Raw genomic sequence first — 91,923 nt, forward strand, 5'->3', positions numbered from 1 at the left:
ACAGCCCGATGAAGCCCTTGATCGGCACAGGCGACTCGGCCATGGCCCGCGCGAGGTTCGGCACGAAGCCGAACACCTCTTCGAGTGCGCGCAGTGGCGCCTTCGACGCCTCGGGGACGGATTGCGGGGAATGGACAGTGAAGTTCGACATGGAGGCTGCCTTTCATGTTGGCGAACGGATGTGTTCGCATGAGAAGGCAGGTTAGGCAGGGCCTCTGCACGCGGCAATTACCCGCGAGGTAGTTGAGGCAGACACCTGCCGCGATACCCTCTCCGCCATGAGCCCGTCCAGTCCCTCTGCTCGAAGCGAGCGCGCCGACCTCGGCCCCCTGCTGCGCCACTGGCGTGCCGTGCGCGGTCGCAGCCAGCTCGACCTGGCGCTGGAGTCGGGCATCTCGCAGCGGCACATCAGCTTCATCGAGAGCGGCCGCAGCGCCCCCGGCCGCCAGACCTTGATGCAAATCGCGCAGGCGCTGGAGGTGCCGTTGCGCGAGCGCAATGCCTTGTTGCTCGCGGCCGGGTTTGCGCCGCTGTATTCGGAATCGCCCTGGGATGCTGCCGAGATGCAGGGCATCGAGAAGGCGCTGCGTCGCATGCTGCAGCAGCAGGAGCCGTTTCCTGCGGTGGTGATGGACCGCCACTGGAACGTGCTGATGACCAACGAGGCGGCGCCCCGGTTCTTCAACCGCTTCGTCGACCTGTCGCGCCGCAGCCCGCCGCGCAACCTGCTTCACCTGATGTTCGACCCGGCCGGTATGCGCCCTTTCATCGCGAACTGGGACGACGTGGGGCGCAGCCTGATCCAGCGCGTGCACCGCGAATCGACGGAGCGGGTCGTCGACCTGCAGACGCAGGCGCTGTTGTCCGAGTTGCTGGCGTATCCCGGCATCGATCCGGCGTGGAAGCACACGAAGGCATTGCTGGTGGGCACCGCCGCAGCGGCGCTCCCGCTGGTGCCGATGAACTTCTCGAACGACGGCTTCACGCTGAGCCTCTTCTCGCTGGTGACCACGGTCGGCACGCCGCAAGCGGCCGCGTCGCAGGAGCTGCGGCTCGAATCGATGTTTCCGGTGGACGATGCGGCGGAGCAGGCCTATGCGCAGTTCATGGCGCGATGAGGCGGGGTGATCAGGCGTCCGCTGCGCGCACCTCGCAGCGGAACGACAGCCAGCTTGCGGCCACCCGTCGCAGCGACTCGACATCGCCGGTCGTCTCCAACGTCACCACGTCTGCGGCCGCGGGCGCGGCCTCTGTGGCCTGCCACAACTGCGCTGCACGCCGGGCCACCGCATCGGCGGTGTCGATGATCAGCACCTGCGGCCCCATCGCGGCGGCGATCAGGTGCTGCACGAACGGGTAGTGCGTGCAGCCGAGCACGACGGTGTCGACATCCGCTTCGCGCAGTGGCGCGCAACAGCGCTCGACCATGGCCCGCAGCTCCGGTGTGTCGAGCGCGCCGCGCTCGATCAGGTCGGCGAGGCCCGGGCAGGGCTGGGCGGTGATCCGCACCGCATCGCCCTGGCGCGCCAGCAGTTGCCGGAACTTCTCGCTGCGCAAGGTGCCGGTGGTGGCCAGCACACCGATGCGGCCGCTGTGGGTCGCGGTCGCCGCCGGCTTCAGCCCCGGCTCGACGCCGACGATCGGCAGCGCCGGCCAGCGCTCGCGCAGGCTCGCGACCGCCGCGGCCGTGGCGGTGTTGCATGCGACCACCAGCAGCTTTGCGCCGTGCGCCACCAGGTGCTGCGCGATGCGCTGCGAGCGCTCGACGATGAAGGCCTCGCTGCGATCGCCATACGGCGCGTTCGCCGAATCGGCCAGGTAGCGCAGCGGCGCCTGCGGCAACTGCCGGCGCAGCGCCCGCAGCACCGAGAGCCCGCCGAGCCCCGAATCGAACACGCCGATGGGGTCGGCTGCAGGGGTCTCAGGCGTCATCGGCTCGGGCATGGCGGCGCAGTCTAGCAACGCATTCGAAGCGAACGTCGCCTGCGTGACGCGGAAACCGCCCCGACCTGTGCGAGAATCAAAAAAGCACGATCGTTCTATTTCGATGCCGCAGCAGGGTCTCCCCTGGTGCCACGTGCGGGGCGCCCGAGGCCCCGCCACTAGAATCGATCAACCCTTTCAGAGTCATCAGGAGCGTGCGAATGAAGGTATTGGTCGCGGTCAAGCGCGTTGTGGACTACAACGTCAAGGTGCGGGTCAAGAGCGATGGCAGCGGCGTGGACATCGCCAACGTCAAGATGAGCATGAACCCGTTCGACGAGATTGCCGTCGAAGAAGCGGTCCGCTTGAAGGAGAAGGGCGCGGTGACCGAGGTCATCGCCGTCTCGCTCGGCGTCACGCAGTGCCAGGAGACGCTGCGCACCGCGATGGCGATCGGCGCCGATCGCGCGATCCTCGTCGAGACCACCGAAGAGCTGCAGCCGCTGGCCGTTGCCAAGCTGCTGAAGGCGCTGGTCGACAAGGAGCAGCCGGGCCTCGTGATCCTCGGCAAGCAGGCGATCGACGACGATTGCAATCAGACCGGGCAGATGCTGGCCGCGCTGGCCGACCTGCCGCAGGCCACGTTCGCGAGCAAGGTCGAGATCGCCGATGGCGCCGCCCTCGTCACGCGCGAGGTCGATGGCGGCCTCGAGACGCTGAAGGTCACGCTGCCGGCGGTCGTCACGACCGACCTGCGCCTGAACGAGCCGCGCTACGTGACGCTGCCCAACATCATGAAGGCGAAGAAGAAGACGCTCGAGGTGCTGAAGCCGTCCGACCTGGGCGTCGACGTGACGCCGCGCCTGAAGACCCTGAAGGTGAGCGAGCCGCCGAAGCGCAGCGCCGGCATCAAGGTGCCGGATGTCGCCACCCTCGTCTCGAAGCTGAAAACCGAAGCCAAGGTGATCTGAATGACCGCACTCGTGATTGCTGAACACGACAACGCCTCGATCAAGGGCGCGACCCTCAACACCGTGACTGCGGCCGCCCAGTGCGGCGGCGAGGTGCACGTGCTCGTGGCCGGCAGCAATGCCGCCGCCGCAGCGCAGGCCGCCGCGCAGATCGCCGGCGTCACCAAGGTGCTGCACGCCGACGCGGCGTACTTCGAACACGGCCTGGCCGAGAACGTCGCGGCCCAGGTGCTGGCGGTGGCCTCGGCCTACAGCCACATCGTGTTCCCCGCCACCGCCAGCGGCAAGAACATCGCGCCGCGCGTGGCCGCCAAGCTCGATGTCGCGCAGATCAGCGACGTGACCAAGGTCGACAGCCCCGACACCTTCGAGCGCCCGATCTACGCCGGCAACGCCATCGCCACGGTGCAGAGCGCCGACAAGGTGAAGGTGCTGACCGTGCGCACGACCGGGTTCGATCCGGCCGCCGCCAGCGGCGGCTCGGCTGCGGTGGAGAGCACGCCCGCTGCGGCCGACAGCGGCAAGAGCAGCTTCGTCGGGTCCGAGATCGCGAAGAACGACCGCCCTGAGCTGACGGCCGCGAAGATCATCGTGTCCGGTGGCCGCGCGCTCGGCTCCAGCGACAAGTTCAACGAGGTGCTGACGCCGCTGGCCGACAAGCTCGGTGCCGCGCTGGGCGCGAGCCGCGCTGCCGTGGACGCCGGCTATGCGCCGAACGACTGGCAGGTCGGCCAGACCGGCAAGATCGTCGCGCCGCAGCTGTACATCGCCGCCGGCATCTCCGGCGCGATCCAGCACCTGGCCGGCATGAAGGATTCGAAGGTGATCGTCGCGATCAACAAGGACCCCGAGGCGCCGATCTTCAGCGTGGCCGACTACGGCCTCGAGGCCGATCTGTTCACCGCCGTGCCGGAGCTGGTGAAGGCGCTGTAAGCCGCCCTGCGCCAGCGCTGCGCGCGTGCCTGCAAAGCCCGTTGGCTCGATCGAATCAACGGGCTTTCTTCTGCCTGAATGAGAACAAGGAGACAACGATGAGCTACATCGCACCGGTGAAGGACATGCTGTTCTGCATGAAGGAACTGGCTGGCCTGGAGGCCGTCGCGCAGTTGCCCGGCTTCGAGGACGCCGGGCTGGAGACGGCGCAGGCCGTGCTCGAGGAATGCGCGCGCTTCAACCAGGAGGTGCTGGCGCCGCTGAACTTCGAGGGCGACAAGAACCCGTCGTCGTGGAAGGACGGCCAGGTCACCACCACGCCGGGTTTCAAGCAGGCGTTCCGGCAGTTCGCCGAGGGCGGCTGGCAGGGCCTGCAGCACCCGTCTGATTTCGGTGGGCAGAACCTGCCGAAGACCATCGGCGCGGCCTGCATCGAGATGCTCAACAGCGCCAACATGAGCTTCGCGCTGTGCCCGCTGCTGACCGATGGTGCGATCGAGGCACTGCTGACCGCCGGCACGCCGGAGCAGCAGGCGCTGTTCCTGCCGAAGATGATCTCCGGCGAGTGGACCGGCACGATGAACCTGACCGAGCCGCAGGCCGGCTCCGACCTCGCGCTGGTGCGCACGCGCGCCGAGCCGCAGCCCGACGGCAGCTACAAGATCTTCGGCACCAAGATCTTCATCACCTACGGCGAGCACGACATGGCGGGCAACATCGTCCACCTGGTGCTGGCGCGCGTGGTCGGCGCGCCCGAAGGCGTGAAAGGCATCAGCCTGTTCCTGGTGCCGAAGTTCATCGTGAACGCCGACGGCTCGCTGGGTGCCCGCAATGATGCGCACTGCGTGAGCATCGAGCACAAGCTGGGCATCAAGGCCAGCCCGACCGCGGTGCTGCAGTTCGGCGACCACGGCGGCGCCGTGGGGCAGTTGATCGGCCAGGAGAACCGCGGCCTCGAGACCATGTTCATCATGATGAATGCCGCGCGCTATGCAGTGGGCGTGCAGGGCATCGCGGTGGCCGAGCGGGCCTACCAGAAGGCCGTGGCCTATGCGAAGGATCGCGTGCAGTCGCGCCCGGTCGATGGCTCGGTGGCCGGCAGCGCCAGCATCATCCACCACCCCGACGTGCGGCGCATGCTGATGACGATGCGCGCACTGACCGAGGGCTGCCGCGCGATGGCGCTGACGGCCGCTGCGGCCTACGACGCCGCGCATGCGCACCCCGATGCCGAGGTGCGCAAGCAGAATCAGGCCTTCTACGAATTCATGGTGCCGCTGGTGAAGGGCTTCAGCACCGAGATGAGCCTGGAGGTGACGAGCCTGGGCGTGCAGGTGCACGGCGGCATGGGCTTCATCGAGGAGACCGGCGCGGCGCAGTACTACCGCGACGCGAAAATCCTGACCATCTACGAAGGCACGACCGCGATCCAGGCCAACGACCTGGTGGGCCGCAAGACGGCGCGCGACGGCGGCCAGACGGCGAAGGCGATCGCCGAGCAGATCCGCAAGACCGAGGCCGAACTCGGCCAGCGCGACAGCCCGGCCGCTCGCGCGGTGCTGAAGCGCCTGGCCGCGGCGCGCGAGGCCTTCGTGCAGGTGGTCGAGTTCGTGGCCGGCTCGACCAAGGCGCACCCGAACGCGGTGTTCGCCGGCTCGGTGCCGTACCTGATGCTGGCCGGCAACCTGATGGCCGGCTGGCAGCTCGCGCGTGCGCTGCTGGTGGCCGAGACGCAGCTGGCGGCGGGCGAGGGCGATGCGGGATTCCTGAACGCCAAGCTGGCCACCGCCCGTTTCTACGCCGAGCACATCCTGAGCCGCGTGCCCGGCCAGCGCGATGCGATCCTCGAAGGCGCCGACAGCGTGATGGCGCTGGCGATGGACGCGTTCTGATCACTCACTGGAGACCCGCCTTGTCGCTTCCGCCCGTTCTGCAGAACCTGCCGCTGCCGGTGATCGGCTCGCCGCTGTTCATCATCAGCAACCCGAAGCTCGTGATCGAGCAGTGCAAGGCCGGCATCGTCGGCGCGATGCCGGCGCTCAATGCGCGCCCGGCCGAGCTGCTCGACGAATGGCTGGCCGAGATCACCGAGACCCTGGCCGCGCACGACCGCGCGAATCCCGAGCGCCCGGCGGCGCCGTTCGCGATCAACCAGATCGTGCACAAGAGCAACGACCGGCTCGAGCACGACATGGCGCTGTGCGCGAAGTACAAGGTGCCGATCATCATCACCTCGCTCGGCGCACGCACCGACGTCAACGATGCGGTGCATGCCTGGGGCGGCATCGTGCTGCACGACGTCATCAACAACTTCTTCGCGAAGAAGGCGATCGAGAAGGGCGCCGATGGCCTGGTCGCGGTGGCGGCCGGCGCCGGCGGCCATGCAGGCGTGAAGAGCCCGTTCGCGCTGGTGCAGGAGATCCGCACCTGGTTCGACGGCCCGCTCGCGCTGAGCGGCTCGATCGCGAGCGGCAACGCGATCCTCGCGGCGCAGGCGATGGGCGCCGACCTGGCCTACATCGGCTCGGCCTTCATCGCGACCGACGAGGCGCGCGCGAGCGACGACTACAAGCAGATGATCGTCAGCAGCAACAGCGACGACATCGTCTACAGCAACCTCTTCACCGGCGTGCACGGCAACTACCTGAAGGGCTCGATCGTCAAGGCCGGGCTCGACCCGGAGAAGCTGCCCGAGAGCGACCCGAGCAAGATGAACTTCGGCGGCGACGCGCGCAAAGCCTGGAAGGACATCTGGGGCTGCGGGCAGGGGATCGGCGCGATCGACAAGGTGGTGCCGACGCGCGTGCTGGTCGAGCGGCTGCACGGCGAGTACGAGGCGGCGCGGCGGAGGCTGGTGCCGGCCTGAACGGATCCCCTCGGGGCCGATGACACACAATGGCCCGATGAGTGCTCTCCCCCTCGGTCAGCCGGCCGTCTCGGAACCGATGCTGCGGCTGCTGTTCGAGCAGTCGCCCAGCTTCATCGTGGTGCTGGAGGGGCCGACCCACGTGGTGACGCTCGCGAACCCGGCGTACCAGCGGCTGGTGGGCCTCGACCGCCCACTGACGGGCCGCATGATCGCGCAGGCGCTGCCCGAGGCCGACGAGCAAGGCTTCGTCGGGCTGCTCGATGCGGTGTACGCCAGCGGCGAGCCCTTCGTCGGTAGGCGCATGGCCTTCGTGCCCGAGCGGGCTGCGCACTTGCAACCCGAGACGCGCTTCGTCGATTTCGTCTACCAGCCGGTGCGCGGCGACGGCGAGCGCGTCACCGGCATCTTCGTGCAGGGGCACGACGTCACCGAACAGGTGCTGGCCGAGCGCATGCTGGCCCGCGAGGCCGAGCAGCGGGCGGCGCAGGCGCAGCGCTTCGACGTCACGCTGTCGGGCATCGAGGACTTCGCGTACACCTTCGACCGGCAGCTGCGCTTCACCTATTCGAACCGGCCGCTGCTGCAGCTGCTCGGCATCACGCTCGACGAGATCGTCGGCAAGACCTTCTGGGACCTGCCGTACCCGAAGGACCTGGCCGACCGGCTGGGTGCCGAGATCGAGCAGGTCTTCGTCAGTGGCGAGCGCGTCGTCGGCGAGACCTTCTACCAGAGTCCGACCGGGGTGCAGGGTTGGTTCGAGTACATCTTCAACCCGGTGTTCGCGCCCGACGGCAGCGTGGCCAGCGTGGCCGGCTCCACGCGCGACGTGACCGCGCGGCTGGCGCAGGAGCGGCGGCTGGCCGAGCTGAACGCCAGCGAGCGTGCCGCGCGCGCCGAGGCCGAGCGTGCGAGCCGGCTGAAGGACGAATTCCTGGCGACGCTGAGCCACGAGCTGCGCACGCCGCTGAACGCCATCCTCGGCTGGACCGAGCTGATCCGCAGCGGCCGCCTGGATGCCGACCGGGTCCGCGAGGCCGCCGAGCGCATCCACCGCAACGCCCGCGCGCAGGCGCAACTGATTGCCGACCTGCTGGACGTCAATCGCATCATGACCGGCAAGATCCGGCTCGCGGTGCGGCGCGAATCGCTGGCCGTGCCGGTGGCCGCCGCGCTGGACGCGACGCGGCTGGATGCACAGCGCAAGAAGATCGCGCTGGCCGAGCCGGCGCTCGCCGGGCTGCCCGAGATCGACGGCGACGCCACGCGGCTGCAGCAGGTGTTCTGGAACCTGCTGAGCAACTCGGTGAAGTTCACGCCCGAGGGCGGGACCATCGCTTTGGGCGTGGAGGCCGATGCCGACGAAGTGCGGGTGAAGATCAGCGACAACGGCATCGGCGTGGCGGCGGATTTTCTGCCGCACCTGTTCGAGCGCTTCTCTCAGGCCGACAGCTCCAGCACGCGCCACCATGCCGGGCTGGGCCTGGGGCTGTCGATCTGCAAGAGCCTGGTCGAACTGCACGGTGGGCGCATCGTGGCCGAGAGCGCCGGCCCGGGACGGGGCACGAGCTTCACGGTGACGCTGCCGATGCGCATGCCGTCGGCGCTGAAAGGCGGGTCGGATGGGAGTGTCGACACCACGGCGGACGAGTTGCCGCCCGGCGACGAACTGCTGGTGCTGAAGGGCGCGAGCGTGCTGGTGGTGGACGACGACATCGACGGCAGCACGATCCTGGTGACGGCCTTCGCGCAGTACGGCGTGGATGCGGTGGCGGCCGACAGCGCCGAGGCCGCGCTGGCGCTGGTGGGCAGCAGGGTCTTCGCGCTGATGCTGTGCGACATCGGCATGCCGCAGACCGACGGCTACGCGTTGCTGCGGCAGGTGCGCCGCACCAGCGGCATGCCCGCGATCGCGCTGACCGCCTTCGCGCGGCCTGAAGACCGGCAACGGGCGTTGGACCAGGGGTTCAGTGCGCACATCGCGAAGCCGTCGTCGCCGGCGGCGACGCTGGGGGTTTGTGCGCGGGTGTTGAGGGCGGCGAGGGTCGGCGGGCCATAGGGTGGGATCTGGTTGACGCTCCCGGCACCCGCGCGCACAGTGCCGCGGCGCATGTCGCGCGAGGAGATTGACATGAAGACTTCCCGGCTGACGCTCACGCTGTCCGGTGCGCTGTTGTTCGCACTCGGCCTCACCACCGGCCTCACGGCGCAGACGCTCACCGATTCGCCGCAGCGCGCCGAGCAGAAGCGCGCCGACCTGAGCGGCACGCCCAACATGGAGGTGATCGCCTCCATCGTCGAACTGAAGCCGGGCCAGAGCAGCAACCTGCATGTGCACCACGGCGTCGAAGCCTTCCATGTGCTGCAGGGCGCGATGGTGCAGGCGCCGGGCAAGGATGCGTCGATGATGCCCACCGGCCTGACCGGGCTGAACCTGCGCGACGTGCAGCACGGCAGCTTCAAGGTGGTTGGCGAAATGCCCTTGAAGCTGTTCACCGTGCACATCGTCGACAAGAATGCACCGCTGTACGACTTCGTCAAATGACACCCCGGGAACCATGACCTACACCGCCGCGCCCGACCGCTACGAGACCATGACCTACCGCCGCTGCGGGCGCAGCGGCCTGCAGCTGCCGGCGCTGTCGCTCGGCCTGTGGCACAACTTCGGCGATGCCACGCCGCTCGCCGAGCAGCGCGCGCTGCTGCGCACCGCCTTCGACCTGGGCATCACCCATTTCGACCTCGCCAACAACTATGGGCCGCCCTATGGCAGCGCCGAGAGCAACTTCGGCCGCCTGCTGCGCGAGGACTTCAAGCCCTACCGCGACGAGCTGGTGATCTCCAGCAAGGCCGGCTACGACATGTGGCCGGGCCCGTACGGGCAGGGCGGCGGCTCGCGCAAATACGTGCTCGCGAGCCTCGACCAGAGCCTGCGCCGCATGGGGCTCGACTACGTCGACATCTTCTATTCGCACCGCTTCGATGCCGCGACGCCGCTCGAGGAAACCGCGTCGGCGCTCGCCACCGCGGTGCAGTCGGGGCGTGCGCTGTACGTCGGCATCTCGTCGTACTCCGCGGGCAAGACCGCCGAGATGGCGAAGCTGTTGCGCGAGCGCGGCGTGCCGCTGCTGATCCACCAGCCGTCGTACAGCCTGCTGAACCGCTGGATCGAAGGCGAGCTGCTCGCCACGCTCGACGCCGAGGGGGCGGGCTGCATCGCCTTCAGCGCACTGGCCCAGGGGCTGCTGACCGACAAGTACCTGAACGGCATCCCGGCCGACGCGCGCATCAACAAGCCGGGCGGCGGCTCGATGAAGGCCGAGCACCTGTCGCAGGCCAACCTGGAGCGCGTGCGCGCGTTGCGGGCGATCGCGCAGCGGCGCGGGCAGTCGCTCGCGCAGATGGCGCTGGCCTGGGTGCTGCGCGACCCGCGCGTGACGACGGCGCTGATCGGCGCCAGCCGGCCCGAGCAGCTGCGCGAGAACGTGGCAGCACTGGCACGGCTGGATTTCAGCGCGCAGGAGCTGGCCGAGATCGACCGGCATGCGCAAGACGGCGGGCTGGACCTGTGGGCACGCTCCAGCAGCGACCAGGCGTTCTGAGGCCGCAAGCCGCCGGCGCGGCGCGGTCGTCAATGCAGGGGTCAGTGGCGCGGTTCGACCTCATAGTCGCAATCGCAGCCCTGGCCCGCGGCGATCAAGCGGCTCGCCAGCCGCGCGGCCACGCGGCGCAGCCAGGCCGGCCCGCGCAGCCGGCGCGCCCGCACCAGCACGCCGCAGCGGTAACCGCCTTGTACCTCCCACACCAGCGCCGCGCAGGCCCCGTGCCGGCGCCGGCTGACCAGCACGCCCACGGGGCAGGGCTCGCTCGCGCAGCACACGCCGCAGCCGTTGCAGGGCTCGCCGAGCGGCGGCTTGGGCGGCGCGGCGGGGTGGATTTCGATGGTGCGGCGCATGTCGGGCAGATGAATCCGCCAAAGGAGTTCGGCGATTGTCGTCCGCAGGAAACACGGCGATCCCACGAGGTGGACCGCAGAATTCCAACGGTGTTACAGTCCCTCCCGGTGACTTTCAGGTCCTTCCCGTCCCCTTGCTGGTAACAGTCAAGGCGGGTCGCAATCCGCCAGCCGGTCTAGCCGTGTCGCGGAAGGTTTATTAACCCACTACAGCACTGGAAACCAGTGCGAAAGGTGAGCGAAATGATGCAGGAATACAGGTCGAACTCGTACCTGTTCGGGGGCAATGCGCCCTATGTCGAAGAGATGTACGAGGCTTACCTCGACAACCCGGGCTCGGTGCCCGACAACTGGCGCGCCTACTTCGACGCCCTCCAGCACGTTCCTGCCGCCGACGGTTCGTCGGCTGCCGACGTCCCGCACGCACCGGTCGTCGAATCATTCGCTCAACGCGCCAAGGCCAACGCCTTCGGCAACAAGGCCAGCGGCGCCGACCTGGCGGTCGCCCGCAAGCAGGTCCACGTCCAGTCGCTGATCGCCGCCTACCGCGTGCTCGGCGCCCGCTGGGCCGACCTCGACCCGCTCAAGCGCGTCGAGCGGCCGAAGATCCCCGAGCTGGAGCCGGCGTTCTACGACCTGAGCGAGTCCGACATGGACATCTCGTTCAGCGCGACGAACACCTACTTCAGCACCTCCGAGCAGATGACGCTGCGCCAGATCGTGCAGGCGCTGCGCGAGACCTACTGCGGCTCGATCGGCGCCGAGTACATGCACATCACCGACCAGCCTGAAAAGCGCTGGTGGCAGCAACGCCTCGAAGCCATCCGCTCCAAGCCGAACTTCACGGCCGAGCAGAAGAAGCAGATCCTGAACCGCCTGACGGCCTCCGAAGGCCTGGAGCGCTACCTGCACACGAAGTACGTCGGCCAGAAGCGCTTCTCGCTCGAAGGCGGTGAAAGCTTCATCGCGTCGATGGACGAGCTGGTGCAGCGCGCCGGCGAGAAAGGCGTGCAGGAGATCGTGATCGGCATGGCCCACCGCGGCCGCCTGAACGTGCTGGTCAACACGCTGGGCAAGATGCCCAAGGACCTGTTCGCCGAGTTCGACCACACCGCCCCCGAGAACCTGCCTTCGGGCGACGTGAAGTACCACCAGGGCTTCTCGAGCGACGTCACCACCGACGGCGGCCCGGTCCACCTGAGCCTGTCGTTCAACCCGTCCCACCTCGAGATCGTCAACCCGGTCGTCGAAGGCTCGGTCAAGGCCCGCCTCGACCGCCGCGGCGACAAGGAAGGCGACACCGTGCTGCCGGTGCTGGTGCACGGCGACGCGGCCTTCGCCGGCCAGGGCGTCGTGATGGAAACGCTGGCGCTCGCGCAGACGCGCGGCTACTACACCGGCGGCACCGTCCACATCGTCATCAACAACCAGATCGGCTTCACGACCAGCGACCCGCGCGACACCCGCTCGACGCTGTACTGCACCGACGTGGTCAAGATGATCGAGGCCCCGGTGCTGCACGTGAACGGCGACGACCCCGAAGCGGTCGTGCTGTGCACGCAGCTCGCGCTCGACTACCGCCAGGAGTTCAACAAGGACGTGGTCGTCGACATCGTCTGCTTCCGCAAATTGGGCCACAACGAGCAGGACACGCCGGCGCTCACGCAGCCGCTGATGTACAAGAAGATCGCACAGCACCCCGGCACCCGCCGCCTGTACGGCGACAAGCTGGTGGCGCAGGGCGTGCTGCCGGCCGACGGCCCGGACGCGATGGTCAAGGAGTTCCGCGCCGCGATGGACGCGGGCAAGCACACCATCGACCCGGTGCTGACCAACTACAAGAGCAAGTACGCGGTCGACTGGTCGCCGTACCTCAACAAGAAGTGGACCGATTCGGCCGACACCGCGCTGCCGCTGGCCGAGGTCAAGCGCCTGGCCGAGCGCATCACCACGCTGCCGGCCAACTTCAAGGCCCACCCGCTGGTCGAGAAGGTGCTGGCTGATCGCGCCGCGATGGGCCGCGGCGACATCAACATGGACTGGGGCATGGGCGAGCACCTCGCCTTCGCGTCGCTGGTCGCGAGCGGCTACCCGATCCGCCTGTCCGGCGAGGACAGCGGCCGCGGCACCTTCACGCACCGTCACTCGGTGCTGCACGACCAGAACCGCGAGAAGTGGGACGAAGGCACCTGGACGCCGCTGCAGCACGTGGCCGACAACCAGGCCCCGTTCGTCGTGATCGACTCGCTGCTGTCCGAAGAAGCGGTGCTCGGCTTCGAGTACGGTTATGCGAGCGCCGACCCGAACACGCTGACCATCTGGGAAGCGCAGTTCGGCGACTTCGTGAACGGCGCGCAGGTGGTGATCGACCAGTTCATCGCCTCGGGCGAGGTCAAGTGGGGCCGTGCCAACGGCCTGACGCTGATGCTGCCGCACGGCTACGAGGGCCAGGGCCCGGAGCACTCGTCGGCACGCCTGGAGCGCTTCATGCAGCTGGCTGCCGACAACAACATGCAGATCGTGCAGCCGACCTCGGCCAGCCAGATCTTCCATGTGCTGCGCCGCCAGATGGTGCGCATGTTCCGCAAGCCGCTGGTGATCATGACGCCGAAGTCGCTGCTGCGGAACAAGGATGCCACGTCGCCGCTCGCCGAGTTCACGAAGGGCGAGTTCAAGACGGTGATCCCCGAGGCGAGCGACGAGATCGTGGCGGACAAGGTCAAGCGCATCGTCGCCTGCTCCGGCAAGGTCTACTACGACCTGGTGAAGGCGCGTGCCGAGAAGAAGAGCGCCGACGTGGCGATCATCCGCGTCGAGCAGCTCTATCCGTTCCCGCACAAGGCCTTCGCGGCCGAGGTGAAGAAGTACCCGAACGCGACCGAGATCGTCTGGTGCCAGGATGAGCCGCAGAACCAGGGTGCCTGGTTCTTCGTGCAGCACTACATCCACGAGAACATGGTCGACGGCCAGCGGCTGGGCTATGCGGGTCGCCCCGCGTCGGCTTCGCCGGCAGTGGGCTACGCGCACCTGCACCAGGAGCAACAGAAGGCGCTGCTCGACCAGGCCTTCGCCAAGCTCAAGGGCTTCATCCTCACCAAATAAGCAAGTCGTGGCGCAGCCTGCCGGCCCGGTGGCCGGTTCGGCTGCGACCGTGCTGAACACCAAGAAAGAACCTCATGGCAATCGTAGAAGTCAAAGTTCCGCAGCTGTCCGAATCGGTGGCCGAAGCCACGCTGCTGCAATGGAAGAAGAAGCCCGGCGAAGCCGTGGCCATCGACGAGATCCTGATCGAGATCGAGACCGACAAGGTCGTGCTGGAAGTGCCGGCACCGGCCGCCGGCGTGATCGCGCAGATCGTCAAGAACGACGGCGAGAGCTGCACCAGCGATGAAGTCATCGCCCGGATCGACACCGAGGCTGCCGCGCAGGTGAGCCCGCTCGAGATCAAGGCGGTGCCTGCACCGGCCGCAGCCCCGGCCGCGGCTGCCGCTGCACCGACCGGCACCAGCAAGAGCGACGTCGCGATGCCCGCGGCCGCCAAGCTGCTGGCCGACAACAACCTGTCGACCAGCGCCGTCACCGGCACCGGCAAGGACGGCCGCGTGACCAAGGGTGACGTGCTCGGCGCGATCGCCGCCGGCGCGAAGCCTGCTGTCGCCGCGCCGGTGGCTGCACCCGTCGCCGCGTCGGTGGCCAAGCCGCTGCCGGCCGTTGCCGCGCCGGCCGCGCAGAACCTGGCGTCCCTTGGCGAGCGCCCGGAGCAGCGCGTGCCGATGAGTCGCCTGCGCGCCCGCGTCGCCGAGCGCCTGCTGCAGTCGCAGGCCACCAACGCCATCCTGACCACGTTCAACGAAGTGAACATGGCCCCGGTGATGGAGATGCGCAAGAAGTTCCAGGAGAAGTTCGAGAAGGAGCACGGCGTGAAGCTGGGCTTCATGAGCTTCTTCGTGAAGGCCGCGGTCGCCGCGCTGAAGAAGTACCCGGTGATCAACGCCAGCGTCGACGGCAACGACATCGTCTACCACGGCTACTTCGACATCGGCATCGCGGTCGGATCGCCCCGCGGCCTGGTGGTGCCCATCATCCGCAATGCGGATCAACTGAGCTTTGCCGACATCGAGAAGACCATCGCCGGCTTCGGCCAGAAGGCCAAGGACGGCAAGCTGTCGCTCGACGAGCTGACCGGCGGCACGTTCTCGATCAGCAACGGCGGCACCTTCGGCTCGATGCTGTCGACGCCGATCATCAACCCGCCGCAGTCGGCCATCCTGGGCGTGCACGCCACGAAGGACCGCGCGGTGGTCGAGAACGGCCAGATCGTGATCCGCCCGATCAACTACCTCGCGATGTCGTACGACCACCGCATCATCGACGGCCGCGAAGCCGTGCTGGGCCTGGTCGCGATGAAGGACGCGCTGGAAGATCCGGCTCGCCTCCTCTTTGACATCTGATCGGGAACCACGATGAGCAAATCATTTGACGTGGTGGTCATCGGCGGCGGCCCCGGTGGCTACATCGCTGCGATCCGCGCGGCGCAGCTGGGCTTCAACACCGCCTGCATCGACGAGTGGAGGAACGAGAAGGGCGGCCCGGCCCCGGGTGGCACCTGCACCAACGTCGGCTGCATTCCGTCGAAGGCGCTGCTGCAGTCGAGCGAGCACTTCGAGCACGCCGGCCACGCCTTTGCCGACCACGGCATCGGCCTGAAGGACCTCAGCATCGACATCGGCAAGATGCTGGGCCGCAAGAACGCGGTCGTGAAGCAGAACAACGACGGCATCCTGTACCTCTTCAAGAAGAACAAGGTGTCGTTCTTCCATGGGCGCGGCTCGTTCGTGAAGGCCGCTGAAGGCGGCTACGAGATCAAGGTCGCGGGCGCTGCTGAAGAATCGATCATTGCCAAGCACGTGATCGTCGCGACCGGCTCCAACCCGCGCGCGCTGCCGGGTGCGCCGTTCGACGAGGAACTCATCCTCAGCAACGACGGCGCGCTGCGCATCCCCGCGGTGCCGAAGAAGCTGGGCCTGATCGGCGCCGGCGTGATCGGCCTGGAGATGGGCTCGGTGTGGCGCCGCCTGGGTGCCGAGGTGGTGGTGCTCGAAGCGCTGCCGACCTTCCTCGGCGCGGTCGACGAGCAGATCGCCAAGGAGGCCCAGAAGGCCTTCAACAAGCAGGGCCTGAAGGTCGAGCTGGGCGTCAAGATCAGCGAAGTCAAGACCGGCAAGAAGGGTGTCACTGTCTCGTATGCCAACGCCAAGGGCGAGGCGCAGACGCTCGAGGTCGAGAAGCTGATCGTCTCGATCGGCCGTGTCGCCAACACCATCGGCCTGAACCCGGAAGCGGTCGGCCTGAAGCTCGACGAGCGCGGTGCGGTGGTGGTCGACGACGACTGCAAGACCAACCTGCCCAACGTCTGGGCGATCGGCGACGTGGTGCGCGGCCCGATGCTGGCGCACAAGGCCGAGGAAGAGGGCGTCGCGGTGGCCGAGCGCATTGCCGGCCAGCACGGGCACGTCAACTTCAACACGATCCCGTGGGTGATCTACACCTCGCCGGAGATCGCGTGGGTCGGCCAGACCGAGCAGCAACTGAAGGCCGCGGGGCGCGAGTACAAGGCCGGTACCTTCCCGTTCCTCGCGAACGGTCGGGCGCGTGCGCTGGGCGACACGACGGGCATGGTCAAGTTCCTGGCCGACGCGAAGACCGACGAGATCCTGGGCGTGCACATCGTCGGGCCGATGGCGTCGGAGCTGATCTCCGAAGCGGTGGTCGCGATGGAGTTCAAGGCCTCGGCCGAGGACATCGCGCGCATCTGCCATGCACACCCGTCGCTGAGCGAAGCCACGAAGGAAGCGGCCCTGGCCGTCGACAAGCGCACCTTGAACTTCTGAACGGAAGCTGCCGCGCTCGATGGTCTCCGTCACTGAGTTGTACCGGCAGACGCTTGCCGAGCGCGGCTACCAGAGCGACCCGGCGCAGATCGCCGCGGTCGCCGCGTTGCAGCGCTGCCAGGACGAGTGGGAGGCCTACAAGGCCCGGCGCAGCAACGCGATCACGAAGCTGCTGGTGCGCCCGCCGCTGCCGCGCGGCGTCTACATGCACGGCGGGGTGGGGCGCGGCAAGAGCTTCCTGATGGACTGCTTCTTCAACGCGGTGCCGCTGCAGCGCAAGACGCGGCTGCACTTCCACGAGTTCATGCGCGAGGTGCACCGCGAGCTCGCCGAGCTGAAGGGCATCGTCAACCCGCTCGAGGAGCTGGGCGCGCGCATCTCGCGTCGCCACCGGCTGATCTGCTTCGACGAATTCCACGTCGCCGACGTGACCGACGCGATGATCCTGCACCGGCTGCTCGACAGCCTGTTCTCGCACCGCGTCAGCATCGTCACGACCTCGAACTTCAAGCCCGACGACCTGTACCCGAACGGGCTGCACCGCGACCGCATCCTGCCGGCCATCGAACTGCTGAAGCAGAAGCTCGAGGTCATCAGCGTCGACAACGGCACCGACTACCGGCGCCGCACGCTGGAGCAGGTGACGCTGTACCACACGCCGCTCGGGCCCGAGGCCGATGCCGCGATGGCCGAGGCCTTCACGCGGCTGGCCGAGGCCAAGGACGAGCCGCCGGTGCTGCACATCGAGCACCGCGAGCTGCACGCGCGGCGCAAGGCCGGCGGCGTGGTGTGGTTCGACTTCAAGACGCTGTGCGGCGGGCCGCGCTCGCAGAACGACTACCTCGAGCTGGCGACGCAGTTCCACACCGTGTTGCTGTCGGATGTGCCGCAGATGCCGCCGCGGCTGGCCTCGGAGGCGCGGCGCTTCACCTGGCTGGTCGACGTGCTGTACGACCGGCGCGTGAAGCTGATCATGTCGGCCGCAGTGCCGCCGGAGGAGCTGTACAAGGACGGCCCGCTGGCGCACGAGTTCCCGCGGACGGTGTCGCGGCTCAACGAGATGCAGTCGAAGGAATTCCTGTCGCTCGAGCGGCGAGACGTGGATACTCGGTTGACATGAAAAGGCTGCTCGTCTCCGCACTCCTGCTGGTCGCCGCGCTGGCGCAGGCGCAAGCGCCGACCTCCGACAAGCCGTCCAGCCAGGCCGAGCGTGAGCGCATCGCGAAGCAGCGCCAGGTGGCCGAGGCGCAGTACGCCCAGCGCGAGGCCGAGTGCAAGCGGCGTTTCGTCGTGACCTCGTGCATCGACCAGGCGCGTGCCGATCGGCGTCAGTCGCTCGACAACCTGCACCAGCAGGAGATCGCGCTCGACGAGGTGGAGCGCCAGCAGCGCAGTGCCGAGCACCGCCGCCGGCGCGAGGCCAAGGCCTGGGACGAGATCAACAAGCCGGCGCCGGAGCCGCGCGCGCCGCGCGAGCCGAAGGCGCGCGAATCGAAGCCGCTGCTGCCGCCGTCGGCGGCCTCCCGGCCGGCTCCGGTCGACCGCAGTGCCGACGAGCAGCAGGCGCGCGAGCGTTTCGAGGCGCGCCAGCGTGAGGCGCAGGCCCACAAGGCCGAGATCGAGGAGCGCAACCGCAAGAAGGCGGCGGCGCGCAAGCCGGCATTGCCGATGCCTGCGGCATCGTCGCCGTAAAGGGCGTCAACCCAGCGCGTCGATCCGGACCAACGCCAGCGACAGGTTGTCGCCCGTCCCGCGCGCCCGCTGGCGCGCCTTCGTCACCAGCATCTCGCTCGCTTCGCGCGGCGGCAGCGTGTGCACGATCGCGCCGAGTTCCTTCGGGCTGAAGTAGTGCCACAGCCCGTCGCTGCAGGACAGCACCGAATCGCCGACCTGCAGCTGGTCGATGTGGTGCAGCGTCAGCGGCGGGTCCTGGTAGGTGCCGAGGCAGCCGGTCAGCAGGTTCGACTGCGGATGGGTGTTGGCCTCGTCCTCGCTGATCTGGCCTTCGTCGACCAGGCGCTGCACGAACGAATGGTCGATGGTGCGGCGGACCATGTCCGGCCCGCGGAAGTGGTAGCAGCGCGAATCACCGGCGTGGATCATGTCGCACTCGCGCGACGGGCTGATCAGGTAGGCCACCGCGGTGCTGTGCGGCTCTTCCTCGGCGGTGATCGCCGTCAGCTTGATCATCAGGTGGGCTTCGAGCACCAGCTGCTTCAGCAGCTCGGAGGGATCGTCCTGGTTGGGGCTGTAGCGCTCGAACAGCTGGCGTGCCGTGAGCACCACCTGGTCGGCGGCCTTGCGTCCACCGCTCTTGCCTCCCATGCCGTCGGCGAGCACCGCCATGGCGCACCCGGGAACCCGGTGATGCGGCAGGATCTCGACCTGGTCCTGCTGGTAGGCGCGGTCGCCGCGGTGCATGCCGGTGGCGGCATTCAGCCGATATCCTGGGGGTGTGCTCATGGGCGAAAACTATAATCGCTTTGCCCTCACGCCCACCTGCAATACTCCGCGACGTTCTCCTCGATGGACGACAACCTGCACTCGCCGCAGCGCCGCCTCATCGAGCTTCGGATGGAACACGCCGACCTCGACAGCCTGATCGACCTGGCCAGCGAGGACGCCCCGCCTGATGAACTCGTCATGCGCCGCCTGAAGAAGCGGCGCCTCGCCCTGCGCGATCAGATCGCCCGCCTGGAAGCCCAGCTTGACCCTCCCGAACCCGCCTGACATCTCCCCGCTCGAAGAGGCCGTGGCCGAGGCCTTCGCCCAGGGCGGCGCGCTGTCGCAGGCCGACGAGCGCTACGTCGAGCGCGAGGTGCAGCAGCGCATGGCGCAGCACGTGGCCCAGGCGATCGACGGGCGGCATGCGCTGGTCGCCGAGGCCGGCACCGGTGTCGGCAAGACCTTCGCCTACCTGGTGCCGACGCTGCTGTCGGGCGCGCGGGCACTGATCAGCACCGCGACCAAGAGCCTGCAGGACCAGCTGTTCCTGCGCGACCTGCCGCGCCTGCGCGATGCGCTCGGCCTGCCGCTGACGATCGCGCTGCTGAAGGGCCGTGCCAGCTACCTGTGCACGCACCGCATGAACCAGGCGCGCCAGTCGGCCCAGCTGCCCGACCGCTGGGCGGTGCGCACGCTGGCCAAGATCGAGACCTGGTCGCGTGCCACCACCAGCGGCGACCTGGCCGAGCTCGACGGGCTGGACGAGCGCTCCAGCGTGATCCCGCTCGTCACCTCCACGCGCGACAACTGCCTCGGCAGCGAGTGCCCCGACTACCGCCAGTGCCACGTGATGAAGGCCCGGCGCGACGCGATGGCCGCCGACCTGGTCGTTGTCAACCACCACCTGTTCTTCGCCGACATGGCACTGCGCGATTCCGGCGTGGCCGAGCTGCTGCCGAGCGTTGAGGTGGCGGTGTTCGACGAAGCGCACCAGCTCGCCGAGGCTGGCGTCGCGTTCCTCGGCACGACGCTCGGCACCGGGCAGGTGATCGATTTCGCGCGCGACATGCTCGGCGCCGGCCTGCAGCTGGCCCGCGGCCTCGCGCCGTGGCAGGACCTGGCGGCCGCCTGCGACAAGGCGGCGCGCGAGCTGCGCATGGCCGCGGCCGGCCCGATGCGCGAGGTGCGCGGCAGCCTGAAGCTGCGCTGGGACGAACGCGCCGAGCGCGCCGATTTCAGCACGGCGCTGCAGGGCGTGGCGCAGGCCTGCGAGGCGGCCCAGGTGGGGCTGGACACCGTCAGCGAGATCGCCCCCGATTTCTCGAAGCTGATGGAGCGGGCACAGAACTTCCGCCGCATGGCGGCCCTGTTCGAACAGCCGGCGACGCCGGGGCGGGTGCGCTGGATCGACCTGTCGCCGCACCAGGCGCGGTTGGTCGAATCGCCGCTCGACATCCGCGACGCGCTGCGCGAGCAGATGGAGGCGGCGCCGCGCGCCTGGATCTTCACGTCGGCCACGCTCGGCGACGACGAGCGGCTGTCTTGGTTCACCGAATCGGCCGGGCTCGACGACGCGCTGACGCTGCGCGTCGGCAGCCCGTTCGACTACGAGGCGCACGCGCGGCTGTACATCCCCGCCGCGTTCCCGAAACCGAACGAGCCGGGGCATCCGCCGGCGGTGGCCGCGCTGGCGGCGCGCTGCGCGCGGGCGCTCGGCGGACGCACCTTCGTGCTGACCACCACGCTGCGGGCGCTGCAGACGGTGGGCGACCGCCTGCGCGACACCTTCGAGACCGAGGGCGACAACATCCAGGTGCTGATGCAGGGCTCGATGCCGAAGCGGCAGCTGCTGCAGCAATTCCTCGCGCAGCCGCGCTCGGTGCTGGTCGGCTCGCAGAGCTTCTGGGAGGGCATCGACGTCCCCGGCGATGCGCTGCAGTGCGTGATGATCGACAAGCTGCCGTTCCCGCCGCCCAACGATCCGCTGGTCGAGGCGCGGGTCAAGCGGCTGGAGAGCGAGGGCCGCAACCCGTTCTCGGAATACTTCATCGCCGAGGCGGCGGTGTCGTTGAAGCAGGGCGCGGGGCGGCTGATCCGCAGCGAGACCGACCGCGGGCTGCTGGTGATCTGCGATCCGCGCATGGCGGGCATGAACTACGGCAAGCGGCTGCGCGATGCGTTGCCGCCGATGACGCGGGTGATGAGCGAGGGCGAGGCCCTCGAATGGCTGGAAAGCCTGCAGGCGCAGGCCTTGCCGTTCTGATCAGGGCGTGGTGGCGGGGATCGGTTCCGACGCGATGAACTCGCTGTTCGGGTAGTTCTGGCGCAGCACCCGGCCCGCGTCGTCGCGCAACTGGACCAGGCCGAGCTTGTCGTAGCTCATCACCATCAGGTGCAGCGCCTCTTCGGTCGCCGGGCTCTGCTGGAACTCCTGCACCGTCTGCTGCGCCCGGTTGGCTGCTGCCACGTAGGCGCCACGGCGGTAGTAGTAGCGGGCCACGTGCACCTCGTACGCGGCCAGCGAGTTGACGATGTAGCGCATGCGCGCCTGCGCGTCGGGCGTGTACTTCGATTGCGGGAACTGGTCGACCAGCTGCTTGAACGACTGGAACGAGTCCTTCGAGGCCTGCTGGTCGCGCTCGGACAGGTCTTGCCGCGCGATGCTGCTGAACAGGCCGAGGTTGTCGTTGAAGTTGACGACGCCCTGCAGGTACAGCGCGTAGTCGAAGGCCGGGCTGGTCGGGTGCAGCTTCAGGAAGCGCTCGAGGATCGACAGCGCGGTCGCCTTCTCGCCGGTCTTGTAATTCAGGTAGGCTCGCTCCAGCGTGGCCTGCTGCCCGAGCGGCGTGCCGGCCGCACGGCCTTCGAGGCGCTCGTAGAGCTTCAGCGCGCGCTCGTAACTGCCGGCATCGGCTTCGGACTTCGCCTCTGCATACAATTTCTCGACGGTCATCCCGGCCGTTTCGTCTTTCGGGGTCGAGCCACAGGCTGCGAGCAGGGCGGCCAGCACGGCCACCGATGCCAGGCCCGACCACCGGCCAACCAAGCGAATCACATTCATGAGCCTCGTGGCGCCACTGCCGCGGCGCTTCCTGTCGAAAGAAGAGCGGCGATTATATGGTTCACCCCCCCAGCGACCTGTCGCTCCCCCCTGAGTCCGTGCCGGGCATCGATCCCGGCGAGCCCGGCGACGAGGCGCTCGAGGCCGGCGTTGCCGATGCGCCCGAGCGCCGCGTCGCGCTGATCGACCGCAGCCTGCACGGCGTGCGGCTCGACAAGGCGCTGGTCGCGATGGCCGGCGAGTTCTCGCGCAACCACCTGCAGACGCTGATCGAAGGCGGCCATGTGTGGGTCGACGACCGCCCGATGACGCAGGCCTCGCGCAAGGTGTCGGCCGGCCAGCAGCTGGTGGTCGAACTGGTGCCGACGCCCGAGAGCCGCGCGTTCCGCCCGGAGGCGATGGTGCTGCCGATCGTGTTCGAGGACGAGTCGCTGATCATCGTCGACAAGCCGGCCGGCATGGTGGTGCACCCGGCGGCCGGCAACTGGTCGGGCACGCTGCTCAACGGGCTGCTGGCGCACCACCCGGCCTCGGCGACGCTGCCGCGCGCCGGCATCGTGCACCGGCTCGACAAGGACACCTCCGGGCTGCTGGTGGTCGGCAAGACGCTGCAGTCGGTGACGGCGCTGGTGCGGGCCATTGCCGCGCGCGAGGTGCAGCGCGAGTACCAGGCGCTGGTGCACGGGCGGGTGCCGTCGCAGCCGTTCCGCATCGATGCCCCGCTCGCGCGCGACCCGCAATCGCGCGTCAAGATGGCCGTGGTGGGCAGTGGCAAGCCGGCGCAGACCGATGTCAGCCGGGTCGCGCTCGCCGAGTTCGACGAGGGCGCGGTGAGCGCGGTGCGCTGCAAGCTGCACACCGGGCGCACCCACCAGATCCGCGTGCACATGGCCACGCGCGGCCACGCGCTGCTGTCGGACGCGCTGTACGGCGGGCGCCCGGGCCTCGGCCTGACGCGGCAGGCGCTGCACGCCGCGCGGCTCGGTTTCGCGCACCCGGCGGGCGGCCAGCCGATGCTGTTCGAGGCCGCGCCGCCGGCTGACCTGGCGCGCGCCTGGCAGCAGGTGATCGAGGCCTCGGCGAAAACGCCATAGAAAGCCCCGTGACACGCTGGCCCGAGGGCCTATACAATGGCGCACAATCGCTCCCACCCCAGGAAGCGATCGTGCCCGATGCGCCAACACGAGTGGCGCGCAGCACGGTTCCCAGCGTCATGCCGTCAAAAGACGCTCCGAGCCAGACGCTCCAGCACTCGACAGCCTTCGTCAACGACATATCGGTGCGTTCACCGATTCGCCCGAAGGCTGATGCGAACGGAGCCAGCCCCCTGAATGCCTGCCGGCAGAGCCGGCCTAGGATGTGAACGAACGTCAATGAACACACAGGATGCAAAGCGCGTCCTTGAGACCGCGCTCATCTGCGCCCAGCAGCCGATGCCCTTGCGGGACATGCGTGCGCTGTTTGCCGACGAACTCGGCCCCGACACCCTGCGTGCGCTGCTCGACGAGCTGATGCGCGACTGGGACGAGCGCGGGGTCGAGCTGGTGGCGCTGGCGCACGGCTGGCGCTTCCAGAGCCGGCCCGAGATGCGCGAGTACCTCGACCGCCTGAACCCCGAGAAGCCGCCGAAGTATTCGCGCGCCGTGATGGAGACGCTCGCGATCATCGCGTACCGCCAGCCGGTCACGCGCGGCGACATCGAGGACATCCGCGGCGTCACCGTCAGCAGCCAGATCGTCAAGCAGCTCGAGGACCGCGGCTGGATCGACGCGATCGGCTACCGCGAAGCCCCCGGCCGGCCGGCGCTGTACGCGACGACCCGGCAGTTCCTCGACGACCTCGGGCTCGCCAGCCTGGAGCAGTTGCCGATGCTGGAAAGCTCGGCGCTGAATCCCGGTGCGATGGCCGAGGCGCTGGCCGGCCAGCCGTCGCTGCTGGAGCCGGAGCAGGGCGCGCTGGCGCTCGACGGCGAGCTGGAGATCGAGGTGTCGTTGCCGGTCGAAGCGGTCGTTGAAACGGTCGCCGAAGTGCCTGCCGAACCTGTCGCCGAAACCGCTGCCGAAATCTCCGCTGAATCCCCTGCCGAAATCTCTGCTGAACCCCTTGCCGAACCCGGCGCCGACCCCGTCGCCGATTCCCCCGCCCCTTTGCTTTCCCATTCCGAGCCAGCGGCCGATGCCGCCTCCGAGGACACACCGCATGAACCAAGCTGACGACTCTTCGACGACCCTGCCTCCGGACGCCCCTGGCGACGAGGCTTCGGCCGCGAAGCCCAAGCGTCGACGCGCCCCCAAGGCCACGGCCGCCGACGCCACTGAGGCGGCGGTCGAAGCCGGAGCGGCTGATGTTCCCGCGGGTGATGCGGCCGAACCTGCGGCCAAGCCGGCTCGCAAGCGCAAGCCGGCGGTGAAGGCCGAGGCCGAAGCGGATGTCGGCGAGAGTTCTGCCGTTGCTGCTGCAGCCCCGCCGGTCGAGCAGATGATCCAGGTCGAGACGAAGCGGCCGCGCAAGCCCGTCGAGGCGGCGGCTGCCGTCTCCGATGCAGCGCCGGCCGCCGCGACGGCGTCCGCGGAGTCGTCCCCGGCTGCGGCCGCCGCCGACGCGCCGGTCTTCACGGTGGTCAAGGAGCCTGGTGCCGAGCTTCCGCCGGATTGGGATCCGCCCGGCCTGGAACGCGAGGTCGACGAGAACGGCCAGCCGACCCGTGCGTCGCGCAACCGCCGCCGCGGCGGGCGCAAGGATCGCCGCCGTGAAGATGCCGTGCTCGGCGTTGCCGACGCGCACCTGTCCGCACCGGCGATGCCCGACGCGGGCGACCTGTTCGCGATCGTGGTGTCGGGCGATTTCGATGCCGAGGTTCCCGAGCCCGAGGGCCTGCCGACGCAAGAGCCGGCGGCGCAGTCGCTGGAGTCGGACGGCGCTGACGAGGGCGATGACGCCGACGAAGGCGACGACGGCGAGGATGAGGCCACTGAGCCGGCCACCGAGTTCACCCCCGAGGAAGCCGCCGAGCGCAAGCGCGTGCTGCAGGCCGATCCCGATGCGCCGAAGCTGCACAAGGTGCTGGCCCAGGCCGGCGTCGGCTCGCGCCGCGACATGGAAGACATGATCGCCGACGGCCGCGTCACCGTGAACGACCAGCCGGCCCACACCGGCCAGCGCATCTCGTTCGGCGACCGCATCAAGGTCGACGGCAAGCCGGTGCGCGTGCGCATCGTGCCGCCGGCGCCGCGCATCATCGCGTACCACAAGCCGGTCGGCGAGGTCGTCACGCACGACGATCCGCAGCACCGTCCGACCGTGTTCCGCCGCCTGCCGCGCCTGCAGCAGGGCAAGTGGCAATCGGTCGGCCGCCTCGACCTGAACACCGAAGGCCTGCTGCTGTTCACCAACTCCGGCGAACTGGCCAACCAGCTGATGCACCCGCGCTTCGGCGTCGAGCGCGAATACGCGGTGCGCGTGCTCGGCACGCTGGAAGAGGGCGACAAGGCCAAGCTGCTGGCCGGCGTGATGGTCGAGGGCCAGATCGCGGGCTTCAAGTCGATTGTCGACGGCGGCGGCGAGGGTGCGAACCACTGGTACCGCGTCGTCATCACCGAAGGCCGCAACCGCGAGGTGCGCAAGCTGTTCGACACGGTCGGTCTCACCGTCAGCCGCCTGATCCGCATCCGCTACGGCACCGTGGTGCTGCCGCGCGGGCTCAAGCGCGGCGTCTGGGTCGACCTCGACGAAGGCGACGTGCGCACGATCCGGCGCCTGGCCGGCGGCGGCGAGGGCCAGCAGCGGCGCGACGGCAATCCGTCGCAGCCGCGCCAGGAAGGCCGCGGCGAGAACCGTGGAGAGAACCGCGGCGACACCAACCGCGGCGCCAACGAAGGCCGCGGCAACGAGAACCGTGGCGGCGACAACCGCGGCAACGACCGCGGCCGTGGCAACAACAACGCCGGCGGCCAGAACAGGCCGCGCAACGACCGCGACCCGCAGCAGCGCCCGAACGATCGCCAGGACCGGGGGCCGCGCGGCAACAACCGCAACGTCCCGGGCCAGAACCAGCCGCAACAGGTTCCGGCACAGGCGCAGGTGCGCGAGCGCCAGCCCGATGACTTCGACCGCGACGACGAAGGCCTGGATTTCGACCCGTCCAAGATCCCGAATCCGCTCGAGCAGACCTTCGACAAGCGCTTCGTGCAGAAGCCGCGCACGCCCGCAGGCGGCGCCGGTTTCGGCCGCGGCGGTGGCGGTTTCGGCCCGGGTGGCAGCGCGCCGCCGCGGCCGGCCGCACCGAAGAAGGGTGGCGGCCCGCGTGAGCCGGATCCGCTGCAAACCTCGATGGGCTACCTCGGCGCCGATGCCTTCCACCGCCGTGGCGGCAAGGGCGGTGGTGGCGGTGGCGGCCGAGGCGGCAGCAACCGGGGCGGTGGTGGCGGAGGCGGTGGATTCGGCGGCGGTGGTGGTGGCGGTGGGGGTTATGGCGGCGGCGGTGGCGGCGGTGGCCGTCGCGGCGGACGCTGAGTCCACGGCGCGACAAGACCGCTTCACGCACTCGGCGGCAACCGCCGCCGGTGCTTCAAGCGATACAATCCGAAGCTTTGCCAAGTGCTTGATTCAGGAGAAAAAATCATGGCGATCGAACGTACTCTTTCCATCATCAAACCCGACGCCGTCGCGAAGAATGTGATCGGCCAGATCTATGCCCGCTTCGAAGGCGCAGGCCTGAAGGTCGTGGCTGCACGCATGGCCCACCTGTCGCGCGGCGAAGCCGAAGCGTTCTACGCGGTGCACAAGGCCCGTCCGTTCTTCAAGGACCTGGTCGACTTCATGATCTCCGGCCCGGTGATGATCCAGGCGCTGGAAGGCGAAGGCGCCATCGGCAAGAACCGCGACCTGATGGGCGCCACCGATCCGAAGAAGGCCGAGAAGGGCACGATCCGCGCCGACTTCGCCGACAGCATCGATGCCAACGCCGTGCACGGCTCGGACGCCCCGGAAACGGCCGCTGTCGAGATCGCGTTCTTCTTCCCCGGCATGAACGTCTACTCGCGCTGAGCGAGAAGCCGAGCGAGCGACGTCTGTGGCGATGGAGGCTGGCATGAGTCTCACCAACCTCCTCGAATTCGACCTCGACGGGCTCGCTGCCTACTGCGAGCGGCTCGGCGAGAAGCGCTTTCGTGCGACCCAGCTGTTCCGCTGGATCCATCAGAAGGGCGCGTCGGACTTCAATGCGATGTCCGACCTCGCCAAGTCGCTGCGCGACAAGCTGGCGGGCGTCGCCTGCGTGACGCCGCTGGCGGTCGTCAGCGAGCAGGCGTCGACCGACGGCACCATCAAGTGGCTGTTCGACGTCGGCGGCGGCAATGCCGTCGAGACGGTGTTCATCCCCGAAGACGACCGCGGCACGCTGTGCATCTCGTCGCAGGCGGGCTGCGCGGTCGGCTGCCGTTTCTGCTCCACCGGCCACCAGGGCTTCAGCCGCAACCTCACCACCGGCGAGATCGTCGCCCAGCTGTGGTTCGCCGAACACCACCTGCGCCGCCGCCTGAACCTGGCCGCCGGTGATCGCGCCATCACCAACGTCGTGATGATGGGCATGGGCGAGCCGCTGCAGAACTATTCGGCGCTGGTGCCCGCGCTGCGCGTGATGCTCGACGACCACGGCTACGGCCTGTCGCGCCGCCGCGTCACGGTGTCGACCTCGGGTGTCGTGCCGATGATCGACCGCCTGCGCGACGATTGCCCGGTGGCGCTGGCGGTGTCGCTGCATGCGCCCGACGACGCGCTGCGCGACGACCTCGTGCCGCTGAACCGCAAATACCCGATCGCCGAGCTGCTCGAGGCCTGCAACCGCTACCTCGACAAGGCGCCGCGCGACTTCATCACCTTCGAGTACTGCATGCTCGACGGGGTCAACGACACGCCGGAGCACGCACATGCGCTGGTGCGCATCAGCCAGGCGGTGTCGTGCAAGTTCAACCTGATTCCGTTCAATCCGTTCCCGCAATCCGGCCTGAAGCGTTCGCCGCGCGAGCGCGTGACCGCCTTCGCGCACGTGCTGCAAGAGGCTGGTGTCGTGACGACGGTGCGCAAGACGCGCGGCGACGACATCGACGCCGCCTGCGGCCAGCTCGCCGGCGAGGTGCAGGACCGCACCCAGGCCCACAAGCGCATGACCCGTGCACCGATCCGCGTGCACCGGCCTGCCTCCGAATCTGCAGACATCACATCACGCTCGAAGGAGGGCCGTTCATGACCTGGGGACGTCGTTGCTTGTCGACCACGCTGGCCGTTGCGGCCCTTTCCGCGTTGATCGGAGGCTGTACCACCACCACCACCGTGAACGGTGTCGAGCAGGCGCCGACCCGAGACCGGGTGACGTCGTCCGATGAGACCGAGGCCGGCAAGCGCGCCCGTGTGCGCATGGAGCTCGCGAGTGCCTATTTCGCGCGCGGCCAGCTGACCACGGCGCTCGACGAAGTGAAGATGGCGCTGCAGGCGCAGCCCGACCTGGTCGAGGGTTACAACCTGCGCGGCCTGATCTATGCCGGGCTGAACGACGACGTGCTGGCGCAGGAGAGCTTTCGCCGCGCGCTGCAACTGAGCCCGCGCGACGGCGACACGCTGCACAACTACGGCTGGTACCTGTGCCAGCAGAAGCGCTTCGACGAGGCCTTCCCGCTGTTCGAACAGGCGATGACGGCACCGCAGTACACCGGCAACACCCGTTCGATGCTGGCCAAGGGCGTGTGCCAGGCGCGCGCCGGCCAGTGGCCCGAGGCCGAGGCGACGCTGCTGCGCGCCTACGAGCTCGATCCGGCCAACGCCGCGACCGGCGTCAACCTGGCCGAGGTGCTGCTGCGCCGCGGCGACTTCGAGCGCGCACGTTTCTACATCCGCCGCGTCAACGCGGTGGCCGATCAATCGAGCGCGCAGACGCTGTGGCTGGCCGCGCGCGTCGAGAACAAGCTCGGCAACCGGCAAGGCGTGGTCGACCTGGGGCGCCAGTTGCGCGACCGCTATCCGCAATCGCGCGAATCGTCGGCGTTCGAACGGGGGCAGTTCGATGAGTGATCCGGTGCCGGTTGAACCCGACTCCGAAGGCGACGCGTCCGCTGACGCCGCGCCGGCGGCGGAACCCGCATCGGCGCCGGCCCCGGTCGCCGAAACGGTGACCGCCGGCATGCTGCTGCGCCAGGCCCGCCAGGCGCGCGGCCTGCACATTGCCGCGCTGGCCACCTCGATCAAGGTCGCGCCGCGCAAGCTCGAGATGCTCGAGGCCGACCGCTTCGACGAACTGCCCGATGCCACGTTCACGCGCGCGCTGGCGCAGACCGTCTGCCGCACGCTGAAGATCGATGCGGCGCCGGTGCTCGCGCTGCTGCCGCAGCCGCAGGCGCACCGGCTGGACCACCTGAGCCAGGGCCTGAACGCGCCGTTCCGCGACAAGCCGCTGGGCGGCGTGCCGACCGACCTGAGCTTCCTGAGGAACCCGGGCGTGATCGGCGCGGTGCTGCTGGCCCTGGCGGCCGCGGCGGTCTATCTGCTGCCCAGCGGCTGGATCGCGTCCAACCTGCCGCGCGTCGCCGAGGCGGTGTCTGCACCGGCGCCCGCCCCAGCCGATGCCGCTGCGTCGGACCCGCTGATGCCGCCCGTGCTGCCGCCCAACACGGTGGTCGAGACCGTCACGCTGCCGGCCGCTTCGGCGCCTGCTGCAGCGCCCTCGATGTCGACGACCTCGCCGGTGACGACCGCGCCTTCATCTCCGACGTCATCTACCGCGCCGGTGGCGCCGGCGCTGCCTGCCGCCGGCATCGCCAGCGCCGCCGCACCACGGGGTACGTCCGGTGCGCTGCTGCTGAAGGCCAGCGCCGAGTCCTGGATCGAGGTGATCGACGGCCGCGGCACCGTGCTGGTGTCGCGCTCGCTGCAGCCCGGGGAATCCTTGGGGCTGGACGGGGCTTCTCCGCTTCACGTCAGAATCGGGAACGTCTCGGCCACCACCGTCACTTACCGGGGCCGGGCCGTTTCCATGACGCCCACGCGTGACAACATCGCCAAGTTCGATCTCGAATAAGCCATGACCGCCATCTCATCTCCGTCGGCCTCCCTGCTGGACGACGAGTTCATCGAACCGGCCCGCCCGCTGCAGCGCTCGACCGTCCAGGCGAAGGTGCGCTGGGGCGATCGCATCGTGACGATCGGTGGCGGCGCGCCGGTGCGCGTGCAGTCGATGACCAACACCGACACGGTGCAGGTGATCGAGACCGCGATCCAGGTGAAGGAGCTGGCGGTGGCCGGCTCCGAGATGGTCCGCATCACCGTCAACACGCCCGAGGCGGCGGCGGCCGTGCCGCACATCCGCGACCAGCTCGACCGCATGGGCATCGACGTGCCGCTGATCGGCGACTTCCACTACAACGGCCACAAGCTGCTCACCGAGCACCCGGCCTGCGCCGAGGCGCTGTCGAAGTACCGCATCAACCCCGGCAACGTCGGCAAGGGCGACAAGCGCGACAAGCAGTTCGCCCAGATGATCGAAGCCGCCGCGCGCTATGACAAGGTGGTGCGCATCGGCGTCAACTGGGGCAGCCTCGACCAGGAACTGCTCGCACAGATGATGGACGAGAACGGCCGCCGCGCCGAGCCGTTCGAGCCACAGCAGATCATGTACCGCGCGATCATCACGTCGGCCATCGAGTCCGCGAAGCGCGCCGAAGAGATCGGCCTGCGGCGCGAGCAGATCGTGCTGTCGTGCAAGATGTCCGGCGTGCAGGACCTGGTCAGCGTCTACCAGGCGCTCGCGAAGCGCTGCGACTACCCGCTGCACCTGGGGCTCACCGAGGCCGGCATGGGCACCAAGGGCACGGTCGCCTCCACCGCGGCGCTCTCGCTGCTGCTGCAACAGGGCATCGGCGACACGATCCGCGTCTCGCTGACGCCGCAGCCCGGCGAGGCCCGCACGCAAGAGGTCGTGATCGCGCTCGAGATCCTGCAGTCGCTCGGCCTGCGCGCGTTCAACCCGAGCGTCACCGCCTGCCCCGGATGCGGCCGCACGACCAGCACCACCTTCCAGGAGCTGGCCAAGCAGATCGACGACTACCTGCGCGAGCAGATGCCGGTGTGGCGCGCCCGCTACCCGGGCGTCGAGAAGATGAAGGTCGCGGTGATGGGCTGCATCGTCAACGGCCCGGGCGAGAGCAAGCATGCCGACATCGGCATCAGCCTGCCGGGCAACGGCGAGGCGCCGGCCGCGCCGGTCTTCATCGACGGCGAGAAGGCGCTGACGCTGCGCGGCGAACGCATCGCGCAGGAGTTCCAGACGCTGGTCGAGGACTACATCGAGAAGCGCTTCGGCTCGGCCACCGCCCAGCATTCGACCGCGACGGCCTGACGCGCGCCTCGCCGCGTCCTCGCCGCCGCACCCGCGTTGCCGCGGCCGCCTCCGGGGCGGCTCCATCGTCCATTGATCCACGTTGATCCAAGGTCTCCATGGCTGACACCAAGCAAGCCGCCCTCCAGGCCGTGAAGGGCATGAACGACATCCTGCCGGCCAGCGTGCCGCGCACCGAGAAGCTGCCCGACGCCGGGCTGTGGCTGTGGTTCGAGACCACGGTGCGCTCGGTGCTCGCGCGCCACGGCTACCAGTACCTGCTGACGCCGATCGTCGAGCCGACCGCGCTGTTCGTGCGCGGCCTCGGCGAGGTGACCGACATCGTCGAGAAGGAGATGTACTCGTTCACCGATGCGATGAACGGCGACCGCCTGACGCTGCGCCCGGAAGCCACCGCCGGCATCGTGCGCGCGATGGTCGAGCACAACGCGCTGTACAACGGCCCGCTGCGCATCTGGACGCTCGGCCCGATGTTCCGCCACGAGAAGCCGCAGAAGGGCCGCTATCGGCAGTTTTATCAGCTGGACGTCGAGGCGCTCGGTTTCGCAGGCCCCGATGTCGATGCCGAGCTGATCCTGATGACGCGCCTGCTGTGGCGCGAACTCGGCCTGGTCGAGGGCTCGCACGTGCGGCTCGAGCTGAACAGCCTCGGCCAGCCCGACGAGCGGCGCGCGCACCGCGAGGCGCTGGTCGCGTACTTCGAGCAGCATGCCGCCGCGCTCGACGAGGATTCGAAGCGCCGCCTGCACAGCAACCCGCTGCGCATCCTCGACAGCAAGAACCCGGCGCTGCAGGCGCTGATCGAGGCGGCCCCGAAGCTGATGGATTTCCTCGGCGAGGCCTCGCTCGCGCACTTCAACGCCGTGCGCGCGATCCTCGACGCGGCCGGGCTGCCGTACCGGGTCAACCCGCGCCTGGTGCGTGGCATGGACTACTACAACCTCACGGTCTTCGAGTGGGTCACCGACCACCTCGGTTCGCAGGGCACGGTGTGCGGCGGCGGCCGCTACGACGGGCTGATCGAGCAGCTCGGCGGCAAGCCGGCGCCGGCGGTGGGTTTCGGCCTGGGCATCGAGCGGCTGCTGCTGCTGATCCAGGAGCTGAAGCTGCCGGTGCCGTCGGCGGCGCCGCGCGCCTATGCGGTGCTGATGTCGCCCGCGGTGCTGCCGCAGGCCATGAGCACGTTGCACGCCCTGCGCGCGGCCGGCGTCTCGGTGCAGATGCATGCCGGCGGCGGCGGCATGAAGGCGCAGTTCAAGAAGGCCGACCAGAGCGGCGCCGCCTGGGCGCTGATCTTCGGCGAATCGGAGCTGGCGGCCGGCGAGGTGGCGTTGAAATCATTGCGTGACCCGGCTGTCACACAACGCAACTTGCCGCTCTCCGGCGTGTCCGATTGGGCCGCTGAACTGCTCAACGCATAATCCCGGCTTCGTCCGAAATTTCCAACGATCCCCATGGCCACCCACCTCGACCTCGAAGAACAAGAACAGATCGACCAGCTGAAGGCGTTCTGGAGCCAGTACGGCAACCTGATCACCTGGGTGCTGATCCTGGCGCTGGGCGGCTTCGCTGCCTGGAACGGCTGGACCTACTGGCAGCGCGAGCAGTCGGCCAAGGCCGGCATGCTGTTCGACGAGCTCGACAAGGCCGTGAGCGCCGGCAACACCGACCAGGCTGGCCGCATCTTCGGCGAGATGAAGGAGCGCTTCCCGCGCACCGCCTTCGCGCAACAGGCCGCGCTGCTGACCGCCAAGCTGCAGTTCGACAAGGGCCAGGCCGACGCCGCCCGCGCCAGCCTGACCTGGGCCAGCGAGAACGCGAGCGAAGCCGAGTACCAGACCATCGCCCGCCTGCGCCTGGCCGGCCTGCTGCTCGACCAGAAGAAGTACGACGAAGCGCTGAAGGCGCTGGATGCCGCCACCACGCCCGGCTTCGAGGGCTTGGTGGCCGACCGCCGCGGCGACGTGCTGCTGGCGCAGGGCAAGGCCGAAGAAGCCAAGGCCGCCTACAACCAGGCCTGGAAGGCCTTCGACAGCACGATCGACTACCGCCAGCTGGTCGAAGCCAAGCTGACGGCGCTGGGCGCCGCGCCGGCGGCCAGCGCCGCCGCGGGTGCCACTGTCAAGAAGGCCGGCCAATGAAGGGACTGACCCGCCTCGCGCTCGGCATGGCGGTCGCGGCGCTGGCCGCGTGCGCCAGCAAATCGACCCGCCCGGACCCGACGCTGCTCGAGGAGCTGACGCCGTCGATCGCCGGCCGGCAGGTCTGGACCCAATCGATCGGCACGCTGAAGTTCCCGATGGCGGTCGTTGCGGCTGGCGGCAATTTCATCGCGGCCAGCGATGACGGCAGCCTCTACGCGTACCGCGCCGACAACGGCCAGGAAGTCTGGCGCGGGTCGGCCGACGGCCGGCTCAGCGCCGGCGTCGGCAGCGACGGCCGGTTCGCGAGCGTCGTCACCCGCGACAACCAGCTGGTCACGCTGGATGCCGGCAAGGAAATCTGGCGCAAGCAGCTGCCGGCGCGCGTCAGCAGCGCGCCGCTGGTGGCCGGCGAGCGGGTCTTCGTGATGAGCGTCGACCGCGTCGTGCAGGCCTTCGACGTGCTCGACGGCCGCAAGCTCTGGACCTTCCAGCGCCCGGGCGATGCGCTGACGCTGTCGCAGCCGGGCGTCGTGATGGCGTTCAAGGACACCTTGCTGGTCGGGCAGGGCGCCAAGCTTGCCGGGCTCGACCCGCTGCGCGGCACCGTGCGCTGGGAGGTGTCGCTCGCCTCGCCGCGCGGCACCAACGAGATCGAACGGCTGGCCGACCTGGTCGCCCCGGCCGCACGCATCGGCGACAACGTCTGCGCGCGGGCCTTCCAGGCCGCGGTGGCCTGCGTCAACGCCGACCGCGGCAGCCTCGCCTGGACGCGCAACATCGGCGGCCTGCAAGGGGTCGCGGCCGATGACGACGTGACCGTCGCCGCCGATGCCAGCGACCGCGTCACCGCCTGGCGCACCGCCAGCGGCGAGGTGGCCTGGAGCGTCGAGAAGCTGCTGTACCGCGGCCTGTCGTCGCCGATCATCGTCAACAAGATGGCCGTGTTCGGCGATGTCGAGGGCTATGTGCACTGGCTCTCGACCGCCGACGGCACGTTCAAGCTGCGCCTGCCGACCGATGGCAGTCCGGTGGTCGGCAAGCCGGTGCTGAGTGGCACCACGCTGCTGGTGACCACGCGCAACGGCGGGCTCTACGCCTTCCGCCCCGAGTGAGACTGAGAGCCTTCCCATGAAACCTGTGATCGCGGTTGTCGGCCGCCCCAACGTGGGGAAGTCGACCCTGTTCAACAGGATGACCAAGAGCCGCGACGCCATCGTCGCGGACTTTGCCGGCCTCACGCGCGACCGCCACTATGGCGACGGCCGCCTGGGCGACCGCGAGTTCATCGTCGTCGACACCGGCGGCTTCGAACCCGACAGCACCACCGGCATCGTCAAGGAGATGGCCAAACAGACGCGCCAGGCCGTCGCCGAGGCCGATGCGGTGATCTTCGTCGTCGACGTGCGCGCCGGCGTGTCGGCGCACGACCACGACATCGCCCGCTACCTGCGCTCGGTGGGCAAGAAGGTGCTGCTGGCCGTCAACAAGGCCGAGGGCATGGTCGATTCGCCGCTGCTGGGCGAGTTCTACGAGCTCGGCATGGGCGAGCCGCACCCGATCTCGTCGGCGCACGGCCAGGGCATCCGCAGCCTGACCGAGGCCGCGCTCGAGGACTTCGTGTTCGACGAAGAGCCCGAGGAGCCGGAAGAGGGCGCGCCGATCCGCCTGGCCGTCGCCGGCCGGCCCAATGTCGGCAAGTCGACGCTGATCAACACCTGGCTCGGCGAAGAGCGCCTGGTGGCCTTCGACCAGCCGGGCACCACGCGCGACGCGATCACCGTGCCGTTCGAGCGCCATGGCCAGAAGTTCGAGCTGATCGACACCGCCGGGCTGCGCCGCAAGGGCAAGGTGTTCGAGGCGATCGAGAAGTTCTCGGTCGTCAAGACGCTGCAGGCCATCGCCGACGCGAACGTCGTGCTGCTGCTGCTCGACGCGACCCAGGGCGTGACCGACCAGGATGCGCACATCGCCGGCTACATCCTCGAGAGCGGCCGCGCGGTGGTGGTGGCGGTCAACAAGTGGGATGCGGTCGACGACTACCAGAAGCAGACGCTCGAGCGCTCGATCGACCAGCGCCTCGCGTTCCTGAAGTTCGCGCCGGTGCTGCTGATCTCGGCGATCAAGCGCCAGGGGCTCGGCCCGGTGTGGAAGGGCATCGCCGATGCGCACGCGTCGGCGACCCGCAAGATGACGACGCCGGTGCTGACCCGTTTGCTGCACGAGGCGGTCGAGTTCCAGACGCCCAAGCGCGCCGGCGCGTTCCGCCCGAAGCTGCGCTACGCCCACCAGGGCGGCATGAACCCGCCGTTGATCGTGATCCACGGCAATTCGCTCGAGCACGTGACCGACGTCTACAAGCGTTTCCTTGAAGGGCGCTTCCGGGCGCATTTCAAGCTGGTCGGCACGCCGCTGCGCATCGAGATGCGCTCGTCGAGCAATCCGTTCGCGGACAAAGATTGAGTCATTTGGCGGCCTGCGCTGCGATGCAGCACGGCGCTGTGTTAACGTGACGACCTCCATCACTTTCCATCACGGAGCATATCGTGAGCAATAAAGGGCAGCTTCTACAAGACCCGTTTCTGAACCTGCTTCGCAAAGAGCATGTTCCGGTGTCGATCTACTTGGTGAACGGCATCAAACTGCAGGGCCACATCGAATCCTTCGATCAATACGTCGTCCTGCTGCGCAACACCGTGACGCAAATGGTCTACAAGCACGCGATCTCGACCGTCGTGCCCGGCCGCGCGGTGAATTTCCACGCCGCCGAGGCGCCGGAGCAGACCTGAGACCGCTGAGGCCGCTCGGGTGGGTGCGCCACCAACTTCCGAGGCGGTGCTCCGCATGACGGCCGCCGGCTCCCACGCCACGACGCAGCCGGGGTTGCCGCGGGCGATCCTGGTTGGCGTCGATTTCGGCGGTGGTTCGCACGGTGCTTCGCATTTCGATGCCACCCTCGATGAACTGGCGCTGCTGGCCGAGTCGGCCGGTGACCTGCCGGTCGCCCGTGTCATCGCGCGGCGCAAGTCGCCCGACCCGGCGCTGTTCGTCGGCTCGGGCAAGGCCGACGAGATCAAGGCCCTGGTGCTCGGCCACCAGGCCGAAGCCGTGCTGTTCGACCAGGCCTTGTCGCCGGCGCAGCAGCGCAACCTGGAGCGTCACCTGGGCGTGGCGGTCGCCGACCGCACGATGCTGATCCTCGAGATCTTCGCCGCCCGCGCGCAGAGCCACGAGGGCAAGCTGCAGGTCGAACTCGCACGGCTGCAATACCTGTCGACCCGCCTGGTGCGCCGCTGGAGCCACCTGGAGCGCCAGCGCGGCGGCATCGGCAACCGTGGCGGCCCGGGCGAGGCGCAGATCGAACTCGACCGCCGCATGATCGGCGAGCGCATCAAATCCGTGAAGGAACGGCTGGTGCGCGTGAAGAAGCAGCGCAACACGCAGCGCCGCTCGCGCGAGCGCAGCGGCACCTTCCGCGTCTCGCTGGTGGGCTACACCAACGCCGGCAAGTCGACGCTGTTCAATGCGCTGGTCAAGGCCAAGAGCTATTCGGCCGACCAGCTGTTCGCGACGCTCGACACCACCACGCGCCAGCTCTACCTCGAAGACATCAGCCGCTCGGCTGCGCTCTCCGACACCGTCGGTTTCATCCGCGACCTGCCGCACAAGCTGGTCGAGGCCTTCGAGGCGACGCTGCAGGAAGCCGCCGATGCCGACCTGCTGCTGCACGTGATCGATGCCGCGAGCCCGGTGCTGGCCGAGCAGATGGCCGAGGTGCAACGCGTGCTGGGCGACATCGGCGCGGCCGACATCCAGCAGGTGCTGGTCTACAACAAGCTCGACAAGCTCGAATTCGCGCAGCATCCGCGCAACCACACCGATGTGCTGGAACTTGAAGGTGGCGTGCGTGTCCCACGCGTCTTCGTCAGCGCGCTCGATGGCCGCGGCCTGCCAGAACTGCGCCGCATCCTGTCGGCCGCGGTGTCCGGCACGTTGCAGGCCGACTTGAACGCCATGCATTCATCCTCAACTTCGCTGCTGGCAAGCCCCCAGCTTCCGGTCGACCTGACGCTCCATGATGCCGACCAGCCCGAGTTGCCCGACGCCGCCGCGTGAGCCCGAATCCTCTGCACACCACATGACCATGAGCCCCATCCCCCCTCTGCCTGCCGCCGGCCCCGCCTCGCAGGTTCGTGACGTGGCGCAGGCAGTCAAGGCCTTGCTGTCCGGTCTGGGCAACGCCGCCTTCGCACGCTTGCCCGGTGTGCGTTCCGGCGTCCAGGCCCCGGTGCTGAACAGCGGCGGCCGCGGCGACGGCCCGCCCGACCTCGACGAGCTGTGGCGCGATTTCAACCGCAAGCTGAGCGGCTTGTTCGGCGGCAAGGGCGGTTCGCGTTCGAACGGTTCGGGCGGTGGTGGTGGCGGCAACGGCGGCGGTCCCGACATGCGCAGCGCCGGCATCGGCGTCGGCCTGGTCGCCGGCGTCGTCGTGCTGATCTGGGCCTTCAGCGGCTTCTTCATCGTGCAGGAAGGCCAGCAGGCGGTCGTCACCTCGTTCGGCAAGTACAGCCACACCGTCGACGCCGGCTTCACCTGGCGCTTCCCGTACCCGTTCCAGGCGCACGAGACCGTGCCGGTCACGCAGCTGCGCACCAAGGAGATCGGCCGCAGCAACGTGGTGCAGGCCACCGGGCTGCGCGACTCGTCGATGCTGACGCAGGACGAGAACATCATCGACATCCGCTTCAGCGTGCAATACCGGCTGAAGGACGCGCGCTCGTACCTGTACGAGAACCGCAACCCCGATGACATCGTCGTCGAGCAGGCGGCCGAATCGGCGGTGCGCGAGATCGTCGGCAAGGCGAACATGGACTCGGTGCTGTACGAGCAGCGCGACGCGATCGCGATCGACCTCGTCAAATTGATCCAGACCCAGCTCGACCGGCTGCGCACCGGCATCCTGATCGTCAACGTCAACGTGCAGAGCGTGCAGGCGCCGGAGCAGGTGCAGACCGCGTTCGACGACGCGTTCCGCGCCGGTGCCGACCGTGAACGCGCGAAGAACGAGGCGCAGGCCTATGCGAACGACGTGATCCCGAAGGCGCAAGGCACGGCCGCACGGTTGCGCGAGGAGGCCGAGGCCTACAAGGCCCGCGTCGTCGCGACGGCCGATGGCGATGCGCAACGCTTCAACCAGGTGTTCACCGAGTACCAGAAGGCGCCCGGCGTCACGCGCGACCGCATGTACATCGACACGATGCGGCAGGTCTATTCGAGTGTCAGCAAGGTGATGGTCGACACGCGCGACAACTCCAACCTGCTGTACCTGCCACTCGACAAGCTGATGCAGCAGGTGGGTGGTGCGGTGCCGGCCGCGGTGGCGCCGACGACGCCGACCGAAGCCCCCAGCAGCACCACCGGCAGCGTGGACATCCGCTCGCGCGACGGCCAACGCAGCCGCGACCGCGACGGCCGCTGATCCGACGGCGAAGAGAACCGCAGAAAGCTCACCATGAATCGACTCGCCATGCTCGTCGCCGGTGCCTTGGTGGCACTGATGCTGCTGTCCTCCGTCCTGTTCATCGTCGACCAGCGCCAGTTCGCGGTCATCTATGCGCTGGGCGAGATCAAGGAAGTCATCTCCGAACCGGGCCTGAAGGCCAAGCTGCCGCCGCCGCTGCAGAACGTCGTCTTCCTCGACCGCCGCGTGCAGACGCTCGACAGCCCGGAGACGCGTCCGATCTTCACCGCCGAGAAGAAGAGCCTGGTCATCGACTGGCTGGTCAAGTGGCGCGTGATCGATCCGAAGCAGTTCATCCGCAACAACGGCACCGACATGCGCAATGTCGAGAACCGGCTGAGCCCGATCGTGCAGGCCGCCTTCAACGAAGAGGTGACCAAGCGCACGGTGCAGGCGATGCTCGCGACCGACCGCGATCGCGTGATGCAGGGCGTGCGTGTGCGCCTGACCGACGAGGCGAAGGCCTTCGGCATCGAGATCATCGACGTGCGCATCAAGCGCGTCGATTTCTCGGCCAACGTGACCAGCTCGGTCTACAGCCGGATGGAATCGGAACGCAAGCGCGTGGCCAACGAGCTGCGCTCGACCGGCTCGGCCGAAGGCGAGAAGATCCGCGCCGATGCCGATCGCCAGCGCGAGGTGATCGTCGCCGAGGCTTATCGCGATGCCCAGAAGGTGCAGGGCGACGGCGATGCGAAGGCGTCGGCGATCTATGCCGAGTCGTTCGGCCGCGACCCGCAGTTCGCCCAGTTCTACCGCAGCCTCGAGGCCTACCGCGCGACCTTCCGCAGCAAGTCCGACGTGATGGTGATCGATCCGTCGGGCGAGTTCTTCAAGGCGATGCGCGGCCCCGGCCGCGAGTCGGCCGCGTCGCCGGCCCGGACCAAGAAGCACGCTGCCTCTGCTGCCGCTGCCGAGTGATCCCCGCGCCTCATGTGGGACACCCTGCTGGCCGCGCTGGCGCTGATGCTCGTGCTCGAAGGTGCGCTGCCGTTCCTGAGCCCCGGCGCATGGCGGCGCGTGTTCGAGCGGGCGACCCGGCTGTCTGACGGGCAGATCCGATTCATCGGCCTGAGCAGCATGCTCGCCGGATTGATCGCGCTTTACCTCTGCCTGGGTTGACGTAGCCCCACGTACAATCCTGTTTTTAAATCCCCCGGTGATTTTTATGTCGTCTGCTTGGCTTCTGCCCGAGCACATCGCCGACGTCCTGCCTGCGCAGGCACGGCGCATCGAGGATCTGCGCCGAGACCTGCTCGACGGGGCTCGCAGCTATGGTTTCGAGCTGGTGATGCCGCCGCTGCTGGAGCACATCGAATCGCTGCTGTCGGGCACCGGTCGCGAACTCGACCTGAAGACCTTCAAGCTGATCGACCAGCTCAGCGGCCGCACGATCGGCGTGCGCGCCGACACCACGCCGCAGGTCGCGCGCATCGACGCCCACCTGCTGAACCGCCAGGGCGTGGCCCGGCTGTGCTACTGCGGACCGGTGCTGCACACCCGCCCGGCCGGGCTGCACGTGACGCGTGAGCCGCTGCAGTTCGGTGCCGAGATCTACGGGCACCGCGGCCTCGAGGCCGACCTCGAAGTCCAGGAACTCGCGCTCGACCTGCTGCAGCGCGCCGGCGCGAGCCAGCTGACGCTCGACATGGGCGACGCGCGCATCGTGCGCGCGCTGCTGGCTGACAGCGGGCTGCCGGCGGCGGCGGTCGCCGCGCTGTATGCGGCACTCGCCGCCAAGGACCAGCCCGCCGTGGCCGAGCTCACGGCCACGCTGCCGCAGCCGTCGCGCAACGGCCTGCTGGCCCTGCTGCGCCTCTACGGCGGCGACGAGGTGCTGGCCGCGGCGCGCATGCAGTTGCCCGCGCTGCCGATGCTCACCGCGGCGCTCGACGACCTGCAGTGGCTCACGCAGCACCTGAAGCAGGCGCACCCGGGCGTGCGCATCGGCTTCGACCTGGCCGACCTGGGCGGCTACGACTACTACAGCGGCGCGCGCTTCGCGGTGTATGCCGCCGGCTCCAGCGACGCGGTGGCGCGCGGCGGCCGCTACGACGAGGTCGGTGCGGTGTTCGGGCGCACCCGCCCGGCGGTCGGCTTCAGCCTGATCGACCTGAAGGAGCTGGTGCTGCTCGCGCCGCCCCGGGCGATGCGCCCGGCGATCCGCGCGCCCTGGGGCGAGGATGCGGCGCTGCGCGCCGCGATCCGGCAACTGAGGGAGCAGGGCGAGTCGGTCGTCTGCATCCTGCCGGGGCATGAACACGAAGGCCAGGAATTCGACTGCGACCGCGAACTGGTCGCGCAGGCCGGCCAGTGGCAGGTGCGAGCGCTCTGACGCCGCCTGCCGCCCCACCCCATTCAAGACATTGGACAGGACAGACATGGAACAGACACGCGGCGGCCACAACGTGGTCGTGGTCGGCACCCAGTGGGGCGACGAAGGCAAGGGCAAGGTGGTGGACTGGCTGACCGACCACGCGCAGGCGGTGGTGCGCTTCCAGGGCGGCCACAACGCCGGCCACACGCTGGTGATCAAGGGCGTGAAGACGGCGCTGCAGCTGATCCCGTCGGGCATCATGCGCGAGGGCGTGGCCTGCTACATCGGCAACGGCGTGGTGGTCGACCCGGTGCACCTGCTCGGCGAGATCGAGCGGCTGGAAGCGATCGGGCTCGAGGTGCGTTCGCGCCTGTTCATCAGCGAGTCCTGCCCGCTGATCCTGCCGTTCCACGTCGAGGTCGACAAGGCGCGCGAGGCGCTGCGCGAGAGCAGCGGTGCCGGCAAGATCGGCACCACCGGCAAGGGGATCGGCCCGGCCTATGAAGACAAGGTGGCGCGCCGCGCGCTGCGCGTGCAGGACCTGAAGCACCCCGACCGCTTCGCGAAGAAGCTGCGCGATCTGCTGGAGCTGCACAACTTCGCGCTGGGCGGCTACCTGAAGTCGAAGCCGCTCGAGTTCCAGCCGATCTTCGACCTGGCGATGAAGGTCGCCGAGCAGTTGAAGCCGATGCTGGCTGACGTCGGCTACACGCTGTTCACGAAGCACCGCGAGGGCGCCAACATCCTGTTCGAAGGCGCGCAAGGCACGCTGCTCGACATCGACCACGGCACCTACCCGTACGTCACGTCCAGCAACTGTGTCGCCGGCAATGCGGCGGCAGGCGCCGGCGTCGGGCCGGACCTGCTGCACTACATCCTCGGCATCACGAAGGCCTACACGACGCGCGTGGGCAGCGGGCCGTTCCCGACCGAGCTCGACATGAGCGAACCCGGCACGGTCGGCCACCACCTGTCGACCGTCGGCCAGGAGCGCGGCACCGTCACCGGCCGCCCGCGCCGCTGCGGCTGGCTCGATGCCGCGCTGCTGAAGCGCTCGATGATCATCAACGGCATCTCGGGCCTGTGCATCACCAAGCTCGACGTGCTCGATGGCCTGCCGGAGATCAAGGTCTGCGTCGGCTACGAACTCGGTGGCAAGCGCATCGACATCCTGCCGCTGGATGCCGACGACATCGAAGCCTGCCAACCGATCTACGACACCTTCCCGGGCTGGACCGAGCGCACCGCCGGCATCACGCAATGGGATGCGCTGCCGCTGAACGCGCGGCGCTACCTGGAGCGGGTGCAGGAGTTCATCGGACGCCCGATCGACATGGTGTCGACCGGCCCCGACCGCGAGCACACGATCCTGCTGCGCCACCCCTATCAAGCCTGACGCCTGGAGCCTTGAACATGCTGACCGACGACGGCAAACACCTTTACGTGTCCTGGGACGAGTACCACATGCTGATCGAGCGCCTCGCGCTCAAGGTGCATGCCTCGGGCTGGGAGTTCGACCAGATCCTGTGCCTGGCGCGCGGCGGCATGCGACCGGGCGACGTGCTGTCGCGCGTGTTCGACAAGCCGCTGGGCATCATGTCGACGAGCTCGTACCGGGCCGAGGCCGGCACCATCCAGGGCCGGCTCGACATGGCGAAGTACATCACCCTGCCGAAGGGCGAGCTGGCCGGGCGCGTGCTGCTGGTCGATGACCTGGCGGATTCGGGCATCACGCTGCGCGCGGTGGTCGACCGGCTGCGTGGCATGCCGGCGATCGCTGAGTTGCGCTCGGCGGTGATCTGGACCAAGGGCGTGTCGAGCTACACGCCGGACTACTACGTCGAGCTGCTGCCGACGAGCCCGTGGATCCACCAGCCGTTCGAGGAGTACGACGAACTCCGCCCCGACGGCCTCGCCAAGAAGTTCGCGATTTGACGAGACCCATCGAGTCGATCGCACAAAGCAAAAAGCCAGCACGATGTGCTGGCTTTGCTTGTTCCTTCGAAACCGATCTTTCGATCGTGGTGCCCAGGAGAGGACTCGAACCTCCACGGAGTTACCCGCTAGTACCTGAAACTAGTGCGTCTACCAATTCCGCCACCTGGGCATCTCAGGAAGCCTGCGACTATAGCATGAGCATTTACGCTCTCTTCAGTTGCAGGCAACAATCGCTCTCACAAAAGCAAAAGGCCAACACGTTGGTGCTGGCCTTCTCAAAATTCCCGCATTTATTGATTATTCTTGGTGCCCAGGAGAGGACTCGAACCTCCACGGAGTTACCCGCTAGTACCTGAAACTAGTGCGTCTACCAATTCCGCCACCTGGGCATTTCAGGAAGTCTTGGACTATATCATCAAAAACAACAACTTCTCCAATGCAGCGCCGGTCAGCAACGAACTGATGAGCGAAGTCGAGGGCACGGTGCAAGGGCACCGCGACGGTCACGGATTCCTGGTCCGCGACGACCGACAGCCCGATCTCTACCTCTCGCCGCAGGAAATGCGCGCGGTGCTGCACCGCGACCGCGTGAAGGCGCGCGTGATCCGCTACGACCGCAAGGGCCGGCCCGAGGGCCGCGTGCTCGAGATCATCGAGCGCAAGAAGGCGCCGATCATCGGCCGGCTGCTGCACGAGAGCGGCATCTGGCTGGTCGCCCCCGAAGACAAGCGCTACGGCCAGGACATCATGGTCCCGAAGAACGCGATCGCGAATGCGACCGCGGGGCAGGTGGTGGCGATCGAGCTGACCGAGCCGCCGTCGCTGTACTCGCAGCCGATGGGCCGCGTCACCGAGGTGCTCGGCGAGATCGACGACCCGGGCATGGAAATCGAGATCGCGGTGCGCAAGTACGAGGTGCCGCACCGCTTCTCGCCCGAGACGCTGGCCCAAGCCGCGGGCCTGCCCGACAAGATCCGCGCGGTCGACCGCAAGGACCGCATCGACCTCACCGACGTCGCGCTGGTCACGATCGACGGCGAGGACGCGCGCGACTTCGACGACGCGGTGTACTGCGAGCCGGTCAAGCTCGGCCGCGGCAAGGCCGCCTTCGACGGCTGGCGGCTGGTCGTCGCGATCGCCGACGTGAGCCACTACGTGAAGCCGAACGAGCCGATCGACGAGGACGCCTACGAGCGCGCCACCTCGGTCTACTTCCCGCGGCGCGTGATTCCGATGCTGCCGGAGAAGCTGTCGAACGGCCTGTGCTCGCTGAACCCGAACGAGGACCGCCTCGCGATGGTCTGCGACATGCTGATCACGGCCGGCGGCGAGATTCACGCCTATCAGTTCTTCCCGGCGGTGATCTGCTCGCAGGCGCGCTTCACCTACAACGAGGTCGCCGCGATCCTCGGCAACACGCGCGGCCCCGAGGCGGCGCGCCGCAAGGATCTGGTGCCGCACCTGCTGCACCTGCACGAGGTGTACCGCGCGCTGCTGAAGGAGCGCGCCAGGCGCGGCGCGGTCGACTTCGAGACCACCGAGACGCAGATCGTCTGCGACGACAACGGCCGCATCGAGAAGATCGTGCCGCGCACGCGCACCGAGGCGCACAAGCTGATCGAGGAGGCGATGCTCGCCGCCAACGTCTGCTCGGCCGATTTCATCGCGCAGCACAAGCACCCGTCGCTGTACCGCGTGCACGAGGGCCCGACGCCCGAGAAGAAGACGCTGCTGCAGAACTACCTGAAGGCGCTGGGCCTGGGCTTGAGCGTCAGCGACGACCCGAAGCCGGGCGAGTTCCAGGCGATCGCCGCGGCCACCAAGGATCGGCCGGACGCGATGCAGATCCACACGATGCTGCTGCGCTCGATGCAGCAGGCGATCTACACGCCGATCAACAGCGGCCACTTCGGCCTCGCGTACGAGGCCTACACGCACTTCACGAGCCCGATCCGCCGCTACCCCGACCTGCTGGTGCACCGCGTGATCAAGGCGCTGCTGCACGGCAGGCGCTACAGCATCGTGACCGGCGCGGTCGAGCCGGCCTCGAAGGCCAAGCGCGGGGCGCACACCGAGGAAGAGACCTGGGAGGCCGCGGGCACGCATTGCAGCGCGAACGAACGCCGTGCCGACGAGGCCTCGCGCGATGTCGAGGCCTGGCTCAAGTGCCGCTTCATGCGCGAGCACCTCGGCGAGGAATACGGCGGAACCGTCACGGCCGTCACCAGCTTCGGGCTGTTCGTCACGCTCGACGGCCTGTACGTCGAAGGCCTGATCCACATCACCGAACTGGGTGGCGAGTACTTCAAGTTCGACGAGGCGCGCCAGGAACTGCGCGGCGAGCGCTCGGGGGTTCGCTACACCGTCGGCGCGCGAGTGCGGGTGCAGGTCAGCCGCGTCGACCTCGACGGCCGCAAGATCGACTTCCGCATGGTGCACGAAGGCACCGACGACGGCATTCCCGCGCGTCCGCGCAAGGTGGTCGACAAGACCGGCGGCGCGGCGGCCGAGCTGGCGTCCGTGAAGGGCGCGGACCGCGCGGCCAAGGCCGGGACCAAGGCGGCCAAGAGCAGGGCGCCGCATCCGGTGCGGGCGGCCAAGTCGGCGGCCCGCAAGGGCAGCGGCAAGACGGCGGCGAAGACGCCGCGCCGACGCTGAGGATTTGAGTCAGCCCCGCCGCAGTTGCGCGTGCAGCGCGGCGATCAGGTCCGACGCCCGCAGCGGCGTCGTCGGCGACAGATCGGCCGCGAGGCCGTGCTGCCACGCGGCTGCGCTCGTTATCTGCTGGGTGTCGGCCGTCGACGATGCATGCGCCGTTGACCAGCGCCCGCCGATCCAGCCGGCGAGGACGTCGCCGGTGCCGGCGGTGGCCAACGCGGCGTTGCCGGTCGGGTTGATCAGTGGCACGCAAGCTGGTGCCGCGATCACGCTGCCGGATCCCTTCAGCAGCACGACGGCTGTAAGGTCGTCGGCCAATGTCTGCGCGGCGCGCAAGCGGTCGGCTTGCACGCTCGCGGTGTTGCTGCTGAGCAGCCGCGCCGCTTCCAGCGGATGCGGTGTCAGCACGGTGGGCCTGCCGCTGCGGCCGCGCGCGATCAGCAGTTGCCGCAGGCTGTTGTCGGCCGCGACCGCGTTCAGTGCATCGGCGTCCAGCACCAACCGACCGGCCAGGCTGATCACCCGTGGCAACACGGCACGCACCGCATCGCCGCCGCCACAGCCGCAGACCACGGTGGCCTCGCGCAGCAGGTCGTGCTGCCACAGCGCGCGGCGGATCATCAGTTCCGGATGCTCGCCATCGAGTGCCGGGCCGGTGTCGTCGAGAAAACTCAGGTAGGTGCGGCCGGCGCCGGCGGCATGCCCGGCGCGCGCGGCCAGCAAGGCTGCGCCCGCCATGCCAGGTGCGCCGCCGATCACGACCAGGTCGCCGAAGCTGCCCTTGTGCTGCGCGTGCGCGCGCTGCCAGCCGGCAGGCGAGGGCGGCGCAATGAGCCAGGCGTCGACCGGCCCCGGGTCGACACCGAGATCGTCGAGCCAGGCTTCGCCACAGTGATCACGCCCGTGGCCGGTGAACAGCCCGGGCTTCAGCGTCAGCAGCGACAGCGTGTGCGTCGCCGTCACGCACGCGTCGCCGTGCGGCTGTCCGGTGTCCGCGTCGAGGCCGGACGGCACGTCGATCGCGAGCACCGGGCAGGCGAGGGCGTTCAGCGCGTCGATGAGGATCGCGAGCCGACCCTCGGGCGCGCGGCTCGCACCGATGCCGAGCAGCGCGTCGAGCGCGAGGTCGCCCGCGCGGCCGAAGCCGGCGGGCGCCTGGTCGACCCAGTGCAGGTCTTCGGCGAGCGCCAGCGCATGGGCCTGCTTCGCATCGCCGCGCAACTGTGCGGCATCGCCCGCCAGCGTCACGAAGGTCTCGATGCCGGCCCGGCGCAGCGCGATGGCGGCGACCAGCCCGTCACCGCCGTTGTTGCCGGGGCCGGCCACCACCCACACCCGCCGCGTGTGCGGCGCGAGCGCTCGGGCAAGGCGCGCCACCGCGTCGCCCGCGCGTTGCATCAGCGTGAACGGCGGCAGCGACTGCAGTGCCGCGCCTTCGATCTCCCGCGTGCGAGCCAGCCCGTGCAGCGGCCACGGCGCGGGGGTGGCGTGGATGCGCTGCAGCATCGCGATCGGTCAGCGCCGCAGGCGCTCGATGCCGAGGCCGTCGACGTCGATCGCCGGCGCGCGCTGCGCGACCTGGTCGGCGAGCACGCGGGCCGAGCCGCACGCGAGCGCCCAGCCGCTGGAGCCGTGGCCGAGGTTCAGCCAGATGCCGGCCAGCCCGCTCGCGCCCAGCACCGGCGGCCCGTCGGGCAGCATCGGCCGCGCGCCTTTCCAGCGCTGCGCCTGGCTCATGCGCGCTGCCCCCGGGAACCAGTCGTTCAGCACCTTGTACAAGGTGTCGAGCGAGCCCTTGTTCATCGCCTGCGGCGAGCCGCCCAGCTCGGCGCTACCGGCCACCCGCACGCGGGCGCCCATGCGGCTGACGGCCACCTTGTAGCGCTCGTCCATCAGCGCCGAGCGCGGGCCGACATCGGGGTGGGCCTCGTGGTGGCGCAGCGGCGCCGTCACCGAATAGCCGTAGACCGGTGCGAGCGGCAGGCGCAGGCCGTGCGGCGACAGCAGCTCCGGCGCGCCCATCGCGGCGCACACGACGATCGCGTCGAAGCTCAGCGTCTGCGATTCGGCGATCGCCGGCGGCGTGCTGCGGCGGCCGCTGTCGCTGGTCGGCGTCGCGAGCGTCGACTCCTCGGCCGACAACTGCAGGTGCGTGAGCTGCGGCCGCAGCCCGGGCTCGATGCGGCTGACGGTGGAGTGGAAGTTGAAGCGTGCGCCCAGGCGCTGCGCCTCGGCGCGCATCAGCCCGGCGAACTGGCGGCAGTTGCCGACCTCGTCGTTCGGCAGGTACAGGCCGCCGTGCAGCGGCGTGTCGGGGTTCAGGCCGGGCTCGACGCGGCGGCATTGCGCGGCATCGAGCGTCTCGAAGCGGATGCCCAGGTCGTGCAGCATCGCGATGCCGGGCTGCGCGTGCGCGGCGTCGCGCGCGCTGCGCCACAGCACGAGGTAGCCGTCGGTGCGCTCGTACTCGAGCTGCAGCGTGGCCGTCAGCTTGTGCAGGCGGTCGCGGCTGAACAGCGCCAGCCGCTGCATGCGCGTGCGGTTGGCGCGGAAGCTGTGCAGGCTGCTGGCGCGCCACCAGCGCCAGATCCAGCCGAGCGTCGCCAGGTCGAGCGACGGGTTCACGCGCACCGGCGAATGCTTGCTGAACAGGTGGCGCAGCACCTTGCCCGGCATGCCCGGCGCGGCCCACGGCGTCACGTAGCCGGGGGCGATCACGCCGGCGTTCGCGAAGCTGGTTTCGGCGGCCACGCTGCCGCGGCGTTCGAACACCGTAACGTCATGGCCGTCGGCGGCCAGTTCATAGGCGGACGTGACGCCGACGATGCCGGCGCCGATCACGGCGACGCGCATCAGGCGGCCTCCGCGTCGGACAGCGCGCGCTCGATCGCGAGCGAGGCGTCGAGCACGGTGTCGTCGCGCAACGCGCTGCTCCACACCATCAGGCCGACCGGCAGCTCGCCGGCACGCTGGCAGGGCAGCGACAGCGCGCAGCCGTCGAGCATGTTGATGACCGACGGGTTGCGCAGCAGGCGCGCATTGGTCGAGAAGAAGGCGTCGTCGCTGTGCAGGTCGGCCACCAGCGGCGCGAGCATCGGCACGGTGGGGCTCAGCAGCGCGTCGAACGGCGCGAGCCGCGGTGTCATGCGGGCGATCCAGTCGGCGCGGGCTTTCAGCACGGCGATGTAGTCGGCGGCGCTCATGCGCTCGCCACGGCGGATGCGCAGCGCGACGCGCGGGTCGTAGTCGGCTTCGCGTGCGGTCAGCAGCGAGCGGTGCCAGGCCCAGCTCTCGGCGGCGGGCAGGCCGCCGGCGGCATTGATCGCGGCCAGTTCGTCGACCTCGGGCAGCGCGATCTCGTGCAGGCGGGCACCGGCGCGGCGCAGCGTCGCGAGGCTGCGTTCGAAGGCCGAGGCGACGGCTGCGTCGAGGCCGTCGAGGAAGGCGCCGCCGGGCACGGCCAGCGTCAGCGCGGCGACCGGCCGTTGCGCCAGCACGACGCGGCGCGCGGCCAGGATTTCATGCAGCAGCACCGCATCGCGCACCGAGCGGGTGATCGCGCTGGCCGTGTCGAGCGAGGTCGACAGCGGGATCGCGCCGTCGAGCGGCGTCAGGCGCGCGGTGTTCTTGAAGCCGACCAGGCCTTGCAGCGCCGCCGGGATGCGGATCGAGCCGCCGGTGTCGGAGCCGAGCGCGGCCCAGGCGGCGCCGCTCGCGACCGAGGTCGCACCGCCCGAGGTCGAGCCGCCGGGAATGCGCGGCGGTGTATCGAGCACGGCGGTGGCTGCATTCAGCGGCGTGCCGTGGTGCGGGTTGATGCCGACGCCGGAGAACGCGAACTCGGTCAGGTTCGTGTGGCCGACCAGCGCGGCGCCGGCGGCTCGCAGGCGCGAGACGGCGCTGCAGTCGCGCGTGGCAGGCTGCGCGTCGGCGAGGGCGCGCGAGCCGCCGGTTGTCGGATGGCCCGCCACGTCGAACAGGTCCTTGATGCTGACGGCCAGGCCCGCGAGCGGCGGTAGCGGCAGGCCGGCCGCGGCCTGCGCGTCGATGCCGGCCGCGACGGCCTGCGTGCCGGCGAAGCGTCGGATGAACGTGTGCCGGTTGACGGGGCGGTCGGCGGCGGCCTGGCTGCGCGCGAGGGCGTCGACAGCGGTCGAGCGACGCTGCTGGATGTCGCTGACGGCAGCGGTGAGGTCAAGAGGCATGGGGAGGGGAGGGGGCCGTGCTACACTCTACGGGTTTATCTGAATGCACTTCTTCACTCATACCGAGAGAGGGTGGTGCAGCAGAAAACAAATCGCGAATCCGGCTGTTGAAAGGTGTTGCGAAGGCAGATGTCACTCGGTGACAAGACCCTTGCAATTCGAGACGGATTCTAGAACCAACCTTTGGAGTTCACATGACCATCACCATGCGTGAGATGCTGGAAGCCGGCGTCCATTTCGGCCACCAAACCCGCTTCTGGAACCCGAAGATGGCTCCGTACATCTACGGCCATCGCAACAAGATCCACATCATCAACCTCGAGAAGACGCAGCCGCTCTTCAACGACGCGTTGAAATTCATCCGCCAGCTGGCAGCACGCCGCGGCACCATCCTGATGATCGGCACCAAGCGCCAGGCTCGCGACGTCATCGCGATGGAAGCCCGCCGCGCCGGAATGCCCTTCGTCGACCAGCGCTGGCTGGGCGGCATGATGACCAACTTCAAGACGGTCAAGGGCTCGCTGAAGAAGCTGAAGGACATGCAGGCTCAGATCGAAGCCGGCACCGAGATCCGCATCAAGAAGGAAGCGCTGATGTTCCAGCGCGACCTGGCCAAGCTCGAGAAGGACATCGGCGGCATCCAGGACATGAACGCGCTGCCTGACGCGATGTTCGTGATCGACGTCGGCTACCACAAGATCGCCGTCGCCGAAGCCAAGAAGCTCGGCATCCCGGTGATCGGCATCGTCGACTCGAACCACTCGCCCGAAGGCATCGACTACGTGATCCCCGGCAACGACGACTCGTCGAAGGCCGTGGCGCTGTACGCCAAGGCGGTGGCCGATGCCATCATCGACGGCCGCGCGAACGCGACCAACGAAGTGGTGCAAGCCGTTTCGGCCGAGGGCGATGAGTTCGTGGAAGTCAGCGAAAACGCCTGATCACGACGCCCCTGCGCGCTGAAAGGCGAGCACACAAAGGGGCTTTACAGCCCCTTTTTTTCAACCCGAGATGATTCAGGCGCCCGGCCTCCGGCGGGGCGTCCAGCAAACGGAGATTCAAGATGGCTGCAATCACTGCAAGCATGGTCGGCGAACTGCGCGCGAAGACCGACGCCCCGATGATGGAATGCAAGAAGGCGCTGACGGAAGCCGGCGGCGACATGGAAAAGGCCGAAGAGCTGCTGCGCGTCAAGCTGGGCAGCAAGGCCGGCAAGGCCGCCTCGCGCGTCACCGCTGAAGGCGTGGTCACGGCCGCGGTCGTCGGCAGCGCCGGTGCGCTGGTCGAAGTCAACTGCGAGACCGACTTCACCTCGAAGAACGACATGTTCCTGAACTTCGCGAAGGCCTGCGCGCAGCTGGCCGCCGAGAAGAACCCGGCCGACCTGGCCGCGCTGGCCGCGCTGTCGTACTCGCAGGACGGCTACGGCCCGACGCTCGACGACGTCCGCAAGGGCCTGATCGGCACCATCGGCGAGAACATGACGATCCGCCGCTTCAAGCGCTATGAAGGCGCCAAGCTCGCGAGCTACCTGCACGGCACCCGCATCGGCGTGCTGGTCGAGTTCGACGGCGACGAGACCGCCGCCAAGGACGTCGCGATGCACATCGCCGCGATGAAGCCGGTGTCGCTCGCCTCGTCGGAAGTGCCGGCCGAGCTGATCGAGAAGGAACGTGCCGTGGCCGCCGGCAAGGCCGCCGAAGACGCGAAGGCCGCCGAAGCCGCCGGCAAGCCGGTGCAGTCGGCCGAGATCGTCACGAAGCGCATCGAAGGCTCGGTGCAGAAGTTCCTGAAGGAAGTCAGCCTGCTGAACCAGACCTTCGTCAAGAACGACAAGCAGACCGTCGAGCAGATGCTCAAGGGCGCGAACACGTCGGTCAAGGGCTTCACGCTGTACGTCGTCGGCGAAGGCATCGAGAAGAAGGTCGACGACTTCGCGGCCGAAGTGGCGGCGCAGGTCGCTGCTGCCAAGGGCGGCTGATCGCACAACGCGATTGAAACGGCGGGGCGCTCACGAGGCGCTCCGTCGCGATGGTTAGACTTCAGCGCCGCAAGGCCTGGCCAACACGGGGAGAAAATCGCATGCCGGCGTACAAGCGCATCCTGCTCAAGCTCTCGGGCGAGGCCCTGATGGGCGACGACGCCTACGGGATCAACCGCGCCACCATCGTTCGCATGGTGCGCGAGGTGCAAGAGGTCACGCAGCTCGGCTGCGAGGTCGCCGTCGTGATCGGCGGCGGCAACATCTTCCGCGGCGTGGCCGGTGGTGCGGTCGGCATGGACCGCGCGACCGCCGACTACATGGGCATGCTCGCCACGGTGATGAACTCGCTGGCGCTGGCCGACACGATGCGCCAGGAAGGCATGACGGCGCGCGTGATGTCGGCCATCAGCATCGAGCAGGTCGTCGAACCCTATGTGCGGCCGAAGGCCCTGCAGTACCTCGAGGAAGGCAAGGTCGTGATCTTCGCGGCCGGCACCGGCAACCCGTTCTTCACGACCGACACGGCCGCTGCGCTGCGCGGCGCCGAGATGGGCGCCGAGATCGTGCTGAAGGCGACCAAGGTCGACGGCGTCTACAGTGCCGACCCCAAGAAAGACCCGAGCGCGACGCGCTACAGTCAGATCAGTTTCGATGAGGCCATCACCCGCAACCTGCAGGTGCTGGATGCCACGGCGTTCGCACTGTGCCGCGACCAGAAGTTGCCGATCAAGGTGTTCAGCATCTTCAAGGCCGGCGCACTGAAGCGTGTGGTGATGGGTGAGGACGAGGGAACTCTCGTCCACGTATGAGCGTGTGAGGAAACCGACATGAGCATCGCCGACATCAAGAAGACGGCCGAGCAGAAGATGGGCCGGACGATCGAATCGTTCAAGGGTGAACTGCAGAAGATCCGCACCGGCCGGGCCCACCCCGGCCTGCTCGACCAGGTGCAGGTCGACTACTACGGCTCGATGCTGCCGATCAGCCAGGTCGCCAACGTGACCCTGCTGGACGCGCGCACGATCACCGTGCAGCCCTGGGAAAAGGGCATGGGCGCGAAGATCGAGAAGGCCATCCGCGAATCCGACCTGGGCCTGAACCCGTCGTCGCAGGGCGACCTGCTGCGCGTGCCGATGCCCGCGCTGACCGAAGAGCGCCGCCGCGACCTGACCAAGGTCGTGCGCAACGCCGGTGAAGACGCCAAGATCGCGGCGCGCAACCTGCGCCGCGATGCCAACGAGCACGCGAAGAAGCTGCTGAAGGACAAGGAGATCACCGAAGACGACGAGCGCCGCTCGCTCGACGAGGTGCAGAAGCTGACCGACCGCACGATCGCCGAGATCGATCGGCTGATTGCCGGCAAAGAAGCGGAGATCATGGCCGTCTGACGACGTGGCCATGAACACCAGCATCGTTTCTTCTCTTTTTTCCAGAGCGCCTGCCGTGGAAGCCGCCGCCCGCGTCCCGCGCCACGTGGCGATCGTGATGGACGGCAACGGCCGCTGGGCCAAGAAGCGGCTGATGCCGCGCTTCTTCGGCCACAAGCAGGGCGTCGATGCGCTGGTGCGCACCGTCGAGGCCTGCGCCGACCGCGGCATCGAGTACCTCACCGTGTTCGCGTTCTCGTCCGAGAACTGGAAGCGTCCGACCGAAGAGGTGTCGGGACTGATGAGCCTGGTGCTGGTCGCGGTGTCCAAGTACCTGGCCAAGCTGGCGGGCGAGGGCGTGCGCATCCGCATCGTCGGCGACCGCTCGCAGGTGTCCGACAAGGTGCGTGCCGCCTGGGACGAGGCCGAGCGCACCACCGCCGAGAACCGGCGCATCACGCTGTCGGTCGCGTTCAACTACGGCGGCCGCTGGGACGTCGTGCAGGCCTGCCAGCAGGCCATCGCCGCCGGCGTGCCGGCGCACGAGCTCGACGAAGCGAAGCTCGGCAGCTACATGGCGATGAACTTCGCGCCCGATCCCGATCTGTTCATCCGCACCGGCGGCGAGGTGCGCATCAGCAACTTCCTGCTGTGGCAGGTGGCGTACTCCGAGCTGGTGTTCAGCGAATGCCTGTGGCCGGAGTTCGGCGTCGCGCAGCTCGATGCCGCGCTCGCCGACTACGCGAGCCGCGACCGCCGCTTCGGCCGCGTCAACAGCGGCGACGTGACCGCCGAAGCGGGGGCCTGAGCGTGCTGAAGCAACGCGTCATCACGGCCGTCGTGCTGTTGATCATCCTGCTGCCGGCGATGTTCGCGCCGATGGCCTGGCCGTTCGCGCTGATCACGCTGCTGATGATCGGCGCGGCCGGTTGGGAATGGGCGCGCCTGAATGCGGCCGGCTCGGCGCTGGCGATCGGCTTCGGCGTGCTGCTGGCCGCCGCCTGCGCCGCTGCGATGGCCGCCGGCTGGGTGCACCCCGGCGCGAGCCCGGCCTGGTGGCTGGCGTTCGCGGTCTGGGTGCTGGGCGGCGCGCTGGCGCTGCGCGTCGGGCCGTCGGCCTGGCCGCAACTGCCGGCCGTGGCGCGCTGGGTGCTCGGTTTCGCTGCGCTGTGGACGGCGTGGCTCGCGCTCGCCAGCGCCAAGACCATCGGCGTCAACTACCTGCTGTCGGTGCTGTGCCTGGTGTGGGCCGCCGACATCGCCGCCTACTTCGGGGGCAAGGCCTTCGGTCGCCGAAAGCTTGCCCTGGCCATCAGCCCCGGCAAGAGCTGGGAAGGCGTCTGGAGCGGCATGCTCGGCGTGCTGGTGCTGGCCGGCGCCTGGATCGCGCTCGACCGGGCTGTCCAGCCCGATTCGGCCAGCCTCTACACGCTGCTGCTGCAGCGCTTCGGGGTGCTCGGCCTGGTGCTGTCGCTGGTGTTCCTGTCCGCGATGAGCGTGGTCGGCGACCTGGTCGAGTCGCTGGTCAAGCGCGCGGCCGGCGCCAAGGACAGCAGCGGCTTGTTGCCCGGCCATGGCGGCGTGCTCGACCGCGTCGACGCATTGCTGCCGGTGTTCCCGATCGCGATGGCACTCAGTTCGCTGTAGTGGCCGATCTCGGCAGCACTCCTCGGCAGCATTCCCCGGCACCACGCCCTCTTTCGCCAGGCTCACCGATGTCAGAAGTCTCGTCTCACCGCCAGCGGGTGTGCATCCTCGGCTCCACGGGCAGCGTCGGCAGCAGCACGCTCGACGTGCTGGCGCGGCATCGCGATCGCTTCGAGGTGTTCGCGCTGTCGGCGCACAGCCGCAGCGATGAATTGCTCGCGCAGTGCCTGCAATGGAAGCCGCGCTTCGCGGTGATGACCGACGCCGCGCACGCGAAGCGCCTGCGCGCCGCGCTGCGCGAGGCCGGGTCGGCCACCGAGGTGCTGGAAGGCGCCGCCGCGCTGGACGAGATGGCCGCCCACCCCGAGGTCGACAGCGTGATGGCCGCGATCGTCGGCGCCGCCGGCCTGCCGTCGTGCCTGGCCGCGGCCCGCGCCGGCAAGCGGCTGCTGCTGGCCAACAAGGAGGCGCTGGTCGTTGGCGGCGCGTTCTTCATGGACGCGGTGCGCAGCGGCGGCGCCACGCTGCTGCCGGTCGACAGCGAGCATTCGGCGATCTTCCAGTGCCTGCCCGAAGACCGCTCCACCTGGCCGGCCCGCATCGACCACCTGCTGCTCACCGCGTCGGGCGGTCCGTTCCGCACCCGCGATCCGGCCACGCTGCACCGCGTGACGCCCGACGAGGCCTGCGCGCATCCCAACTGGGTGATGGGCCGCAAGATCTCGGTCGATTCGGCGACGATGATGAACAAGGCGCTCGAGGTCATCGAGGCGCGCTGGCTGTTCGACCTCGCGCCACAGCAGATCCGCGTCGTGCTGCACCCGCAGAGCGTGATCCACTCGATGGTGGTGCTGCGCGACAACTCGGTGCTGGCCCAGCTCGGCACGCCCGACATGCGGGTGCCGATCGCCTACAGCCTGTCGTTCCCGGAGCGCGTCGAGTCGGGCGCGTCGCAGCTCGATTTCCTGAAGATGTCGGCGCTGAGCTTCGAAGAGGCCGATTTCGTGCGCTACCCTGGCCTGAAACTCGCATGGGACACGCTGCGCGGGCCCGAAGGCAGCACCGCGATCCTCAACGCGGCCAACGAGATTGGTGTCGCATCATTTCTGGCAGGAACCATCCGCTTCGATCAGATTCACAGCGTCAATGTCAGCACCCTCGACGCCATGACCCCTGAACGCGATGCCTGCCGCTCGCTCGACGGGCTGATCGCGCTCGATGGCGCGGCGCGTCGCGTCGCCCAGGCCACCGTGGCGAGGATGGGCGCATGAGCATCGCATCGCAGGTCATCGGCTTCGTCGTGACGCTCGGCATCCTGATCGTCATCCACGAGTACGGCCACTACCGCGTGGCACGCGCCTGCGGCGTCAAGGTGCTGCGGTTCTCGATCGGCTTCGGCCGCGTGCTGTGGCGCCACCAGCGCACGCCCGACAGCACCGAGTTCGTGTTGTCGATGCTGCCGCTCGGCGGCTACGTGAAGATGCTCGACGAGCGCGAGGGCCCGGTGGCGCCGGGCGAACTGTCGCAGGCCTTCAACCGCAAGCCGCTGTGGCAGCGGGCCGCGGTGGTCGCGGCCGGGCCGATCGCCAACCTGCTGCTCGCGGTGCTGTTCTATTCGGCGGCGCACTGGGTCGGCGTCGACGAACCCCGCGCCGTGGTCGCGACGCCGCCGGTCGGCAGCCTGGCCGAGCGCGCCGGGCTGCGCGCCGGCGACACCGTGTCGGCCATCTCCCGCGACGGCAACGACTGGGACGACGTGCAGTCGATGAACGACCTGAACTGGCAGCTCACGCAGGCGCTGTTGCGCACCGAGAAGCTGCAGCTGATGGTCGCCGATTCGCGCGGGCATGGCGCCCATGCGGTGACGCTGGATGTCGACACGCTCGACACCTACGACGTGACACCGCAGACGATGGCGCGCATCGGCGTGGGCCCGCTCAGCGGCGCCGTGCTGGGGCCGCTGACGCCGGGCGGGGCCGGCGACCGGGCCGGGCTGCGCCGCGGCGACCGCGTGCTCGCGATCGACGGCGTGCCGGTGCCGGATGCCAACCGGATGCTGCAGCTGATCCGCGCCAATGGCGCCGACGGCGACCCGGTGGCGGTGCCGTGGCGGGTCGAGCGCGGCGCGCAGGTGCTCGAATTCAGCGTGCGCCCGGCCGTCGAGACCGATGGCGGCCAGCGCGTCGGCCGCATCGGCGCCGGCATCGCCGCGTCCTACGAGATGGTGACGGTCCGCTACGGCGTGTGGGGCGGCCTGACGCAGGCGGTGCAGCGCACCTGGGACTCGTCGGTGCTGACGCTCAAGATGCTCGGCCGCATGCTGATCGGCCAGGCCTCGCTGAAGAACCTGAGCGGTCCCATCACGATCGCCGACTACGCCGGCAAGTCGATGCTGCTTGGCCCCGCCTACTTCCTCGCGTTCATCGCGGCCGTCAGCGTGAGCCTCGGCGTGCTGAACCTGCTGCCGCTACCGATCCTCGATGGGGGACACCTGATGTATTATCTTTTCGAAGCGGTGACGGGGCGGCCTCTCTCGGACGTGTGGCTTGAGCGGCTGCAGCGGGGCGGGGTGGCGATCATGCTCTTGATGATGTCGCTCGCTCTCTACAACGATGTGGCCCGGCAACTGGGCCTGCACTGATCACCGCATGCGCAATCCCCTCGTTCTGCAGTTCCACCCCGTCCGTCCCCGTTCCCTGCGTCCCACCGTCCTCAGCATCGCGCTGGCGGCGGCATTGCATGCAGGATCCGCGTGGGCGGTGACCCCCTTCGAGCTGAAAGACATCCGCGTCGAAGGCCTGCAACGCTCGGACGCCGGCACGGTGTTCGCGTCGCTGCCGTTCCGCATCGGCGACACCTACAACGACGAGAAGGGCGCGGCGGCGCTGCGCGCGCTGTTCGCCACCGGGCTTTTCAAGGACGTTCGCATCGAGATCGACGGCAGCGTCGTCGTCGTGATCGTCGAAGAGCGCTCGGTCATCGCGAACATCGACTTCGTCGGCCTGAAGGAGTTCGACAAGGACACGCTGACCAAGTCGCTGAAGGATTTCGGCATCGGCGAGGGCCTGCCCTTCGACAAGGCGCTGGCCGACCGCGCCGAGCAGGAGCTCAAGCGCCAGTACCTGACGCGCAGCCTGTACGGCGCCGAGGTCGTCACCACCGTGACCCCGCAAGAGCGCAACCGCGTCAACGTGACCTTCACGATCACCGAAGGCTCGGCCGCGCGCATCAGCGAGATCCGCATCCTGGGCAGCCAGGCCTTCTCCGAGAGCACGCTGCTCGGGCTGTTCGACCTGAACGACGGCGGCTGGCTGAGCTGGTACACCAAGGCCGACCGCTACTCGCGCGCCAAGCTGACGGCCGACCTCGAGACGCTGCGTTCGTACTACCTGAACCGCGGCTACCTCGAGTTCCAGGTCGAGTCGACCCAGGTCGCGATCTCGGCCGACAAGCAGGACATCACGATCACCGTCAACATCAAGGAGGGCCAGCCCTACACCGTGACGGCGGTCAAGCTCGAGGGCGAGTACCTCGGCAAGGAAGAAGACTTCAAGACGCTCGTCAAGGTGAAGCCGGGCGAGCCGTACCGCGCCGAAGCCGTGGCCGAGACGACCAAGGCCTTCACCGAGCGCTTCGGCAGCTTCGGCTACGCGTTCGCACGCGTCGAGCCGCGCACCGACATCGACCGCGCGACCGGCCAGGTCGTGCTGACGCTGGTCGGCGACCCGCAGCGCCGCGTCTACGTGCGCCGGGTCAACGTGGCCGGCAACAGCCGCACCCGCGACGAAGTGGTGCGCCGCGAGTTCCGCCAGTTCGAATCGTCGTGGTACGACGGGCGCCGCATCAAGCTGTCGCGCGACCGGGTCGACCGCCTGGGCTACTTCAGCGAGGTCAACGTCGAGACCAACGAGGTGCCGGGTTCGCAGGACCAGGTCGACCTGACGCTGACGGTGAAGGAAAAGCCGACCGGCAACCTGATCGTCGGCGCGGGCTTCTCGAGTGCCGACAAGCTGGCGCTGAATGCATCGATCCGCCAGGACAACGTGTTCGGCTCGGGCAACTACCTCGGCATCGAGCTGAACACCAGCCGCTCGAGCCGCACGCTCGACGTCAGCGCGGTCGACCCGTATTTCACGATCGACGGCATCTCGCGGGCGCTCGACGTGTACTACCGCACCGTCAAGCCGCTGAACAGCCAGGGCGAGGAATACCAGCTGGTGACGCCGGGCGCGTCGATCCGCTTCGGCGTGCCGTTCAGCGAATACGACACGGTGTTCTTCGGGATCGGCATCGAGCGCACCGAGATTCGCGGCGCGAGCGCGTTGCCGAACAACTACTTCCTGTACCGGCTGCGCTATGGCGACGCCAGCACCTCGGTGCCGCTGACGATCGGCTGGTCGCGCGACCAGCGCGACAGCGCGCTGGTGCCCAACGAGGGCAGCTTCAAGCGCATCAACGTCGAGTGGGGCGCGGCCGGCGACACCCGCTACGTCCGCACCAACACGCAGTACCAGCTGTACATCCCGATCACGAAGAAGTACACCTTCGCGTTCAACTCCGAGCTGGGCTGGGGCCGCGGGCTGAACGGTCAGCGCTACCCGATCTTCAAGAACTTCTACGGCGGCGGCCTGGGCACGGTGCGCGCGTTCGACCAAGGCTCGCTCGGCCCGGTCGACGTGGTCGGCTCGTACAGCGGCGGCTCGAAGCGCCTGAACATCAACAGCGAGCTGTACCTGCCGGTGCCGGGCTCGGGCAACGACCGCACGCTGCGCATCTTCGGCTATGTCGATGCCGGCAACGTGTGGGGCGAGAACGAGACCCCCACCTGGGACAGCATGCGGGCATCGGCCGGCATCGGGCTGAGCTGGGTGTCGCCGGTGGGTCCGCTGAAGCTCAGCTACGGCGAGCCCATCCGCTACAAGTCAACAGATAGAATTCAACGTTTGCAATTCCAGATCGGGACCGCGTTCTAATGAATAGCTCCACCTTGAAGTCTCTGCGCCTCCTGCTGGCTGCCGCATCCCTGGCGTCTGCTGCGCTGGGCGTGCAGGCACAGGAATTGAAGATCGGCTACGTGAGCACCGACAAGGTGTTGCGCGACGCGCTGCCGGCCAAGGCGGCGCAGACCAAGCTGGAAGCCGAGTTCTCGAAACGCGAGAAAGACCTGAACGAAATCGGCAACCGCCTGAAGGCGGCCGGCGACAAGTTCGAGAAAGACCAGCCGACGCTGGCCGAATCCGAAAAGAGCCGTCGCCAGCGCGACCTGCTCGACCAGGATCGCGAATTCCAGCGCAAACGCCGCGAGTTCCAGGAAGACCTGAACCAGCGCAAGAACGAGGAACTGGCCGCGGTGGTCGAGCGCGCCAACAAGGTCATCAAGCAGATCTTCGAGACCGAGAAGTACGACATCATCCTGCAGGACGTCGTCTTCGCCAGCCCGCGCATCGACATCACCGACAAGGTGATCAAGGCGCTGAACGCCCAGCAAGGCGGCAAGTGACCTGTGAATGAGGTTCCACTCGGCGACATCGCCGCGCACCTCGGCGGCGAGCTGATCGGCAATGCCTCGCTGCGCATCGACCGCATCGGCCCGCTCGAGGGCGCCACGCCCGGCACGATCTCCTTCCTCTCGAATCCCCGCTACGCCTCGCAGCTCGAGGCCACCGCCGCCGGCTGCGTGATCGTCGCGCCGGCGATGCGCGATGCCGCCGTCGCCCGTGGCGCAGCCCTGGTCTGCGACGACCCCTACCTTGCCTTCGCGAAGCTCACCCAGTGGTGGGCGGCGCGCACGCGCCCGCCGGTGCCGGCCGGCATCCACCCGAGCGCGGTGGTCGACGCCGGCGCCGTGGTCGACACCAGCGCCAGCATCGGCCCGTTCGTGCTGGTCGAGGCCGGTGCGCGCATTGGTCCGGGCGTGGTCGTCGGCGCGCACTGCGTGATCGGCCGCGGCGCGAGCCTCGGTGCCGGCACGCGCCTCGCGCCGCGCGTCACGCTGATGAGCGATTGCCACATCGGCGAGCGCGGCATCGTGCACAGCGGTGCGGTGATCGGTGCCGACGGCTTCGGCTTCGCACCGACCGAGGGCCGCTACGAGAAGATCGAGCAGCTCGGCGGCGTGCGCATCGGCAACGACGTCGAGATCGGCGCCAACACCTGCATCGATCGCGGCGCGCTGGCCGACACCGTCATCGAGGACGGCGCCAAGCTCGACAACCTGATCCAGGTCGCCCACAACGTGCGCATCGGGCGCAACACCGCGATCGCCGGCTGTGTCGGCATCGCCGGCAGCACCACGATCGGCGCCAACTGCACGATCGGCGGCGCCGGCATGATCCTCGGCCACCTGAGGCTGGGCGACCGGGTGAACATCTCGGCCGCGAGTGTCGTCACGCGCTCGATCCTGCAGCCCGGCACCTACAGCGGCGTGTTCCCCATCGACGACAATGCGTCCTGGGAAAAGAACGCCGCGACATTGCGCAACCTGCACGGCCTGCGCGAGCGTCTGCGTGCCCTTGAAAAGAAGATTGCATGAGCATGGACACGATGGATATCCACCAGATCCTCAAGAAGCTGCCGCACCGCTATCCGATCCTGCTGGTCGACCGCGTGCTGGAGATGGAAAAGGGTGTGCGCATCAAGGCGCTGAAGAACGTCACGATCAACGAGCCGTTCTTCACCGGCCACTTCCCGCACCGTCCGGTGATGCCGGGCGTGCTGATGATCGAGGCGCTGGCCCAGGCGGCGGCGCTGCTGTCGTTCGAGACGACCGGCGATACGCCGGACAGCGACACCGTCTACTACTTCGTCGGCATCGACGGGGCGCGCTTCAAGCGGCCGGTGGAGCCGGGCGACCAGCTGATCCTCGATGTCGCGGTCGACCGCGTGAAGGCCGGCATCTACAAGTACAAGGCGCGTGCCTCGGTCGGTGGCGAGCTCGCCGTCGAAGCCGACCTGATGTGCACGATGCGCAAGGTCAGCTGAAGTCGGGGAGCGAGACGATGGCCACCATCCATCCCACTGCCGTGATCGCCCCGGGCGCCCAGCTGGGGGCGACGGTCAGCGTCGGCCCGTACGCGGTGATCGGCGAGCATGTGCGCATCGACGAAGGCACGACGATCGGCCCGCACGCGGTGATCGAAGGCCACACGACGATCGGGCGCGACAACCGGATCTTCCAGTTCGTGTCGCTCGGCGCGGTGCCGCAGGACAAGAAGTACGCCGGCGAGCCGACGCAGCTGCACATCGGCGACCGCAACGTGGTCCGCGAGTTCTGCACCTTCAACACCGGCACGGCGCAAGACGTCGGCATCACGCGCGTCGGCAACGACAACTGGATCATGGCCTACGTGCACCTGGCGCACGACGTGCAGCTGGGCAACCACACGGTGCTGGCCAACAACGCGACGCTGGCGGGCCATGTGCACGTCGGCGACTGGGTGACGATCGGCGGGCTGTCGGGCGTGCACCAGTTCGTGAAGATCGGCGCCTACGCCTTCGTCGGTTTCTCGAGCGCGATCTCGCAGGACGTGCCGCCGTACATGATGGTCGACGGCAACCCGCTCGCGGTGCGCGGCTTCAACATCGAAGGCCTGCGGCGGCGCGGTTTCAGCGCCGAGCGCATCGCCGCGGTGAAGCAGATGCACCGCAGCCTGTACCGCAGCGGCCGCACGCTGCAAGAGGCGCGCGACGAGATCGCGGCGCTTGGCCAGTCGGCCCCCGAGGCCGCGGCTGACGTGGCGATGATGGTCGAGTTCCTCGCCGGCGTGACCCGCGGCATCGCCCGCTGAATTGCCGATGACGAATCCCGGTTCGCCACGGCTGGCCCTGGTGGCCGGTGAAGCTTCCGGCGACCTGCTCGCCGGCTTGTTGCTGGGCGGCCTGAAGGCGCGCTGGCCGAACCTGCAGGCCGCAGGCATCGGCGGCCCGAAGATGGCCGCGCAGGGCTTCGAGGCCTGGTGGCCGCACGACAAGCTCGCGGTGCGCGGGTATGTCGAGGTGCTGCGCCACTACCGCGAGATCTCCGGCATCCGCGAGCAACTCGCCGAGCGACTGCTGCGCGAGCCGCCGGATGCCTTCATCGGTGTCGACGCGCCGGATTTCAACCTCGGCCTCGAGACGCGGCTGAAGCAGCGCGGCATCAAGAGCATCCATTTCGTCGGCCCGTCGATCTGGGCCTGGCGGGGCGGGCGCATCGAGAAGATCCGTGCCGCGGTTGACCACGTGCTGTGCATCTTCCCGTTCGAGCCGGCCCTCTACGAGCGCCATGGCATCGCGGCGACCTACGTCGGCCACCCGCTGGCCGATGCGATCCCGATCGAGGTGCCGCGCGACGCCGCTCGCCGCGCGCTGAACATCGGCAGCGACGACACCGTCGTCGCGCTGCTGCCGGGCAGCCGGCGCTCCGAGATCGAGTACATCGCGCCGCGCCTGCTGGCCGCGGCCGCGCTGATGAAGCGGCAGCGCCCCGCGCTGCGCTTTTTGCTGCCGGTGGTGCCGGGCCTGCAGTCGCTGGTTGCGCCGATGGTGGCCGAGCATGCAGCCGGCGTCGGCATCGAGCTGCTCGACGGCCAGTCGCACGAAGCGCTGGCCGCCTGCGACGTCACGCTGATCGCGAGCGGCACCGCGACGCTCGAAGCGGCGCTCTTCAAGCGCCCGATGGTCATCACCTACGCGATGAACTGGCTGAGCTGGCAGATGATGAAGCGCATGGGCTACCAGCCGTGGGTCGGGCTGCCGAACATCCTGCTTGGCGAATTCGCGGTGCCCGAGCTCTTGCAGAATGACGCGACGCCGCAGAAACTCGCGGCTGCGGGCCTCGAGTGGCTGGACAAGCCGGCGGAATCGGCGGCCATCGCCCGGCGTTTCACCGAACTGCACCATCAACTGCGCTGCAACACTGCCCAGGCTGCCACCGATGCGATCGAGAAAGTCCTCCATCCCTGAACAGCTCGGCCTGCGCTTCGAGGCGATCGGCCTGGTGGCGGGCGTCGACGAGGCCGGTCGCGGCCCGCTGGCCGGCCCGGTGGTCGCTGCGGCGGTGATCCTCGACGACCTGCGCCCGATCAAGGGCCTGGACGATTCGAAGAAGCTGACGGCCGCGGTGCGTGCACGGCTGTACGACGAGATCCGCGCGAATGCCTTGTGCTGCGCGGTCGCCGAGGCGACGGTCGAGGAGATCGACACGCTGAACATCCTGCAGGCGACGATGCTCGCGATGCGCCGTGCGGTCGAGGGGCTGCGGCTGAAGCCGGCCAAGGTGCTGGTGGATGGCAACCGCCTGCCGGTGCTGAAGATCGCGGCCGAGGCCATCGTCCAGGGCGATGCGCTGGTGCAGTCGATCTCGGCGGCCTCGATCCTCGCGAAGGTGCACCGCGACCGGCTGTGCCTCGTGCTGCACGACCAGCACCCGCAGTACGGCTTCGACGAGCACAAGGGCTATGGCACGCCGATGCACCTGGCGGCACTGAAGCAGCACGGCGCGTGCGTGCACCACCGCCGCTCGTTCGCACCGGTGCGCGAGGTGATGGAGTCGTTGAGCCTGTCGGGCGCGCTCGGCCTGCCTGCCACCGTCGTCGCGGTGTGTGCCGAGTGACGGCTGCCGCGATCAAGGCCATCACGTCGCGCGACAACCCGTTGCTGGTGCGGCTGCGCAAGCTGGGCGCGGATCCGGGCGGGTACCGCAAGCATGGCGAGGTCCTGCTGGAAGGCGATCACCTGTGCTCGGCGCTGCTGCAGCGGGGCGGCGTGCCATCGCAGGCGGTGATCACCGAGGCGGGCTGGCAGGAGCCGGCGCTGCGCGCGCTGGCCGAACGCGCGCCGCAGGTGGCGGTGGTGCCCGCCGCGCTGATGGCCAGCATCGGCACGCTCGAATCGGCCGCACCGATCGTGTTCGTGCTGCCATGGACGAGCGGCGCGTCGCTGCGGGCCGATGCACCGAGCGTCGTGCTCGACCGGCTGCAGGATGCAGGCAACGTCGGCGCGGTGCTGCGCAGCGCGGCCGCCTTCGGCTTCACGCAGGTGATCGCGCTGAAGGGCACGGCGGCGCTGTGGTCGCCGAAGGTGCTGCGCGCCGGCATGGGCGCGCATTTCGCGCTGGGGTTGGTCGAGGGCATCGAGGCCGATGCGCTTGCGGCGTTGACGGTGCCGATGCTAGCCACCAGTTCGCACACCTCGCACGAGATCCACCGTGCCAAGCTGCCGTGGCCTTGCGCGTGGGTGCTCGGCCATGAAGGGCAGGGCGTGTCCACAACGCTGATGGCACGTTGTTCGCAGGCGCTGCGCATTCCGCAGCCGGGCGGCGAGGAGTCGTTGAACGTCGCTGCTGCTGCGGCGGTGTGTCTCTACGAATCGGCGCGGCAGAGGATCTGACGGAAGCGCAGCGGAATCGCGACTTCAACCCTCACTTCAGTCTTTTCCCCCAACCAGCGCAGGTGGTGTTGCGCGGCGGGTGGCGGGAGGGGGTGGGGGCGATTTCTGGGGCGACGAAGAAGATCGGCTTCGGGGGTGGCACGCGCAGCGTGCTTCGTAGACCGACTCATCGGCACTGTTTGACCACAACGAACGAAGTGAGTGGAGGGAGTTTGCCGATGCACCCCCGAAGCCGATCTTCTTCGTGGAGTCGGCCCCTGGGCCGACCGCCCCAGCATGAGCCCCCAGCCCCTCCCGCCACCCGCCGCGCCACGCAGCAACCGGCGCGCAAACTCAATACATCAATCGATCTGGCCGAATGTCGCGAAGAATCGTCGTCGCGATCTCCTCGATCGACTTGTGCGTCGACGACAGCCACGCGATGCTCTCGCGCCGCATCATCGCCTCGGCCTCGGACACCTCGTGCCGGCAGTTCTCGATGCTGGAATACGGGCTGTTCGGCCGCCGCTCGTGCCGGATCTCGGCCAGCCGCTCCGGCGCGATCGTCAACCCGAAGCACTTGCGCCGGTGCGGCGCCAGCCCCGTCGGCAGCACCTGGCGATCGAAGTCTTCCGGGATCAGCGGGTAGTTGGCCGCCTTGATGCCATGCTGCATCGCCAGGTACAGCGAGGTCGGCGTCTTGCCGCTGCGGCTCACGCCGACCAGGATCACGTCGGCCTCGGCCAGGTTCTTCGATGATTGCCCGTCGTCGTGCGCCAGCGAGAAGTTGATCGCCTCGATGCGGTCGGTGTACTCCTGGCTCTTCGAGATGTCCGGGAAGCGGCCCACCCGGTGGTTCGATGTCATCTCGAACTCCGCCTCCAGGGGTTCGATGAAGGTGTTGAACATGTCCAGCACCATGCCGCGGCTGTTCGCCTTCAGGATGTTCAGGATCTCGCGGTTCACCAGCGTCACGAACACGATCGGCCGCCGGCCCTCGAGGTCGAACGAATGGTTGATCTCGCGCACCACCTGGTGCAGCTTGTCCTCGGAGTCGATGAACGGGCGCCGCACGTGCCGCGGCTTGATCGCGAACTGGGCCAGGATCGAGTTGCCGAAGGTCTCGGCCGTGATCCCGGTGCCGTCGGAAACGAAGTAGACAGTGCGATTGGCCATGTGAACAGGGGGGCGTTGAGGCATCGATGATAGGCACGAAGGCCCGTAAAATCGCCCCCAACCTTCCAAATCGCCCCCAACGCCCCTTCGGTCCATGCCCCCACTCGAACACCCCAAGCGCTGGACCGCGCGTCGCCTGCTGGAGCCCTCGGAGCATTGCTCGGGTTCGCGGTCAGGGCGGGAAGCACCGGTTTCTCAACATCACGGAGCTTTCCCATGTCACTTCCGAACCTGGCGACCGCCCTGGTCGCACCGTTTGAACATCTGAGAATGACCGACGTCGAGGCGGTCGGCGGCAAGAACGCCTCCCTCGGCGAAATGATCAGCCAGCTGGCGGCCTCGGGCGTGCGGGTGCCCGGCGGTTTTGCCACCACGGCCCACGCGTTCCGACAGTTTCTCGCGCACAACGGCCTCGCCGCGCGCATCCAGGATCGACTTTCCACCCTCAACACCGATGACGTGAAGGCGCTGGCCGAGGCCGGCGCGCAGATCCGCGCCTGGATCGAGGCCACGCCGTTCCCGCCCGAACTGGAGACCGCCCTCCGCGCCGAATTCGCGCGGCTGACGGCCGACCACCCGGGCGCGTCGTTCGCCGTGCGCTCGTCGGCCACCGCCGAAGACCTGCCCGACGCCAGCTTCGCCGGCCAGCAGGAGACCTTCCTCAACGTGATCGGCATCGACGAGGTGCTGCACAAGATGAAGGAGGTGTTCGCGAGCCTCTACAACGACCGCGCGATCAGCTACCGCGTGCACAAGGGCTTCGCGCACGCCGACGTGGCGCTGTCGGCCGGCGTGCAGCGCATGGTGCGCTCCGACCTCGGCGCTGCCGGCGTGATGTTCACGATCGACACCGAGAGCGGCTTCGCCGACGTCGTCTTCATCACCTCCAGCTACGGCCTGGGCGAGACGGTGGTGCAGGGCGCCGTGAACCCGGACGAGTTCTACGTGCACAAGCCGGCGCTGAAGAACGGCAAGCAGGCCATCATCCGCCGCAACCTCGGCTCCAAGCTGATCAAGATGGAGTTCTCGACGCCGGCCGAGAAAGCCGCATCGGGCAAGCTGGTCAAGACGATCGACACCGCCACCGAGCAGCGCAACCGCTATTCGCTCAGCGACGCCGACGTGGCCGACCTGGCCCGCTATGCGCTGATCATCGAGCAGCACTACGGCCGCCCGATGGACATCGAATGGGGCAAGGACGGCGCCGACGGCAAGCTCTACATCCTGCAGGCGCGCCCCGAGACGGTGAAGAGCCAGTCGAAGGGCAAGCCGGAGCAGCGCTACAAGCTGAAGGGCAGCGGCACCGTGCTGGCCGAAGGCCGCGCGATCGGCCAGAAGATCGGCACCGGCCCGGTGCGCATCGTGCACAGCCTGGCCGACATGGACACCGTGCAGGCCGGCGACGTGCTCGTCACCGACATGACCGACCCGAACTGGGAGCCGGTGATGAAGCGCGCGAGCGCGATCGTCACGAACCGCGGCGGGCGCACCTGCCACGCGGCGATCATCGCGCGCGAGCTGGGCATCCCGGCGGTGGTCGGCTGCGGCGACGCGACCGAGACGCTGAAGGACGGCGCGCTCGTCACGGTGGCCTGCTCCGAAGGCGACACCGGCTTCATCTACGAGGGCCTGCTCGACACCGAGATCAGCGAGGTGCAGCGCGGCGAACTGCCGTACTGCCCGATCAAGATCATGATGAACGTCGGCAATCCGCAGCTGGCGTTCGACTTCGCGCAGATGCCCAACAGCGGCGTCGGCCTCGCGCGACTCGAGTTCATCATCAACAACAACATCGGCGTGCACCCGAAGGCGATCCTCGACTACCCGAACATCGACCTCGACCTGAAGAAGGCGGTCGAGTCGGTGGCACGCGGGCATGCGTCGCCGCGCGCGTTCTATGTCGACAAGCTGGTCGAGGGCGTGGCCACCATCGCGGCCGCGTTCTGGCCCAAGCCGGTGATCGTGCGGTTGAGCGATTTCAAGAGCAACGAGTACCGCAAGCTGATCGGCGGCTCGCGCTACGAGCCGGAAGAAGAGAACCCGATGCTCGGCTTCCGCGGCGCGTCGCGCTACGTCAGCGAGAGCTTCGGCGAGGCCTTCGCGATGGAGTGCGAGGCGCTCAAGCGCGTGCGCAGCGACATGGGGCTCGACAACGTCGAGATCATGGTGCCCTTCGTGCGCACCGTCGGGCAGGCGAAGCGGGTCGTCGAGATGCTGGCCGAGCACGGCCTGAAGCGGGCCTCGGACGGCGGACACGACGGGCTGCGCATCATCATGATGTGCGAGGTGCCGAGCAACGCGATCCTCGCCGACCAGTTCCTCGAGCACTTCGACGGCATGTCGATCGGCTCGAACGATTTGACGCAGCTCACGCTGGGGCTTGACCGCGATTCGGGCCTGGAGCTGCTGGCGCGCGATTTCGACGAGCGTGACCCTGCCGTGAAGGCGCTGATCTCGCGCGCGATCGCGGCCTGCCGCGCGGTCGGCAAGTACATCGGCATCTGCGGCCAGGGGCCGAGCGACCACCCCGACTTCGCCGACTGGTTGGCGCAGGAGGGGATCGTGTCGATTTCGCTGAACCCCGATACCGTCGTCGAGACGTGGCAGCGCCTGGCCAAACGTTGAGCGTGTGATGTGACGCCGGTCGAACCCACCGCCTACTGGCGCCGCAACCGGCGCATCGTCGCCGGCCTGCTGGCGGTGTGGTTCGCGGTCGGCTTCGGCGTCGCGTGGTTCGCGCGCGACCTGGGCTTCGTCTTCTTCGGCTGGCCGTTCAGCTTCTGGGTCGGCGCGCAGGGCGCCTTGCTGGTGTTCCTCGCGATCATCGGCGTCTACGCGTGGGTGATGAACCGGATGGACGCCGCGCAGCCGGGCGGCGACCATTCCGGCCATGAGTGACCCCGGCGAGCAGCGCCGCTTCCTTCGCCGGCTCAACAAGGTCTACGGGCTCTACACCGTGGGCCTGCTCGCGTTCATCGCGGCGCTGGCCGCGGCCGAGCAGGCCGGGCTGCCCAAGCGCTGGATCGGCGTCACCTTCCTGCTGGCGACGGTCGCGCTGTATGCCGGCATCGGCATCATCTGCCGCACCACCGACGCGCTCGAGTACTACGTGGCCGGCCGGCGTGTGCCGGCGGTCTACAACGGCATGGCGACCGCGGCCGACTGGATGTCGGCCGCATCCTTCATCAGCCTGGCCGGCACCATGTACCTGCAGGGCTACGGCGGCCTCGCGTTCATCATGGGCTGGACGGGAGGCTTCTGCCTGGTGGCTCTGCTGCTCGCGCCGTACCTGCGCAAGTTCGGCGAGTTCACGATCCCCGATTTCCTGGGCGCGCGCTACGGCGGCCATGCGCCGCGGCTGATCGGCGCGGCGGCCGCCATCCTGTGCTCGTTCACCTACGTGGTGGCGCAGATCTACGGCGTCGGCCTGATCACCACGCGGCTGACCGGCGTGGCCTTCGAGGTCGGCATCTTCCTCGGGCTGGGCGGCGTGCTGGTGTGCTCGTTCCTCGGCGGCATGCGCGCGATCACCTGGACGCAGGTGGCGCAGTACATCGTGCTGCTGGTGGCCTACCTGGTGCCGGTGGTGTGGCTGTCGGTCAAGCAGACCGGCGTGCCGGTGCCGCAGGCGATCTACGGCGCCCAGCTGCAGAAGCTCACCGAGCGCGAGAAGGCGCTGGCGCAGGACCCGCGCGAGCTGGAGGTGATCGCGCTGTACAAGGCGCGCGCCGATGCCGATGCGGCGCGCCTGCGCGACGTGGCCGGCTCGCTCGCGGCGGAGCGTGCCGACGCGCGCCGCCAGCTGGCCGAGCTGCGCCAGGCCGGGGCCTCGCTGGCCGAGCTGCAATCGGCCGAGAAGCGGCTGCTGTCGCTGCCGGCCGACGAGGCGGCGGCGCGCATCGCGTGGACGCAGTCGCAGGCCGCCAACGAGGCGAGGGCGCGTCCGCTCGGCGGCATGCCGCCGCACGGCACGCCGTTCGCGGGCGACCCCGACGGCACGCCGGCCGAGCGCCAGGCCTTCGACGAATCCCGGCGCAACTTCATCGCGCTGGTGTTCTGCCTGATGCTTGGCACCGCCGCGTTGCCGCACATCCTGGTGCGCTGCTACACCACGCCGTCGGTGCGGCAGGCGCGCCAGTCGGTCACCTGGTCGCTGTTCTTCATCCTGCTGCTGTACCTGTCGGCGCCGGCGCTCGCGGTGCTGGTGAAGTACGAGCTGTTCACCTCGCTGGTCGGCACGCCGTTCGAGCAGTTGCCAGCCTGGATCGCGAACTGGGCCAAGGTCGATCCGACGCTGCTGTCGGTCACCGACATCAACCGCGACGGCGTGCTGCAGCTGGGCGAGATCCGCATCGGTGCCGACATCGTCGTGCTGGCCACGCCCGAGATCGCCGGGCTGCCCTACGTCGTCTCGGGCATGGTGGCGGCCGGCGGGCTGGCGGCGGCGCTGTCGACGGCCGACGGGCTGCTGCTGACGATCTCGAGCGCGCTGTCGCATGACGTCTACTACCGCACGCTCGACCCGAAGGCCACCGGCGGGCTGCGGGTGATGTTGTCGAAGGTGATGCTGCTGCTCGTTGCGCTGGCGGCGGCCGCGCTCGCGACGCAGAAGCCGGCCGACATCGTCTTCCTGGTGTCGGCGGCGTTCTCGTTCGCGGCCTCGGCCTTCTTCCCGGCGCTGGTGCTGGGCGTGTTCTGGCAGCGTGCCAACCGCCAGGGCGCAGTGCTGGGCATGCTGGTCGGGCTGTCGGTGACGCTGTACTACATGGCGCTCAACGAGCCGTGGATGCGCGGCCTGCTGGGCGTTCAGGTGCCGGGGCAGCTGTGGTTCGGCATCCAGCCGATCTCGGCGGGGGTGTTCGGCGTGCCGGCGGGGTTTGCGGCGACGGTGATCGGCAGCCTGCTGAGCCCGGCGCCGGGGCCGCAGACGCAGGCCTTTCTCGATCGCCTGCGTTCGCCTTGAATACGAGCGCCGACAGAAAAATGTCCACTCACCTCAATTCTGAGTAGAATCCCGGGTTCGCCTTGCCACACCCAGACGACGCTTGGGGTGGTTCCGTGTCCAAAGGCCTTCACTTCGTTGAAGGCGGCGGATGCAAATCCAAAAGGAGTTTCAATGCGTCACTACGAAATCATCTTGCTCATCCATCCGGATCAGAGCGAACAGGTTCCGGCCATGCTGGAGCGCTACAAGGGTGTGATCACCGCCGGCGGCGGCAAGGTCCACCGTGTGGAAGATTGGGGCCGTCGCCAGATGGCTTACCTGATCCAGAAGCTGGCCAAGGCCCACTACCTCTGCATCAACATCGAATGCAGCAAGGAAGTCCTCGGCGAGCTGGAAACGGGCTTCCGCTTCAATGACGCCGTTCTGCGTCACCTGACCGTCGTGCGGCCCCAGGCCGACAGCGGTCCTTCGGTGATGATGAAGGCTGTCGAGAAGGAAGAGTCCCGCAAGGCACCGCAGGAAACTGCAGCCTGAGAACGGTGAGGTCCCGCGGCTGTCACCCGGGCGTTGCATGAACCGATTGGTTCTGGCGGCGCAAGTGGTGGAGCGGGGTGCCGTGAGATACACACCGGCCGGGCTGCCGGCCTTCGATTTGAGCCTCAAGCACGAATCGCAGGTCAGCGAATCCGGTCAGGTCCGCCGAGTCTCCCTGGAGATCCGGGCCGTGGCCATCGGTGACATCACACGGCGCCTGCAGGCACTGCCGATCGGAAGCACAGGCACCTTCGCCGGCTTTCTTTCAGCAATGCGCAGCGGTCGCGGCACGCTGTTCCATGTGACCGAATTCGAGTGAGCCCCGTGCTCAACCTGTTTGTCCGGATCTGATATTCAAGAGAGGTGAAAATATGCCCCCGCCACGTGGTAAAGGTCGGTTCTCGAAGGACCGCAAGCCCAAGCGCAACCAACAATCCCTGCTGTTCCGCCGCAAGCGCTTCTGCCGCTTCACGGTCACCGGCGTCAAGGAAATCGACTACAAGGACATCGACACCTTGCGCGATTTCATCGGTGAGAACGGCAAGATCACGCCCGCACGCCTGACCGGCACGCGCGCGTTCTTCCAGCGTCAGCTGACCACCGCCATCAAGCGCGCGCGCTTCCTGGCGATGCTGCCGTACAGCGACCAGCACAAGGTCTGAGGAGCCACACCATGCAAGTGATCCTGCTCGAAAAAGTGGGCAACCTCGGAAACCTCGGCGACGTCGTCAAGGTCAAGGACGGTTATGCACGCAACTTCCTGATCCCGACCAAGTCCGCACGCCGTGCGACGCCGGTCGCGATCAAGGAATTCGAAGCCAAGCGCGCCGAACTTGAAAAGGCCGCTGCCGACAAGCTCGCCACCGCGCAAGCGCTGGGCGACAAGATGAGCGGCCGCACCGTTCACATCACGCAAAAGGCGGGTGTGGATGGCCGGTTGTTCGGCTCGGTGACCAACAACGACATCGCCGAAGCGCTGACGCGCATCGACTTCAAGATCGCCAAGGCGCAGGTTCGCCTGCCCAACGGTCCGCTGAAGACGGTCGGCGAGCACGTCGTCTCGGTGGCGCCGCACACCGACGTCATCGTCGACGTCAAGGTGGTGGTGGTGGGCGAAACCGACTGAGGTTTCGCTTCCCCGCGACAGAAAGGCCGGCTCCGCCGGCCTTTTTCTTTTGGCGCGGACCCTTACATCTTTTCCGCAGCTTCCTCACCGGAAGTCCACAGCCTTGTCCACAGGCCGCCGCGTTCCGAGCGCTTAGGATCGACCGATGTCCACCGTATTCAATCTCCCTCCGCAGTTCGGGTCGGATGCCCACGGCCATGGTGACGACGAGGTCGCGCGGTTGCGCGTGCCACCGCATTCGATCGAGGCCGAGCAGAGCGTCATCGGCGGCCTGCTGCTCGACAACAGCGCCTGGGACCGCTGCGGCGACCTGCTGCAGGACACCGACTTCTACCGCTACGAGCACAAGCTGATCTACGCGGCGATCGGCGGACTGATCAACGGCTCGAAGCCGGCCGACGTGATCACCGTCTTCGAGCAGCTGCAAGGCCTGGGCAAGGCGGCCGACTGTGGCGGCCTGACCTACCTGAACGCGCTCGCGCAGAGCGTGCCGAGCGCGGCCAACCTGCGCCGCTATGCCGAGATCGTCCGCGAGCGCGCGGTGCTGCGCAAGCTGGTGGCCGTCAGCGACGAGATCGCGACCGCGGCCTTCAACCCGCAGGGCCGGCCGGTCTCGCAGATCCTCGACGAATCCGAAAGCAAGATCTTCAAGATCGGCGAAGAGGGCTCGCGCTCGCGGCAGGGCTTCATCAGCATGGACACGCTGGTGGTGCAGCTGATCGACCGCGTCAACGAGCTGCACGAGAACGGCGCCGAGGAAGTGACCGGCGTGCGCACCGGCTTCTTCGACATGGACCGCATGACCGCCGGGCTGCAGCCGGGCGACCTGATCGTGCTGGCTGCGCGCCCGTCGATGGGCAAGGCGCAGCCGCTCGATGCGCGGGTGCGCACGCTGTCCGGCTGGAAGCGCATGGGCGAGCTCGAGGTCGGCGATGCGGTGGCGTCGGTCGACGGCCGGCCGTCGATCGTCACCGGCGTGTTCCCGCAGGGCGAGAAAGAGGTCTGGCGCATCCGCTTCTCGGACGGGCGCTCGGCGGAGTGTTGCGACGAGCACCTGTGGCGCGTGCATTTCCGCGGCTGGAAAGAGCCGCGCGTGCTGAGCACCGGCGAACTGCGGGTGATGCTGCAGAAGGCGCGTTATCAAGGCCGCCTGTGGATCGACTGCGCGACCGGTGACTTCGGGCACATCGATGCGTTGCCGGTGGACCCGTGGCTGCTGGGCGCCCTCATCGGCGATGGCAATCTGACCGGCACCGGCTCGGTCCGCTTCTCGACCGCCGACGTCGAAATGATCGAGCGCGTGGCCGAGCGTGCCGGCGTCGGCATGGAAGTCACGCACGCTGGCCGCTACGACTACCGCATCGTCCGCCGCGACCGTGGCCGCGTGCGCGGCCTGATGGGCTCGCAACCCAACCCGCTGCGCGTGGCGCTCGAAGCGCTCGGCTTGTCGGGCCTGTCGAGCGACCAGAAGTTCATTCCCGAGTCCTACCTCACGGCCAGCCGCGAGCGCCGGCTCGACCTGCTGCGCGGCCTGCTCGACACCGACGGCTGGGTCGAGCGCTGGGGCAGCGTGCGCTTCTGCACCTCGAGCCGCCGCCTGGCGGACGATGTCGCCGCGCTGGTCCGCTCGCTCGGCGGCTGGTGCTCGATCAGCGAGAAGGCGCCGCACTTCACCAACGTCGCCGGGATCCGGATGCCGGGCCTGCCGGCCTACGTCTGCCACGTCTCGCACCCCGAGCCGCGCTCGCTGTTCCTGCTGTCTCAGAAGCAGCTGCGCGCGCCCGAGCGCTGGCAGCGCCAGAAGCGGCTGACGATCAGCGCGATCGAGGCGTCGCGCCATGCGCCGTGCCAATGCATCTCGGTGTCGCATCCGCAGCGGCTGTACGTGACGAACGAGGACGTCGTCACCCACAACACCGCCTTCGCCCTGAACATCGCCGAAAACGTCGCGGTGAACGAAGGCCTTCCGGTCGTCGTGTTCTCGATGGAAATGGGCGCGGCGCAGCTCGCATTGCGGATGGTCGGCTCGCTCGGCCGCATCGACCAGAGCAACCTGCGCACCGGCAAGCTGCGCGATGACGAATGGGGCCGCCTGTCCGAGGCGGTCGAGAAGCTCGGCAAGGCAGCGGTCTTCATCGACGAAGGCTCTGCGCTGTCGCCGAGCGAGTTGCGTGCCCGTGCGCGGCGCCAGGCGCGCCAGTGCGGGCAGCTTGGCCTGATCGTCGTCGACTACCTGCAGCTGATGAGCGGCAGCGGCGGCGGCAGCGAAGAAAACCGCGCCACCGTGATCGGCGAGATCTCGCGCGGGTTGAAATCGCTGGCCAAGGAACTGAAGTGCCCGGTGATCGCGCTGTCGCAGCTGAACCGAAGCGTCGAGACCCGCACCGACAAGCGGCCGATGATGAGCGACCTTCGTGAATCGGGCGCGATCGAGCAGGATGCAGACGTCATCATGTTCATCTACCGCGACGACTACTACACCAAGGACGAGAGCAAGGAACCGGGCGTCGCCGAGATCATCATCGGCAAGCAACGGAACGGCCCGACCGGGACGGTGAAGCTCGCGTTCCTGAAGCCGCTCACCAAGTTCGAGAACCTCGCGCCGGGCAGCGGCGGCGGGGGCGGCGACATGTACTGACCGGGCCGCGGGGCGGGCTTCACCCGTCTTGCCAGGGCCGCCGCTTCGGCTCACCATCGGTCCCGGCACGGAGGGGCCCCGATGGCAGCACCGGTGTATCCGAAGGCAGTACCTGAAGGCAGACCCGCGGGCGGTGCGCCGCGCTGGACACTGCGCAGCCGCATGGCGGCCCTGCTGATCGGCGTGGCGATGCTGCCGCTGGCGCTGGCCGCCGTGATCGAGCTGAACCGCACCGAGGCGCAGCTGCGCGACGCCACCGCCGACCTGCTGCAGGCGCGTGCCGCCGAGCTGGTGCGCGACCTCGACAGTTTCCACCGCGGGCACCAGCGCTCGGTGCAGCGCCTGGCGCAGTTCCCGCCGACGCTCGCGCTGTGCGCTGCCGGGCCGGCCGAACTCGCCGCGCGGCGCACCGAGATCGCCGGCCTGCTCGCGGCGTTTCCGGCCAGCGATCCGGCCATCGGCGCCGTGGCCGTGATCGATGCGCACGGCGTGGTGCTCGCCGCCACGCGGCCATCGATCAACGGCACCGACCTGTCCTTCCGCCCCCACGTGCGTGAAGCGCTGGCGGGCCGCAGCGTGATCTCCGAGGTGTATGTCTCGCTGGCGCAACCCGACGGCATCCCCAACATTGCCTATGCCGTGCCGGTTGCGGGGCCGCCGGGCGGCAGCAACTGCGTGGCCCTGCTCGCGGTGCGGGCCGCCGCCCTGTGGGACCGGGTCGCCGCGTCCAACCACCTGGCCGGCCAGGGCAGCTTCGCGGTGATGTTCGATCGCGACGGCGTTCGCATCGCCCATTCGTACACGCAGGACATCGTGTTCCATCCGGCGGGTGCCCTGGAGCCCGCCACCATCGAGCGCATGGTGGCCGAACGCCGCTTCGGGCCGCGCACGCGCGAGCTGCTCGCCGACGTGCGGCCGTTTCCGCAGCAGTTCGAGCGCGCGCGGGCCGCGGCGCCCGACACGGCCATGTTCGAGGGGTTCGCGCCGGTCAACGAGGCGCGCAACTACGGGGTGGCCCGGCGGCTCGAGACGGTGCCGTGGACCGCGTTCTACATGGTGCCGCAGGCGGTGCTCGATGCGCGCATCGCGCAGGCGCGCCGCGCCCAATGGATGCTGGCGACGCCGATCCTGGCGGGCGCGCTGCTGGCCGGGCTGTGGTTCGCGTCCCGCCTGGCCCGCCCGATCCGCGACCTCACCGACGCGACGCGCCGGCTGGCCGCGGGCGATGCGCAGGCGCGGGTCGTGGGGGGGCGCAACGACGAGCTCGGCGAGCTGGGCGAATCGTTCAATGCGATGGCGCAGCGCATCGAGACCCAGGCCGCCGCGCTGCAGCATTCGCACGATGAGCTCGAGCAGCGCGTCGCGGACCGCACCGCGCAGCTGGAGCGCACCACGGCCGAGCTGCACGAGCAGGTGCTCGAGCGCGAGCGCCTCGACGCGCTGCGGCTGCGGCTGGCCGCCATCGTCGACGGAACCGACGACGCCATCGTCGGCAAGACGCTGGACGGCATCGTCACCAGCTGGAACACCGGCGCCGAGCGCCTGTTCGGCTACCGCGCCGACGAGATGGTCGGCCAGCCGATCCAGCGGCTGATGCCGCCCGATCGCCTGGACGAGGAGCGGCAGATCATCGCCCGCATCCTGCGCGGCGAGAGCGTCGAGCACTTCGAGACCGTGCGCCGCCACGCGAGCGGCCGGCCGATCGAGGTGTCGGTCACGATCTCGCCGATCCGCGACGCGCAGGGCCGCATCGTCGGCGCCTCGAAGATCGCGCGCGACATCGGCGAGCGCAACGCGGTGCAGCGGCGCCTGCAGGCCCAGCTCGAGCGGCTGAGCCTGCTCGACCAGATCACCCGCGCCATCGGCGAGCGGCAGGACCTGCAGAGCATCTACCAGGTGGTGGTGCGCAGCCTCGAAGAGCGCATGCCGCTCGACTTCAGCTGCCTGTGCAACTACGACGCGCCGACGCAGACGCTCACCGTGGTCCGCGTCGGTGTGCACAGCGCCGCGCTGGCGATGGAGATCGCGTTGCAGGAGAACGCCAGCTTCCAGATCGATGCGAACGGCCTGGCGCGTTGTGTGCGCGGCCAGCTGGTCTACGAACCCGACCTCGCCGCGGTCGATGCGCCGTTCCCGCGCCGGTTGGCGCGCGGCGGCCTGCACGCCATGGTGGTGGCGCCGCTGCAGGCCGAGTCCGGCGTGTTCGGCGTGCTGGTGGCGGCGCGGGCGTCGCGCGAATCGTTCAGCAGCGTCGAGTGCGAGTTCCTGCGCCAGCTGACCGCCCACGTCGCGCTGGCGGCGCAGCAGGCGCGCCTGCATGCCGAGCTGCGCCTGGCCTACGAGGAACTCCAGCAGACGCAGCAGGCCTCGCTGCAGCAGGAGCGGCTGCGCGCGCTGGGCCAGATGGCCAGCGGCGTCGCGCATGACATCAACAACGCCTTGTCGCCGGCGTCGCTGTACACGCAGTCGCTGCTCGAGCGCGAGCCCGGCCTCAGCCCGCGCGCGCGCCTGCAGCTCGAGAACATCCAGCGCGCGATCGACGACGTGGCCGCCACCGTCGGCCGCATGAACGAGTTCTCGCGCCGCCGCGAGGCGCAGGCCGTGCTGCAGCCGATGTCGCTGAACGCGGTGGCGCAGCAGGCGGCCGAGATGACGCGCGCACGCTGGAGCGACATGGCGCTGCAGCGCGGCGTCGTGATCCGGCTGCAGGTCGACGCCGCGCCGGTGCTGCCGGACGTGATGGGCATCGAGAGCGAGATCCGCGAGGCGCTGGTGAACCTGGTGTTCAACGCGGTCGATGCGATGCCGCAGGGCGGCGACCTGACGCTGCGCACCAGGCTCGCCGCCGACGGCGCGCGCCCGGTGCGGCTCGAGGTGGTCGACACCGGCATCGGCATGGACGACGAGACGCGGCGCCGCTGCCTCGAACCCTTCTTCACGACCAAGGGCGAGCGCGGCAGCGGCCTCGGCCTGGCCATGGTCTACGGCACCGCGAAGCGCCACGATGCCGAGGTGCAGATCGACAGCACGCCGGGGCAGGGCAGCCGCTTCGTGCTGTCGTTCCCGTTGCCGGCCGCTGCCCGCGCGGCCGTGGCTGTGAAGCTTCGCGTGCGGCCGCCGGTGCTGCCGCGGCGCCTGCTGGTGATCGACGACGATCCGCTGGTGCTGCGCACGCTGAGCGACCTGCTGCAGATCGACGGCCATGCGGTCACGCCCGCGCATGGCGGACAGGCCGGCATCGAGGCCTTCGCCGCTGCGGCACCGCCCTTCGACCTGGTGATCACCGACCTGGGCATGCCGCACGTCGACGGCCGGCGGGTGGCGGCGGTCATCAAGGCGCGGTCGCCGCGCACGCCGGTCGTGCTGCTGACCGGCTGGGGCCAGCGCCTGTCGGAGGCCGGCGAGCTGCCAGAGAACGTCGATGCCGTGCTGCCCAAGCCGCCGCTGCTCGACGACCTGCGCGACACGCTGGCCCGCCTGGGCGCCCCGCTGGACCCGCTGCCGCACGCGCCCGAAGGAGCGACATGAATCCACCCGACACGCCGCCGCCCCGCCTCTTCATCGTCGACGATGAAGCCGCGCTGACGCAGGCGCTGTGCAGCACGCTGGCCATCGAAGGCTTCGAGACCCAGGGCTTCGGCGATGCCGACTCGGCGCTGCAGGCCCTGGAGACCCAGCGTTGCGACCTGCTGCTGGTCGACCTGCACCTGCCGCGCATGCGGGGGCCCGACCTGCTGCGCGCGGCGCGCGAGTTCGACCCCTGCCTGGTCGGCATCGTGATGACCGGCGAGGCCAGCATCGCCAATGCGGTGGAGGCGATGAAGGCGGGCGCGCTCGACTTCATCGTCAAGCCGTTCCGGCTCGATGCCATCCTGCCGGCGATCGCGCGCGGCCTGCAGGTGCGCGAACTGCTGCTGTCCAATGCCGCGCTGCAGCGCAGCCTGCGAGAGCATGCCGCCGCGCTGGAGACCGCCAACCGCGACCTGGCGGCGGCGAACGGCGAGCTGGCCGCCTTCAACCATTCGGTGTCGCACGACCTGCGCGCGCCGCTGCGCTCGCTGGGAGGCCTGTCGAAGCTGCTGCTGGAGCGGCATGGCCCGGGGCTGCCGGAAGAAACGCAGCGCCTGATGCGCGCGATGGGCATCAGCGTCGACCGCATGCAGCACCTGGTCGACGACCTGCTGCGGCTGTCGAGCTTCGGGCACGGCGCCATCGAGCCGTTGCCGGTCGACATGGCGCAGCTGGTGCACAACGTGATCGACGAATTGCGCGCCGACCAGCCGCAGCGCCAGATCGAATTGCGGATCGGCGAGCTGCCGCCCGCCCGCGGCGATGCCGGCCTGCTGCGCCAGGTGCTCGTCAACCTGCTGTCGAACGCGTTCAAGTTCACGCGGCTGCGCGACCGGGCCCGCATCGAAATCGATGCGCAGGCCGACGAGCACGGTGCCACGGTCTACCGGGTGCGCGACAACGGCACCGGCTTCGACATCGCGCAGGCCGGGCAGTTGTTCGGGCCGTTCCGGCGCCTGCACCGGGCCGACCAGTTCGAGGGCAACGGCGTCGGCCTGTCCATCGTGAAGCGCATCGTCGAACGCCACGGCGGCCGCATCTGGGCCGAGGCGGCGCCCGGGGAGGGCGCCACCTTCTCCTTCACGCTCGCGGTGTGACCAGCGCGCGACAGGGGTCGAAGTGCGGCGTCAGAAGGGTTCGAGCCTGCGGATCTGCTGCACCAGCGCGTCCAGCGCCGGGTGGCGTTGTTCGTAGAGCGCCAGCCAGGGTGCGAGCTGATCGGCGCTCAACGGGCCGGTGAGCGCCGGCGAGCCGGCCGGCAGCGCGGCCAGCGCGTCGTCGAGCGCCTGCGCGTCCACGGTGGCCCATGAATGCGCGATGCGCCCGGCCAGCAGCGTTCGCGCCGCATGCGCACGTTCGAGGTAATTCGCGAGCTCGGGCAGCGCATCGCCGCCGACCTCGTCGTCCATCGCCAGCGCCTCGGTGAAGGTCGGGCCGTCATAGCGGGCAACGGGTGCCGCATCGGCCGCGTCATGCTCCGCGCCGAAGGCGGCCACACCGTCGAGCGCCGACCAGTCGAAGCCTGCCGCGTCGAGGTTCAGCATCTGCTGCGCGTCGGCCGCGTTAGCGGCGAACTGCTCCGGCGCGAGCGCCGGCACGTCGGCACTCGCCAGCCCCGCCATCGCCCGCATGAAGCCGAACTCGGCCAGCGTGTGGGCGTGCAGGTACAGGTGCTCGAAGGCGTCGCGGTCCATGACCTTCAGCCGATCAAGGCGCCCGCCAGTGCCGACGCGCCACCCAGCAGCAGCGGCAGCGGCGTGCCGCGGCCGACGGTCTGCAGCGCGTTCACCGCGATCGGGCGCAGCACGCTGAACATCGCGTTCAGGATCGCGCGGATCACCGTCGCGGTGAGCTGCGCCGCGCTGGTGACGACCACGCGCGCCCAGCGGGCGGCCTGCAGGATGCACTCCATCAGCTGCGCGTTCATCTCGGCGATCTTGGTCATGTTGGACGCCAGCACCACGCAGAACAGGTCGATGCCGGTGAGGCCCGAGATCGTCACGAAGCCGAGCTGCCGCAGCAGGTGCGAGAAGGCCTTCATCAGGTAGCTCAGGCCCTGCGCGGCGGTCTGCGTCAGCCAGCCGGGGTTGTCGGAGCTGCGCAGCAGCCAGCGCGCCAGCACCGCGTTGTCGCGCTCGACCGCGCCGCCGAGTGCCCGCACCGCCTGCCAGTTCATCTCGAGGCCGCCGACGCTTCGCACGTACTCGGTCATGTCGTGGTTGGCGACGCTCAGCAGCTGGCCGGTGGGCGACACCAGCATCATGTTGTTCGGGTCTTCCGGCTGGCCGTTCAGGTGGCCGTAGGGGTAGGGGCCCACCATCGTCACCGGGTCGAGGTCGTGCGAGACGCGGAAGATGTTGTGCTTGCCGAGCGATTGCTCCATCGCCCCCTGCGCCCCCAGCGCGCCGACACGCGGGCAGCCGAAGGTGTAGAGCTTCACCGCCTTGCCGCGCGACGAGAAATGCGCCGCCACCAGCGTCGCGACCGCGCCGCCCAGGCTGTGGCCGACGCAGTGCACCACGTCGGCGTCCATGATCCGGGTGTCGTCGCGCGTGAGGCCGATCTTCACGCTGTCGAAGGTGTTGCGAAAGCCCTGGTGCACCAGCCCGAAATCGCCGAAGCCGGTCATCGAGGCGCGCAGGTCGGTGAGCAGGTCGGCCTTGGAGTGCTCGGCCCGGGTGCCGCGCGTCGCGATGACGACCTGCTTGCTGCCGGCACGGTTGAAGCTCAGCACGTAGCCGAAGCCGGTGGTGACGCCGGCGGTCGATCCGGCGAACACGCGGTCGAGCTTCGCGCCGCCGAGCTCGGTGGTCTTCAGCGAGGTGTTGGTGCCGCCCGCTTGCGCCGCGGCGCCCAACCCGTCGCCGGTGACCATCTTGCGCACGTTGGCGCGCGTCTCCATGCCGATGGTCGGCTGGCCGCTGATCCAGTCCTTCAGCGTGAAGTACGAGTTGTGCGCGATGTACGACGCCTCTTGCGGCGTCAGGTATTCGTTGATCGGTGTCGACATGATGTTCGCGGTACGAGCCGCCTCCCTGCGGTAAAGCCTGCGATGAAGCCTGCGGTGAATCGGTGCCCGTCAGAGCACGCGGGCGAGGTCCAGCGACCAGACGGCCTCGCGCGGCGGCGCCGCCCGCTCGTCGACGGTCTGCAACCAGAGCTTGCTGCCTGAGAGTCCCCAGCGGCGGACGCTGCCGTCGTCGAGGCCGAGCTTCACCAGCTCGAGCCCCTCGCGGTGGCGCGGCGAGAACAGCACCAGGTGTTCGAAGTGGTTCACGTAGCGCTGCGGGCCGAGCCGTTCCTTGTCGGTCTGGTAGCGCACCAGCACGGCATCGGGGCGCAGCTGCAGGCTGTCGACGAACCTGAAGGGCAGGCCGCGCGACCAGTCGGGCTCGACGTTGCCGAGGCTGCGCATGCGGTCGGACTCAACGTCGTAGACGAACAGGCCGTCGGTGGCATGCGGCCGGTGGTACTTCAGCTGGATCAGCACCTGGCGGCCGGGCAGCGCGAGCACCGATTCGGCGCTGTACATCAGCCACTTGGCCTGGGCCGGGTCGAAGGGGGCCGCCCGCTGCTTGTCGAAGCGGCGCGCGTCGCGGGCATCGAGCTGCCACAGTTGCGTGCGGCGCTCGGGCTCGTAGGTGTTGACGACGGCCAGCGCGTCGATCACGAAGGCCTCGGCGGCCGGGTGCTCGGCGCGTGTCGCCGCGAGCGTGCCGGCAGGCGGCAGGCCGCCCTCGATGCTGACGTTGCGGACCGGCGGGTACGACGCCGCCGGGGGCGCCGGCAGCGCCGCGGGCCACGCCGCTTCGCGCACCAGCGAAGCGCCCACCTGCGGGCTGACGCTCGTCGTGAACTTGCTCTTGAACAGGCCGAAGATCATGCCGTTACCGCCGTCGTTGGAATGGGCCGGCCCGCAACCGGCGAACAGGCCCGCCAGCACCAGCAGGCCGATGCCGGCCCGGTGGGCGGCCATCGGCCGTCGCGGCGGGCGGGCAGGATCTCGTCGTGCGGGCATCGGCCCATTATTGCGGCCGTGCCGCGCCGCAGCGCTCGACCAAAGTCACCCCGCGGCGTCAGACAGGCTGGGACACCCCCGGATGGGTGGGATGGATCAGCAGGCGCAGCGTGCCGACCACGAGCGCCAGCACGATCAGGTTGGCCAGCGCGAACGCGATCGGCGCGAGCCATTGCACGGCGCTGTTTCCCCCAGGGTTGCCGTGTGCCGCCAGGCGCATCGCGAGCGTCGGCAACGCGGCCACGCCGAAGCTGAAGCCCCAGTACGACACCGCAAAACCTTGCGCGCGGATCCACGGCAGCAAGCGGGCCAGCAGCAACGCCTGGTACAGCCCGTAACCCAGCAGCGCCTGGCCGACCAGGTCGGGCGACTCGTGGCCGAGCGCCATCCATGCGACGCCGCCGACCACCGGCGGCGCGAGCTGGACGCCCAGCAGCGGCCGCAAGGCCGGCGGCAGCGCACCGCGCGTGCCGAGGCGGTTCAGGATCGTCGACTCGATCGCGAGCCACGCCAGCAGCCCGGCGCCGAAGAACCACAGGCCCACCTGCGGCCAGCCGAAGCTGGCGGACGCGAGCGCGGCGACGAAGTTCTGGGCCACCACCGGCAGGTAGAGGGCCGGCGTGACGAGCTCCGGCGTCAACCCGCCTTGCCAGACGCGGCCGTACAGCCACGCGCCGATGGCGATCGACGCGACCATCGCGACGATGAACACCGCGAACGCCAGCGGCCGCGCGACCGGCTGCAGCGCGACCGCGGCGAGCAGGCTGGAGACCGGCACCAGCGCGAGGAACGACGACTGCACCGGATGCTGCAGTTCGGCCCGCGCCGCGGCGCGGTGGAACATCCACTTCAGCGCATACAGCGCCAGCAGCACGAGCCAGGCGACGACGCCGGCCGCGGTGACCACCGAGGCCAGCCAGGCCGGCAGCGCCCACAGCCCGACCGCGACACGCCAGGCGGTGCCGAGTGCGAGCAGCCCGACCGCGATGCTGAAGAACGAGACGGGGATCGGGGAAGGTTTCGAGAGGGCTTGCAGGTTCACGGCCGGCTCCAGGGCAACGACGGTGTGTCGATGGCCGACTGTAGGCCCGCCCGCTGCGATGGTGAATGCCGGCCGGTCTCGGATAATTGCTCCATCGTCTCAACCGGGAGCCTGCCGATGGATGCCTTGAGCCAGTTGGTCGCCACGCTGGACCTGCGCGGTCGCATGGACCTGCGCTGCCTGTTCGGCCCCGGCTTCTCGGTGCCGCATCAGGGGGTCGGGCCGTGGCGGGCGCCGTTCCATGTGGCGCTGGCGGGCGAGTGCGAGGTGTGGCTGCCGGCACAGCGGCGGGCGATCGCGCTGCGGCAAGGCAGCCTGCTGGTGCTGCCGCACGGCGATGCGCATGTGGTGCGCGGGGTGTCCGCGCGGCGCGGCCCGGCGATCCGCACCGACGACGGCCAGGTGCTGCCGCTGAAGACGAACCTCGCCCGGCCCGATGCTGCCGTCGCGCTCGACCTGCTGTGCGGCGAGTTCGAGTTCGCCGGGCGGCGGCGCAGCAGCGTGCTCGATGCGCTGCCGGCGCACATCGTCGTGCCCTTCGATGCGACACCGGGCGCGGCCTGGCTGCGCGGGCTGGTCGGCATGATGGCGCACGAGATCGAGCAGCAGCAGCCGGGCGCGGCGGCCATCGTGGCCGGGCTGTGCGGCACGCTGTTCACGTTGACGCTGCGCGCGCACCTGACGCAGCAGCCGCAGCAGCACGGCGTGCTCGGCCTGATGGTGCAAGAGCGGCTGGCGCCGGCGCTGCAGGCGATGCTGGCCGAGCCGCAGCGGCCGTGGACGGTCGACGAGATGGCGCGCTGCTGCCACCTGTCGCGCGCGACCTTCGCGCGGCAGTTCCAGCAGGCCGCAGGGTGTGGCCCGATCGAGCTGCTGACGACGCTGCGCATGGAACTCGCGTCGCGCCTGCTGGCGCAGGGCGGGCAGGACAGCGCGTCGGTCGGCGAGGCGGTGGGGTATCGGTCCGAGGCAGCGTTCAATCGCGCGTTCACGCGGCATGCGGGGATGACGCCGGGGCGGTTCCGGCGTGCGGTGGGCGGCCGGTCGCTGCCGGCCTGAGGTTCACGGCATCGAACCGGTCGGTCGTCGGATGCAGGCCCCCGGGTCGGGCTGTCGCGGTCAGCATGCGGGCATCGACCCCCTCAAGGATCCCGCATGAAGAGATGGCTACAGATCGCGAGCACCGGCCTGTTCGCATCAACGCTCGTGATGCTGCTCGTGGCATGGATCGCCGTCACGCAACCTGGCGTGACGCCCATCGTGACGCGCCCGCCCGCGGTCGACGCGGAGCGACTGAAGGCGCACGTGAGGCATCTCTCGGTCGACCTGCACCCGCGCGCGGCCGGCCCGTCCGGGCAACTCGATGCCGCCGCGGACTACGTGGCCGCTGTGCTGCGCGAATCCGGCGCCGCGGTGAGCGTGCAGGCCTTCAGCGTGGGAACAGCCCGCCACCGCAACCTGGTGGCCCGCTTCGGGCCGCCCGAGGGTGCGCCGCTGGTGATCGGCGCGCATTACGACTCGCATGACGGCGGCGACGGCGAGCCGACGCCGGGCGCCGATGACAACGCCAGTGGCGTCGCGGGGCTGCTCGAACTGGCACGCCTGCTCGGCCGCGATCCGCCGGCGCGGCCGGTCGAACTGGTCGCGTACACGCTGGAGGAGCCGCCGGCCTTCCGCAGCGCCGAGATGGGCAGCGCCGTGCATGCGCAGTCGCTGCGTGCCACCGGCCGCGAACCGCGCCTGATGCTGGCGCTGGAGATGATCGGCACGTTCTCCAACGAGCCCGGCTCGCAGCGCTACCCGGTGGCTGGCATGTCGCGGCTGTACGGTGACCGGGGCGACTTCATCGCGGTGGTCGGCCGGCTCGAACGCTTCGGCCTGACGCGCCAGGTGAAGGCCGTGATGGCCGGCGCCACCAGCCTGCGCGTGCAATCGATCAATGCGCCGACCGCCCTCGAAGGCATCGACTTCTCCGACCACCTGAGCTATTGGGCGCTCGGCATGCCGGCGCTGATGATCACCGACACCGCCTTCCTGCGGAACCGCCACTACCACCAGCCGGGCGACAGCTGGGAGAAGCTCGACTACCGCCGCATGGCGCAGGTGGTGCAGGGCGTCTGGGCGGTGACGCGGGCCCGGTGAGGCTCAGGGCCTGACGACCAGGCTGCGGAACACGCGCTGCGACGCTGGCAGCGCCTTGCATTCCTCGCCGCCGATGCGCACGCCGCCGTCGTCGCTCAGCAGCTGCACCTCGCCCGATTCCGGCCACGCGAACAGCGCCTCGGGCCGCAGGCTGCCGAACGCGACGGACGGCACCGGCACTGGTGCCGCGCCCGCCGTGCCCGACCAGCGGTACAGCGCAAAGCTGCCGTCATCGGCCGGCGGCCCGGCGACGACGAGGTAGCCGTTGCCGACGCGTTCGAGACTGCGGATGCCGCGCCCGCCGAGCGGCAGCTCGAAGACGCTGCCGATCTTCGCGCGCTGACCGCGCACGACCTGCGCCGGGTTGTCGATCGCCACGACGAGCGCCCGCCCACGCGGCAGCGGGTTGCGCAGTCCCACCAGCAACGCGCCTGCGGGTGTGGCGGCCAGGCCTTCGATGTTGAGCCCGCCCGGCGCCTCGGGCGGCAGCTTCGACGCGTCCTTCAGGTGGTAGCCCTTCAGCTGCGGCGCATCGAGCAGGTCGTCAAGCAGGCGCGTGTACGGCGTGCCGACCGGGCGCAGCGAAGGCGGCGCCGCCCCGGGCACGCGCTCGGTCGCGAACAGCCGGTGCCGCTCATCGCGCTTCTTGCCGGCGCTGTTGCGGCCGTGCGAGGCGATCCAGTAGATGACGCCGCCGCTCTCGGCCGCGCCCTCGATGTCGGATTCGCGGCCGGCCTCGGTGCCGAGGAAGCGGTCGAGATCGACGCGCCCGACGGCGTCCGGCGCATCGCGGCGGAAAACCTGCAAGGTGTTGTGTTCGTCATCGGCGACGACGAAGTGCCGGGCATCGAGCGCGACAGCGGCCGACGCGTCGCACAGGCCCCGGTAGCGCTCGGGCGCCTGGGCCATGGCATCGGCCGCAGCGAGCAGCGTGAACAGCAGGCCGGCGATCCGGCGGCAGGGCAGTGTCTTCATCGGATCATTTTCGCGGATCGGCGGAATAAATCGGAATCGCGATCCGTCAGTGCAGAGGTCCCTTCTTTCCGGATCCCGACACTCCCATGCAACGCAGAGACCTCCTGAAGCTGGCCGCGGCCGGCTCGGCATCGGCCGCCTGGCCCGCGATGGCGCAAGACAGCGCACAAGGCAACACACCACCCCCCGCCGGCATCGACCCGCGCGACCGCGTCTTCATCACCAACGAAGACTCGAACACGCTGGTCGTGATCGACCCGCGCAGCAACACCGTCGAGTCGACGATCAACCTGACCAGCTTCGACGAGGACCCGCGCCCGCCGTTCCGCTACGTCACCGCCGGCGTCGCGCCGACCCATGCGGCGATGATCCACAAGCCGCTGTACCACGGCTGCATCGATGCCCACGGCGCGGTGCCGTCGCCCGACGGGCGGCTGCTCGCGACGACCGGCCGCGGCTCCAGCAACGTCTACCTGATCGATGCGGCGCAGCGCCGCGTCATCGGCAACCTGCCGAACCCGGCGGCCGGCCCGACGACGAACGCCGAGCGCGTGTCCGGCGGCCTGCTGCTGGGGCGCGAGCCGCACGAGCCGAGCTTCACACGCAACGGCCGCGAGCTGTGGGTGACGATCCGCGGCGAGAACCGCATCGCGATCCTCGACGTCGAGCTGGCGCGCCGCCAGCTCGAAGGCGGCAGCGCGCCGGCGATCCGCGGCACGCTGGCGACGCTGAACGGACCGTCGCAGGCCTGGTTCTCGATCGACGGGCAATGGGCCTTCGTCGCGAGCCAGAAGACGCCGCAGCTCGACGTGTTCCGCGTGAATGCCGATGCCTCGGGCCATTCGCGGCCGCAGCGCGTCAAGACGCTAGCCATCGCCGCGCAGGACCCGTTCGGCTTCACGCCCTTCATCAAGACGACCGCCGACGGCAATGAGTTGTGGCTCTCGCACAAGCTGGCCGATGCGATCTCGTGCCGCTCGACGCACGGCGCCTTCGACCTGAGCGACCTGGTACCGCTCGGCGCGAACGCGCGGCCCAACCACGTCGAGTTCGTCCGCAATGCGCGCGGCAGCGTCGTGTACGCGAGCCTCGCGCGGGTCGACGACGGCGGACCCGACGGCGTGGCATCCAGCCGCATCGCGATCGTCGACCGCGCCGCGCCGCCGGGGCGGCGCCGCATGGTCGGCAGCTTCTTCTCGCACGGCCGCGAGGCGCACGGGCTGTGGACCAACCCGGAGAACACGCTGCTGTACGTCGCCCATGAGCAGGATGAACTGCCCGCGACACCGGGCGCCGGCCAGACGGTGTGCAGCGCCTTCGACGTGAGCGACCCGTTCGCGCCGGTGTTCCTCGCGCAGATCCCGCTCGGCAACCTGGCGTTGCCGTCGGGTGCGCTGCGCAACAAGAAGAGCATCAACCTCGTCTACGTGCGGGTCGGCGAGAAGGGGCAGACGGCATGAGCGAGCCGCTGAGCTTTCGCGACGACATGGACGAGTCGATGGCGCGGATGATGAGCGGCATGCACGGCCCGGGCTACACCGGCGACGCTGACGTCGACTTCCTCGCGATGATGATTCCGCACCACGCCGGTGCGGTCGACATGGCGCGGCTGGTGTTGCAGCACGGCCGCGATCCGGCGACCCGTCAACTGGCCGAGGAGATCATCGCCGGCCAGACCATCGAGATCGACGGCATGACGCGCCGGCTGGAACAGCTGCGGCGCGGCGGTCCGCCGGCCGGCACCGCGGCGTATCCGTTGCTCGGCGGCTTGAGAGGCCCCTGATTCACAGGGGGTCAGCGGTTTCCGTCACGGACAGGACATGCGTCAGGGTTTACACTGAGATCTAGGTGTTAACCCGCACGACGGATGCACCGACTGAGAAAAAACCGACCACAAGACGGACCGAGATAGAACATGAACTTCATCAATGCCATCGCCAGCGCCATGCGCAACGCATTTGCCGGCGGAACCCAGGCCCGAGGCGGCTACGACGAGGCCTACCTGGCCGAATCCCACGACATCTACGAACTCGAGCGCCGCATGCGCGCGATCGACAACAGCCGCTGCGGCCGGGGCGACCTGCACACCAGCGCGTTCCTGTCGATGTCGCCGGCCGGCACCGGCCGCTGAGCGGCCTTCCCGCCATCCAACTTGCTGGCCGCACGCTGTGACAGCGTGTGGACCAGCAAACCCGACACCACCAGCATCACCCCGGCCAGCTCATGCAGCGCCGGGCGTGAGCCCATCGCGGCACCGATCAGCAGCACCGAGACCGGAACGAAGTTCAGGAACGCGGTGCTGGTCACGACGCCCAGCGTCCTGACGCCGAAGTTGTACGCCAGCACCCCGAACACCGTCGGCACGAGGCCGATGTAGACGAGCGCCGGCCACGCATGCCACGCGGCATCGGCGGCCGGAACGGGCGCCAGGCCGAAGGCGGCGAGCAGCAGCGTCGCGATGAGCAGCAGCGGCCACGAGGCGAGTGCGCTCAACGCGCTGAAGCTGATCACGTCGAGCTCGGGCAGCCGCGCCGCGCCGCGCGTGTAGGCGATCCAGCCGAGCGTGCCGGCCAACGCCGTCAGGTCGCCGACCAGCGTCGAGGCCTGCGCGCCGGCGGCGCGATGCGCCAGCGCGCCCGACACCATCACCACGCCGACCAGCGCCAGCAGCGTGCTGGCGATCGCGCTGCGGCTCGGCCGCTGGCCGTCGAGCGCCCAGCGCACCAGCTGCGTCGTGATCGGCATCGTCGCCATGATCACCGCGCCATGCGACGGCACCGAATGCGCGAGGCCCACCAGCACCATCGCGCTGAACACGCCATAGCCGATGAAGCCGAGTCCGGCCAGGCGCCGGCCGTGCTGCCGCAGCGCGCCCCACGGGATCGGCCCGCGCAGCCGCAGCACCAGCATGAAGCCGAGCGTCGCGATGCTGTAGCGCAGCAGCGTGAACCACACCGGGTCGACGTGCGGCAGCACCGGCTTGCTGGCGAGGAACAGGCTGCCCCAGGCGGTGGTCGCGAGCAGCAGCCCGGCCATGCCGATGGCAGGAGAACGAGGAAGGGTCATGGCGGGCTCCACGGGATCGAATGCGATGGAAGCAGTCTCGGCAACGGCGGGCTGCAAGGCCATTCGCCAATTCGGACCGGGCCCTCAGGAAATGCGAACTGACAGCGGCGCGGCCGGTGTCCACAATCCGCTGCCATGGAGCTGTATCAACTGAAGACCTTCGTCGCGGTCGCCCAGGAGGGCAACCTGACGCGCGCCGCCGAGCGCGTGTTCACCAGCCCGCCGGCCGTCAGCGCGCAGATCAAGGCGCTGGAGGACGAGCTCGGCGTGCGGCTGTTCGACCGCACGCCGCGCGGCATGGGCCTGACCGAAGAAGGGCGCCGACTGCTCGACGATGCCGAGCGCACGCTGGCCTCGGCCGGGCGGCTGCGCTCGGCCGCCGCACAACTGCGCGGCGCGGCGCAGGGCGTGGTGCGCTTCGGCACCGTCAGTGACCCGATCGCGTTGCGGCTGGGCGATGCGCTGCTGAAGCTGGCACAGCGCAACCCGCAGGTCACGCTGCAGCTGCAGCAGGGCTTGTCGTCGGAGATGCTGCTGGCGCTGCAGAGGGGTGAGCTGGACTGCGCCTATGTGATGACGGACCACGAAGACGTGCCGGGCGTGCAGGTGCAGCGGCTGGCGACGGTCGACCTGGTGGTCGCGCTGCCGAATGCGTTTGCCGAGGCCCATCCGGAACCGTCGCTGGCCGACCTGATGACGCAGCCATGGATCGGCACGCCGGCCGGCTGCGTGCTGCGCACCCACATCGATGCGCTGTTCGCGGCCGGTGGGCGCGACTACCGGGAGGAGGGTGCCTCGGCCAGCACCGAAGGCGTGGTGCGCAGCATGGTGGCCAGCGGCATGGGCATCGGCGTCGTGCGGCTGGACCAGGCCGAGCAGGCCGAGCGCCAGGGCGAGCTTCGCATCTGGAAGCACTGGCGGGCGCACACCTGGATCTGCTTCGCATCGCTGCCGGAGAGCCGCTTGTCGCCGGCGACGGTGGCGGTGCGCTCGGCGGTGCAGGAGGCGTGGGGTTGAGCAAATCCGTTCGGACCGAGCAAATCCGTTCGGGCTGAGCTTGTCGAAGCCTTGGTGCCGTGCGAGCAGGCCCTTCGACAGGCTCAGGGCGAACGGAAATTACCTCCGTTCGGGCTGAG

At 69.0% G+C, this 91,923-nt stretch carries 82 protein-coding genes, 2 tRNA genes and 1 pseudogene (1 of these 85 only partly in view); 68 read left to right on the forward strand and 17 right to left on the reverse strand.

Translation table 11 applies throughout. From position 1 onward, the window contains the following. On the reverse strand, window positions 1-151 hold the beginning of the coding sequence (locus BUE42_RS07815; RefSeq protein WP_073464034.1) for a carboxymuconolactone decarboxylase family protein. It extends 437 nt beyond the left edge of the window; only the first 151 of its 588 coding nucleotides appear in the window; its start codon is at window positions 149-151; its stop codon lies beyond the left edge, outside the window. Between the two features lie 127 nt (window positions 152-278). Between BUE42_RS07815 and BUE42_RS07820 the strand changes: the two genes are divergently transcribed. After that, entirely contained in the window at window positions 279-1,118 is an 840-nt protein-coding gene (locus BUE42_RS07820; protein WP_073464035.1) for a helix-turn-helix domain-containing protein, read from the forward strand. 10 nt (window positions 1,119-1,128) lie between these two features. Here BUE42_RS07820 and murI read toward each other — a convergent pair whose 3' ends face one another. Further along, a complete protein-coding gene (gene murI / locus BUE42_RS07825) occupies window positions 1,129-1,932 on the reverse strand; it encodes a glutamate racemase (RefSeq protein WP_073464121.1) in 804 nt (267 codons plus the stop codon). 212 nt (window positions 1,933-2,144) lie between these two features. On the opposite strand from murI, the gene BUE42_RS07830 reads away from it, so the two are divergent. The 7 genes from BUE42_RS07830 to mgrA all read left to right on the forward strand — a co-directional run bounded on the left by BUE42_RS07830 (window position 2,145) and on the right by mgrA (window position 10,295). Then, entirely contained in the window at window positions 2,145-2,894 is a 750-nt protein-coding gene (locus tag BUE42_RS07830; protein WP_073464036.1) for an electron transfer flavoprotein subunit beta/FixA family protein, read from the forward strand. After that, window positions 2,895-3,827 (forward strand): electron transfer flavoprotein subunit alpha/FixB family protein, encoded by a 933-nt coding sequence (locus BUE42_RS07835; protein WP_073464037.1) that lies wholly within the window; start codon window positions 2,895-2,897, stop codon window positions 3,825-3,827. It abuts the gene before it with no gap. A gap of 98 nt (window positions 3,828-3,925) precedes the next feature. Further along, window positions 3,926-5,719: an acyl-CoA dehydrogenase gene (locus BUE42_RS07840; protein WP_073464038.1), complete on the forward strand. Its 1,794-nt coding sequence runs from the start codon at window positions 3,926-3,928 to the stop codon at window positions 5,717-5,719. A gap of 20 nt (window positions 5,720-5,739) precedes the next feature. Beyond that, a complete protein-coding gene (locus tag BUE42_RS07845) occupies window positions 5,740-6,693 on the forward strand; it encodes an NAD(P)H-dependent flavin oxidoreductase (RefSeq protein WP_073464039.1) in 954 nt (317 codons plus the stop codon). 37 nt (window positions 6,694-6,730) lie between these two features. After that, the gene (locus tag BUE42_RS07850) at window positions 6,731-8,752 is read left to right on the forward strand and encodes a PAS domain-containing hybrid sensor histidine kinase/response regulator (RefSeq protein WP_073464040.1); all 2,022 of its coding nucleotides are present in this window, start codon (window positions 6,731-6,733) and stop codon (window positions 8,750-8,752) included. A gap of 72 nt (window positions 8,753-8,824) precedes the next feature. After that, window positions 8,825-9,238: a cupin domain-containing protein gene (locus BUE42_RS07855; RefSeq protein ID WP_073464122.1), complete on the forward strand. Its 414-nt coding sequence runs from the start codon at window positions 8,825-8,827 to the stop codon at window positions 9,236-9,238. 13 nt (window positions 9,239-9,251) lie between these two features. Next, complete coding sequence (gene mgrA, locus BUE42_RS07860; protein WP_073464041.1) at window positions 9,252-10,295, forward strand: L-glyceraldehyde 3-phosphate reductase; 1,044 nt, start codon at window positions 9,252-9,254, stop codon at window positions 10,293-10,295. Window positions 10,296-10,336: 41 nt separating this feature from the next. Here the strand turns inward: mgrA and BUE42_RS07865 are convergent, their stop codons facing one another. Next, entirely contained in the window at window positions 10,337-10,648 is a 312-nt protein-coding gene (locus BUE42_RS07865) for a hypothetical protein (RefSeq protein WP_073464042.1), read from the reverse strand. A 243-nt stretch (window positions 10,649-10,891) separates the two neighbouring features. On the opposite strand from BUE42_RS07865, the gene BUE42_RS07870 reads away from it, so the two are divergent. The 5 genes from BUE42_RS07870 to BUE42_RS07890 all read left to right on the forward strand — a co-directional run bounded on the left by BUE42_RS07870 (window position 10,892) and on the right by BUE42_RS07890 (window position 18,231). Next, window positions 10,892-13,750, forward strand: coding sequence for a 2-oxoglutarate dehydrogenase E1 component (locus BUE42_RS07870; RefSeq protein WP_073464043.1), 2,859 nt, complete (start codon window positions 10,892-10,894; stop codon window positions 13,748-13,750). A 74-nt stretch (window positions 13,751-13,824) separates the two neighbouring features. Further along, the gene (odhB, locus tag BUE42_RS07875) at window positions 13,825-15,099 is read left to right on the forward strand and encodes a 2-oxoglutarate dehydrogenase complex dihydrolipoyllysine-residue succinyltransferase (RefSeq protein ID WP_073464044.1); all 1,275 of its coding nucleotides are present in this window, start codon (window positions 13,825-13,827) and stop codon (window positions 15,097-15,099) included. 12 nt (window positions 15,100-15,111) lie between these two features. Next, the gene (gene lpdA, locus BUE42_RS07880; protein ID WP_073464045.1) at window positions 15,112-16,539 is read left to right on the forward strand and encodes a dihydrolipoyl dehydrogenase; all 1,428 of its coding nucleotides are present in this window, start codon (window positions 15,112-15,114) and stop codon (window positions 16,537-16,539) included. Window positions 16,540-16,558: 19 nt separating this feature from the next. Then, window positions 16,559-17,659 carry a cell division protein ZapE gene (gene zapE / locus BUE42_RS07885; protein WP_073464046.1) on the forward strand — a complete coding sequence of 367 codons (1,101 nt, stop codon included), beginning with the start codon at window positions 16,559-16,561 and terminating at the stop codon, window positions 17,657-17,659. Next, window positions 17,656-18,231 (forward strand): hypothetical protein, encoded by a 576-nt coding sequence (locus BUE42_RS07890; RefSeq protein ID WP_073464047.1) that lies wholly within the window; start codon window positions 17,656-17,658, stop codon window positions 18,229-18,231. Before zapE ends, BUE42_RS07890 begins: the two co-directional genes overlap by 4 nt. A 6-nt stretch (window positions 18,232-18,237) precedes the next feature. Here BUE42_RS07890 and BUE42_RS07895 read toward each other — a convergent pair whose 3' ends face one another. Continuing rightward, window positions 18,238-19,002, reverse strand: a complete 765-nt coding sequence (locus tag BUE42_RS07895; protein WP_073464048.1) for a PP2C family protein-serine/threonine phosphatase — start codon at window positions 19,000-19,002, stop codon at window positions 18,238-18,240. A 63-nt stretch (window positions 19,003-19,065) separates the two neighbouring features. On the opposite strand from BUE42_RS07895, the gene BUE42_RS07900 reads away from it, so the two are divergent. After that, window positions 19,066-19,269, forward strand: coding sequence for a YdcH family protein (locus tag BUE42_RS07900; protein WP_073464049.1), 204 nt, complete (start codon window positions 19,066-19,068; stop codon window positions 19,267-19,269). A 100-nt stretch (window positions 19,270-19,369) separates the two neighbouring features. Then, entirely contained in the window at window positions 19,370-21,247 is a 1,878-nt protein-coding gene (locus tag BUE42_RS07905) for an ATP-dependent DNA helicase (RefSeq protein ID WP_083613972.1), read from the forward strand. Here the strand turns inward: BUE42_RS07905 and BUE42_RS07910 are convergent, their stop codons facing one another. Then, entirely contained in the window at window positions 21,248-22,045 is a 798-nt protein-coding gene (locus BUE42_RS07910) for an outer membrane protein assembly factor BamD (RefSeq protein ID WP_073464050.1), read from the reverse strand. 98 nt (window positions 22,046-22,143) lie between these two features. Here BUE42_RS07910 and BUE42_RS07915 point away from each other — a divergent pair, with 98 nt between their 5' ends. The 20 genes from BUE42_RS07915 (at window position 22,144) to BUE42_RS08010 (ending at window position 43,344) form a co-directional block, all read left to right on the forward strand. Beyond that, entirely contained in the window at window positions 22,144-23,139 is a 996-nt protein-coding gene (locus BUE42_RS07915) for an RluA family pseudouridine synthase (protein ID WP_369822956.1), read from the forward strand. 279 nt (window positions 23,140-23,418) lie between these two features. Continuing rightward, window positions 23,419-24,258 (forward strand): SMC-Scp complex subunit ScpB, encoded by an 840-nt coding sequence (gene scpB / locus BUE42_RS07920; RefSeq protein WP_073464051.1) that lies wholly within the window; start codon window positions 23,419-23,421, stop codon window positions 24,256-24,258. Next, window positions 24,245-26,557 (forward strand): pseudouridine synthase, encoded by a 2,313-nt coding sequence (locus BUE42_RS34255; RefSeq protein WP_083613954.1) that lies wholly within the window; start codon window positions 24,245-24,247, stop codon window positions 26,555-26,557. The genes scpB and BUE42_RS34255 overlap by 14 nt, the downstream gene beginning before the upstream one ends. A gap of 108 nt (window positions 26,558-26,665) precedes the next feature. Next, window positions 26,666-27,091, forward strand: a complete 426-nt coding sequence (gene ndk / locus BUE42_RS07930) for a nucleoside-diphosphate kinase (RefSeq protein WP_073464053.1) — start codon at window positions 26,666-26,668, stop codon at window positions 27,089-27,091. Between the two features lie 43 nt (window positions 27,092-27,134). After that, entirely contained in the window at window positions 27,135-28,292 is a 1,158-nt protein-coding gene (gene rlmN / locus BUE42_RS07935) for a dual-specificity RNA methyltransferase RlmN (protein WP_073464054.1), read from the forward strand. Then, entirely contained in the window at window positions 28,289-29,110 is an 822-nt protein-coding gene (pilW, locus tag BUE42_RS07940; RefSeq protein WP_073464055.1) for a type IV pilus biogenesis/stability protein PilW, read from the forward strand. Before rlmN ends, pilW begins: the two co-directional genes overlap by 4 nt. Continuing rightward, on the forward strand, window positions 29,103-30,113 hold the full coding sequence (locus BUE42_RS07945) for a helix-turn-helix domain-containing protein (RefSeq protein ID WP_083613955.1): 1,011 nt from the start codon (window positions 29,103-29,105) through the stop codon (window positions 30,111-30,113). The genes pilW and BUE42_RS07945 overlap by 8 nt, the downstream gene beginning before the upstream one ends. A 3-nt stretch (window positions 30,114-30,116) precedes the next feature. Further along, window positions 30,117-31,430: a flavodoxin-dependent (E)-4-hydroxy-3-methylbut-2-enyl-diphosphate synthase gene (gene ispG / locus BUE42_RS07950; RefSeq protein ID WP_083613956.1), complete on the forward strand. Its 1,314-nt coding sequence runs from the start codon at window positions 30,117-30,119 to the stop codon at window positions 31,428-31,430. A 98-nt stretch (window positions 31,431-31,528) separates the two neighbouring features. Beyond that, the gene (gene hisS / locus BUE42_RS07955; protein ID WP_073464056.1) at window positions 31,529-32,851 is read left to right on the forward strand and encodes a histidine--tRNA ligase; all 1,323 of its coding nucleotides are present in this window, start codon (window positions 31,529-31,531) and stop codon (window positions 32,849-32,851) included. Window positions 32,852-32,884: 33 nt separating this feature from the next. Beyond that, entirely contained in the window at window positions 32,885-33,571 is a 687-nt protein-coding gene (locus BUE42_RS07960; RefSeq protein WP_073464057.1) for a YfgM family protein, read from the forward strand. After that, entirely contained in the window at window positions 33,568-34,686 is a 1,119-nt protein-coding gene (bamB, locus tag BUE42_RS07965) for an outer membrane protein assembly factor BamB (protein WP_143171368.1), read from the forward strand. The genes BUE42_RS07960 and bamB overlap by 4 nt, the downstream gene beginning before the upstream one ends. 16 nt (window positions 34,687-34,702) lie before the next feature. Continuing rightward, window positions 34,703-36,034 (forward strand): ribosome biogenesis GTPase Der, encoded by a 1,332-nt coding sequence (der, locus tag BUE42_RS07970; protein ID WP_073464058.1) that lies wholly within the window; start codon window positions 34,703-34,705, stop codon window positions 36,032-36,034. Between the two features lie 83 nt (window positions 36,035-36,117). Continuing rightward, complete coding sequence (hfq, locus tag BUE42_RS07975) at window positions 36,118-36,360, forward strand: RNA chaperone Hfq (RefSeq protein ID WP_047502530.1); 243 nt, start codon at window positions 36,118-36,120, stop codon at window positions 36,358-36,360. Window positions 36,361-36,415: 55 nt separating this feature from the next. Continuing rightward, window positions 36,416-37,687: a GTPase HflX gene (gene hflX, locus BUE42_RS07980; protein ID WP_083613957.1), complete on the forward strand. Its 1,272-nt coding sequence runs from the start codon at window positions 36,416-36,418 to the stop codon at window positions 37,685-37,687. Window positions 37,688-37,715: 28 nt separating this feature from the next. Beyond that, window positions 37,716-39,050, forward strand: coding sequence for an FtsH protease activity modulator HflK (gene hflK, locus BUE42_RS07985; protein WP_083613973.1), 1,335 nt, complete (start codon window positions 37,716-37,718; stop codon window positions 39,048-39,050). 33 nt (window positions 39,051-39,083) lie between these two features. Further along, window positions 39,084-40,013: a protease modulator HflC gene (hflC, locus tag BUE42_RS07990; RefSeq protein WP_073464059.1), complete on the forward strand. Its 930-nt coding sequence runs from the start codon at window positions 39,084-39,086 to the stop codon at window positions 40,011-40,013. A 12-nt stretch (window positions 40,014-40,025) separates the two neighbouring features. Further along, complete coding sequence (locus BUE42_RS07995; RefSeq protein WP_073464060.1) at window positions 40,026-40,214, forward strand: DUF2065 domain-containing protein; 189 nt, start codon at window positions 40,026-40,028, stop codon at window positions 40,212-40,214. A 46-nt stretch (window positions 40,215-40,260) separates the two neighbouring features. Continuing rightward, window positions 40,261-41,427 (forward strand): ATP phosphoribosyltransferase regulatory subunit, encoded by a 1,167-nt coding sequence (locus tag BUE42_RS08000; RefSeq protein WP_073464061.1) that lies wholly within the window; start codon window positions 40,261-40,263, stop codon window positions 41,425-41,427. A 46-nt stretch (window positions 41,428-41,473) separates the two neighbouring features. Next, window positions 41,474-42,805, forward strand: a complete 1,332-nt coding sequence (locus tag BUE42_RS08005) for an adenylosuccinate synthase (RefSeq protein WP_073464062.1) — start codon at window positions 41,474-41,476, stop codon at window positions 42,803-42,805. A 17-nt stretch (window positions 42,806-42,822) separates the two neighbouring features. Next, on the forward strand, window positions 42,823-43,344 hold the full coding sequence (locus tag BUE42_RS08010) for a phosphoribosyltransferase (RefSeq protein WP_073464129.1): 522 nt from the start codon (window positions 42,823-42,825) through the stop codon (window positions 43,342-43,344). 87 nt (window positions 43,345-43,431) lie between these two features. Here the strand turns inward: BUE42_RS08010 and BUE42_RS08015 are convergent. Next, a tRNA-Leu gene (locus BUE42_RS08015) sits at window positions 43,432-43,516 on the reverse strand. Between the two features lie 135 nt (window positions 43,517-43,651). After that, a tRNA-Leu gene (locus BUE42_RS08020) sits at window positions 43,652-43,736 on the reverse strand. A gap of 25 nt (window positions 43,737-43,761) precedes the next feature. On the opposite strand from BUE42_RS08020, the gene rnr reads away from it, so the two are divergent. Continuing rightward, on the forward strand, window positions 43,762-46,005 hold the full coding sequence (gene rnr / locus BUE42_RS08025; protein ID WP_235002186.1) for a ribonuclease R: 2,244 nt from the start codon (window positions 43,762-43,764) through the stop codon (window positions 46,003-46,005). A gap of 9 nt (window positions 46,006-46,014) precedes the next feature. Here the strand turns inward: rnr and BUE42_RS08030 are convergent, their stop codons facing one another. The 3 genes from BUE42_RS08030 to BUE42_RS08040 are packed head-to-tail and all read right to left on the reverse strand — an operon-like array spanning window position 46,015 to window position 50,210. Next, on the reverse strand, window positions 46,015-47,511 hold the full coding sequence (locus tag BUE42_RS08030; protein ID WP_073464064.1) for a bifunctional ADP-dependent NAD(P)H-hydrate dehydratase/NAD(P)H-hydrate epimerase: 1,497 nt from the start codon (window positions 47,509-47,511) through the stop codon (window positions 46,015-46,017). Between the two features lie 9 nt (window positions 47,512-47,520). After that, window positions 47,521-48,858, reverse strand: coding sequence for an FAD-dependent oxidoreductase (locus BUE42_RS08035; protein WP_073464065.1), 1,338 nt, complete (start codon window positions 48,856-48,858; stop codon window positions 47,521-47,523). Then, window positions 48,858-50,210 carry an amidase gene (locus BUE42_RS08040; protein ID WP_073464066.1) on the reverse strand — a complete coding sequence of 451 codons (1,353 nt, stop codon included), beginning with the start codon at window positions 50,208-50,210 and terminating at the stop codon, window positions 48,858-48,860. Before BUE42_RS08040 ends, BUE42_RS08035 begins: the two co-directional genes overlap by 1 nt. A 194-nt stretch (window positions 50,211-50,404) precedes the next feature. Between BUE42_RS08040 and rpsB the strand changes: the two genes are divergently transcribed. The 16 genes from rpsB (at window position 50,405) to BUE42_RS08120 (ending at window position 65,576) form a co-directional block, all read left to right on the forward strand. Beyond that, window positions 50,405-51,151, forward strand: a complete 747-nt coding sequence (gene rpsB, locus BUE42_RS08045; protein WP_073464067.1) for a 30S ribosomal protein S2 — start codon at window positions 50,405-50,407, stop codon at window positions 51,149-51,151. Window positions 51,152-51,273: 122 nt separating this feature from the next. Continuing rightward, the gene (gene tsf, locus BUE42_RS08050; RefSeq protein ID WP_073464068.1) at window positions 51,274-52,191 is read left to right on the forward strand and encodes a translation elongation factor Ts; all 918 of its coding nucleotides are present in this window, start codon (window positions 51,274-51,276) and stop codon (window positions 52,189-52,191) included. Between the two features lie 101 nt (window positions 52,192-52,292). Continuing rightward, a complete protein-coding gene (gene pyrH, locus BUE42_RS08055) occupies window positions 52,293-53,003 on the forward strand; it encodes a UMP kinase (protein ID WP_073464069.1) in 711 nt (236 codons plus the stop codon). A gap of 18 nt (window positions 53,004-53,021) precedes the next feature. Beyond that, complete coding sequence (gene frr, locus BUE42_RS08060; protein ID WP_073464070.1) at window positions 53,022-53,582, forward strand: ribosome recycling factor; 561 nt, start codon at window positions 53,022-53,024, stop codon at window positions 53,580-53,582. Window positions 53,583-53,592: 10 nt separating this feature from the next. Next, complete coding sequence (uppS, locus tag BUE42_RS08065; RefSeq protein WP_073464071.1) at window positions 53,593-54,369, forward strand: polyprenyl diphosphate synthase; 777 nt, start codon at window positions 53,593-53,595, stop codon at window positions 54,367-54,369. A 2-nt stretch (window positions 54,370-54,371) separates the two neighbouring features. Next, complete coding sequence (locus BUE42_RS08070; protein ID WP_073464072.1) at window positions 54,372-55,208, forward strand: phosphatidate cytidylyltransferase; 837 nt, start codon at window positions 54,372-54,374, stop codon at window positions 55,206-55,208. A 68-nt stretch (window positions 55,209-55,276) separates the two neighbouring features. Beyond that, complete coding sequence (gene ispC, locus BUE42_RS08075) at window positions 55,277-56,479, forward strand: 1-deoxy-D-xylulose-5-phosphate reductoisomerase (protein ID WP_073464073.1); 1,203 nt, start codon at window positions 55,277-55,279, stop codon at window positions 56,477-56,479. Between the two features lie 2 nt (window positions 56,480-56,481). Beyond that, window positions 56,482-57,849: an RIP metalloprotease RseP gene (rseP, locus tag BUE42_RS08080; RefSeq protein WP_143171376.1), complete on the forward strand. Its 1,368-nt coding sequence runs from the start codon at window positions 56,482-56,484 to the stop codon at window positions 57,847-57,849. Window positions 57,850-57,856: 7 nt separating this feature from the next. Then, window positions 57,857-60,181 carry an outer membrane protein assembly factor BamA gene (gene bamA, locus BUE42_RS08085; RefSeq protein ID WP_083613974.1) on the forward strand — a complete coding sequence of 775 codons (2,325 nt, stop codon included), beginning with the start codon at window positions 57,857-57,859 and terminating at the stop codon, window positions 60,179-60,181. 14 nt (window positions 60,182-60,195) lie between these two features. Next, the gene (locus BUE42_RS08090) at window positions 60,196-60,708 is read left to right on the forward strand and encodes an OmpH/Skp family outer membrane protein (RefSeq protein WP_056808798.1); all 513 of its coding nucleotides are present in this window, start codon (window positions 60,196-60,198) and stop codon (window positions 60,706-60,708) included. 3 nt (window positions 60,709-60,711) lie between these two features. Further along, window positions 60,712-61,740: a UDP-3-O-(3-hydroxymyristoyl)glucosamine N-acyltransferase gene (gene lpxD, locus BUE42_RS08095; protein WP_073464076.1), complete on the forward strand. Its 1,029-nt coding sequence runs from the start codon at window positions 60,712-60,714 to the stop codon at window positions 61,738-61,740. Further along, the gene (gene fabZ, locus BUE42_RS08100; RefSeq protein ID WP_083613958.1) at window positions 61,737-62,189 is read left to right on the forward strand and encodes a 3-hydroxyacyl-ACP dehydratase FabZ; all 453 of its coding nucleotides are present in this window, start codon (window positions 61,737-61,739) and stop codon (window positions 62,187-62,189) included. The genes lpxD and fabZ overlap by 4 nt, the downstream gene beginning before the upstream one ends. A 17-nt stretch (window positions 62,190-62,206) precedes the next feature. Then, window positions 62,207-62,995 carry an acyl-ACP--UDP-N-acetylglucosamine O-acyltransferase gene (lpxA, locus tag BUE42_RS08105; protein ID WP_073464131.1) on the forward strand — a complete coding sequence of 263 codons (789 nt, stop codon included), beginning with the start codon at window positions 62,207-62,209 and terminating at the stop codon, window positions 62,993-62,995. A gap of 7 nt (window positions 62,996-63,002) precedes the next feature. Then, window positions 63,003-64,151, forward strand: coding sequence for a lipid-A-disaccharide synthase (gene lpxB, locus BUE42_RS08110; RefSeq protein ID WP_200798919.1), 1,149 nt, complete (start codon window positions 63,003-63,005; stop codon window positions 64,149-64,151). Beyond that, window positions 64,123-64,800, forward strand: a complete 678-nt coding sequence (rnhB, locus tag BUE42_RS08115) for a ribonuclease HII (RefSeq protein ID WP_073464077.1) — start codon at window positions 64,123-64,125, stop codon at window positions 64,798-64,800. Before lpxB ends, rnhB begins: the two co-directional genes overlap by 29 nt. Further along, complete coding sequence (locus tag BUE42_RS08120) at window positions 64,797-65,576, forward strand: TrmH family RNA methyltransferase (protein ID WP_073464078.1); 780 nt, start codon at window positions 64,797-64,799, stop codon at window positions 65,574-65,576. The genes rnhB and BUE42_RS08120 overlap by 4 nt, the downstream gene beginning before the upstream one ends. A 333-nt stretch (window positions 65,577-65,909) precedes the next feature. Here the strand turns inward: BUE42_RS08120 and BUE42_RS08125 are convergent, their stop codons facing one another. After that, on the reverse strand, window positions 65,910-66,731 hold the full coding sequence (locus tag BUE42_RS08125) for a posphoenolpyruvate synthetase regulatory kinase/phosphorylase PpsR (RefSeq protein WP_073464079.1): 822 nt from the start codon (window positions 66,729-66,731) through the stop codon (window positions 65,910-65,912). Between the two features lie 216 nt (window positions 66,732-66,947). Between BUE42_RS08125 and ppsA the strand changes: the two genes are divergently transcribed. The 10 genes from ppsA to BUE42_RS08175 all read left to right on the forward strand — a co-directional run bounded on the left by ppsA (window position 66,948) and on the right by BUE42_RS08175 (window position 80,641). Continuing rightward, window positions 66,948-69,356 (forward strand): phosphoenolpyruvate synthase, encoded by a 2,409-nt coding sequence (gene ppsA / locus BUE42_RS08130; protein ID WP_073464080.1) that lies wholly within the window; start codon window positions 66,948-66,950, stop codon window positions 69,354-69,356. A gap of 9 nt (window positions 69,357-69,365) precedes the next feature. Next, window positions 69,366-69,629 (forward strand): DUF4212 domain-containing protein, encoded by a 264-nt coding sequence (locus BUE42_RS08135; RefSeq protein ID WP_073464081.1) that lies wholly within the window; start codon window positions 69,366-69,368, stop codon window positions 69,627-69,629. Next, the gene (locus BUE42_RS08140) at window positions 69,622-71,694 is read left to right on the forward strand and encodes a sodium:solute symporter family protein (protein ID WP_073464082.1); all 2,073 of its coding nucleotides are present in this window, start codon (window positions 69,622-69,624) and stop codon (window positions 71,692-71,694) included. Before BUE42_RS08135 ends, BUE42_RS08140 begins: the two co-directional genes overlap by 8 nt. A 153-nt stretch (window positions 71,695-71,847) precedes the next feature. Further along, window positions 71,848-72,210, forward strand: coding sequence for a 30S ribosomal protein S6 (rpsF, locus tag BUE42_RS08145; RefSeq protein WP_073464083.1), 363 nt, complete (start codon window positions 71,848-71,850; stop codon window positions 72,208-72,210). Between the two features lie 37 nt (window positions 72,211-72,247). After that, window positions 72,248-72,529, forward strand: a complete 282-nt coding sequence (gene priB / locus BUE42_RS08150) for a primosomal replication protein N (RefSeq protein ID WP_047502598.1) — start codon at window positions 72,248-72,250, stop codon at window positions 72,527-72,529. A 52-nt stretch (window positions 72,530-72,581) separates the two neighbouring features. After that, the gene (rpsR, locus tag BUE42_RS08155) at window positions 72,582-72,872 is read left to right on the forward strand and encodes a 30S ribosomal protein S18 (RefSeq protein WP_047502601.1); all 291 of its coding nucleotides are present in this window, start codon (window positions 72,582-72,584) and stop codon (window positions 72,870-72,872) included. 11 nt (window positions 72,873-72,883) lie between these two features. Then, window positions 72,884-73,336, forward strand: coding sequence for a 50S ribosomal protein L9 (rplI, locus tag BUE42_RS08160; protein WP_073464084.1), 453 nt, complete (start codon window positions 72,884-72,886; stop codon window positions 73,334-73,336). Window positions 73,337-73,481: 145 nt separating this feature from the next. Next, complete coding sequence (gene dnaB / locus BUE42_RS08165) at window positions 73,482-75,974, forward strand: replicative DNA helicase (protein ID WP_073464085.1); 2,493 nt, start codon at window positions 73,482-73,484, stop codon at window positions 75,972-75,974. 81 nt (window positions 75,975-76,055) lie between these two features. Further along, a complete protein-coding gene (locus tag BUE42_RS08170; protein WP_083613959.1) occupies window positions 76,056-79,502 on the forward strand; it encodes a PAS domain S-box protein in 3,447 nt (1,148 codons plus the stop codon). Beyond that, window positions 79,499-80,641 carry a sensor histidine kinase gene (locus BUE42_RS08175; protein ID WP_073464087.1) on the forward strand — a complete coding sequence of 381 codons (1,143 nt, stop codon included), beginning with the start codon at window positions 79,499-79,501 and terminating at the stop codon, window positions 80,639-80,641. The genes BUE42_RS08170 and BUE42_RS08175 overlap by 4 nt, the downstream gene beginning before the upstream one ends. A 30-nt stretch (window positions 80,642-80,671) precedes the next feature. Here the strand turns inward: BUE42_RS08175 and BUE42_RS08180 are convergent, their stop codons facing one another. The 4 genes from BUE42_RS08180 to tehA form a co-directional block, all read right to left on the reverse strand. Continuing rightward, on the reverse strand, window positions 80,672-81,238 hold the full coding sequence (locus BUE42_RS08180) for a hypothetical protein (RefSeq protein ID WP_073464088.1): 567 nt from the start codon (window positions 81,236-81,238) through the stop codon (window positions 80,672-80,674). Between the two features lie 5 nt (window positions 81,239-81,243). Beyond that, complete coding sequence (locus tag BUE42_RS08185) at window positions 81,244-82,554, reverse strand: lipase family protein (protein ID WP_073464089.1); 1,311 nt, start codon at window positions 82,552-82,554, stop codon at window positions 81,244-81,246. A 69-nt stretch (window positions 82,555-82,623) separates the two neighbouring features. Then, window positions 82,624-83,562 (reverse strand): hypothetical protein, encoded by a 939-nt coding sequence (locus BUE42_RS08190; RefSeq protein WP_143171369.1) that lies wholly within the window; start codon window positions 83,560-83,562, stop codon window positions 82,624-82,626. A 58-nt stretch (window positions 83,563-83,620) separates the two neighbouring features. Further along, entirely contained in the window at window positions 83,621-84,604 is a 984-nt protein-coding gene (gene tehA, locus BUE42_RS08195) for a dicarboxylate transporter/tellurite-resistance protein TehA (RefSeq protein WP_235002179.1), read from the reverse strand. Window positions 84,605-84,721: 117 nt separating this feature from the next. On the opposite strand from tehA, the gene BUE42_RS08200 reads away from it, so the two are divergent. Further along, entirely contained in the window at window positions 84,722-85,663 is a 942-nt protein-coding gene (locus tag BUE42_RS08200) for an AraC family transcriptional regulator (protein ID WP_073464091.1), read from the forward strand. Between the two features lie 96 nt (window positions 85,664-85,759). Continuing rightward, window positions 85,760-86,746 (forward strand): M28 family peptidase, encoded by a 987-nt coding sequence (locus tag BUE42_RS08205; protein ID WP_073464092.1) that lies wholly within the window; start codon window positions 85,760-85,762, stop codon window positions 86,744-86,746. 3 nt (window positions 86,747-86,749) lie between these two features. Here BUE42_RS08205 and BUE42_RS08210 read toward each other — a convergent pair whose 3' ends face one another. Then, entirely contained in the window at window positions 86,750-87,721 is a 972-nt protein-coding gene (locus tag BUE42_RS08210; RefSeq protein ID WP_083613961.1) for a DUF3616 domain-containing protein, read from the reverse strand. A gap of 86 nt (window positions 87,722-87,807) precedes the next feature. On the opposite strand from BUE42_RS08210, the gene BUE42_RS08215 reads away from it, so the two are divergent. From BUE42_RS08215 to BUE42_RS33670, 3 genes and pseudogenes are all read left to right on the forward strand, one after another. Beyond that, window positions 87,808-89,181: a beta-propeller fold lactonase family protein gene (locus tag BUE42_RS08215; protein WP_073464093.1), complete on the forward strand. Its 1,374-nt coding sequence runs from the start codon at window positions 87,808-87,810 to the stop codon at window positions 89,179-89,181. Next, on the forward strand, window positions 89,178-89,504 hold the full coding sequence (locus tag BUE42_RS08220; RefSeq protein ID WP_073464094.1) for a DUF305 domain-containing protein: 327 nt from the start codon (window positions 89,178-89,180) through the stop codon (window positions 89,502-89,504). Before BUE42_RS08215 ends, BUE42_RS08220 begins: the two co-directional genes overlap by 4 nt. 162 nt (window positions 89,505-89,666) lie before the next feature. Continuing rightward, window positions 89,667-89,720: pseudogene (locus tag BUE42_RS33670) on the forward strand (hypothetical protein); the annotation flags it as partial. Between the two features lie 23 nt (window positions 89,721-89,743). On the opposite strand, the gene BUE42_RS08230 reads toward BUE42_RS33670, so the two are convergent. After that, on the reverse strand, window positions 89,744-90,787 hold the full coding sequence (locus BUE42_RS08230; RefSeq protein ID WP_083613962.1) for a DMT family transporter: 1,044 nt from the start codon (window positions 90,785-90,787) through the stop codon (window positions 89,744-89,746). Between the two features lie 135 nt (window positions 90,788-90,922). Here BUE42_RS08230 and BUE42_RS08235 point away from each other — a divergent pair, with 135 nt between their 5' ends. Beyond that, on the forward strand, window positions 90,923-91,804 hold the full coding sequence (locus BUE42_RS08235; RefSeq protein ID WP_073464097.1) for a LysR family transcriptional regulator: 882 nt from the start codon (window positions 90,923-90,925) through the stop codon (window positions 91,802-91,804). The last annotated feature ends 119 nt before the right edge of the window (window positions 91,805-91,923 follow it).

This window comes from Rhizobacter sp. OV335 (assembly GCF_900142965.1).
GTDB lineage: Bacteria > Pseudomonadota > Gammaproteobacteria > Burkholderiales > Burkholderiaceae_C > Rhizobacter.

Bases quoted from the DNA above. Each gene is read 5' to 3' on its own strand.
- BUE42_RS07830 (WP_073464036.1), top strand. From the start codon at position 2,145: ATGAAGGTATTGGTCGCGGTCAAGCGCGTTGTGGACTACAACGTCAAG.
- lpxB (WP_200798919.1), top strand. From the start codon at position 63,003: ATGACGAATCCCGGTTCGCCACGGCTGGCCCTGGTGGCCGGTGAAGCT.
- BUE42_RS07900 (WP_073464049.1), top strand. From the start codon at position 19,066: ATGGACGACAACCTGCACTCGCCGCAGCGCCGCCTCATCGAGCTTCGG.
- murI (WP_073464121.1), bottom strand. From the start codon at position 1,932: ATGACGCCTGAGACCCCTGCAGCCGACCCCATCGGCGTGTTCGATTCG.
- mgrA (WP_073464041.1), top strand. From the start codon at position 9,252: ATGACCTACACCGCCGCGCCCGACCGCTACGAGACCATGACCTACCGC.
- BUE42_RS08000 (WP_073464061.1), top strand. From the start codon at position 40,261: ATGTCGTCTGCTTGGCTTCTGCCCGAGCACATCGCCGACGTCCTGCCT.
- BUE42_RS08035 (WP_073464065.1), bottom strand. From the start codon at position 48,858: ATGCGCGTCGCCGTGATCGGCGCCGGCATCGTCGGCGTCACGTCCGCC.
- uppS (WP_073464071.1), top strand. From the start codon at position 53,593: ATGAACACCAGCATCGTTTCTTCTCTTTTTTCCAGAGCGCCTGCCGTG.
- BUE42_RS08180 (WP_073464088.1), bottom strand. From the start codon at position 81,238: ATGGACCGCGACGCCTTCGAGCACCTGTACCTGCACGCCCACACGCTG.
- BUE42_RS08235 (WP_073464097.1), top strand. From the start codon at position 90,923: ATGGAGCTGTATCAACTGAAGACCTTCGTCGCGGTCGCCCAGGAGGGC.
- BUE42_RS08140 (WP_073464082.1), top strand. From the start codon at position 69,622: ATGAGTGACCCCGGCGAGCAGCGCCGCTTCCTTCGCCGGCTCAACAAG.
- BUE42_RS07895 (WP_073464048.1), bottom strand. From the start codon at position 19,002: ATGAGCACACCCCCAGGATATCGGCTGAATGCCGCCACCGGCATGCAC.
- BUE42_RS07840 (WP_073464038.1), top strand. From the start codon at position 3,926: ATGAGCTACATCGCACCGGTGAAGGACATGCTGTTCTGCATGAAGGAA.
- BUE42_RS08005 (WP_073464062.1), top strand. From the start codon at position 41,474: ATGGAACAGACACGCGGCGGCCACAACGTGGTCGTGGTCGGCACCCAG.
- der (WP_073464058.1), top strand. From the start codon at position 34,703: ATGAAACCTGTGATCGCGGTTGTCGGCCGCCCCAACGTGGGGAAGTCG.
- ispG (WP_083613956.1), top strand. From the start codon at position 30,117: ATGACCGCCATCTCATCTCCGTCGGCCTCCCTGCTGGACGACGAGTTC.
- BUE42_RS07855 (WP_073464122.1), top strand. From the start codon at position 8,825: ATGAAGACTTCCCGGCTGACGCTCACGCTGTCCGGTGCGCTGTTGTTC.
- BUE42_RS07945 (WP_083613955.1), top strand. From the start codon at position 29,103: ATGAGTGATCCGGTGCCGGTTGAACCCGACTCCGAAGGCGACGCGTCC.
- BUE42_RS07870 (WP_073464043.1), top strand. From the start codon at position 10,892: ATGATGCAGGAATACAGGTCGAACTCGTACCTGTTCGGGGGCAATGCG.
- BUE42_RS08210 (WP_083613961.1), bottom strand. From the start codon at position 87,721: ATGAAGACACTGCCCTGCCGCCGGATCGCCGGCCTGCTGTTCACGCTG.
- rpsF (WP_073464083.1), top strand. From the start codon at position 71,848: ATGCGTCACTACGAAATCATCTTGCTCATCCATCCGGATCAGAGCGAA.
- lpdA (WP_073464045.1), top strand. From the start codon at position 15,112: ATGAGCAAATCATTTGACGTGGTGGTCATCGGCGGCGGCCCCGGTGGC.
- rpsR (WP_047502601.1), top strand. From the start codon at position 72,582: ATGCCCCCGCCACGTGGTAAAGGTCGGTTCTCGAAGGACCGCAAGCCC.
- BUE42_RS08220 (WP_073464094.1), top strand. From the start codon at position 89,178: ATGAGCGAGCCGCTGAGCTTTCGCGACGACATGGACGAGTCGATGGCG.
- BUE42_RS08010 (WP_073464129.1), top strand. From the start codon at position 42,823: ATGCTGACCGACGACGGCAAACACCTTTACGTGTCCTGGGACGAGTAC.
- dnaB (WP_073464085.1), top strand. From the start codon at position 73,482: ATGTCCACCGTATTCAATCTCCCTCCGCAGTTCGGGTCGGATGCCCAC.
- ndk (WP_073464053.1), top strand. From the start codon at position 26,666: ATGGCGATCGAACGTACTCTTTCCATCATCAAACCCGACGCCGTCGCG.
- hflX (WP_083613957.1), top strand. From the start codon at position 36,416: ATGACGGCCGCCGGCTCCCACGCCACGACGCAGCCGGGGTTGCCGCGG.
- BUE42_RS07890 (WP_073464047.1), top strand. From the start codon at position 17,656: ATGAAAAGGCTGCTCGTCTCCGCACTCCTGCTGGTCGCCGCGCTGGCG.
- rnhB (WP_073464077.1), top strand. From the start codon at position 64,123: ATGCGATCGAGAAAGTCCTCCATCCCTGAACAGCTCGGCCTGCGCTTC.
- BUE42_RS08200 (WP_073464091.1), top strand. From the start codon at position 84,722: ATGGATGCCTTGAGCCAGTTGGTCGCCACGCTGGACCTGCGCGGTCGC.
- BUE42_RS07995 (WP_073464060.1), top strand. From the start codon at position 40,026: ATGTGGGACACCCTGCTGGCCGCGCTGGCGCTGATGCTCGTGCTCGAA.
- frr (WP_073464070.1), top strand. From the start codon at position 53,022: ATGAGCATCGCCGACATCAAGAAGACGGCCGAGCAGAAGATGGGCCGG.
- priB (WP_047502598.1), top strand. From the start codon at position 72,248: ATGAACCGATTGGTTCTGGCGGCGCAAGTGGTGGAGCGGGGTGCCGTG.
- odhB (WP_073464044.1), top strand. From the start codon at position 13,825: ATGGCAATCGTAGAAGTCAAAGTTCCGCAGCTGTCCGAATCGGTGGCC.
- rpsB (WP_073464067.1), top strand. From the start codon at position 50,405: ATGACCATCACCATGCGTGAGATGCTGGAAGCCGGCGTCCATTTCGGC.
- rlmN (WP_073464054.1), top strand. From the start codon at position 27,135: ATGAGTCTCACCAACCTCCTCGAATTCGACCTCGACGGGCTCGCTGCC.
- rplI (WP_073464084.1), top strand. From the start codon at position 72,884: ATGCAAGTGATCCTGCTCGAAAAAGTGGGCAACCTCGGAAACCTCGGC.
- BUE42_RS07905 (WP_083613972.1), top strand. From the start codon at position 19,370: ATGGCGCAGCACGTGGCCCAGGCGATCGACGGGCGGCATGCGCTGGTC.
- BUE42_RS07960 (WP_073464057.1), top strand. From the start codon at position 32,885: ATGGCCACCCACCTCGACCTCGAAGAACAAGAACAGATCGACCAGCTG.
- tsf (WP_073464068.1), top strand. From the start codon at position 51,274: ATGGCTGCAATCACTGCAAGCATGGTCGGCGAACTGCGCGCGAAGACC.
- BUE42_RS08205 (WP_073464092.1), top strand. From the start codon at position 85,760: ATGAAGAGATGGCTACAGATCGCGAGCACCGGCCTGTTCGCATCAACG.
- BUE42_RS07910 (WP_073464050.1), bottom strand. From the start codon at position 22,045: ATGAATGTGATTCGCTTGGTTGGCCGGTGGTCGGGCCTGGCATCGGTG.
- BUE42_RS07850 (WP_073464040.1), top strand. From the start codon at position 6,731: ATGAGTGCTCTCCCCCTCGGTCAGCCGGCCGTCTCGGAACCGATGCTG.
- BUE42_RS08125 (WP_073464079.1), bottom strand. From the start codon at position 66,731: ATGGCCAATCGCACTGTCTACTTCGTTTCCGACGGCACCGGGATCACG.
- ppsA (WP_073464080.1), top strand. From the start codon at position 66,948: ATGTCACTTCCGAACCTGGCGACCGCCCTGGTCGCACCGTTTGAACAT.
- BUE42_RS07835 (WP_073464037.1), top strand. From the start codon at position 2,895: ATGACCGCACTCGTGATTGCTGAACACGACAACGCCTCGATCAAGGGC.
- zapE (WP_073464046.1), top strand. From the start codon at position 16,559: ATGGTCTCCGTCACTGAGTTGTACCGGCAGACGCTTGCCGAGCGCGGC.
- BUE42_RS08170 (WP_083613959.1), top strand. From the start codon at position 76,056: ATGGCAGCACCGGTGTATCCGAAGGCAGTACCTGAAGGCAGACCCGCG.
- BUE42_RS07820 (WP_073464035.1), top strand. From the start codon at position 279: ATGAGCCCGTCCAGTCCCTCTGCTCGAAGCGAGCGCGCCGACCTCGGC.
- hisS (WP_073464056.1), top strand. From the start codon at position 31,529: ATGGCTGACACCAAGCAAGCCGCCCTCCAGGCCGTGAAGGGCATGAAC.
- fabZ (WP_083613958.1), top strand. From the start codon at position 61,737: ATGAGCATGGACACGATGGATATCCACCAGATCCTCAAGAAGCTGCCG.
- BUE42_RS07865 (WP_073464042.1), bottom strand. From the start codon at position 10,648: ATGCGCCGCACCATCGAAATCCACCCCGCCGCGCCGCCCAAGCCGCCG.
- BUE42_RS08030 (WP_073464064.1), bottom strand. From the start codon at position 47,511: ATGCTGCAGCGCATCCACGCCACCCCCGCGCCGTGGCCGCTGCACGGG.
- hflK (WP_083613973.1), top strand. From the start codon at position 37,716: ATGAGCCCCATCCCCCCTCTGCCTGCCGCCGGCCCCGCCTCGCAGGTT.
- hflC (WP_073464059.1), top strand. From the start codon at position 39,084: ATGAATCGACTCGCCATGCTCGTCGCCGGTGCCTTGGTGGCACTGATG.
- bamB (WP_143171368.1), top strand. From the start codon at position 33,568: ATGAAGGGACTGACCCGCCTCGCGCTCGGCATGGCGGTCGCGGCGCTG.
- BUE42_RS08185 (WP_073464089.1), bottom strand. From the start codon at position 82,554: ATGTCGACACCGATCAACGAATACCTGACGCCGCAAGAGGCGTCGTAC.
- pilW (WP_073464055.1), top strand. From the start codon at position 28,289: ATGACCTGGGGACGTCGTTGCTTGTCGACCACGCTGGCCGTTGCGGCC.
- pyrH (WP_073464069.1), top strand. From the start codon at position 52,293: ATGCCGGCGTACAAGCGCATCCTGCTCAAGCTCTCGGGCGAGGCCCTG.
- lpxA (WP_073464131.1), top strand. From the start codon at position 62,207: ATGGCCACCATCCATCCCACTGCCGTGATCGCCCCGGGCGCCCAGCTG.
- BUE42_RS08190 (WP_143171369.1), bottom strand. From the start codon at position 83,562: ATGCCCGCACGACGAGATCCTGCCCGCCCGCCGCGACGGCCGATGGCC.
- BUE42_RS08040 (WP_073464066.1), bottom strand. From the start codon at position 50,210: ATGCCTCTTGACCTCACCGCTGCCGTCAGCGACATCCAGCAGCGTCGC.
- bamA (WP_083613974.1), top strand. From the start codon at position 57,857: ATGCGCAATCCCCTCGTTCTGCAGTTCCACCCCGTCCGTCCCCGTTCC.
- BUE42_RS08215 (WP_073464093.1), top strand. From the start codon at position 87,808: ATGCAACGCAGAGACCTCCTGAAGCTGGCCGCGGCCGGCTCGGCATCG.
- BUE42_RS08230 (WP_083613962.1), bottom strand. From the start codon at position 90,787: ATGACCCTTCCTCGTTCTCCTGCCATCGGCATGGCCGGGCTGCTGCTC.
- scpB (WP_073464051.1), top strand. From the start codon at position 23,419: ATGAACACACAGGATGCAAAGCGCGTCCTTGAGACCGCGCTCATCTGC.
- BUE42_RS08175 (WP_073464087.1), top strand. From the start codon at position 79,499: ATGAATCCACCCGACACGCCGCCGCCCCGCCTCTTCATCGTCGACGAT.
- ispC (WP_073464073.1), top strand. From the start codon at position 55,277: ATGTCAGAAGTCTCGTCTCACCGCCAGCGGGTGTGCATCCTCGGCTCC.
- BUE42_RS34255 (WP_083613954.1), top strand. From the start codon at position 24,245: ATGAACCAAGCTGACGACTCTTCGACGACCCTGCCTCCGGACGCCCCT.